The sequence below is a fragment of the Schinkia azotoformans genome (assembly GCF_035811335.1).
Taxonomy (GTDB): domain Bacteria; phylum Bacillota; class Bacilli; order Bacillales; family Bacillaceae_J; genus Schinkia; species Schinkia azotoformans.
Genome location: NZ_JARSMD010000021.1, coordinates 1 through 115343, shown reverse-complemented (window position 1 = coordinate 115343; position 115343 = coordinate 1). Strand labels below are relative to the sequence as shown.

At 36.4% G+C, this 115343-nt stretch carries 112 protein-coding genes, 1 pseudogene and 3 riboswitches (1 of these 116 running past the window's edge); of the genes and pseudogenes, 74 read left to right on the top strand and 39 right to left on the bottom strand.

The genetic code is table 11. The features are described 5' to 3' along the window. From P9E47_RS13410 to P9E47_RS13390, 5 genes are all read left to right on the top strand, one after another. Positions 1–983 carry the 3' portion of a sensor histidine kinase gene (locus P9E47_RS13410; RefSeq protein ID WP_326163678.1) on the top strand. It extends 334 nt beyond the left edge of the window, so the window shows 983 of its 1317 coding nt (coding positions 335–1317); its start codon lies off the left edge, out of view; the stop codon is at positions 981–983. Positions 984–1003: 20 nt separating this feature from the next. Then, positions 1004–1579: a hypothetical protein gene (locus P9E47_RS13405; RefSeq protein ID WP_003330259.1), complete on the top strand. Its 576-nt coding sequence runs from the start codon at positions 1004–1006 to the stop codon at positions 1577–1579. A gap of 108 nt (positions 1580–1687) precedes the next feature. After that, positions 1688–1882 (top strand): hypothetical protein, encoded by a 195-nt coding sequence (locus tag P9E47_RS13400; protein WP_003330261.1) that lies wholly within the window; start codon positions 1688–1690, stop codon positions 1880–1882. A 118-nt stretch (positions 1883–2000) separates the two neighbouring features. After that, positions 2001–3227, top strand: coding sequence for an MFS transporter (locus P9E47_RS13395; protein ID WP_003330262.1), 1227 nt, complete (start codon positions 2001–2003; stop codon positions 3225–3227). 150 nt (positions 3228–3377) lie between these two features. Next, positions 3378–4178 (top strand): Cof-type HAD-IIB family hydrolase, encoded by an 801-nt coding sequence (locus P9E47_RS13390; protein ID WP_003330263.1) that lies wholly within the window; start codon positions 3378–3380, stop codon positions 4176–4178. A gap of 169 nt (positions 4179–4347) precedes the next feature. Here the strand turns inward: P9E47_RS13390 and P9E47_RS13385 are convergent, their stop codons facing one another. Then, on the bottom strand, positions 4348–5121 hold the full coding sequence (locus P9E47_RS13385; RefSeq protein WP_326163677.1) for an alpha/beta hydrolase: 774 nt from the start codon (positions 5119–5121) through the stop codon (positions 4348–4350). Between the two features lie 232 nt (positions 5122–5353). After that, positions 5354–5457: riboswitch (SAM riboswitch) on the bottom strand. Positions 5458–5985: 528 nt separating this feature from the next. Between P9E47_RS13385 and P9E47_RS13380 the strand changes: the two genes are divergently transcribed. After that, positions 5986–7059: a branched-chain amino acid aminotransferase gene (locus P9E47_RS13380; protein WP_003329486.1), complete on the top strand. Its 1074-nt coding sequence runs from the start codon at positions 5986–5988 to the stop codon at positions 7057–7059. 200 nt (positions 7060–7259) lie between these two features. Here P9E47_RS13380 and P9E47_RS13375 read toward each other — a convergent pair whose 3' ends face one another. Beyond that, positions 7260–7619 carry a Lin0512 family protein gene (locus P9E47_RS13375; protein ID WP_326163676.1) on the bottom strand — a complete coding sequence of 120 codons (360 nt, stop codon included), beginning with the start codon at positions 7617–7619 and terminating at the stop codon, positions 7260–7262. 152 nt (positions 7620–7771) lie between these two features. On the opposite strand from P9E47_RS13375, the gene P9E47_RS13370 reads away from it, so the two are divergent. From P9E47_RS13370 to P9E47_RS13335, 8 genes are all read left to right on the top strand, one after another. Continuing rightward, positions 7772–8296 (top strand): hypothetical protein, encoded by a 525-nt coding sequence (locus tag P9E47_RS13370; RefSeq protein WP_326163674.1) that lies wholly within the window; start codon positions 7772–7774, stop codon positions 8294–8296. Between the two features lie 150 nt (positions 8297–8446). Next, positions 8447–9088 (top strand): LytTR family DNA-binding domain-containing protein, encoded by a 642-nt coding sequence (locus P9E47_RS13365; RefSeq protein WP_003329489.1) that lies wholly within the window; start codon positions 8447–8449, stop codon positions 9086–9088. Between the two features lie 201 nt (positions 9089–9289). Next, positions 9290–10810: an acetyl-CoA hydrolase/transferase family protein gene (locus P9E47_RS13360; RefSeq protein WP_326163673.1), complete on the top strand. Its 1521-nt coding sequence runs from the start codon at positions 9290–9292 to the stop codon at positions 10808–10810. A gap of 169 nt (positions 10811–10979) precedes the next feature. Further along, the gene (locus P9E47_RS13355) at positions 10980–12596 is read left to right on the top strand and encodes a bacterial transcriptional activator domain-containing protein (protein WP_326163672.1); all 1617 of its coding nucleotides are present in this window, start codon (positions 10980–10982) and stop codon (positions 12594–12596) included. After that, the gene (locus P9E47_RS13350) at positions 12593–14197 is read left to right on the top strand and encodes a PP2C family protein-serine/threonine phosphatase (RefSeq protein ID WP_003329493.1); all 1605 of its coding nucleotides are present in this window, start codon (positions 12593–12595) and stop codon (positions 14195–14197) included. The genes P9E47_RS13355 and P9E47_RS13350 overlap by 4 nt, the downstream gene beginning before the upstream one ends. A gap of 13 nt (positions 14198–14210) precedes the next feature. Continuing rightward, the gene (locus P9E47_RS13345; RefSeq protein WP_003329494.1) at positions 14211–14630 is read left to right on the top strand and encodes an ATP-binding protein; all 420 of its coding nucleotides are present in this window, start codon (positions 14211–14213) and stop codon (positions 14628–14630) included. A gap of 11 nt (positions 14631–14641) precedes the next feature. Beyond that, the gene (locus P9E47_RS13340) at positions 14642–15010 is read left to right on the top strand and encodes an STAS domain-containing protein (protein ID WP_003329495.1); all 369 of its coding nucleotides are present in this window, start codon (positions 14642–14644) and stop codon (positions 15008–15010) included. A gap of 84 nt (positions 15011–15094) precedes the next feature. After that, positions 15095–17371 (top strand): PepSY1/2 domain-containing protein, encoded by a 2277-nt coding sequence (locus P9E47_RS13335; protein WP_326163671.1) that lies wholly within the window; start codon positions 15095–15097, stop codon positions 17369–17371. A gap of 47 nt (positions 17372–17418) precedes the next feature. Here the strand turns inward: P9E47_RS13335 and P9E47_RS13330 are convergent, their stop codons facing one another. The 3 genes from P9E47_RS13330 to P9E47_RS13320 are packed head-to-tail and all read right to left on the bottom strand — an operon-like array spanning position 17419 to position 21104. Next, entirely contained in the window at positions 17419–18501 is a 1083-nt protein-coding gene (locus P9E47_RS13330) for a Ger(x)C family spore germination protein (protein ID WP_003329497.1), read from the bottom strand. Further along, on the bottom strand, positions 18498–19586 hold the full coding sequence (locus tag P9E47_RS13325; RefSeq protein WP_326163668.1) for a GerAB/ArcD/ProY family transporter: 1089 nt from the start codon (positions 19584–19586) through the stop codon (positions 18498–18500). Before P9E47_RS13325 ends, P9E47_RS13330 begins: the two co-directional genes overlap by 4 nt. A gap of 33 nt (positions 19587–19619) precedes the next feature. Beyond that, entirely contained in the window at positions 19620–21104 is a 1485-nt protein-coding gene (locus P9E47_RS13320; protein WP_326163667.1) for a spore germination protein, read from the bottom strand. 143 nt (positions 21105–21247) lie between these two features. Here P9E47_RS13320 and P9E47_RS13315 point away from each other — a divergent pair, with 143 nt between their 5' ends. Beyond that, positions 21248–21529: a DUF6509 family protein gene (locus tag P9E47_RS13315; RefSeq protein ID WP_003329501.1), complete on the top strand. Its 282-nt coding sequence runs from the start codon at positions 21248–21250 to the stop codon at positions 21527–21529. 50 nt (positions 21530–21579) lie between these two features. Here the strand turns inward: P9E47_RS13315 and menC are convergent, their stop codons facing one another. Together menC and P9E47_RS13305 are read right to left on the bottom strand one after the other, a co-directional pair. Continuing rightward, positions 21580–22686: an o-succinylbenzoate synthase gene (gene menC / locus P9E47_RS13310; RefSeq protein ID WP_326163666.1), complete on the bottom strand. Its 1107-nt coding sequence runs from the start codon at positions 22684–22686 to the stop codon at positions 21580–21582. A 30-nt stretch (positions 22687–22716) separates the two neighbouring features. Continuing rightward, positions 22717–23574, bottom strand: a complete 858-nt coding sequence (locus tag P9E47_RS13305; protein WP_326163663.1) for a GNAT family N-acetyltransferase — start codon at positions 23572–23574, stop codon at positions 22717–22719. Between the two features lie 139 nt (positions 23575–23713). Between P9E47_RS13305 and P9E47_RS13300 the strand changes: the two genes are divergently transcribed. The 6 genes from P9E47_RS13300 to P9E47_RS13275 all read left to right on the top strand — a co-directional run bounded on the left by P9E47_RS13300 (position 23714) and on the right by P9E47_RS13275 (position 28212). Continuing rightward, positions 23714–23935, top strand: coding sequence for a heavy-metal-associated domain-containing protein (locus P9E47_RS13300; protein WP_003329504.1), 222 nt, complete (start codon positions 23714–23716; stop codon positions 23933–23935). A 17-nt stretch (positions 23936–23952) separates the two neighbouring features. Then, positions 23953–25848 carry a heavy metal translocating P-type ATPase gene (locus P9E47_RS13295; protein WP_326163662.1) on the top strand — a complete coding sequence of 632 codons (1896 nt, stop codon included), beginning with the start codon at positions 23953–23955 and terminating at the stop codon, positions 25846–25848. Beyond that, the gene (locus P9E47_RS13290; protein ID WP_326163660.1) at positions 25820–26557 is read left to right on the top strand and encodes a Crp/Fnr family transcriptional regulator; all 738 of its coding nucleotides are present in this window, start codon (positions 25820–25822) and stop codon (positions 26555–26557) included. The genes P9E47_RS13295 and P9E47_RS13290 overlap by 29 nt, the downstream gene beginning before the upstream one ends. A gap of 103 nt (positions 26558–26660) precedes the next feature. Continuing rightward, positions 26661–27005 carry a YojF family protein gene (locus P9E47_RS13285; RefSeq protein ID WP_326163658.1) on the top strand — a complete coding sequence of 115 codons (345 nt, stop codon included), beginning with the start codon at positions 26661–26663 and terminating at the stop codon, positions 27003–27005. 22 nt (positions 27006–27027) lie between these two features. Further along, a complete protein-coding gene (gene bshB2, locus P9E47_RS13280; protein ID WP_326163706.1) occupies positions 27028–27690 on the top strand; it encodes a bacillithiol biosynthesis deacetylase BshB2 in 663 nt (220 codons plus the stop codon). A 204-nt stretch (positions 27691–27894) separates the two neighbouring features. Further along, complete coding sequence (locus tag P9E47_RS13275) at positions 27895–28212, top strand: helix-turn-helix domain-containing protein (RefSeq protein ID WP_003329510.1); 318 nt, start codon at positions 27895–27897, stop codon at positions 28210–28212. Between the two features lie 45 nt (positions 28213–28257). Here the strand turns inward: P9E47_RS13275 and P9E47_RS13270 are convergent, their stop codons facing one another. Together P9E47_RS13270 and P9E47_RS13265 are read right to left on the bottom strand one after the other, a co-directional pair. Further along, a complete protein-coding gene (locus tag P9E47_RS13270) occupies positions 28258–28596 on the bottom strand; it encodes a helix-turn-helix domain-containing protein (protein ID WP_003329511.1) in 339 nt (112 codons plus the stop codon). A gap of 72 nt (positions 28597–28668) precedes the next feature. Next, positions 28669–28830, bottom strand: a complete 162-nt coding sequence (locus P9E47_RS13265; protein ID WP_157382040.1) for an anti-repressor SinI family protein — start codon at positions 28828–28830, stop codon at positions 28669–28671. Between the two features lie 21 nt (positions 28831–28851). After that, positions 28852–28934, bottom strand: a riboswitch (cyclic di-GMP riboswitch). A 285-nt stretch (positions 28935–29219) separates the two neighbouring features. On the opposite strand from P9E47_RS13265, the gene P9E47_RS13260 reads away from it, so the two are divergent. Together P9E47_RS13260 and P9E47_RS13255 are read left to right on the top strand one after the other, a co-directional pair. Continuing rightward, on the top strand, positions 29220–29720 hold the full coding sequence (locus tag P9E47_RS13260; protein WP_326163657.1) for a YbaK/EbsC family protein: 501 nt from the start codon (positions 29220–29222) through the stop codon (positions 29718–29720). Positions 29721–29752: 32 nt separating this feature from the next. Continuing rightward, positions 29753–30028 carry an iron-sulfur cluster biosynthesis family protein gene (locus P9E47_RS13255; protein ID WP_003329514.1) on the top strand — a complete coding sequence of 92 codons (276 nt, stop codon included), beginning with the start codon at positions 29753–29755 and terminating at the stop codon, positions 30026–30028. 64 nt (positions 30029–30092) lie between these two features. Here the strand turns inward: P9E47_RS13255 and P9E47_RS13250 are convergent, their stop codons facing one another. Next, positions 30093–30698: a class D sortase gene (locus tag P9E47_RS13250; protein WP_003329515.1), complete on the bottom strand. Its 606-nt coding sequence runs from the start codon at positions 30696–30698 to the stop codon at positions 30093–30095. A 330-nt stretch (positions 30699–31028) separates the two neighbouring features. Between P9E47_RS13250 and sipW (P9E47_RS13245) the strand changes: the two genes are divergently transcribed. The 9 genes from sipW (P9E47_RS13245) (at position 31029) to P9E47_RS13205 (ending at position 40029) form a co-directional block, all read left to right on the top strand. Further along, positions 31029–31607 carry a signal peptidase I SipW gene (gene sipW, locus P9E47_RS13245; protein WP_003329516.1) on the top strand — a complete coding sequence of 193 codons (579 nt, stop codon included), beginning with the start codon at positions 31029–31031 and terminating at the stop codon, positions 31605–31607. A gap of 91 nt (positions 31608–31698) precedes the next feature. Continuing rightward, positions 31699–32403, top strand: a complete 705-nt coding sequence (locus tag P9E47_RS13240; protein ID WP_326163655.1) for a TasA family protein — start codon at positions 31699–31701, stop codon at positions 32401–32403. Positions 32404–32509: 106 nt separating this feature from the next. Next, positions 32510–33331, top strand: coding sequence for an LPXTG cell wall anchor domain-containing protein (locus P9E47_RS13235; RefSeq protein ID WP_326163653.1), 822 nt, complete (start codon positions 32510–32512; stop codon positions 33329–33331). 115 nt (positions 33332–33446) lie between these two features. Next, positions 33447–35309, top strand: coding sequence for a hypothetical protein (locus P9E47_RS13230; RefSeq protein ID WP_326163651.1), 1863 nt, complete (start codon positions 33447–33449; stop codon positions 35307–35309). Then, entirely contained in the window at positions 35306–35881 is a 576-nt protein-coding gene (locus tag P9E47_RS13225) for a signal peptidase I (protein WP_051015736.1), read from the top strand. Before P9E47_RS13230 ends, P9E47_RS13225 begins: the two co-directional genes overlap by 4 nt. Next, positions 35859–36425 carry a signal peptidase I SipW gene (sipW, locus tag P9E47_RS13220; protein ID WP_003329522.1) on the top strand — a complete coding sequence of 189 codons (567 nt, stop codon included), beginning with the start codon at positions 35859–35861 and terminating at the stop codon, positions 36423–36425. Before P9E47_RS13225 ends, sipW (P9E47_RS13220) begins: the two co-directional genes overlap by 23 nt. 86 nt (positions 36426–36511) lie before the next feature. Beyond that, positions 36512–37456, top strand: a complete 945-nt coding sequence (locus P9E47_RS13215) for a TasA family protein (RefSeq protein WP_326163649.1) — start codon at positions 36512–36514, stop codon at positions 37454–37456. Positions 37457–37732: 276 nt separating this feature from the next. Next, positions 37733–39295, top strand: a complete 1563-nt coding sequence (locus P9E47_RS13210) for an S-layer homology domain-containing protein (RefSeq protein WP_326163648.1) — start codon at positions 37733–37735, stop codon at positions 39293–39295. Positions 39296–39429: 134 nt separating this feature from the next. Further along, positions 39430–40029 (top strand): GNAT family N-acetyltransferase, encoded by a 600-nt coding sequence (locus tag P9E47_RS13205; RefSeq protein ID WP_003329525.1) that lies wholly within the window; start codon positions 39430–39432, stop codon positions 40027–40029. Positions 40030–40065: 36 nt separating this feature from the next. Here the strand turns inward: P9E47_RS13205 and P9E47_RS13200 are convergent, their stop codons facing one another. After that, a complete protein-coding gene (locus P9E47_RS13200; RefSeq protein WP_326163646.1) occupies positions 40066–41319 on the bottom strand; it encodes an ATP-binding protein in 1254 nt (417 codons plus the stop codon). Positions 41320–41545: 226 nt separating this feature from the next. Between P9E47_RS13200 and ybaK the strand changes: the two genes are divergently transcribed. The 5 genes from ybaK to P9E47_RS13175 all read left to right on the top strand — a co-directional run bounded on the left by ybaK (position 41546) and on the right by P9E47_RS13175 (position 46315). After that, positions 41546–42022, top strand: coding sequence for a Cys-tRNA(Pro) deacylase (gene ybaK, locus P9E47_RS13195; RefSeq protein WP_003329527.1), 477 nt, complete (start codon positions 41546–41548; stop codon positions 42020–42022). 116 nt (positions 42023–42138) lie between these two features. Beyond that, a complete protein-coding gene (locus tag P9E47_RS13190) occupies positions 42139–43761 on the top strand; it encodes a spore germination protein (protein WP_326163645.1) in 1623 nt (540 codons plus the stop codon). Beyond that, a complete protein-coding gene (locus P9E47_RS13185) occupies positions 43758–44966 on the top strand; it encodes a Ger(x)C family spore germination protein (protein WP_003329530.1) in 1209 nt (402 codons plus the stop codon). Before P9E47_RS13190 ends, P9E47_RS13185 begins: the two co-directional genes overlap by 4 nt. A 4-nt stretch (positions 44967–44970) precedes the next feature. Beyond that, positions 44971–45183 carry a hypothetical protein gene (locus P9E47_RS13180; RefSeq protein WP_003329531.1) on the top strand — a complete coding sequence of 71 codons (213 nt, stop codon included), beginning with the start codon at positions 44971–44973 and terminating at the stop codon, positions 45181–45183. A gap of 28 nt (positions 45184–45211) precedes the next feature. After that, the gene (locus P9E47_RS13175; protein WP_326163644.1) at positions 45212–46315 is read left to right on the top strand and encodes a GerAB/ArcD/ProY family transporter; all 1104 of its coding nucleotides are present in this window, start codon (positions 45212–45214) and stop codon (positions 46313–46315) included. A 66-nt stretch (positions 46316–46381) separates the two neighbouring features. On the opposite strand, the gene P9E47_RS13170 is transcribed toward P9E47_RS13175, so the two are convergent. Next, complete coding sequence (locus P9E47_RS13170) at positions 46382–46531, bottom strand: hypothetical protein (protein ID WP_003329533.1); 150 nt, start codon at positions 46529–46531, stop codon at positions 46382–46384. Positions 46532–46810: 279 nt separating this feature from the next. Between P9E47_RS13170 and P9E47_RS13165 the strand changes: the two genes are divergently transcribed. The 3 genes from P9E47_RS13165 to P9E47_RS13155 are packed head-to-tail and all read left to right on the top strand — an operon-like array spanning position 46811 to position 52046. Next, positions 46811–49561: a response regulator gene (locus P9E47_RS13165; RefSeq protein WP_326163642.1), complete on the top strand. Its 2751-nt coding sequence runs from the start codon at positions 46811–46813 to the stop codon at positions 49559–49561. 2 nt (positions 49562–49563) lie between these two features. After that, positions 49564–50436, top strand: a complete 873-nt coding sequence (locus P9E47_RS13160) for a CheR family methyltransferase (protein WP_326163640.1) — start codon at positions 49564–49566, stop codon at positions 50434–50436. A 35-nt stretch (positions 50437–50471) separates the two neighbouring features. Continuing rightward, entirely contained in the window at positions 50472–52046 is a 1575-nt protein-coding gene (locus tag P9E47_RS13155) for a response regulator (protein ID WP_326163639.1), read from the top strand. A gap of 46 nt (positions 52047–52092) precedes the next feature. Here P9E47_RS13155 and P9E47_RS13150 read toward each other — a convergent pair whose 3' ends face one another. Together P9E47_RS13150 and P9E47_RS13145 are read right to left on the bottom strand one after the other, a co-directional pair. Continuing rightward, positions 52093–52476, bottom strand: coding sequence for a CBO0543 family protein (locus P9E47_RS13150; RefSeq protein WP_087946141.1), 384 nt, complete (start codon positions 52474–52476; stop codon positions 52093–52095). A 1-nt stretch (position 52477) separates the two neighbouring features. Beyond that, on the bottom strand, positions 52478–53629 hold the full coding sequence (locus P9E47_RS13145) for a DUF2515 domain-containing protein (RefSeq protein WP_326163638.1): 1152 nt from the start codon (positions 53627–53629) through the stop codon (positions 52478–52480). A 91-nt stretch (positions 53630–53720) separates the two neighbouring features. On the opposite strand from P9E47_RS13145, the gene shc reads away from it, so the two are divergent. From shc to P9E47_RS13090, 11 genes are all read left to right on the top strand, one after another. After that, positions 53721–55613 carry a squalene--hopene cyclase gene (gene shc / locus P9E47_RS13140; RefSeq protein ID WP_326163636.1) on the top strand — a complete coding sequence of 631 codons (1893 nt, stop codon included), beginning with the start codon at positions 53721–53723 and terminating at the stop codon, positions 55611–55613. 199 nt (positions 55614–55812) lie between these two features. Then, positions 55813–57693 (top strand): molecular chaperone HtpG, encoded by a 1881-nt coding sequence (htpG, locus tag P9E47_RS13135; RefSeq protein WP_326163635.1) that lies wholly within the window; start codon positions 55813–55815, stop codon positions 57691–57693. Between the two features lie 122 nt (positions 57694–57815). Continuing rightward, positions 57816–57924: riboswitch (TPP riboswitch) on the top strand. A 195-nt stretch (positions 57925–58119) separates the two neighbouring features. Beyond that, entirely contained in the window at positions 58120–58926 is an 807-nt protein-coding gene (thiM, locus tag P9E47_RS13130) for a hydroxyethylthiazole kinase (RefSeq protein ID WP_326163633.1), read from the top strand. Positions 58927–58953: 27 nt separating this feature from the next. Then, on the top strand, positions 58954–59466 hold the full coding sequence (thiW, locus tag P9E47_RS13125) for an energy coupling factor transporter S component ThiW (RefSeq protein WP_326163631.1): 513 nt from the start codon (positions 58954–58956) through the stop codon (positions 59464–59466). A gap of 152 nt (positions 59467–59618) precedes the next feature. Continuing rightward, on the top strand, positions 59619–60401 hold the full coding sequence (locus P9E47_RS13120) for a dioxygenase family protein (protein ID WP_326163630.1): 783 nt from the start codon (positions 59619–59621) through the stop codon (positions 60399–60401). Between the two features lie 62 nt (positions 60402–60463). Continuing rightward, positions 60464–60868 (top strand): DoxX family protein, encoded by a 405-nt coding sequence (locus tag P9E47_RS13115; protein WP_326163629.1) that lies wholly within the window; start codon positions 60464–60466, stop codon positions 60866–60868. 302 nt (positions 60869–61170) lie between these two features. Beyond that, positions 61171–62403 carry a DUF438 domain-containing protein gene (locus P9E47_RS13110; RefSeq protein ID WP_326163627.1) on the top strand — a complete coding sequence of 411 codons (1233 nt, stop codon included), beginning with the start codon at positions 61171–61173 and terminating at the stop codon, positions 62401–62403. 182 nt (positions 62404–62585) lie between these two features. Beyond that, on the top strand, positions 62586–63251 hold the full coding sequence (gene sdaAB, locus P9E47_RS13105) for an L-serine ammonia-lyase, iron-sulfur-dependent subunit beta (RefSeq protein WP_326163626.1): 666 nt from the start codon (positions 62586–62588) through the stop codon (positions 63249–63251). Positions 63252–63278: 27 nt separating this feature from the next. Continuing rightward, on the top strand, positions 63279–64154 hold the full coding sequence (gene sdaAA / locus P9E47_RS13100) for an L-serine ammonia-lyase, iron-sulfur-dependent, subunit alpha (protein ID WP_003329547.1): 876 nt from the start codon (positions 63279–63281) through the stop codon (positions 64152–64154). Between the two features lie 134 nt (positions 64155–64288). Then, the gene (locus tag P9E47_RS13095) at positions 64289–64567 is read left to right on the top strand and encodes a DUF1292 domain-containing protein (protein WP_003329548.1); all 279 of its coding nucleotides are present in this window, start codon (positions 64289–64291) and stop codon (positions 64565–64567) included. Positions 64568–64811: 244 nt separating this feature from the next. Continuing rightward, positions 64812–64997, top strand: a complete 186-nt coding sequence (locus P9E47_RS13090) for a hypothetical protein (RefSeq protein ID WP_035196492.1) — start codon at positions 64812–64814, stop codon at positions 64995–64997. A 161-nt stretch (positions 64998–65158) separates the two neighbouring features. Here P9E47_RS13090 and P9E47_RS13085 read toward each other — a convergent pair whose 3' ends face one another. Continuing rightward, positions 65159–65629, bottom strand: coding sequence for a low molecular weight protein-tyrosine-phosphatase (locus P9E47_RS13085; RefSeq protein ID WP_003329550.1), 471 nt, complete (start codon positions 65627–65629; stop codon positions 65159–65161). Between the two features lie 170 nt (positions 65630–65799). Here P9E47_RS13085 and P9E47_RS13080 point away from each other — a divergent pair, with 170 nt between their 5' ends. From P9E47_RS13080 to P9E47_RS13065, 4 genes are all read left to right on the top strand, one after another. Further along, the gene (locus P9E47_RS13080; RefSeq protein ID WP_267880048.1) at positions 65800–65931 is read left to right on the top strand and encodes a hypothetical protein; all 132 of its coding nucleotides are present in this window, start codon (positions 65800–65802) and stop codon (positions 65929–65931) included. A 163-nt stretch (positions 65932–66094) separates the two neighbouring features. Next, positions 66095–67087, top strand: coding sequence for an NADPH:quinone oxidoreductase family protein (locus P9E47_RS13075; protein ID WP_003329551.1), 993 nt, complete (start codon positions 66095–66097; stop codon positions 67085–67087). 135 nt (positions 67088–67222) lie between these two features. After that, positions 67223–67687: a copper amine oxidase N-terminal domain-containing protein gene (locus tag P9E47_RS13070; RefSeq protein ID WP_326163624.1), complete on the top strand. Its 465-nt coding sequence runs from the start codon at positions 67223–67225 to the stop codon at positions 67685–67687. Positions 67688–67992: 305 nt separating this feature from the next. Next, positions 67993–68475 carry a DUF6155 family protein gene (locus P9E47_RS13065; RefSeq protein WP_326163622.1) on the top strand — a complete coding sequence of 161 codons (483 nt, stop codon included), beginning with the start codon at positions 67993–67995 and terminating at the stop codon, positions 68473–68475. Positions 68476–68892: 417 nt separating this feature from the next. Here P9E47_RS13065 and P9E47_RS13060 read toward each other — a convergent pair whose 3' ends face one another. Further along, entirely contained in the window at positions 68893–69417 is a 525-nt protein-coding gene (locus tag P9E47_RS13060; RefSeq protein WP_326163621.1) for an ATP-binding cassette domain-containing protein, read from the bottom strand. Between P9E47_RS13060 and P9E47_RS13055 the strand changes: the two genes are divergently transcribed. The 13 genes and pseudogenes from P9E47_RS13055 to xerS all read left to right on the top strand — a co-directional run bounded on the left by P9E47_RS13055 (position 69404) and on the right by xerS (position 80406). Continuing rightward, on the top strand, positions 69404–69775 hold the full coding sequence (locus tag P9E47_RS13055; protein ID WP_003329558.1) for a GntR family transcriptional regulator: 372 nt from the start codon (positions 69404–69406) through the stop codon (positions 69773–69775). The two genes, P9E47_RS13060 and P9E47_RS13055, sit on opposite strands and share 14 nt — an antisense overlap. Positions 69776–69781: 6 nt before the next feature. After that, positions 69782–70660: an ABC transporter ATP-binding protein gene (locus P9E47_RS13050; RefSeq protein WP_326163619.1), complete on the top strand. Its 879-nt coding sequence runs from the start codon at positions 69782–69784 to the stop codon at positions 70658–70660. After that, positions 70644–71291 carry an ABC-2 transporter permease gene (locus P9E47_RS13045; RefSeq protein WP_003329560.1) on the top strand — a complete coding sequence of 216 codons (648 nt, stop codon included), beginning with the start codon at positions 70644–70646 and terminating at the stop codon, positions 71289–71291. Before P9E47_RS13050 ends, P9E47_RS13045 begins: the two co-directional genes overlap by 17 nt. Before the next feature lie 197 nt (positions 71292–71488). Continuing rightward, on the top strand, positions 71489–72382 hold the full coding sequence (locus tag P9E47_RS13040) for a phosphatidylinositol-specific phospholipase C/glycerophosphodiester phosphodiesterase family protein (RefSeq protein ID WP_326163618.1): 894 nt from the start codon (positions 71489–71491) through the stop codon (positions 72380–72382). Positions 72383–72389: 7 nt separating this feature from the next. Beyond that, positions 72390–72662: a hypothetical protein gene (locus tag P9E47_RS13035; RefSeq protein ID WP_326163616.1), complete on the top strand. Its 273-nt coding sequence runs from the start codon at positions 72390–72392 to the stop codon at positions 72660–72662. Next, the gene (locus P9E47_RS13030) at positions 72647–73642 is read left to right on the top strand and encodes a hypothetical protein (RefSeq protein WP_326163614.1); all 996 of its coding nucleotides are present in this window, start codon (positions 72647–72649) and stop codon (positions 73640–73642) included. Before P9E47_RS13035 ends, P9E47_RS13030 begins: the two co-directional genes overlap by 16 nt. 126 nt (positions 73643–73768) lie before the next feature. Beyond that, positions 73769–75135: pseudogene (locus P9E47_RS13025) on the top strand (FAD-binding oxidoreductase). A 55-nt stretch (positions 75136–75190) separates the two neighbouring features. Next, positions 75191–75559, top strand: coding sequence for a hypothetical protein (locus P9E47_RS13020; RefSeq protein WP_003329565.1), 369 nt, complete (start codon positions 75191–75193; stop codon positions 75557–75559). Between the two features lie 72 nt (positions 75560–75631). Beyond that, positions 75632–76129 (top strand): hypothetical protein, encoded by a 498-nt coding sequence (locus P9E47_RS13015; RefSeq protein ID WP_326163613.1) that lies wholly within the window; start codon positions 75632–75634, stop codon positions 76127–76129. A 947-nt stretch (positions 76130–77076) separates the two neighbouring features. Then, a complete protein-coding gene (locus P9E47_RS13010; RefSeq protein WP_326163612.1) occupies positions 77077–77862 on the top strand; it encodes a tetratricopeptide repeat protein in 786 nt (261 codons plus the stop codon). Between the two features lie 125 nt (positions 77863–77987). Then, complete coding sequence (locus P9E47_RS13005; protein ID WP_326163611.1) at positions 77988–78500, top strand: hypothetical protein; 513 nt, start codon at positions 77988–77990, stop codon at positions 78498–78500. Positions 78501–78572: 72 nt separating this feature from the next. Further along, a complete protein-coding gene (locus tag P9E47_RS13000) occupies positions 78573–78839 on the top strand; it encodes a hypothetical protein (protein WP_326163610.1) in 267 nt (88 codons plus the stop codon). Between the two features lie 469 nt (positions 78840–79308). Then, on the top strand, positions 79309–80406 hold the full coding sequence (xerS, locus tag P9E47_RS12995) for a tyrosine recombinase XerS (RefSeq protein WP_003329573.1): 1098 nt from the start codon (positions 79309–79311) through the stop codon (positions 80404–80406). A 92-nt stretch (positions 80407–80498) separates the two neighbouring features. Here the strand turns inward: xerS and P9E47_RS12990 are convergent, their stop codons facing one another. The 4 genes from P9E47_RS12990 to P9E47_RS12975 form a co-directional block, all read right to left on the bottom strand. After that, a complete protein-coding gene (locus P9E47_RS12990) occupies positions 80499–80621 on the bottom strand; it encodes a hypothetical protein (RefSeq protein ID WP_003329574.1) in 123 nt (40 codons plus the stop codon). Positions 80622–80695: 74 nt separating this feature from the next. After that, entirely contained in the window at positions 80696–82087 is a 1392-nt protein-coding gene (locus P9E47_RS12985; RefSeq protein WP_003329575.1) for a HAMP domain-containing sensor histidine kinase, read from the bottom strand. Then, positions 82084–82755, bottom strand: a complete 672-nt coding sequence (locus tag P9E47_RS12980) for a response regulator transcription factor (RefSeq protein ID WP_003329576.1) — start codon at positions 82753–82755, stop codon at positions 82084–82086. Before P9E47_RS12980 ends, P9E47_RS12985 begins: the two co-directional genes overlap by 4 nt. A gap of 88 nt (positions 82756–82843) precedes the next feature. Further along, entirely contained in the window at positions 82844–83683 is an 840-nt protein-coding gene (locus P9E47_RS12975) for an aldo/keto reductase (RefSeq protein WP_326163704.1), read from the bottom strand. A gap of 245 nt (positions 83684–83928) precedes the next feature. On the opposite strand from P9E47_RS12975, the gene P9E47_RS12970 reads away from it, so the two are divergent. Beyond that, positions 83929–85896: an AMP-binding protein gene (locus P9E47_RS12970; protein ID WP_003329578.1), complete on the top strand. Its 1968-nt coding sequence runs from the start codon at positions 83929–83931 to the stop codon at positions 85894–85896. Between the two features lie 52 nt (positions 85897–85948). On the opposite strand, the gene P9E47_RS12965 is transcribed toward P9E47_RS12970, so the two are convergent. The 14 genes from P9E47_RS12965 to P9E47_RS12900 form a co-directional block, all read right to left on the bottom strand. Next, entirely contained in the window at positions 85949–87268 is a 1320-nt protein-coding gene (locus tag P9E47_RS12965; RefSeq protein WP_003329579.1) for a uracil/xanthine transporter, read from the bottom strand. Positions 87269–87300: 32 nt separating this feature from the next. Next, positions 87301–87963, bottom strand: coding sequence for a GntR family transcriptional regulator (locus P9E47_RS12960; RefSeq protein WP_003329580.1), 663 nt, complete (start codon positions 87961–87963; stop codon positions 87301–87303). A gap of 209 nt (positions 87964–88172) precedes the next feature. After that, a complete protein-coding gene (locus P9E47_RS12955; protein ID WP_003329581.1) occupies positions 88173–89345 on the bottom strand; it encodes a sulfite reductase subunit alpha in 1173 nt (390 codons plus the stop codon). Positions 89346–89759: 414 nt separating this feature from the next. Further along, positions 89760–91289 carry an acyl-CoA carboxylase subunit beta gene (locus P9E47_RS12950; RefSeq protein ID WP_003329582.1) on the bottom strand — a complete coding sequence of 510 codons (1530 nt, stop codon included), beginning with the start codon at positions 91287–91289 and terminating at the stop codon, positions 89760–89762. Positions 91290–91291: 2 nt separating this feature from the next. Continuing rightward, positions 91292–92053: an enoyl-CoA hydratase gene (locus P9E47_RS12945; RefSeq protein ID WP_326163702.1), complete on the bottom strand. Its 762-nt coding sequence runs from the start codon at positions 92051–92053 to the stop codon at positions 91292–91294. A 39-nt stretch (positions 92054–92092) separates the two neighbouring features. Next, positions 92093–93034, bottom strand: coding sequence for a hydroxymethylglutaryl-CoA lyase (locus tag P9E47_RS12940; protein WP_326163609.1), 942 nt, complete (start codon positions 93032–93034; stop codon positions 92093–92095). Continuing rightward, positions 93003–93215 (bottom strand): acetyl-CoA carboxylase biotin carboxyl carrier protein subunit, encoded by a 213-nt coding sequence (locus P9E47_RS12935; RefSeq protein WP_003329586.1) that lies wholly within the window; start codon positions 93213–93215, stop codon positions 93003–93005. Before P9E47_RS12935 ends, P9E47_RS12940 begins: the two co-directional genes overlap by 32 nt. A gap of 11 nt (positions 93216–93226) precedes the next feature. Further along, positions 93227–94561 carry an acetyl-CoA carboxylase biotin carboxylase subunit gene (accC, locus tag P9E47_RS12930; protein WP_326163608.1) on the bottom strand — a complete coding sequence of 445 codons (1335 nt, stop codon included), beginning with the start codon at positions 94559–94561 and terminating at the stop codon, positions 93227–93229. 11 nt (positions 94562–94572) lie between these two features. Next, positions 94573–96540: an acetate--CoA ligase gene (locus P9E47_RS12925; protein ID WP_326163607.1), complete on the bottom strand. Its 1968-nt coding sequence runs from the start codon at positions 96538–96540 to the stop codon at positions 94573–94575. 92 nt (positions 96541–96632) lie between these two features. Beyond that, complete coding sequence (locus P9E47_RS12920) at positions 96633–97775, bottom strand: acyl-CoA dehydrogenase (protein ID WP_035196463.1); 1143 nt, start codon at positions 97773–97775, stop codon at positions 96633–96635. Between the two features lie 140 nt (positions 97776–97915). After that, positions 97916–98533 (bottom strand): TetR/AcrR family transcriptional regulator, encoded by a 618-nt coding sequence (locus P9E47_RS12915; protein ID WP_407697185.1) that lies wholly within the window; start codon positions 98531–98533, stop codon positions 97916–97918. A gap of 160 nt (positions 98534–98693) precedes the next feature. Beyond that, positions 98694–101108 carry a DNA topoisomerase IV subunit A gene (gene parC / locus P9E47_RS12910; protein WP_326163701.1) on the bottom strand — a complete coding sequence of 805 codons (2415 nt, stop codon included), beginning with the start codon at positions 101106–101108 and terminating at the stop codon, positions 98694–98696. 27 nt (positions 101109–101135) lie between these two features. Next, positions 101136–103100, bottom strand: coding sequence for a DNA topoisomerase IV subunit B (gene parE, locus P9E47_RS12905; protein ID WP_326163606.1), 1965 nt, complete (start codon positions 103098–103100; stop codon positions 101136–101138). Between the two features lie 240 nt (positions 103101–103340). Then, on the bottom strand, positions 103341–103760 hold the full coding sequence (locus P9E47_RS12900; RefSeq protein WP_326163605.1) for a CoA-binding protein: 420 nt from the start codon (positions 103758–103760) through the stop codon (positions 103341–103343). 144 nt (positions 103761–103904) lie between these two features. On the opposite strand from P9E47_RS12900, the gene plsY reads away from it, so the two are divergent. Next, complete coding sequence (gene plsY / locus P9E47_RS12895) at positions 103905–104507, top strand: glycerol-3-phosphate 1-O-acyltransferase PlsY (protein ID WP_326163604.1); 603 nt, start codon at positions 103905–103907, stop codon at positions 104505–104507. Positions 104508–104603: 96 nt separating this feature from the next. Continuing rightward, positions 104604–106130, top strand: a complete 1527-nt coding sequence (locus P9E47_RS12890) for a glycoside hydrolase family 26 protein (RefSeq protein ID WP_326163602.1) — start codon at positions 104604–104606, stop codon at positions 106128–106130. A gap of 51 nt (positions 106131–106181) precedes the next feature. Here P9E47_RS12890 and P9E47_RS12885 read toward each other — a convergent pair whose 3' ends face one another. Further along, on the bottom strand, positions 106182–107927 hold the full coding sequence (locus P9E47_RS12885) for an FAD-dependent oxidoreductase (RefSeq protein WP_326163601.1): 1746 nt from the start codon (positions 107925–107927) through the stop codon (positions 106182–106184). Positions 107928–108131: 204 nt separating this feature from the next. Between P9E47_RS12885 and P9E47_RS12880 the strand changes: the two genes are divergently transcribed. Next, complete coding sequence (locus P9E47_RS12880) at positions 108132–109946, top strand: FAD-dependent oxidoreductase (protein ID WP_326163599.1); 1815 nt, start codon at positions 108132–108134, stop codon at positions 109944–109946. Positions 109947–110007: 61 nt separating this feature from the next. Here the strand turns inward: P9E47_RS12880 and hfq are convergent, their stop codons facing one another. Next, positions 110008–110208, bottom strand: coding sequence for an RNA chaperone Hfq (gene hfq / locus P9E47_RS12875; RefSeq protein WP_326163597.1), 201 nt, complete (start codon positions 110206–110208; stop codon positions 110008–110010). 241 nt (positions 110209–110449) lie between these two features. Here hfq and P9E47_RS12870 point away from each other — a divergent pair, with 241 nt between their 5' ends. Then, a complete protein-coding gene (locus P9E47_RS12870; RefSeq protein ID WP_003329600.1) occupies positions 110450–110644 on the top strand; it encodes a hypothetical protein in 195 nt (64 codons plus the stop codon). A 7-nt stretch (positions 110645–110651) separates the two neighbouring features. On the opposite strand, the gene P9E47_RS12865 is transcribed toward P9E47_RS12870, so the two are convergent. Then, a complete protein-coding gene (locus tag P9E47_RS12865) occupies positions 110652–111911 on the bottom strand; it encodes a LysM peptidoglycan-binding domain-containing protein (RefSeq protein WP_003329601.1) in 1260 nt (419 codons plus the stop codon). A gap of 150 nt (positions 111912–112061) precedes the next feature. On the opposite strand from P9E47_RS12865, the gene pepT reads away from it, so the two are divergent. Continuing rightward, positions 112062–113288 (top strand): peptidase T, encoded by a 1227-nt coding sequence (pepT, locus tag P9E47_RS12860; RefSeq protein ID WP_326163596.1) that lies wholly within the window; start codon positions 112062–112064, stop codon positions 113286–113288. A gap of 79 nt (positions 113289–113367) precedes the next feature. Here pepT and P9E47_RS12855 read toward each other — a convergent pair whose 3' ends face one another. Both P9E47_RS12855 and P9E47_RS12850 read right to left on the bottom strand, forming a co-directional pair. Further along, positions 113368–113889 (bottom strand): YfiT family bacillithiol transferase, encoded by a 522-nt coding sequence (locus tag P9E47_RS12855; RefSeq protein WP_326163595.1) that lies wholly within the window; start codon positions 113887–113889, stop codon positions 113368–113370. 99 nt (positions 113890–113988) lie between these two features. Continuing rightward, positions 113989–114960, bottom strand: coding sequence for an MBL fold metallo-hydrolase (locus tag P9E47_RS12850; RefSeq protein WP_003329604.1), 972 nt, complete (start codon positions 114958–114960; stop codon positions 113989–113991). Positions 114961–115343 lie beyond the last annotated feature (383 nt).

Below are 115343 nucleotides of genomic sequence, written 5' to 3'. Positions count from 1 at the left end.
CCGAAATCCTATCTCATATCAAGAGCTGGCAGCCCGAGGAGAATGAAGTAAAGAGGATTAGTATTCATTTGGAAGATGGGTCAAAGGAAGATTTACTTCTATCCGGTCGTCCAATCTTTGAACATGGTAGTTATTTAGGAACGATTTATGCAGGTACAAATATTTCAGAAGAAACAGAGATAATACAAACACTTCTATTCATATTAATCGTCCTATCGATTATTTTTATTGCCGCTTCTGCTTTACTAGGCTATTGGATGGCCGGCAGAGCGATGGTGCCAATTTCAAACGCTTTTAATAGACAAAAAGAATTTACAGCAGACGCTTCTCATGAATTAAGGACGCCGCTTAGTATTTTACAATCATCGTTGGAAGTAATTGAGGCAGAAGATCGTGAAAATCTATCACCATTTTCCGTTACGGTGTTGGATGATCTAAAAGATGAAGTAAAACGAATGACACATCTTGTCAATGATCTATTGCTTTTGGCCCGTACTGATCTTGGTAAAGAACAAATAAACAAAGACTGGTTTTCGATAACAAGCGTCCTTGAAAAATTACAAAGAAAATTTCAATATGAAGCCGAAAAGGCTGGTGTTCATTTGAGTGCTTCACTTGAAAACGAAGTCAAGGTCTTTGGTGATGAGGAAAAAATAACACAATTGCTATTTATCTTAGTGGATAATGCCATTAAATATAATGTGCCGGGGGGAGATGTCCTAATTTCGGCAGTAAAGGATAATAATCAAATTAGGATTGAAGTTAAAGATACAGGTGTAGGTATTCCGTTAGAACATCAAAAAAGAATATTTGATCGTTTTTATAGAGTAGACCAAGCAAGGTCAAGAGAGAAAGGAAGCAGCGGAATCGGATTGTCAATTGCTGATTGGATCGTCCAAGTGCATAATGGCAAATTGGAAGTAAGAAGCGGTGAAGAAGGAAAAGGGACGACATTTACAATCCTTCTCCCATTAATAAAATAGAAAAGGAGCAATGAAGTAAAATGAACGGTAAAACTAAAAGAATAGTTGGTGGCTTTCTAGCATTATTGCTTTTGTTAGTTATATCATTTGTTGCCCAGCCAAGCTTTGCTGATGATGATCACAACAAATATCGCGAAGGTGAATTTTACAATGGCCATTATGACAAGCATAAACATGATGAGAATGAGGCTCTAGAGGAAGGCGGAGAATTATTGGGATGGGGCACGGTCATCGCCATTGGTGGTGCAGGCGCATTAATGCCCTTAAGAAGAGGATCTCGTAGTATAATTAAGAAATTTCCAAATGCTAAAAGCGGGATTATTTCTGCTTTAAAATTCTTAGGTAAATCACATATTTGGATCGGGGCATTAGCCCTTATATTAAGCTCCGTCCATGGGGTGATGATGTATTTCAATGAAAGGGAATTTGGATTTGACGAAATATCGGGGACAATTTCTGTTGGACTTATGGCCATTGCCGCTGTCTTCGGTGTCCTATTAATGAAAAATAAAGGAAGCAAACAATATCGTTCGTTCCATTTTGCCTTTCTAATCGTAGCGGTCATAATTGGGGCAGTCCATGTTTTAATTTCATGATATTGCCAGTGAATGGACAATGGTATATGATATCAATATGATAGTTTAAAGATAGTATATAGATAGCAACTTGATATCATAATCATAGCGGAAAGGCGTGTAATAAAAATGATGGATCAATCAAGGGTTCAACTGAACTTAAGAGTGCCTATCGAAACAGTTCAAAAGCTGGATGAAATCGTTGAATTTTATCAAAAAAACACGAAATTCGGCAGGGTCTATAAGGGAGATGTGCTGACAGATATTATAGAAAAAGCACATGCTGCTATGATCAAACAAAGCCATTTTACTAAGCAATATTAAAGATGTAATGACAGCCATTACATCTTTTTTAGTTTCTAAACAAATAAGTTTACAAATGTTGGGATAGATTTTATAGTATTCCTTATAACGGTTTCAACTGTTGGAAAGGGTGCTACCAGTGATCAATGAAGCAAGCGAGCGAATATTTACAAAAAATTTTGTCTTATTATTTTTAACGAACTTCTTCCTTTTTATAGCCTATTACTCATTCATTACCGCTTTACCTATTTATGTATTAGACGAATTAAAGGGGAGTGAAGCTCAGGCTGGGTTAGTTGTTACAATGCTATTAATTTCCGCCATCATCGTTAGACCATTTTCGGGAAAAATATTAGAGTTGTTCGGAAGAAAAGAAACGCTCATTATTAGTTTAGTTTTTTATCTGTTCGGAACAATCATGCACTTTTGGATCATTAACTTTTATACTTTAATGGCCCTTCGGTTTTTTCATGGAATTTGGTTTAGTATTATTACTACAGCTACTTATGCAATCGCAGCGGATATCATTCCTGAGCATAGGCGTGGGGAAGGTTTAGGTTATTTTACAATGTCAATGAATATTGCCATCGTTGCTGGTCCCTTCATTACAATAGCACTTTTAGGAACCTCAACCTTCCAGACACTATTTAATTTACTTACTGTATTAATGGTTGGAACAGTTTTTATTACAACGTTTATTCAGGTTCCAAAGCTTGAAATTAATCAATTACAGTCAAAACTTAAATTTAGTATGAATGACCTGTTTGAAAAAAAATCAATTCCAATTGCGGTCATAGCCCTTTTACTTACTTTTGCCTATTCTAGTATACTATCTTATTTAACAATCTTTGCGAAATCACTCGGATTATTAGAAGCCGCAAGCTATTTCTTTATAGTGTTTGCAGCTTCCATGCTAATCGCTAGACCATTTGTTGGCCGTTTATTCGATAAAAAAGGTCCAACAATCGTTATTTACCCGTTAATCATTTTGTTTTCTATCGGTCTATTCCTATTAACGGTCACAAAATCGGCCTTATTGCTAATCGTTGCAGCAGCATTCATTGGAATTGGTTACGGAAGTCTAGGTCCGTGTTTCCAAACTTTAGCAGTGCAATTTGCGGGGAAAAATAGAAGCGGGCATGCAACAGCCACCTATTTAACTTTTTTCGATATTGGTATAGCGGTAGGGGCCTACGTATTAGGGCTCATTGTGAGTCATTTTAGCTATTCAGGATTATTTTTATTTGCAGGTATTGTTGCGTTATCGATGCTAGTTCTTTTTAAACCAGTGTACAATAAATCTCAAGCGTTAGTAGAGGAATCCTTTAATGAAACAGCAGTTCCTTTAGAAGTGAAAATGAAATAAAAGAAAAACAGATTTATAGGATATAAGGTTATCTAAAATGTGTATAGTAGTCACTTCTAGATAACCTTTTTGTTTTTTTACCGTATAATAGGTTAAGATAATTAAGTGTAATAATTAATTTATTTAACTTTATTTGTAGGAGAAGAGTTCATGATTAAGATGATAATAAGTGATTTAGATGGAACGCTGCTAAGTTTTGATAATAAGGTTCACGATAACGATATTAATGCGATTCATGCCGCCCTACAGCAGGGCATTGATTTTTGTTTAGCTTCAGGGCGAAAGGATCTAGATATACAAGCAGTGGCTAAAATAATCGGAGGCAATAAATTTCATCGCATCAGCCAAAATGGGGCTTTTGTCTTTTCTAGTGATAATCACGAACTTCATCGTACTTCGTTTGAACCGGCAATTGCTAAAAAATTATATGAACGAATAATCGGAGAAGATGTCGTTACAATTTTATCAACGATTGACAGGGAATATGTTGAAGTTAAAGATGAAGTAATCCGTAAAATTGAAGAAAGGCTTTTCAGTCAAATTGAAGAAGAAAGAGAATTGAAAGCAAAGATAGGAAAATCAATACATACATCAAAAATAATAATTAATGGTGCAGAAAATACAATTAGACAATTACAACAGGAATTAATCGAGACTTTTCCCAATGAATTAGATACCTTTATTTCAGAATCCAAAATACTAGATGTCATGCCTAAAAATATTAGTAAGGGAAATGCAATTAAAATACTAATGGAAAACGTAGGTTTATCCCCCAATGAAATTGCCTGCATTGGGGATTCCTATAATGACATCCCCATGTTCCAATTAACAAAGAATAGCTTTGCAATGTCTACAGCGCATCCTGACGTAAAGAGAGAGGCGAATTTCATTGTAGAGACTGTAGCGGAAGCAATTGAACAAATACTTACTTCCTCTAAGGTTAGATCTTAACGGAAGCCATTTATCCTCACCAAAAGGGTTGCGACTCTGGTTTGATAGTACATAACCTGTATTTATCCTCACCAAAAGGGTCGCAATCCAAATTTGATAGTACATAACCAGACTTTATCCTCATCAAAAGGTGTCGCGTCTTCATTTGATTGTAGATAATCTAGCTCATTTAAGAAACTTTGTATCCACTTAAAGCATTTATTACTGTTTTCCGAATGAATCCTTCGGTATACTCAATAATATTAAATTTATCAAAATCCATGGTGGCTACATGATAAGAATTCGTTAATTCAACAATCTTTTTGGACCATGATGAAACATTGTGATAAACGTAATCCGTGCTTTCAGCCGGCACAACATGATCATCTAAAGATTTGAACAATAAAAGGGGACTTGTTATCCGTGAAAGATTTTCCTTACCAATTTTAATTACAGTTAACAGCTGCTTAATGGCATGCACAGGTACAGCAGGATAAGTAATTTCGATTATGCTGTCATCCTTAATATCAGGTTTCCCTTCCTGAACATAATCAAAATCATGGGCCTCTTTATACAGCTCATATCCTGGGACAGAAAAGGCCGCATTAATTGTAATTACCCCGGCCGGATTTACTTTATTAGCTAAAATAAGTGATAAAACTCCTCCCATTGACTGCCCGGCAATAAAAACATGGGAACAGGTTGATTTTAGTTTGTCATAGGCATGTTCAAGTTCTGTGAGCCAATCTTGGAAGATGGTTTCTTCCAGCTCATCAGAATGCGTCCCATGTCCTTTTAAGCGTGGCGCATAAACTGTAAAGCCTTTTTCTGCAAGATGATTTCCAACAAATTTTACACTTTGTGGCGTTCCAACAAAACCGTGAATTAATAATATTCCAATTTCATTTCCTTTTATGTAAAAAGATTCTGCTCCAGGGATTACTTCATATTTATTAATTGTCATTACAATCTCTCCGTTTCTTAAGAAATTTGTGCATAATGGTCTAGCTTCAGCGCCCAGTGACTAGTGGACTTCGCCCACCTCCCTACGATAAGTCAACATCGACTCGCAAAAGCTCGTCGTGTTTCCTTTATCTCAGTCGATGTGCTCCAGTCCTTACGTCGTTGACCGGGCGCTTCCACTTTTCTAATAAAAAACTCCTTCTGCTCGTTGCAAAAGGAGTATTTTTTACACACTTTTATCAACCAAAGCAGAGCTTTGTTGGTAGGAGCACCTTTCCTGATGGGGAGGTTGCTGTGAAGTCATAGAGCCAATTCTCTCGTTCACTCTTGATAATCATTTATTTAATTTTTCCGATAAGAATACTATGTTTTGAATAATAACATGTTTTCATCCATTTGTAAATATCTAAAAATATAAAAGGGCACTTTAATAAAAGTGCCCTTTCTCGCATTGAGGCGACTGACTGCATGCCACATTCATGCATTCCCTTATAGGGCGTGTCAATCGACTTACACAATTCAGCTCATCGCAAAAACTACTATACCATGTTATTCATATAAATTGCAACTTTTAAAAAATTTTCATAAAAGTCTGTTATCCTTCGCAGTTTAGATTTACAATAGAAAGTGAATTTATTTTTTTAACTTTATTCGAGAGAAGTCCCCTCGTCCATAAGTTATAGTAGGATTAACGTAACCGGCATTCAATACAGGGGTCAAACCCACCTTGAATAAAGTTAAAGCCTCCGGCGGATGCCACAGATTTTCAGAGGTAGTTTTTCGAACAAGCTCGAAAAAATCTGGGCGCAAATACGCCAAGGCGCATTTGATTATAATTTTTTTATCGAACAAGGAGATGACACAGATGCTTGATCAAACCATTAAAGTTGATTTAAGCTCAACTAAAAAACCAAAACCAGATGCTGATAAATTGCAATTTGGTAAATTATTTACGGATCATATGTTTATTATGAATTATAAAGAAGGACAAGGCTGGCATGATCCTCGAATCGTCCCATATCAGCCGCTTAAACTGGATCCTTCATGCGTTGTTTTTCATTATGGACAAACGGTTTTTGAAGGCATGAAGGCATATGTCACAAAAGACGGTGAGGTTCAATTATTCAGACCAAATAAGAACTTTGAAAGATTAAACCGTTCAAATGACAGATTAGTAATTCCCCAAATCGATGAGGAATTTGCTTTAGAAGCATTAAAAAAACTAGTATCAATTGATAAAGACTGGGTTCCAACAGCTGAAGGAACATCTCTTTATATTCGTCCATTCATCATTGCAACGCAACCTTATCTAGGTGTTGCACCATCATCTGAGTATATGTTTATTATTATCATGTCACCAGTAGGTGCTTACTATAAAGAGGGCTTAAATCCTGTCAAAATTCAAGTAGAGGATGAGTATGTTCGAACAGTAAAAGGTGGTACTGGTGAAGCCAAAACAGGCGGAAATTATGCGGCGAGCCTAAAAGCACAAGAAATTTCCGGTGAAAAAGGTTATTCACAGGTTCTATGGCTGGATGGTAAAGAACATAAATATGTTGAAGAAGTAGGTAGCATGAATATGTTCTTTAAAGTTGATGGCAAGGTAATAACACCGGCGTTGAATGGAAGTATTCTACAAGGTATCACGAGAGATTCCATTATTCAACTTTTAAAACACTGGAATGTACCGGTAGAAGAACGTCGGATTTCTATTGAAGAGATCTATGAGGCGGCTGCCAATGGTAAGCTAGAAGAAGCATTTGGAACTGGAACTGCTGCTGTTATTTCTCCAGTTGGCGAGCTATTATGGAAAAATGAAAAAGTCGTTCTAAACGAAGGGAAAACAGGCGAAATTTCCAAAAGACTATATGATACGTTAACAGGTATCCAATATGGAACAGAACCAGATCCATTTGGTTGGACAGTGAAAGTAGAATAGTAAAAAATAAAACTCACCGCTTACTGAAAAACAGGGTGGTGAGTTTTTGTCTAGCTCCAGCGCCTATCGCCTAGCAAACTTCAGGTCTCCTCCCTACGATAAGTCAACTAAGAATTGCTAATGCAATTCAAGTTTCCTTTATCGCTGTCGTTGTACCCTCTAGTTTGTACGGCGGTGTGCAAGGCGCTTCCGCTTTTCTTCTAATATCCAACCTCAACAGCGGCAATTACGATATACATTTGATCGTTTTTGTCGCCTTTTTCCTCTAACACAATCCCGCTTGTTGTAAGCATGCCACCGTCAACAACTTCAACTGTTACCTTGCCAAATGGCAGGGCCGCTTTAACGGTTTCAATATCGAGGTTTTCTTTGTCACAAGGGACAGCTAGTCTCACATTGACGCACATATTGTCCAAGCTGTTATTTGGCAATACAGAACGAATGCCAGGCATTGAATTATAATGAATCGCATTTTTTACAGCACGTACAGCGGCACGGGTAATATCTTGACCATGAACATCAATACCCATACCGGTTTCAATAAACATCATTTTTTCCAAAACTATCATTCCTTCCTAGTATTTATATGTTTATTATAGCATTCAGATACAATTGTGAACAAAAAGAGTCAAATCTAGATATTCCATTGTGGTTTGTTTAAAATATTCATATAATAATTAGAATTGCTGAGAACTAAGGGGAGATCACATTTATGAAAAAAATCGTAGCAATTGTTATTGTATTATTCGTAGTTTTGGTTGGGTGGTTATATTATGTTAATTTAACGAACGTCGATGAATTTAGATTAACAGGCTATACGATCATTCAAAAAGATAAAGTAAAAGAAAATGAACCAATGTACTTAAGCTACGATATGCAATACCATGGAAACGGAAAGCCGGTTATTAAGGAAATTCGGTTTATTAAAACAGATGGATCGTTTTTAACGGCTGATGATGAAGCACTCTCAGTAACTGCCTTTATTGATGAAAAAGGTTCAACCCTAGCCAATACAAATGGAGCAATCACGGAAGAAGAAGCAAAAGAATTGAATTTACTTGAGAATTATATACCTGTAGAAAATTATCAAGTAAACAAAAAAGACCTAAATGTTGTTCTAAAGGTGACCGTGAGGGATGAGAACTACAAAAATAATGTAACAGCAATCGAAATTGACTATGAATTGCTAGGGTCTAAAGAAACAAAACAGATTTTGATTTCTGGCTTTGTTGAGTAATCACCTTTTTAGGAGTGATCGTTTGTTTGGTCACTCTTTTTTCATAATTTCGTAATGAATTTTGTCGAATAAATGGCTATAATAAAAGTTGGATTAGTCTATTAAGTTATAAATTTATTGGAATTTAAAAAAATTATAGAGAGGTATAAAATGGGCGAATTTTCATTATCAATTCTTATCGATGTAGTCGGCGAGTTATTTTCGGATGAAACATCTATTGCAGTCTCAAATGGAGACAAGTACATATATTATCGCCCAAGTAAACGGATCAATCTTAAAATAAAGCCTGGTGATCCGGTTAAGGAAGGTACAATTACATATAAAGCGCTACTGAGTGGGCAAAAGGTCTCGGAGTTTATTAGCAGAGATGTATTTGGTGTACCATACTACGGGATGGCTGTTCCTTTTTCAATTAAAGGGAAACAAGGTTGTATAACTGCTGTCTTCCCAACCTTAACTAGTGCCACTTCCGTTGTCACTGTGAAGGTAAATGAAGGGTGGATTCCGGTTCCATTTGAAAAAGTAATCTACTTGGAAGCAAAAAATCGAAAAACATATGTAATAACAGAGGTATGCTCTGGAACGCATAAGGATTCTCTAAATGAATTTGATTATTATTTGCCGAAGGAAACGTTCATTCGATGCCATCGTTCCTTTATTGTGAACGTAACCCAAATTAAAATGATTCATCCTGACACACATTCTACCTTTCTGTTAGAAATGAAGGATGGAACCGAAATTCCTGTCAGCCAATCCTACTCCAGTTATTTTAGAAAATTGCTGGGAGTTTAAATTCTTCTGTTTCATCCCTGGATTTTCTGTTATACATCAATTTAATGCTATGCTCAAGATTGAACTATTGTGAGAATCTTCTGTTTCATCCTGATAATTTCTGGCTCATCCGAAAATTTTGCAATTCTATCCAAAATTCAGCTTGTTTTGACAAATTTCCTGTAAACTATTTTTAAAAATACATCTACAGGGGGAGTAGAAGTGGAGAATTTCAAGAATCGCATTCGTAATGAGGAACTTCTTAATCGAGTTGTGACTGCAGAGGAAGCTGCGAGCTGGATTGAAGACGGAATGTCATTGGGATTTAGTGGATTTACAAGAGCTGGGGATGTTAAAGTTGTACCACGAGCATTAATAAAGCGTGCTGAAAATGAATCATTCAAAGTTGATGTTTATACAGGAGCTTCTTTGGGGACTGATACTGATAAATTACTTGCTGAATCTGGAATTCTGAACAAGCGTTCACCTTTCCAAGCAGATCCAACAATGCGTAAAGGTATCAATAGAGGAGATTTTTATTTCGTTGATACACATCTTTCGCAAGTTGCTGAATTGATTCGCTCAGGCGTAGTACCGATTGATTATGCAGTTTTGGAAGCGATTTCCATTACTGAAGACGGAATGATTATTCCAACTACACAAGTTGGTAATTCAGCCATATTCGCAGAACATGCTAAAAATATAATTATTGAAATTAACTTAGCCCATCCGGAATCGTTTGAAGGAGTTCACGATATCTATGATCCAGGAAAACAGGGTGAGCGTAATCCAATTCCATTAACAACTCCATCCGATCGAATCGGTACAATTGGTATTCCGGTTGATATTAATAAAATCAAAGGAATCGTAATCAATAATGAAATGGATTCACCGTCCAATATCGTACCGCCAGATGAAGAGACGCAAATTATGGCTAACCATTTAATGGAATTCTTAAGAAATGAAATTAAAGAGGGAAGATTAACAAATAGTCTTGCACCTTTACAATCAGGAATTGGATCTGTTGCAAATGCAGTCCTTCATGGTTTAGTTGAATCTGAATTTGAAGACTTAGAAGTTTATTCTGAAGTATTACAGGATGCAGTATTTGACCTTCTTGACGCTGGTAAAGTGAAGTTCGCTTCTTGCTGCTCAATTACCATTTCAGAAGGAAAAATGGAAGAAGTTTTCGGAAACTTCGAAAAATATAAAGATCGTTTAATGTTAAGACCGCAGGAGATTTCCAACCATCCTGAATTAATCCGTCGTATGGGCTTAATCTCTATTAATACAGCTCTTGAAGTTGATATTTATGGTAATGTGAATTCAACACATGTACGCGGAACACATATGATGAATGGTATTGGCGGTTCTGGGGATTTCGCAAGAAACGCTCGTTTGGCTATATTTGTAACGAAGTCAATTGCGAAAAACGGAGACATTTCTAGTATTGTTCCTTTCGTTTCACATACTGACCATACAGAACATGATGTGGATGTCATCGTTACTGAACAAGGATATGCAGACTTACGCGGCTTAGCACCAAGAGAACGAGTTGAGCTATTAATTGAAAATTGTGCACACCCTACGTACCGTGCTCAATTACGTGATTATTATTACGAAGCACTTACAAGAGGTGGACAAACACCTCATGTTTTAGAAAAGGCGTTTTCTTGGCATACAAACTTCGAGAAAAATGGCACCATGCTTGAGCCTGTTTTAGAACCAATCGTAATTAAATAATATTATCTATAAAATTTTAATAATAGGCGCAGATTCTTGACCATTTGACAAGATTCTGCGCTTTTTCTATAAATTTCCACAAAAATCTCTAGGCAAATTGAAGGAAATAGATAATTATAGGAGAATATATGTAAGATATTTATTTTCAAAATTTATGAGGTACAAATAAATGAAAAAACATCTGAAGCTTTATTTTACTGAAAACTTGGATGAGTTACTTAACTATCTTCATGGTAGAATTGAGCACTTTGGGATAACGGGAAATAGTGTTGAACTTACCCGTACCCTTTGCCAGTTTGGCTGCTATAATTTATTAATTTCCAATCATCATACTGTAGATGTAATCTACAAATTTATAAAAAAAGAATATGAAATGAATAGTCTCGGAGAACGAGAAAGAGCCTCTGCAACGAGATTCTTGGCTTTATACTCAGTTTTTGAAGGTTACACCAAAGAAGCACTTCAGTATTATAAGGAGTCCCAGCAACTGTTTTGGTCTTTGGATTTATTTGAAGAAGAATTTATGATGCTAACCGAGGCCTATTCTTGGCTTTATATTTGGATGAATAATCAAGAGGAAATGCACTATTGCCTCCAACGGATGAAGTACATTCAAGATACAATAAAGCCTCCAATAGAATTTATAAACACGATCGAACCCCCCCCAATCACTAGAAAGCTGGATATTGAATATTATTACCGATACATAATTAAAAAAAATTGGAAAATCAATGAAAAATATGTAAATAGTAAAAACAGGATTCACCTCATTTATATGATCCCAGCTTTATGTATGAAACTAATGAATGCCGATCATGATCAGGAAATGTTACAACAAACTGCGTTTACCCTACTGGCCAATGTCAACCAATTTAAGCATCCATTCTATAAAGCCTATATTTATTTCATTGTAGGAAATGCTCTTAGAGACAATTCATATATACTGAAAGCTAAAGAATTATTTTTACTAAACGATGTCACTGATATGGCGGAATTATGTGATGCGGAAAAAAATATATTTTCTAAAGTAAAAAAACGATCTAGTAAACTTACATTTAAGCTGTTCGGTAATTTTGAAGTTTATATTGGGGAAAAACAAATCACCTTAACGAAATGGGAAAGAAAAAAGGCGGAAGAATTGTTGCTTTATTTGTTAGTCCAACCCAACTTACAGGCATTAAAAGACGTAATCATGGATAAATTTTATGCCGATGAGAATTATAAAAAGGCTTCCAATCGAATATATGTCTTGATTCATACTATAAATAATAAAATAAAAAATGTAATCGAGAATGATAAACCTTTTATCTCAATTATGAATGGGTTTATTAGAATTGATCATAATCAAATAGAGGAAATTGATGTTCTTAATTATTTAAAATTATTATCTGTCGGTCGTTTATTGTGGAGCGATGACCAAATGGCTGCTATCGAGCTTTTTAATAAGGCCCGAAAAATCTATCATAACCAAGTCATACCTGACATGTATTACATTTCTTGGTTGGAGCAATTTCGAGAGGATATAAAGCAGAAACATACGAAAATGCTTAATTTTCTTTTGAAAAATACTACAAATGCGGAAATGATAAACAGCCTTTTTGTGGAATTAATAGATTGTGACCCATTAAATGAAACTTCCGTAAAAAATTATATTGCATATTTACTAGGTCAAAGTCACTATATAAAGGCTAAAGAAATCTTTCAAAGATATGCCCGAACATTAAAGGAGGAATTAGGTTTGGATGTATCGGCTGAACTAAAATCCCTCATGGATGTGGTCAAATGAGTCTTAGAAAAAGGCTTTTATTACTTTATTTTCTCGTCGGTCTGGAAGGTGTAGTCTTCGTCGAATTTCAAAATTATTTTGTTTTAGGAAAATCATGGGAATATATTTTAAAATATAATCTGCCGTTTGTACTATTACAAAATGCTGTTTTTCTAGTAGTCTACTATTTATTTTCTGCAATTAGATTAAGAGATGCCATCTTACTTGATCAAAATCCAGAAAAACTCGTAACACTAACCCGTGATGAAAAAACAAAGCTCTTTCATAAGCTTGTTCACTTTCCGATGGAGATGTTTCGCTTTTCTATTTTGTTTATGGTCGTTTTAGCGATTGCCTTCCATATATACGTCGCTTTTTTACTTGAGGAAGTCACAATAAAGGTCTTGATTAACATGTCGATTAGTTTTGTGAGAGAGCAGTCAATAGGCATGATCATTACACTAACGATTATTGCTTTTTTAGGAAAGGCACTCAGGCCGACCATTATTAAACTTAACCAGCCTTCGATTTCATTCATCCATGTATCGTTGGTTAAGAAGATCGTTCTAGTATTTTTTTCACTACTTTTTATCTTTCTAACGGATTTGATATGGCTCTTTTTATCCGTTCAAGCACCAGTAGAGGTTATTATATATAAAGTAATTGTTGTGATTGCAGTATTGTTGACCTTATCAATATTAAGTATCAGGCTTATTATTATGGATTCGATAAAATATACCCATCAGGTGGCAGATTATATTGCAGCTGCTTCGACAGGCAAACGAGAAACACTTCATACTAAAATTCCGGTTACTTCTAATGACGAAATCGGATATTTAGTTGGAAGCTTTAATAAACTGCAACAAAGAATTAAAGATTTATATAAAGAAATTGATGATGAATTAAAGCTGGCATTAACAATCCAAGAAAAACTTGTGCCGCAAACATCTATTCATTTTGGAGATTATCAGATTAGCGGAATATCCTTACCGGTTAAGGAGACGGGTGGAGACTTTTTTGACGTCATCAAATTTGATGATAATAAGCTTGTACTTCTAATCGGTGATGTTTCTGGAAAGGGGCTTCCAGCTGCCTTATTTATGTCAATGATGATAGGGATCGTTCGAATAAAAATTAATAAAGAATCTCAGTTCATATCGCCTGCCCATATACTGGATGAAATTAATGTAATGTTAAAACCACTGTTAAATGAGGGGATGTATATTAGTGCTGGGTTGGGGGTTATTGATCTTGATACAAGAATGCTAACCTATTCTAGTGCAGGTCATGTATCTCCGATTATTAGAGAATCTGGGATAACGAGAACGATTGATCAATCCTCTTTTCCGTTGGGAATCGATGACAACGAACAGTATTCTGAGGTCATTTTACCTTTGGATCCATTAGAAGCTATTCTTTTATATACAGACGGAATGATTGAACAGCGTAATTCTGAAAATTCTATGTATGGATTTGAACGTCTTATTAGTAGTTTTAAAGAAAATTGGGATAAAGACGGCAAGTTATTCCTCGACAATATAAATGATTTTTCAACTGGTAAAGATCGGGAGGATGATATGACAGTCGTTCATTTAAAACGGTATAATTGGAACACTAGGTAGAGGAGAGTATAGGATGAATTTCCCACAATCGCTGAACATACAAATTCTGAGTGTGTTTGGGGAAGAGAAAAAAGTACTTCAAAAAATGGATGAGCTATTTTCCTCCTTTTTCTTTTTAGAAAAGGATATTCAAGAGTTTAAAGCTGCTGTGGCAGAGGCATGTATAAACGCTATTGAACATGGGAATTTGGAAAATAAAGATTTGCCGATCCTGATTACGATTACACTTACCGAACAAATGGCAACATGTACGGTTTGTGATAGAGGGAGTGGATTTCCTTCCATAAAACAAACGGATTTTAATTTCGATCGTGGCTGGGGCTTGAAGATTATTGAATCTTTTGTTGATCATTGGACGATGGATAAGCCTTTAGTTGATGATTTTTCATTTTGTATTACATTTGAGAAAAGCTTTAACAATTTTAAAGGCTAGGAGTTGTTATAATGGAAGAAGAATTGATCATTACCAGCGAAGTAATGAACGATACATTACTGATTACCTTAATAGGTGATCTTACAAAAACATCTGGTGAAAAATTACTGAATTTTCATCAATGGGAACAGGGCCTGCCTAATAACCTCTCTATATTCATTATCAATTTTGATAAAGTGAACTATATTAATAGTGCCGGTATAGCATACTTGATTCGTCTATGTCGATTGTTAGCTGGAAATCATATTACAATGAGGGCATTTGGGCTCGAATATCATTATGAAAAAATGTTTAGTATCGTTGGTCTATCTAGGTATTTGTCCTATTACCCAAGTCAATGGGCTGCCGTTGAAGGAATAGAAAATATAACTAAAAATTAAAATTTTCAAATTTATTGAAACCTTTCCTTTCTTATTTTCGTCTATATTAATTGTAGGAAAATATTGGAGGAGGGGTTTTAAAAATTGTCTATTAAAAAAGTTGGAGCTATTTATGTATTATCGGCCCTTGCTTTATCAGCATTGATGCCAATTAACAATGTCCATGCTGAAGTAAAAAGCGTAATGTTAACAGAGCAGGGAGGTATCGGACAGTCTTCTGAGGCTTCCATTCTAGATGTTGATAAGGAAAAATTAATCGCAAAAGTTAAAGAATTGTTCCCTAATCAATTGGATATGGTAAGTAACAAAGATTTCAACGTCAGTTTTAATCCATCAAGACCAGGAATGGGGATGGAAACGTACGATTTGCATTTTTATAAGGAAATGGGCGCAGGGAAGCAAATGAATGGCCATTTTTCATTCACCGGTAAAGATCTGGCATTAATTTCTTTCTATTACGATCCTGCGGATAAGAAGGATGCCTTATTCCCTGCAAAGGTAACGAGGGAAGAAGCACAAAAAACAGCAACAAAGTTTTTAGAAAAATTAAAACTTAATGGTCAATATCAATTGTCAGACGAAAACATGGACTATTATTCGAATATGAATCGGCCATTAACTGAACCTGTTATGTATCATTTTACATATGATAAGCTTGAAAACGGGATTCCTGTTCAATATAGGAATGCCAGCATCACTGTGCTTGGAAACGGGGAAGTGACACAGTTTTATATTGGTTTCATGACTGAAAATAAGGCCAATTTCGAAAGTAAAAATAATGTAATTGCAAAGAATGATGCATTACAAATTCTAAATGACAATCTTCAACTTGACCTGCGTTATCTAGTTGATTATGACTATTTAAATGACAAAGCATCGGTTAAACTTACTTTTGTACCGGACCCAGCGATCATGGGGATTCATGCAAAAACAAAAGAGTTTAAAATCGGCGAAAAGTTCTACAAAGATTTACCGAAAAAGAAAGAAATCAAAATGCTGGCGAGCCAATCAACAGGAAAATCAGGCAATACACTTTCCAAGGAAGAGGCAAAAGCATTAGCAGAAAAAATACTTAAGCCTAAAAAGGATAATGTTAAACTGGCGATTGAAGGAATTCAAGAGACCGAACGTAATGGAGTAAAAATATACAGTATCCACTTTATGTATTATGAAGGGTCAGGTGGATCTGGTTCATCACTGGAGATTAATAAAGAAACAGGTGAGATTCTAAATTACTATAACCAAAATCGTGACTTTTATTATTACATGGACCCACAAGAAATGAAAGATGTTAAGCCAAAGATCACGGAAGAACAGGCATTAAAAAAAGCAATGGAGTATTTGAAACAGTATGCACCATCTAACCTAAACCAATATGCTTATCCATTAGATGGAACTGATAGTGGCTACCGGAAAGATGGGAATGAATATTACTTCAACTTTCCGCACATCAAAGACGGGATTATCGTAAATGGCAATGGAATCGGTGTTAGTGTTTCAGCAGACGATGGAGAGCTTTATTCTTTGAATGTTAATTATAATAAAGTGACTGGCTGGCCAGATGTAAACAAAGCGATTGACCGCGAAAAAGCATTGGAGGCCATCAAAGGAAATCTCGATGTGAAACTGATGTATACAGCGAATTCTCCAATGGGAGATGAAGAATATCGTTTAGTCTATACGGCTAATCAAAAAGATGTTACTACTTATTTCAATGCAGTCAGCGGAGCTTGGGAAAAATACTCCTATGCAGGTGAAAACACAGCAAAAGAGAAGCCAAAGATCACCCATTCTTGGGCTAGCGATGAATTAAACTTTTTGCTCGACGCGAACATTATCAAGGTAGAAGACCCTGCTACGTTTAATCCGGATCGTGCTGTATCAAAAGGGGAAGCATTAGAGATTTTATATAAATCACTGGCTAATTTTTATGATTATGATCCACGCTTTAGAGATGTAGGTCAAGATAAGCAGCAAACATATGAAAATATTAAGCCTGACCATCCCTTATACAATATTATCGAACGGGCGGCCGAACAAAAGATTATTGATCCAACGATGAAGACATTTAATACAGAAGAAAAGCTGACAAAAGAAGAATTAGCCTACTGGTATGTCCGCGCACTTGGTTTACAGGTTGTGGCTGACCATAAAGAAATATTTACGATGAGCTTTAAAGATACAAAGGAAATGAATGAAAAATATCAGGGCCATATTGCCTTAGTCAATGGCCTAGGTATTTTTACAAAAGATGCGAACCAACAATTTCAACCAAAAAATGAAGTTACTTTAGCAGAATTAGCAGTTTCAAATGTTCGTCTAGCGAAAATTGCGGCAGAGATGAATGTGAATTTTAGGTAAATGCTATAATTTGAAAAGGTGTCTTGGAGTTATTTTCCGAGACACCTTTACTTGATGACGCCACGCTCTAAAATACTGACTGTAGCTTTTACTTTAACATCCACATTTGGATAAATATCCTCCCAGTTTTCACCTTTATAGTTTCTTGTTTGGTGCCGCACATGATGGCCTATACCAATAGGGTCGATCCCCAATTCTTGAAAAGTGGTTAACATTTTTTTGTTCTTTTTCTTGATATCCTTTTCTATTTGCCGCTCAATATCATTTATTAAATCATTAGGAATGTATGGACCACTATATTCTCTAATGATTCCCTTGACTTTTATATTGATAGTTACATTGGGAGAGAATCCACCGTTATTATGTTTAACGACAAATTTTCTTGAAGAGGCAATATTTGTTAGAAAAGCTCGCTCTCCATTATCAAGTTTTATAAAAAATACGCCTTTTTTAAAATTTTCGTACATACTCCTTAAATAAAAAAATTCTTGTTGTGGAACAAAGTCAACCATTTTCTCTTTTTTAAAAAGCGCAACCCCTTTTATCTTTACTCTGTTCTTTTTTTCTTCCAATAACGGCAAAATAGGGTCTATTCCTTTGGAGTAATAAGCAAATTCAAAGGTATGCAAATTGGTTAAGGGAAGATTGCTGAATTCTGTATTCTCATCAACTAAATTTGATAGATAAGTCCCTATGGGTTCATCTGTTTTCAGGCTGTGAAGGATTTTTTCCGTAGAACCATCGAAAACAGCCAGTTGGATTCTAGCACCAACATTGGGGTCCCTTTGAAGATTATCGATATACCTAAAGATACCTGTCTTTTCAGCAAGTTCTCGATTAAATAGAGCAATTTGCAGCTTCCCATTTATTAACGGTTTTGATGATTCCGATTCCAACTTATCACGATTTTGATATATTAATGATGATGTATTAGAAAAAGCCAGATTTTCTATTGTTTTATCTGGTTTATAAAAAGGTGCAACAGCTGTACCTGTAAATCGGTTTTCAGCAACATAATCATAACCAACGGCCATCACTAAAAAGATATCATCAATAATTTGTTTTGGTTGGGCAATTTGTGGAGCAAAGCTGCACCCCAACAAGACTACAAAAAGGATGAATTTTTTCATTTACTTTTCCTCACTTTTACAGAAATCGAGTGAATAATAAAAAGGAGAGGAATATAAACAAAATTATAGTATTTTCCGATGGTACCAACATTGTCACTAAGTTGACTGATACTTTCTCTTTTCTCAAAATAATTACATCCAATAAATACAATGATCAAGATAATGACTAGAAAATATTTCTGTTTAAAACCAACCACTCTTTTACCGATTCTGCTGGCAGCCCATAGAAAAATGGTGATATTAGGCAGGACGACTAAGAGCCATGTGGAGATGCCGATGAATTCGAATCTTTCAACAAAAGGCAATTCAGCAGTTTTCCATAAGCCTAATGTTGGCCACGTTACAATCTTAATCTGACCAGGACTATAATAAATAATTGTAACGATTTCGATTAATACATAAAAAAGAGTTGTCGTTAGTGTTCCTAGTTGCGCCCATTTTTGTGTATTCATCCCACCCTTTACATATGGATGAAAAACTAATAAAACCGAAAAACCTAAATAACTTAATGTCATTTTCAGTGAGGCTGAGAATAATGATTGTAAACCCACATCAAAAAACGGCCCCAGATTTTCCCACCTTGCAAATTTTAGTGGAAAGAGAAAGGTTAACGCTAAGTAGGCGGGTAAAATGATGCTAAAGAAACTGATCCCTACGACTGTGCGAAATCCCCCCATGACAACATAATAGGTGAGCATAATAAATGGTAAAGCAAAGCTCCATGTTGCAAGGTCAGGAAAAATCCATACTTGCACCACCTCGATATAACTTCTTAATACGGTAATAGCCGTGATAATAAAATATAACATTACGCCAATACTTAAAATATTCCCAAGCCATTTTCCGAATGCCTGTTGGTGAATATCAATTAAATCCCCTTTTCCATTTCGGATAAGCTTATACATAATCCATATAATACCATGAACCATTAAGGCTGCTAGAAGAATCGCAACCCAGCCATCATGACCAGCTTCAAGTATAAACGGCTGAAATCCCAGGACACCAACACCGACTTGAACAGATGTTATAATATAAAAAACTAAAAAGGGAGAAACCTGAAACCTTTTATCTATAGGCTTTAACATTCACATCCATCCTTTTCCAATACAAATCAGGGGCTATTCATCGATATCCTTATTTTTAAATGCTTTATCTTGACTAAACCGCTGTATTTTATCGGTTTGAACAACAATCGGTCTTTTCGATTGTCGAGCAAATGCCATGCGAATGAACGAATCTTTTAGATCAGCTGCTCTAGGAGGATATATTGGCTCCAAATAAGGTCTTCCTAATGATGTTAGGCGTAGTAAATGTGTTAGAAAGAACGAAAAACACAACACGATTCCTACAAGGCCCCAAACATGTGCAAACAATAAAAAAGGGAACCTTAGTAGGCGAATGGTGTTGCCCATTTGGTATACTGGTGTTGTAAAAGAAGCCAGTGCCGCAAGGGCGATAATGATTAATAATACATTACTCGTTAAACCAGCCTCTACAGAAGCTGTTCCAATCACAATACCGCCAACAATACCGATAGTTTGCCCTACCTTTGTTGGAAGTCTTGCCCCTGCTTCCCTTAACAGTTCTATAACTAGTTCGAGAACTAAAGCTTCCAGAAACGGTGGGAAAGGAACTAATGTTCTTGATGACACTAGGGTACTCATTAAATCCTTGGGCAGTAATTCAAAATGATGGGTAAGGATCGCTACATAAATCGGTGTCATTAATAATGAAAATGCTACTGAAAAGACGCGGATCAAACGAAAGGCAGACGCAATGTGAGGATTAAGAAAATAATCCTCAAAAGCTGCGAAGTATTCAATTAGTGTTGTTGGACCGATTAATGCATGTGGCGATCCATCGACAACGATCACAACTTTTCCTTCAGCTAAAACAGCCGCAGCACGGTCCGGTCTTTCCGTGTCGAGTAAGACGGGGAAAGGCGAATGATGATTATCTGCTATCATTTGTGTAAGATAGGAGCTATCAATAATTTGATCAAATTCAAGATCCCCAATTCGTTGGATAACGGTATTCACATTTTCTTTATTTGCAATTTCATCAATATGAAGCACTGCTACTTGTGTTTTTGAAATTTTACCGACTTGAAGATTTGTAACTTGTAAATTTGGACTTGGAACTCTTTTTCTAATCAGATTTATATTAGTATCCATCGATTCAACGAAAGCTTCCTTCGGACCAATGACACTAAATTCAACTTCCGGAGCGGATATTTGGCGAGCTTCATTTTTTTGAGCTTGAACTAGTATAAATTGTTTTGGCTTGTCCTTATTTAAATAAATCATAATCGATCCAGTTAATACATGGGATGAGATTTCTTGTATATCATTTGAAATGATTTTATTTTCACATGGTATAGCAAGGCTCAAATCTTCCAAATTTCTCAAAGTTGATTCCGTTATATAAGGTAAGATATCCCGATGTAACACTTCTACATCAATTAAGGATTTATAATAGGAAATAAAATAAGAAACTGTGCCGATTTTATTTTCAAATGTAAGAAAATCATTTGATTGTTTAAATTGTTGCAAAATGGTTGGTGTTGAAGCATTTCCATTACGGGCATTCTTTTTAAAAAACATCATGCTTCTCCTTCATAGAAGTTGTTAATTCTTTGTTATCTTTTGCCGTAATTGGGAATAGTATGCGGTTTTAGGCATAATAGAGAAATTTATTGTATAATGTAGGAAAATGTAATGCAGGTCCTGAAAGGAAGGAATAATATATGGAAATCACTAGTCATACAGTTGAAAAAATTGAAGATCCAACAGGGATTTTAATAGGGGATCGATATGAATTTATTTTACAAATTGAAGTGCCCGAAGATGACGATCTCTACTCTGAAAAGGGTGTTTATTTAAAGGCAATTATAGCTGCAGTGGATGATGCGGTAAGGGTCGCGCAATATCAATTCTTTGAAAACGTTACAAATGAGTACATAGATTTAGAGTTAGAGGACGACGAGAAAGAGTTTATTGCTGACTACTGTAAGCAGCAATTAGAATAAGATGCATAATTAAAAGTGGCTTCACTAATAATAAGAAGCCACTTTCTTTTTTATTTATATACTTTTTCAAAAACAGTCAATTCATTGACTGCATTTATATCGATATCATAGCCAATTCCCGGGCGATCTGGTACAGTAATCATTCCATTATGTACGGTTACTTCAGGGCTTATGATATCCTTCTCCCAATAGCGCGAGGATGCGGCCGTGTCCCCTGGTAAACTGAAATTTGAAAGTGTTGTGAGAGCGACATTGTGGGCACGGCCGACACCGGCTTCGAGCATGCCGCCGCACCATACTCCAATTCCTTTTTCCAAACAAAGATCATGGATGCGCTTTGCTTCCGTTAAGCCGCCGACACGGCCAATTTTAATATTAATAATTTTACAGCTTCCTAATTCAATCGCTTTTCTTGCATCCTCACAGGAAAGAATACTTTCATCAAGACAAATGGGCGTCTTAATTTGCTTTTGTAAGACAGCATGATCAATAATATCATCGGAAGCGAGCGGTTGTTCGATCATCATTAATTTAAATTCATCAAGTGCTTTTAATCTCTCAATATCATCCAAACGATAGGCAGAATTGGCATCAGCCATTAACGGTAAGGTTGGAAAATGGTTGCGAATTTCTTTTAGGATCTCGATATCTTTACCTGGTTTAATTTTAATTTTGATCCTCTTGTAGCCTTCATTTATGGCTTTCTCGATCAAGCTTATTAAATCTGTAGTATTTTTTTGAATACCAATGCTTATGCCAACTTCTATTTCTTTTTTCTGACCACCAAGTGCTGTCGCAAGCGGTTGTCCTGAACGCTTTGCATATAAATCCCAGACCGCACCCTCAATGGCCGCTTTTGCCATATTATTTTTACGAATTCCTAGAAGCGTTTCGTTAACAATATCAGGATGCTCAACGTGTTTATGTAAAATAGAAGGGATGAGAAAGTCCTCTAACACATGCCAATTTGTTTTTAATGTTTCTTCATTATACCACGGGGCGGTAAAGGCAACGGATTCACCCCAGCCGCTCATCCCATATTCATCTTTTGCTTCTACTAAAATAAATTCCTTATTCCGGATTGTTCCAAAGCTTGTTGTAAAGTCAAATTTCATATTCATTTTTAGATGGCGTAACACAACTTCTTTTATTTGCACAATTTTTCACCTTCACTTCAAAAATGGTTATCAAAAAACACGGGGTTCCTGAATTAGATCTTCTTTAACGAGTACATAATCATTGACGACATTTTCTTTCTTCTTTTTTTTCATGGCAACTGCAACATAGCCATTGTCAAAAAGCGTTTGAAGTATTTCTCTACTCTTTAAACGCCAATCAAGTGCAAGCTCAAAATCTTCTTTTTTTAATTGTTGAAAATTAATAGGAACCGGTACTAGGATTTGTTCGATTGTCCGATTTTTTAAAATCCTTTCCAAAGTAGAAGTAACGTCCATTAATTTAGGCAGACCTTTTTCTGTTATTTCAATTTGAAATGGAGATTTTTCATTCCTTACATCGATTTGCTGTTTTTCCTCAATAAATGGGCTATTGAACCACCATTCCACTTTGAATCTGTCAGATGGAAGACCGGAGTTTAAGGCATCCATCATGTCGCCATAACAATTTTCAACATATGTACGGCAAATCGCGTGCAGCTTCGATAAATTAAAATAACCATTTCTACTTTCAAGCGGGTCATACGTCCATGTCATCATCGAGTAGCCCAGTTCAAGCGATTTTTGACGTTGCACTTCCTTTAAATGGGCTCCAATTCCTTTTTCCTGGTGTTCTGGGTGAATCCCAAGAATATGCGAGCATAAATAGGACTTTCCGTTTTTAAAACCGGCAAAGCCGTAGCTAAATCCAACTAAGGTTTCATTTATGTATGCCCCTAATATTAATCCTCCATTTTGAATAGAGGTGAAGGTTTGGTGGAGGGGAATAGGGGGTTCGTTCCATATTAGATTTTCAAGTCGTTGTACGTCCATAAGTTCGGAGTATGTAGTTAACTCTTGGATGATAATTTGCGGTGGCTCTGCTGGCACATTATTTTCCTCCCCATTTTTAAATTCTTATTTCATTATACAAAAAGGAAAAATTTGATGCACGTCAAAGCCCTGTTCGTGTTTAATCCCTAAAATGAAGATAGAATCAATAAAACATATTAAAAGGGGAAATGAAAATATGAAAACTGTAAAATTTCAAATGGAAGAACTAACATGTCCAAGCTGTATCAAAAAAATTGAAGGAGTGTTATCTAAACAAGAGGGAGTTTCAGAAGTAAAAGTCCTTTTTAATTCGAGCAAAGTGAAAGTAATCTTTGACGAAAATCTTGTTTCCGCGGAAAATCTTGCTTCAACGATCAAAAAACTAGGCTATCAAGTACTAAATAGGAAAATTTCGTAAGCAAGGAGGGAAAACGAATGAAAAGAAAGAACAGAGCCACAATCGTATTACTATCAGGTATTTTATTAACGGTGTCTTTTATATTTAATTTCGCAAACTTAACCCTTTTGAAAAACGCAGCATTAATAACCGCCACAATCATTGCCGGCTATCCCATTGTAGTGAAAGCATGGCAGGCACTTCGAATGAAGGCGTTTAGTATTGAATTACTCGTAACGATTGCCGTCATTGGAGCCCTGTTTATCGGTGAATACGTTGAGTCAGGGGCTGTCACATTTCTATTCTTATTCGGTGCCTACCTAGAAGCCCGCAGTCTAGAAAAAACACGATCCTCATTAAAATCATTAATGGATATGGCACCACTGGAGGCAACAGTGATTAGAGGTGGAAAAACAGTCGTAATTCCGGCTGATGAAGTAGAAGTGGGAGATCGAGTCCTCATTCAATCTGGAGAAAAAATTGCAATCGATGGAACAGTTATTATTGGACAAGCATTTGTGAACGAAGCAGCGATCACAGGAGAATCTGTTCCCACCCGCAAACAAATAGACGACACTGTTTTTAGTGGAACGATTATTGATAACGGGTATATTGAGGTGATTGCCGAAAAAGTAGGCGAAGATACAACCTTTTCAAAAATTATTGAGCTTGTTGAGGAAGCGCAGGAATCAAAAGCCAAAACACAAAAGTTTCTTGAAAAATTCGCCTCCTTTTACACACCTGCCATCTTACTTTTATCGGTTATTGTATACATCTTTACTAAGGATATCGAGCTAACATTAACCTTCCTTGTCATTGCCTGTCCGGGCGCCTTAGTTATTTCCGCCCCAGTATCCATTGTGGCTGGAATTGGAAATGGAGCTGTTAAGGGCATCCTTATTAAAGGCGGAGACGTAATGGAAAAGCTGGCAAAAACAGATGTTTTTGTATTTGATAAAACAGGAACATTAACAAAAGGACAACCCGAAGTCACTGCTATTAAAACATATGGGATGAATGAAATCACCTTTTTGACAATGGTTGCCGAAGCTGAAATTATTTCAGAACATCATTTAGGGCAAACAGTTGTGAAGGAAGCTCATAAAAGAGGTCTGCCATTAGTCTATAAACCAACACATTTTGAAGTGGTAAAAGGAAATGGGATTGGAGCAACCGTAAATCACAATCATCTATTAATCGGGAACCGTAAATGGATGACAGCTAATCAAGTGAATATAGATAAGGAAATACAAGTCTATGCTACTGACCAAGAAAAGAAAGGCTATACTGCTATTATTGTTGCTGTGAATAAAACAATAGCTGGTGTAATTTCCATTGCAGATCAAATCCGTCCGGAAGCGGAAGAAAGTATACAAAGTTTAAAACAAAGTGGGATTAAACAAATCTATATGCTAACTGGCGACAACAAACATGCGGCAGAAAAAGTAGCAAACCAACTTGGTATTGATGGAGTATTTGCAGAACTTCTCCCTGAAGATAAAGTAAATAAGATAAAAGAGTTGAAAAATAATGGATTTAATGTTGCAATGGTAGGAGACGGTATAAATGATGCCCCAGCTATTGCAACAGCTGACATTGGCTTTGCAATGGGTGGTACAGGTACCGATGTCGCAATGGAAACTGCAGATGTAGTTATCATGGCGGATAAACTAGAAAAATTATCAGAAGCCCATAGATTAGCAAAAGCAACAATCAGAAATATGAAGCAAAATATGTTCTTCGCGGTGGGTACGGTCATTTTTCTATTAGTTGGTGTACTGCTAAAACAGGTCTTCCTAGCATCTGGTATGCTGATCCATGAATTAAGTGTATTAATTGTCATTATGAATGCATTAAGACTTGTCTATTTTAGGAAAACTAATAAAAAGAACAGGAGCTCTCTTAATGGAACATTGCTGCCATCATCACGATGAAAATAATCAAGATATGAAAAGTCTTTGTATATCGATTGTCCCGATTTTTAATCATTTGCAATTTAATGAGATGCTTGAAATTGTCAAAACGAGCAAAACGAAAACCTATAAAAAAGGGGAAATGGTATTCAGGGCGGGTGAACCTTCAGATCATTTGTATATTGTGCACAAAGGACAGGTGAAAATTTACCGCCTGTCCGAATCTGGGAAAGAACAATTAATTCGGATCATGGAGCCCGGCGACTTCATGGGGGAGCTAGCTCTTTTTACTGATGAATCATTAACAAGCTATGCTGAAGCAATGAAGGATACTGAAATTTGTGCTATACATAAAACTGAAATGAAGGAGATGTTGTTATCTAATCCTTCCATTTCGTTAAAAATTATTGAAGAATTCAGCAGAAGATTGAACGATACGGAAAAAAATATCGAAAGCATTAGCTCTCACGATTCAGAAAAACGTTTAGCTTCTTACTTATTAGGGTTATCAGCAGGTAATGATGAAGTTGGAACCGATCATGAACCGATTCAAATTACCTTGCCAATGAGTAAAAAGGACTTAGCCTCCTATATGGGAATGACTCGCGAAACGTTAAGCAGGCGGTTGTCATCCTTTCAAGACCAAGGTCTGATTTCTATGACCGGTCAGCGCAAGATTACCATTTTGGATGTGGATGCACTAAGTGAAATTGAGAATGGGGAGAACTAAAGGTTAGATACCTTTATCAATAAGCCTTTTTTGTTGAGTCTTCCTAGAACTTTTTAGTAAGATAAAATATAATTGATATCACTAATTTGAAGGAGGGTCAACATTGAAACCGATTAACCCAACGGAAGTACAAAACAAACTCGATGAATTCAATGAACAAGATCTTTATTTACATTTAGAAACAACAAATGGTGCCTATGCTTCCCATAAAGACCAATCTGTTATGACAGTAGGGGCTTATATTCGGAATGGATTAATTCGTTACCAGCATGCCAAAATCACAGGAAACGGACCCTATCGTGTGGGTATGAAATTGGAAATCGGATGGGTATATGCAGAAGGCTTGACCCACTGGGAAGTCGATGAAAAAAATCGGCTATTATTAGCGGGGCATGATGCAAATGGGAAACTTGCTGTAGCGTGTCAGTTAAGTAAGGAACCATTTTAGAGAGGAGTGTATGACCGTGGAAATGGAAAGACATGTTTTAGTTATTCTTCCACACCCAGATGATGAGGCCTTTGGGGCTTCAGGAACAATCAGCCTACATAGTGAAAAAGGGACACCTGTTACTTATGCTTGCTGTACCCTTGGTGAAATGGGACGTAATATGGGGAATCCGCCCGTTGCGAATCGCGAAACACTCCCATTAATTAGAAAAAATGAACTTATAAATGCAACTAAAGCTATTGGTATTACAGATTTAAGGATGCTAGGTTTACGTGATAAAACATTGGAATTTGAGGACATTGATGAGCTGGCCGATCGTTTTCGAGCCATTATTGAAGAAGTAAACCCATCACTCGTCATTTCATTTTACCCGGGCTATAGTGTCCACCCGGACCATGATGCTACAGGGGCAGCTGTTGTTCATGCAATGAAGCAAATGCCAAAAGAAGCTCGCCCTAAATTACAATGTATGGCATTTTCGAATGACTGTTTTGAAAAATTAGGAGAACCGGATTTAGTTGTTGATATCACTTCTGTTCAAGATAAAAAAATTGCCTGCATTCTAGCCCATGAAACGCAAACAAGTGCCGTTATGGAAAATTTGTCTGAAAAACTATTGAATAAGGATCCTGATGCATTAGCATGGATCAGTACTGAACGCTTTTGGACGTATAGATTTGCTTAAGAGGACTCGATTATGAGTTCTTTTTTTTGGGGTTCATCCTACTCTCTCTTTAAGTAAAATAGCTTTGCATATGAATGAAAGGTAGAGTATACTTTAATTGTATGTTCTATATAAAGAACGAATGTGTTTTTTAGAGGTTGCGTTCTTAATAAAATGTTGGAGGGAGGGATTTTCACTTAATTAATATTATGAAGGGGACATAATATGAATGGAAAGAAAATTCGGGACCTACGAATGAAGAAAGGGATGTCATTAACAGAGCTGGCAAAATTATCGGGAATTTCAAAGTCTTATTTGAGTTTTATTGAACGAGGAAAACAGACAAACCCAAGCATTGAAGTGATTGAAAAAATTTCAAAAGCATTAAGTGTTGACCTTCAATCATTACTAACTTCCAATAAACTACAAAAACAAATCGACCCCCAAAATCTAGACAAAGAAGTGATACAGCTGGCGATTGAAATGAGTAATTCAAATATCGATAAAGAAAAATTAAGACAGTTAATAAATCTGCTAAAATAAAAAGCTGGGATGAATTAGTAAAACCATTCCATCCCAGCTTCTTTTTTATTCATTTTCATTATTTTTCCGTTGTTCGATCTGCCATTTTGTGAATTCTAAAAATTCACGAAATTGTTCTTTACTTACCCCAGATTCTGCTGCTTCCTGAGCTAGCTTTATCCATTCCGGATCTAATGAATCTTCATTGGCCCCAGCATTTATAAGTGATTGAACACTTATATCTAAAACTGCTGCTATTTTTTCTAAAAATTGAACAGAGGGATTAGATTGAATATCCCGCTCAATCGAGCTTAAATAGGATTTTGCAATACCTGCCTTTGCAGCCAAATCTGATAGTGAGAGCCCCTTCTCTTTTCTAATTGTTTGGATACGTTTCCCTATCATTGATATCTCCCTAAGCGTATGATTTATAATAACATCTTATCATGAATGTTCATTATTAGAAAGGCTCATATCCTACATTTCAACATTGTCGCTATTATTTCTTAAAAATACCCTTATGTCCTCAATCGATAGTCCCATTGATTTTGCAACTAAAAGTAATTGTAACCACTCTAAATCAATTGTGGGTAGTTTAATGTCTTGAGTCTGAGAAGACTGTGTACTTTGAGTATCCATATTTCCCCCTGGTTTATTACTTTTGGTAGCCCAGCTATCAAAGTTATGCCTTAGATCTGTGGCTTTGCGTCCCTGTTTTGCAAGCAGGTTTGCCTTTTTCAAAGTATGGATTTTGACTTTCGAACAAAATCTTCTGTATTGCTAATAAGAATAATTTTTTATTGGATGCATCCCCCTTGTTGGATAAATTTATTAGTACTTTCGTTTTAGTGAATTAGGGAATTTGTAATAGTTCATCTAATTTTATTATAGGGTTTCCGATTTATTGCTACCTTTTCAGGGTGAAATATCGACAAAAATACATCAAACGTGGAAAGCCATATTTTTCTAATTCTTATAAAGATATGATATCATTTTAAGTAATACGTATGAAAGAAAGGATGTATAATTTGTCTCTTGAAAATGTAAAAGCTCATTTTAAAAAGTGGAATCGTGAAAAGGATGTCATGGAATTTGATACTTCAAGTGCAACGGTTGAACAAGCCGCTGAAACTATTGGGGTTATTCCAGCACGAATTGCAAAAACATTATCATTTAGAGGAGAAGACGAAAAAGCGATATTAATTGTTGCTGCCGGCGATGCCAAAATTGACAACAAGAAATTCCGCCAAACATTTGGTTTCAAAGCCCGAATGCTCACGCCGGATGAAGTTCTGGAACAAACAGGACATGCCATTGGTGGAGTGTGCCCGTTTGGCTTGGCCAATGATTTAGATGTCTATCTCGACGTCTCCATGAAACGCTTCGAGACCGTTTTCCCCGCCTGCGGAAGCACAAACTCCGCGATCGAATTAACAATTGAGGAAATAGTTCAATATTCATATGCAAAAGAGTGGGTCGATGTTTGTAAAAACTGGGAAGAAGATGGGTTAGAAGAAGCGGCTGTATAGTTTTGCTTCGATAGCAATAGGGGGAGGAACTGATGTTATCTATAACTGATGCAGCCAAAACAGAATTACAAAAAAGATTAAATAAATCAGAAACAAAGAAATTCATTCGTCTGCAACTACGCTTTAGTTGTTGGGTAAAGCTGAAATTAACTTTGGATGAATCCATTCACCCAAATGACGAAGAAATCATCATCGACGGACTCCATTTTATCATTGATAAAACCCAACTCCATTACTTTAACAATAACCAAATTGATTATGTGCCAGATCAAACTGGTTTTATGGAATTTGTTGCAGAAGCAGTCTAATTGTAAAATGTTTATAAAAAGTGCCCTATAGGGAAGTCATTGAAAGACTCTCTATAGGGCATTTTTACTTCATCTTAACCGGCTTTGCCGTCAAAATATAACGGTCAGGTGCAGTCCCAACAAATGTGAACGGGTAGCAGGTCGTCACTACAAGCTCTTCATTAGGAGCGGTCGATTTAATAATTGTTCGATCATCTGCATCGACTATTTTTGTACTCTCAATTTTGTATTCAAAGCTCCCGTAGGGGAGTTTAACAATAAAAACATCACCAACCTCTAACTCTCCCATTCTCCGAAAAACAGTATCCCGATGACCAGATAAAACAATTTGATCTCCTTCGGTTGGATAGGCTGTTCCTTTGTAATGACCAACCCCTTTTTCAAGGTCATTGTCAGATGTTCCTTCCACAATCGGGAGTTCAGCATTAAGCTTTGGAATTTCTAGAATTCCAACCGTTTCACCATGGAATGGATTAAATTCTTCATCTTTTTTTGTATGATGGTCTTCATTTAGGTGATTATTTATTTGTTGGTTATGATCCTCTAGAATCTTATAAGCCTCCTTTAGAGTATTTTTTTGTTCCTCCTTTGAATTGAAATATTGAAAAACACCAATTCCAATCAGGACAATACCAGCAATGATGATGATGATAGCTATTTTTTTGACCATTATCTTAATCCCCCCTCCAAGTTTATTCGTTCTACTATTGTTCAATATATAGAACGAATGGTTCTTTATAAAGTTATGAAAAAGTAAGGTAACAGGAGAAAAAAGGAGGAAAAGCTTATTTTTTGTTCGTTATTAAGAAAATAAGGCTAATTTTCAGATTTTTCAAAGTAATCCTTTTATCATATACTCAACTTGTGAGTTCGATATAAAGAACAAAAACAACAAACCGGAACATGGGAATTTAAACTTAATAACATGTTCGTAGAAAAGAACAAATGTGTAGGAGGCGGTTAATCATGGAGTACAAATCCACGAGAAAGGGGTGGAAATGTGAAAAAAGTATGGAAGGTCATTAGCGGGTTAACAACAACCATGTTATTTCTATTATTAATAGTTATGGTCATAGCTGTTATTTCATCAAAAGCCTCTGGTGGAGGACCGAACCTTTTCGGCTATCAATTAAAACCTGTTTTTTCTGGCTCAATGGAACCGACTTTTATGACAGGTTCAATTATTGCTGTAAAACCAGTTGAAGATCTAACTAGGTTAAAGAAAGATGATGTTATAACCTTTATGGAATCTCAAGATAAACTAGTTACCCACAGAATAATCGAGGTCATAGGTAATGGAGAAAATACAATGTTTAGAACTAAGGGTGATAACGTTGAATCCCCGGACTCGAATCCAGTTTTAGCTGGAAATGTAGTTGGTGAATATACTGGATTCACCATTCCAAATGCTGGTTACTTCATGGATTTCGCCAGATCAGCAAAGGGGGCAGTTATTTTATTAATATTACCAGGTGTATTACTTTTACTCTACTCGGCAGTATCAATCTTTAAAGGATTAAAAGAACTTGAAAAAGCAACTAGAAAAACAGAAAATGATAATCCGGTAATAAACGGTTGATCTTCCTATAAAAAAATAGGAATTCAATATAAAAAAACAAAACATACATACCTCGAAAATGACGAGGTAATAAATGAGGAGGAAAAGAAAAATGAGTATTAAAAAGAAATTAGGTTTAGGAGTAGCATCGGCAGCATTAGGATTATCATTAATTGGTGGAGGAACTTGGGCAGCATTTAACGACATTGAGACAGTTGGCAGTAGTTTTGCAGCAGGAACATTAAACCTTGATGTTAATAATGGTGATGGTGCAACGGCATTATTTGACCTCTCAAACCTGAAGCCTGGGGATACTATGGAAAGAGAGTTTTTATTAAGTAATGCAGGTTCATTAGCTATTAAAGATGTATTAATGACAACAGCTATAACTTCATTTACACAAGGTGAAAATGAATATGTTAATACACATGGTGCTACTGATAACTCTCAAGAAGATTTCCTTGATCAATTTAACGTAAATATTATCGATGTAGATAGACAAATTACCGTAGTTCAAAATAAAACCTTAAAAGATTTATTGACTGAAACACCAAACTTGGCACCAACTAATACTAATGATCCAAGATATTCTGGTATTCCACTTAATCCAGCCGATACTGAAAATATAAGAATTCAAATCACATTTAAGGATGATCCTACTGTTGGTATTAATGGTGAACAAGATCAAAACAAATACCAAGGTGATTCTGCACAAATTAGCTTTACACTTGAAGCAACACAATGGGCTGGTTTAACAACTGATCAAACAAAAGATAATGGATATTTAGATATTAACAAGGAAGCAAACTCTAATTAATGATCTAGTTTTATAAGTAAAAAGGCGGGTATGACTCGCCTTTTTAATTATAGTTATTTCACTCTCATATAGTCATTCATTATAAAAAATGAATTAAGGAGTTTCCATGAAAAAACGAATGATTATTCCCGCAATCATATTTGCATTCTTGGTATTTTTGATGATGCCGTCAACTCTTCAAGCCGAAAGTACTTCACAAATTGATATAGGTACGAAAACTAATGGATATTTATTCGATCTTTCAAATTTGAAACCTGGAGATCGGGCTTATCGAATTCTTACAATCCAAAATAGAGGACAAAGAGATTTCTCCTATAACACAACGGCTAAATTTCAAGGTGGAGATGAAAAATTATACAATGAATTTTTACTTAAAGTATCTGATGCAAATGGAACTTTACATGAAGGATATTTAAAAGATTTTAGAGGATTAACTCCAAGATTTTTGAAATCAATTAATGAAGAAGATTTGATGTTTGAATTGGAGTTTCCGTATGAACTAGGCAATGAATTCCAAGGACTAGGATTTGAAGTTGAATTTAGGTTTATTGTGGAAGGCTATGACCCACCACCGGGTGGAGGTGGTGGAGGCTCTGGAGGAGGTTCTGACAACCTAAGTAACCCTGATAAACCAAATACTCCAACTCAACCTGGAGATCCAGAAAACCCGGATGACTCGATTATACCAGAAGATCCGGGTGACCCACAGGAGCAAACTAATCCATTAGAGCTCCAAGACCCGGATAAAATATACCCGCAACATCCAATTGATCCGGAAAAACTGAATTCCCCCCCAGTTGATGGGCAAATATTGCCGTCTACTGCCACAAATACTTTTAACTTTGTACTTGGGGGTTTTGCCCTACTAGCTATAGGGGGAATCTTATTATTCTTTCGAAGAGAAAGAACAATGGTTATAAAAAAATAATCTGACTTTGATGGTTTGCGTTATCAAAGTCAGATTATAAACATTTTTGTTCTTTATAAAAAACAAAAGCATCAAAATGATTATAAAAGGAATTTTAAACAGGTGGTTAATGCTTATGAGAAGAAAGCGATCGGCTAGAAAAAAGAAAATGAGAAAAAAAGCATTATATCAAACAGCAAGTTTAATTTCAATTGCTGCTTTTGGGATTGCCCAAGTCACACCATCTTCCCATGCCGTTTTTTCTCATTCAGTCACGATTGAAGATAGAGGAATTACAACATCATTTGTTTTTCCGGAAACGATTGAGGGGCTTGTAAATGAGATTAAAGTCGAAGTGGAGAAGGTGGCAACTGCAAGGGAACTGGCTGATAGTGTGTACGGAAAATTGGAACAGGCAGAAAGTTCAGAGCAAGCAAATAGTGAAAATAATTTAGGAGAGATATTTGAAACTGCAAAAGCTTCAGAAAAAACCGCCATAGATAAAATGAATCAACTTAATATTTATTTAGTACAAGGGAAGATGGAAGTTATCGATGATGAATCGGCTATCAATATATTAAACGTTATTGAAGAGGGAACACAAGCTGCAACGGAGCTATTGGATTCAATAGTAATAATGGTAAAAGAAATAGAAGAAATGAAGAACCAAGTGAATGTCATGATTACAGCTATGGCCCAAGCAGAGGCAGCCGCCCTTGAAAAAGAAATGATTGCAGAAATAGCCCAAAAAGCATTGGAGGGTCTAATGAATGCGAATACAGATGCCGCGGGCCTATTAACAAAATTAGGACCTGACTTTGATTTAAATGCATTTCAAGCTTTTATAAAAGAACTGGTTAAAAGTCAAGCTGATTTACAAAAGGCTTTAGAAGATGCGGAAAATTATGTGAATGAACTAAAAACCTATATCGATGGAACAAAGAAAGTGGCATCACCTGAAGTTCTTGAGGAAGCAAAAGCAAACTATGAAAAAGTCCAACAAGCAATTGATAGTCTAAAAGAAACGATGGAAAATACAAAAACAACAAATACGGAAGTACAAGCAAAAATTGAACAAGAAAAACAAAGACAGGAAGAGGCAGCACAAAAAATTGAACAAGAAAGAATAAAACAAGAAGAGGAAGCTAAAAAAGCTCAACAAGAGCTTGAAAGCCAAAGTGCACCAGCAGCAGGTGGCGGATCTTCCAATCCGGAAACTCCACCAGCGGAACAAGTTCCTAACCCAGAAGTGCCGACTACTGGAGAGGGCGGAGGCGGTGCACCAAATCCAGATCAACCACCAGTGGGAGGTGAAGAACAAAATCCGAGTACTCCACCAGAAGATGGAGAACAACCAAATCCAGATCAGCCACCTGTAGAAGAGGTACAACCAAATCCGGATCAACCACCTGTGGCGGGTGAAGAGCCGCCGGTAACTCCTCCATCAAATGAAGAAGGGCAAGATCAAAATGACCAATCAGATGGTGGAATTGAGAATCAACCGGCTCGTCCTAATGATGAAGATTCTCAATCTGGAAATGAAGATGACATTAACCCGGATCCTTCTGCCAATGATAACGAACACCCTGAGGCAGAGCAGCCACCTAATTCTAATCAGAATAATCCGACGGACAAGGATGGTCAGGATGTTAGTAGTAACGATACTGAAGAAACAAAAGAAACTGAAACAATAAGCTCTGAAGAAACTACAACAGCTGAAGCTACACCTAACGGAGATGAAACACAATCAACAAGTGGCAGTGAATCCATAGAAAGAGACACTGTAGCGTCACTGAATGCTATAAAAATGGAACAAGACTTTTATTCATTTGAAAGCCTGATTTTAAATAGAAGAGATGAAGAGAATGATTTGTTTGATGGAACAGCGGAAATTTTTAGTCATGATGTTCAAAAAGACATAATTACGATGGATAACAATCATAAAGTAAAAATTAATATTAGAACGTATTTGCCATCAAAATGGAACAAAAGATTATGAAAAAGTACTTTTTTAATAGTTTAAGAATCATCTTTTTCGCATTTCTTCTATTATGCTGCTATATTACCATTTCAAGCAAATTGGGTGGAGAAACATTTCAAATTGGTGGCTTACAGATTATAAATGTTTTAACGGGATCGATGTACCCTGAAATCAAACCTGGATCGTTAATTATTGTAAAAAAGGTTAACGATCCGGAAAACCTGCAGGTCAAAGATGTGATTACCTTTCAATCACCAAGAAATGAAAAACAATTAATCACACATCGAATAGTTAAAGTGAAAAAATTGGATTCTAAAATTTACTTTATAACAAAAGGGGATGCAAACCTTACTGCTGATGTAGAAGAAGTGGGGGCTGCTAGCGTTTTTGGTAAATATCAAAACATATCCATTCCTTATGCGGGGTATGTCTTACAACTGACAAAAACAAAAATGGGTTTTATCGTGTTTTTCTTAGTCCCAGTTTTTGTATTGACCATCTCTACATTAAGTAATCGCTGGTCACCTTTGATCTTTAGACGAACTATTGGTTATGGTGGTGGAAGTAATGAAAATCAAAGCATGGATTAACAGAATCTTTACTACTATATTAGCTGCAATTCTATTGCTCCTTGCTTTTACCGTTATTGTTTCAAAGGTATCTGGACGTAATCACGATGTATTTGGATATGAACTGAAAATAGTATTATCAGGTTCAATGGAACCTACTTTTATGACTGGGTCCATTATTGCCATCAAACGCGGGGGAAATATGACAAGATTTCAACCAGGTGATGTTATAACTTTTAAAAAGAAAGAGAAGATACTCGTTACTCATCGAATTGTTGAGGTTAGAAAAAATGGAGGAAATGTGCTGTATGGTACAAAAGGCGACCATAATATAACCGCTGACCGTGATTTTGTGCCATCCGAGCATGTTATCGGCCAATATACAGGCTTTACAATACCATATGCCGGTTATTTGTTTTCCTATGCATCCACAAAACTTGGTAGTGCATTACTGTTGATCATCCCTGGGTTTCTTTTAATAGGGAACTGCATGTTTTCATTATGGAGGGAATTTACTGAGTTAGAGAAAAGTAGTAAACAATCGGTAAAGATAGAGGAAATATAGAAGCAATTATATTCCTGAAAAAGTGCACAGCAACAGGGCGCTGTGTACTTACCGTTGAAAATCTTGGAGTTAAAACAGGTGATAAAATGTTTACTTATAAAAATATAAAGAACTACTCGTTTTTAATGATTGGCTTATTATTAATTATAGCCTCAATCATCCCTAAAGGGGCATGGTCTTATTTTAATGATGTTGAAGAAATCCCCAACACTCTAGCTGTCGGTACCTGTAGTTTTGAAGCAATAACAACTCCATTTGATTTGAAAAACATGTTTCCAAATCGCGATGGCCAAACAAAGACAATGAACATTACACTGAAAAACAATGGGTCTTTCTTTATCGATAACTTGAGTTTAGAAGCAATCCTAGATAAAAAAAATTATAACGGTAATGGTGTGGCATCAGCAGAAAATTTTGCTGAACAATTTGATTTAAACTTTTATGCAAATGGCGAGTTACTTAATGAACAAACCTTGACACTTGCTCAAATAGTTGCTCCTAATAAGCCCTTAAATATTGCGGCATGGTTTCCAGAACAGGGATTAAACGGGGGGCAACAATTGAATCTTACGGTTGAATTTTCGTTTGTTTTAAAACATAACAAGTACAAAAATAAATTTGAAGGTAAATCACTCCCTGTTGAATTTAGGGTTGTTGGCATTTGTGGTAGTGGTGATGATGGTGGCGACCCAAGTAACCCAGGCGAACCTGGAAAATGGGATAAGAGTTCATTAAGCTTTAATGGACCATCTGGCATTTCTAATACGCAAATTTTTGCAACTGTAAAGAATGGATCCGGCTCAAGAGATATGCAAGGCCCAGTTAGGTATGAAGTATACTGGATTGCCAGTGGAAATCCAAAGGGTGGTACTGTTGTTGCCAGTGGCGAAATTCCAGCATTGGACTCTGGGGAATCCTACAAACTAACCTATACTCCAACAAAAGCAGGGGTCTATAAATTTAAAGCCTACCAAAGACCTGGCCATCCTGGAAAGGGTGAGTTGTGGAGCTGGTCAATCGAAGTGAAATAAAAATTTTATATTAAAAAAATGGTAAAAGTAGTAGGATCCAACAATGATCTACTACTTTTATTTTTTTAAGGTGGCATTGGAAAAACTGATTACAACCAAGTCATGGTGGGACATCGTAGAAATCTAAAAGTACATTTCTTCTTTATTTCAATTTTTACAATTTGATTAAATCCAACAAATTTAATAGTATCTTTCCTAAAACCCCCATAAACAGTAAGTGGATACGAAATTTGTATTATAGAGGATAATCTTACAAATTGTGGGGAGGAAAATGAAATGAACAAATGGGTAAAGAAATCATTACCTTTAGCTGTTGCAGCAAGTATGGCTTTTACGGTAATTCCTGGTGTAGTAGACGCAAAGTCTGATAATGGCAAAGGTAATAATGGAAAAAGCAATAACAAAAAGGTGGAACAAACGTGGAAACAGCCAACCAAGAAGAAATATTATCTTAAAGATGTTGAAACACATTGGGCTAACCAAGACATCTATAAAATGTATTCATTAGGTCTAATGTCTGGCTACGACAATTTTACATATCAACCGAATAAGCCGGTTACACAACTGGAGGTTATTGCATCACTTGTTAGAGTATTGGAACTGGACGGCAAAGACCGGACACCAAAACTTTCTAATAAAAACTTAAAAGATGTTCCAAGTTGGGCGAAGACAAGTGTGGCCATTGCGATTGAAGAAAATTTACTCGACGGGAATAAGAATTTTCAGCCAAATAAACCGGCAACTCGCTTATTTATTACGAATTTGTTAGTTCAATTAGTTGGAAATAACATTGATGAGAAATGGGAAGATGCAACGCCATTATTTAAAGATATTGATAACTTAAGCAAAGAAGAAAAAGCAATTCTAGCATTCGCAGCATTAACAAAGCTTGTAAGTGGATATAGCGATAACACGTTCCAACCAAATAAACCTGTTACACGTGCTGAAATGGCTGTATTTATCAATCGTTTATTAAGTTATAAAGAAGATCTTGGCGACTATTATAATGAATCTGGAAATGGAACCGTTGTGTCCATAGATTCTAGGAATTCCGAGATTACTATTAAACAAAGAGTAAAAACAAACGGCGAATGGAAATATGTAAATAAAGAGTATACTGTTGATGAGGATGCAAAAATTTATGTGGATGGAAAAGCAGCGATACTTTCAAAATTAGCAGCCAATATGAGTATTGAATTTACAATTGATGAGGACGACAACATCATCTACATTAAAGCTAAGTCTATAGTTAAAGAGGTCAAAGACTATACTTATAACGGAGTAATTACAAAAGTAGATAACAATATCGTTTGGGTAAATGTGGACCGTGTCACTGTACCGTTCTTAATTAACGGTAATGTTAAAATCACCACGAAATCAGGCACAAAAGCTGTTATTGGCGACTTAAAAGTAGATCAAAAGATCGCATTTAACTTAAATTCGACAGGGGCGGTATCAGAGATTTTAATTGATGCTCAAGCTACAAATACAAACGATGAAATTAAGAGCTTATTGAACAAATTAGGGGACCTAAACAAAATTGATCTTGAAATCAATGGTGACAATAATACACAAGTAGATATTTTCTTTGAACGTAAATCTAATTACGGTTACGAAGCACAAGTGAAGATAGTAAGCGAAAATAAACGTTTCGAGCTTTCCGGTAAAACGGCCTTAACTTTCTTGGCAAACTTTATTGAAAATGAAAATATTGATTTCAGTGATGATGATCAGTCAGAGGTTGATGAATTTGTTAATGACTTAATTGATGAATACAATCTTACTGATGCTGATATCGATGGGGTAATCGTGATCGATAACAAAACCTTTAATCTATAAAAATAACGAGAGAGGGCATGTCTGCTTAGACCATGCTCTCTTTTTATACCCATTTTACATTCCCAACCCTTAAATTGTAATATAAAGGTACCATTCTTGAATATAGTCCATCTTAAGACGGGAGTAGAAGTACAGTGCTGACATATAGAACATTTGATTATTGGGATGAAGAAATTTGGAATAGAGCTAGGCCAATCTATGAAGAAGCCTTTGGCAAACATGGTGCAAAAAGTACGGCCGTTATCCGCAATATGTTTCGAAAACAAATGATTTTTCTTCATATTGTTATGGATGAAACAGAAAACAACCCGAAAGTAGTTGGTATGGCTATTACGGGTAAACTAAAAGCCTTTAATTCCTTGCTTATAGATTATTTAGCAATTAAAAAGTCATACCGAAATCAAGGCATTGGAGCATTGTTTGTTCATTATATAAAAGAATTGGCTCTTACGAAATTTGACTGCGATAGTATGGTATTAGAAATAGAAGCTACTGAAGATCCGATTCATCAAAAGCGAATTCAGTTCTGGGAAAAGTGTGGGTTTCATCTGACAGATTATATTCACGACTACAAGGTTGTGCCCGAGCCCTATCAGGCGATGTATCAAAAGCTAACACCCCAATCGAACATAACGACAGATGGGAAGGAACTGTTTAAACATTTAGGTAATTTCCACCGTAAATGCTTTCAAGGGGTTAAAAGTAATTCAATTAAAAAAGCCAATCATTCCTAAATAGGAAAGACTGGCTTTTCAAATCATCCATTTTCATCAGGAAGCGAGCGGAAAAGTAATCATAAATTTTGTTCCTTTTCCTTTTTCACTTTCAACTTTAATTTCACCTTTCATCGTTTTAATAATGTTGAAGACAATCATCATTCCGAGGCCAGTTCCTTCTTCCTTTGTTGTAAAATAAGGAGTTCCTAATTTACTAACCTCATTTGGAGTCATCCCAACACCATTATCGATAATATCAATCGAAATTCGATTGCTGTTTTTATTTGCTTTAATCCAAAGTTCACCGCCATTTTCCATAGCTTCAATAGAGTTCTTGATTAAGTTAATAAAGCATTGGCGGATTTTTTGACGGTCACCTAAAATCATACATTGATCATCGATGTTATCAACTTCGATTTTTACTTTATGTGATTTTGCAAAAGGCTTCATTAAATTTACAGAATAAGAGAGTTCTTTCGAGATATTTATGCTTGTCATACTATCAAACTCAGGTTTTGTAAGCGCCAAAAACTCATAGATGATATTTTGAGCACGCTGGAGCTCTTCTAATATATAACCCACGTATTCTTTTCGTCTTTCCTTTGAATCTTCATCCTCCAATGCTTCAACGAAACCTTGGGTAATTGTAATCGGATTTTTAACCTCATGAGATATACTTGCGGAAATTTGCGTTAATATACTCATTTTTTCTGCTTTAATAAGTTCTTTCCGCATTTGCGCATTGTATTTCATCGTTTCTACTAAGTATACAACAAGTCCCATTGACAACCCCTGGACGACAAAATATTTTATAGATATTGGCTGAATTTCAAACGGTGTTTGTAAAACTAAATAAGATAAAAGTATTACAAGCACGGCCGCGATTTCTGCTATTATAATAGTAATCAATACTTTTTGATATAGCTTCAATTTAGAATAACGGTTGGAAAGCAATGGTACACACAAGCAAATTGAAGAAATAACAAAAAAGTTAACATAAATACCGTCGCCGCCGAGAAAAAAACGATAGGCAAATACAGTTATAAATAGCCAACTGCTAAAATAATAGCCCCCATATAATGCTCCGATAATAAGAAGTACATGTCGTAAATCAAAATGGAAGCCAGGGAAGAACTCTATTGGAAAACTCATGCAGATTATAAGCGAAATAGAGAGCATGATCGCAAATCCTGGAGTTTTCAAATTCGAATTAACTCTGTCCTTATCGAGCCAAAACATTTGGAAAATAAAAAGCGGCAACAACATAAACAAAACGTTCACAAGCAGCCTTTCCAACTCATAGCTCATTTGATTTCTCCCCCCTATCAAATGTTCACAAAACTTTCAGAAAAAGTACATAAAATATACACATTTCTAGATTCTATTATACAGATATCGGAAAAAGGATTCCGTGATATTCATCACTAGGAATTTCCTTTTTCAATGGGTGTTCCTAGTTGTAATTCAAACATGGTAAAATAATAGATGATTAACTAATGATATTACATAGACCATAATAAGATGGGGGATTAGCGTGAAAAAAGTCAAAACAAACGCCATGCGTATTTTAGATAAAGAAAAAATAGACTATACGATGATGTCATACAGTGCAGATGATGGAAAAATTGATGGTGTTTCAGTTGCAGAAAAAATTGGTAGAGAACCGGGAGTAGTCTATAAGACATTAATTTCCCAAGGTGCGAGTAAAGCCTATTATGTGTTTGTAATTCCGGTCGAAGAGGAACTAGATCTAAAGAAGGCCGCAAAGGTAGTAGGAGAAAAGAAAATTGAAATGATTCCGGTTAAGGAGATAACAAAAGTATCAGGTTATATTCGCGGCGGTTGTTCACCTATTGGAATGAAAAAACTATTTCCAACCTATATTCATGAAGCAGCAAGCTTACATGAAACAATCATCGTGAGCGGTGGACAAATTGGTCTGCAAATAGAAATCAAGGTCAATGATTTAGCAAAGGCTGTAAATGCAAATTTAGCTGACTTAATCAAATAAACAATTCCATCCCAAATATGTTTAAAAGCGAGCCACCCGGCTCGCTTTTTCTTTTAATTTTTACATAATTTGAGAAAAATTGCTAAGAATAAATCGTGAATGGGGGGTGCATTGTCATGCCAGGAAGACTAATAAAACGAACATGGAACAATATTTTTCGGACAACAAACGATAAAGATGATGGAACAACAGCGAAAGATTCCAATCAAGGAAATCAACAGCTTTTCTCTTGTATTGAAGACAATGTTCAAACCATTAAAAACCAGTTGGGAAATAGTACTGATATTGTTTTCCGCAGATTGAAAATTGGTCCAAAAGAGAAATATGAAATTTGTATTATCTATACGGACAATTTGATAGATACAATGGCACTCCAAGAACTTATTGTGGCTTTATTAAATAATATTTCGGAAGAAGATCTTAATACAGTAAATCTGGCATCCAATAATCTAACCGATGTTCTAATTGAGAAGGTAGTCACAGTTGGTGAAGCGGTCGAGGTGGAGGATTTTAATACTTTAATAACTAATGTTCTATCGGCACAGGCTGCAATTTTAATTGAAAATCAGTCACAGGCTATTACTGTCAGTATCCCCGGCTTTGAGAAAAGAAGTATTGAAGAGCCTCAATCAGCAACACTGATTAAGGGGCCTCGTGATGGATTTATAGAATCCATAGGCACTAATGCGTCTTTATTAAGGAGAAGAATAAGAAGTGCTAACCTCTGGATGGAATCGAAAGAAATTGGAAGGATTACTAAGACGAAAGTAGTGGTTGCTTACATAAAAGGAATAGCCAATGAGGACGTCGTTAAAGAAGTTCATGAACGTTTGGATCGCATTAATATTGATGCCATATTAGAGAGTGGCTATATTGAAGAACTAATCCAAGACGAGACATTCACTCCTTTTCCGACTATTTTCAATACGGAACGGCCAGATGCCGTTGCCGGTAAACTTCTTGAAGGAAGAGTTGCCATTTTAGTTGACGGGTCACCCTTTGTCATGGTCGTGCCCAGTCTTGTTATAGAATTTTTCCAAGCGAGTGAGGATTATTATATGCGCGCAGATATCTCAACACTCCTAAGATTGTTGCGTTTCTTTTGTTTTTTCCTTGCTTTAATTGCACCTTCACTTTATATTGCCGTCCTAACGTACCACCAAGAGATGCTTCCTACTACTTTATTAATTGGTTTGGCAGCACAGAGGGAAGGTGTTCCTTTTCCTGCTTTTATGGAAGCGTTGATGATGGAGGTGGCCTTTGAAATATTACGGGAAGCCGGGGTAAGAATGCCGCGGGCAGTCGGACAAGCGATGAGTATAGTTGGAGCCTTGGTATTAGGTCAGGCTGCTGTTCAAGCAGGACTTGTATCTCCAGCTATGGTGATCGTTGTTTCTTTAACAGCGATTGCGAACTTTTGTTTTCCATCTATTAATTTAGCTACAACAGTTCGAATTTTAAGGTTTGGAATGATGTCCTTGGCTGCTGTCTTTGGCCTAGTCGGTATTATGTTTGGTCTTATCCTCCTATGCATCCATCTAAGTACGCTTAGATCTTTTGGAGTCCCGTACACAACACCAGCAGCACCATTTATTTTGCAAGATCAAAAAGATGTATTTTTCCGGGTTCCATGGTGGGGAATGTTTTCTAGACCACGGCTTATAAGTCAAACCAATATAATCCGGGAACAAAATAATCCTACATCGAAACCGGAACCTCAAAAGAGTGAAAGCACATGAAAAAAGTTTTAATAGGGCTTGTTGTTTCTATATTATTGCTTCCTTCCTTAACAGGATGTTGGAGCAAAACTGAATTAACTGATTTGGCAATTGCAGTAGCATTGGGTATCGATAAAAATGAAAAGGGTGATTTTGTTGTTTCAGTGCAAATTATTAATCCCAGTGAAACCGTTACTTCTCAAAACGCTGGAGGTGGCTATGACACGCCGGTTACAACGTATACATCGACTGGGAAAATCCTATTTGAAGCGCTCCGAAGGCTTTCAAAAGAAGTACCAAGAAAAATTTATCTTGCCCATCTTCGAATGGTTGTAATTGGCGAAGAGGTGGCAAAGAGTGGGCTATACGATGCTCTTGACTTTTTATCAAGGACACATGAATTGAGAACAGATTTTTATCTAGTCGTTGCTAAAGAACAAACGGCTGAAGACACTCTTAAAATCCTTACCAGTATTGAGAAAATACCTGCCAATAAATTATTTTTCAGCCTTGAAAAATCAGCTGAGGTTTGGGCAGCAACCGGAAAAGTGACACTAAATGACTTAATGGATGACATTGTAAGTGAAGGGATTCAACCAACATTAACAGGTGTCACTGTAAAAGGTAATCCGAAGATAGGTTTTAGTAAATCCAATGTAGAAACGATTTCGCCTAATGCTTTATATTCATATAAGGGAATAGCAGCTTTTCGTAAAAACAAATTAGTAGGCTGGCTAAATGAGGATGAAAGTAAAGGGATTAATTATATTAAGGACCAGGTTACAAGTACTGTTGTTGTTTTTGATGTGAATAATGACCATGCAGGTGTTGAATTAATTCGCACGAAAACAGAGATCATTCCTCATATCAAAAATGAAGACATTAGCATTGAAGTTAAAGTAACAGGTGAGGCAAATGTAGGGGAAGTCAATACAAAATTAGATCTTATGGACCCACATGTTATTGGTGAACTTGAATCCTTAGTGAATAGTGATATAAGAAATTCGATCGAAAACACGGTTGAAAAGGCACAGAAAGATTTCGAAAGTGATATTTTGGGATTTGGTGAACGGATCCATAAAACATATCCAAAGGATTGGGAAAAAATCAAAAAACAATGGACAGAGATTTTTACTAATGTCCCAGTAAATGTTAACGTTAAGATCAAAATTCGCCGGATTGGTACAATCACAAACCCATTTCACGACGAATTAACAAAGGAGTAATCCTATGCTGAAAAGTATTGGTGTCATTTTTATTTATATAGCCATTGCTTTTTTTCAAATACATCAGTTAAAAAAAGAAAAAATGATACGAGAAATATGGATCTTTTCTATTTTAATGGTTTTAACTACAGGCGTTACGGTTGCGAAACTTAACAACCTGGCACTTCCAAGTCCATTGGATTTAATTGTCATTGTTTTAAAGCCATTCATAAAGTAAGAAAATGGATAGAGAGGAGGGTGGTCCCTTGTTGGAAAAAGGAAGAATTAGCCCTTTAGAGTTAAGTGTTTTAGCTATTCTTTATACGATTGGTACAACCATTCTTGCTATTCCATCTGTATTGACAGCCAAGGCGGGGCAAGATGCATGGCTCACAGCCCTTATCGGTGTGATCTTTAGTGGACTACTTGCCTGTTTTTATGTCATTTGTGCAAAAGCAATGAAAAGGGAAACCTACATCAATTATTTAGAAAGGGTATATGGAAAAATTATTGGTAAAATAATTGGAGTTTTATACGTTTATTTTGCATTTGTAGGAGCAGCGACCCTTCTCTTCCAATTCAGTGATTTTGTTACGACTCATATGCTTATTAATACGCCGGCAGAAGTTCTTAATATTATGTTAGCTATTTTAGTTATATTAGTTGTCCGGGCAGGCCTTGAGGTATTGGCAAGAACAGGGGAGCTTCTTTTCCCATGGTTTATGTTCCTTTTCATTGCCTTAGTTATTTTTTTAATTCCTCAAATTGAACCAGACCGTATTAGTCCGTTATATGAGGCAAGCGTTCGGGCACATCTTTCAGCCTCGTTGGATTTTGTTTCATTTGCCGGGTTTCCTTTAGTCATGTTTCTAATGTTTTATCCTGGCAACATGAACCGTCCTGACAAAACAAAGTGGAATTTTATAACAGGAACGACTCTAGGTGCAGCTGTTGTTGGAGTCTTAGTACTTTTATGTATTTTAGTTTTGGGAGCTCCAGCAACCGCTCGTCAAGTATTTCCAAGTTATGTCCTTGCTAAAACTGTCAGTCTTTTTGATATTATTCAGAGAATAGAGGCGGTTATGGCCGGAATGTGGGTTCTTTCAATATTCTTTAAAACATCCGTTTACTTTTACGGTTGTGTAATCGGTTTAGCGGAAATACTAGCCGTTAAGAACTATCGTTTTCTTGTCATTCCGATTGGGCTTCTTACGATTGTCTTTTCAACTTTTGTTTATCCAAATGTGTCTTATATGGCTTACTGGGATGATAAATATTGGGTGCCTTATTCTATGATCATGGGTTTTTTCATCCCACTTCTAACATTAATAGTTGATAAAATTAAAAGCCGCTTAAGTAATCAAATATAAAGCCAAATATCATCCGTATAGATTGGGCGATATTTGGCTTGATACTTATATGAAAATAAATTCCTTTTATCCTTCTGCTCTTTGTGTAGTCACCAAATTGTATTGGTCATCCCATTTTAAGCGCCATTTATTTCTTCGTTCCATTCTGTTTCCCTTATATAAGTGCTTATACTTTTTCCAATGAATTTTCCATTGAGTTCTTCTAGTTGATCTCATTTCAACATCTCCTTTATAATATGGATTCTCTTTTAAACTATATTCTCGAAGCTCCTTGTCGATTCCTTTGGCTAGTTTTGTCGTATCAATAGAGGATTTGTATTTTTACAGAATTTTGTAAAAAATAGCTAAAATTAAAAATAATTTATACTAAAGACTATAAATATGTGGAATTGGATAACAAAATGTAGTAGTATATTGACGGAATTGTTAAAAGAGTAACAATATGCAGAAAATACGACAAAAAACGACCTTTTCACAGAATGGAATGAATTAAAAATGAATTTTAAAAGAAAATTATATCTTGGGTTTGGCTCGGTTCTAATCATTTTGATCATTACGGCTGCTTTCGGGCTATATAATATTCAAGAACAAAATAAAAATATGAAAACAATCGTGAATGAACATTATGAACGGGTACGGCAGGTTAACATCTTTCAATTTGAGATCAATAATACCGCCCGGATGATAAGAGATGTCATCCTTAAAAAGGAAAATACGATTACAAGAGAAGAGGAAGCATCCATTGCTGTTTCCAGAAAAAATACAGCGGATGCTATTGAAAAGCTTAAAGAGTTTGAATCAAACGATAATGTTAAGTTGCTTGTAACAGACTTGGATTTATTAAACAAATCCTATGAAGAAGGTTATCACAACATTGTAAAACTTCTAAAGGAAGGCAATAAAGAGGGAGCAATTAAAGTGCTTATAGAGGATAATCGCGAGGTTCGGGCCGGTCTTACTTCGACTAGTGCAAAATTGTTAGATTTTGAAGAAAACGCGATGAATAATGCCGTAGCCATGTCTAGAAAAATGTATCAAACTACATTGACAAGTTTTCTGTATTTAATATCCATCAGCATTATTATTGTCGTTCTTATTTCATTTTGGGTCGTAAGAAGTATCATTTCCCGTATCAATCATGTCAATTCTGTTATTTCAAATGTGGCTGAATTAGAGACAAACAAACTGCCTAGAATTGACCATATTACCAATGATGAAATTGGAGAAATTGCGCTTGCCTACAATGGAATGGCCACATCATTAGAAAATCATATGGATCAAGAAAATGATCTAAAAGAAAAAATGAAAATAGAAAATTGGGTTAAATCTAATTTCATCGATCTGACAACCATGTATCAGGGGATACAAGATGTACAAACCTTTGCCCGTTTATTCATCTCAAAAATTACCCCAATTACTGGGGCAACTTATGGTGTGTTTTATGTAAAGGCTGAAAATGAGGACAAGTATTTAAAAATTGCAGCCTACGCTGATAGTTCCTTAGAAACTTCATCAAAGACGTTCTACGCGGGGGAAGGTTTGATAGGTCAGGCTGTCCTTGAAAATAAACCAATATTAATAGATTCATTGCCTGAAGATTACGTGAAAATAAGATCGGGTATCGGACAAAGTTCTCCTAAGTATCTATTGATCACACCAATTGCCTATGAAGGCAAAGTGATCGCAGTTTTTGAATTAGGCTCCTTCACGCCTTTTGATGAAAATCATTACCGATTCCTAGATATTACTCAGAAAACAGTTGGTGTAAGTTTGCATAGCATCATTGGTCATATGAAGATTGAAAAGCTATTAGCTGAATCTCAAACCTTAACAGAAGAATTACAAAGTCAATCCGAAGAACTTCAGCAGCAACAGGAAGAACTACGGATGATCAATGAACAGCTTGAAGAACAGTATAAGAGCTCTGAGGAAAAAACAAAAGAACTTGAAAAAATCCAGATTGATCTTGAAGAAAAAAATCGCCATGTTGAACTTAGTTCAAAGTATAAGTCTGAATTTTTAGCCAATATGTCACACGAACTTCGAACACCACTTAATAGCATGCTGATTCTGTCCCAGCTACTAGCTGATAATAATGATGGCAATTTAACAGAGAAACAGGTTGAATATGCTAGTACGATCCATTCATCAGGAAAAGATTTATTAGATTTAATCAATGATATTCTTGATCTATCTAAAATTGAATCGGGGAAAATGGCAATTTTGCCAGAAGAAGTACTATTTAGTGATATTCAATATTTTGTTGAACACCAGTTTACACCAATTGCAACTCAGAGAAAACTAGGTTTTGAAATAGTAATAGATGAAAATCTACCATATGTATTTATTACAGATAACCAGCGATTAAAACAAATTCTGAAAAATTTATTATCGAATGCTTTTAAATTCACTCAACAAGGGAAAGTAGTTATTGAATTTAAGCTTTGTAAAAATCAAGATTACTTTAAAGAAGCACATAAACCTATGGTTGCCATTTCCGTCACTGATACAGGAATAGGCATCTCCCGAGAAAAACAGAATTTTATATTTGAAGCCTTTAATCAAGCCGATGGAACTACTAGTAGAAAATTTGGAGGTACGGGACTCGGACTCTCCATTAGCAAGGAATTGGCACAGCTTTTGGGCGGATTTATCGATGTTGAAAGTATATTAGGTAAGGGAAGTACCTTTACATTGTATTTGCCTGAGTATGATATACAACTAAATAATGAGTATACGAGAGAAGAAGTCGCAGCAACCGTAATAGAAGAAGCGCAAATAATTGAAGAAAAACTGGAAAATAATACTCAAGTTTCACTTATAGAAGGTAAAACGAAGCATTCTGGTGAACTTAAGAATATTAAAGAAATGTTAGCGGGCAAGAAGGTTTTACTTGTCGATGATGATATGAGGAATATCTTCTCGCTCACAACTGCGCTGGAAACGAATAAGATGATTGTTGAATTTGCAGAAAATGGTCAAGAAGCTATTGAAATTCTGAAAAAACAATCAGATATTGATCTTGTTCTAATGGATATCATGATGCCTGTTATGAATGGATATGAGGCCATTCAAGAAATTCGTAAAATGGAAGGCTTCCTAGAACTGCCCATTATTGCTCTGACCGCGAAAGCGATGAAGAATGACAGAGAAAAATGCCTTGATGCTGGCGCATCTGATTATATTAGTAAGCCAGTTAATTTAGATCAATTGCTTTCATTAATTCGTGTGTGGTTATATCGATAGAGGTGGTTAAAATAGAGGAGCAATTATTTGAAAATTTTTACGCGGATGACGATGAAAGCAATGAATTAGAAAAAACCGAGATCGTATTGCTGCTAGAAGGAATTTATCGTTATTACGGATTTGATTTTAGGGATTATGCTTATTCATCAATCAAGCGTAGAATATTACACCGAATGAGTGTTGAAAAGGTAGCAACCATTTCAGCCTTGCAGGAAAAAGTGTTACGGGATGAACAGCTGTTAGGAAAATTGTTAAGTGATTTTTCAATTAATGTAACTGAAATGTTTAGGGATCCAACTCTTTTTAAGTTTTTACGAACGAATATTTTACCAACTTTTAAAAACTATCCGTTAATCCGAATTTGGCATGCTGGCTGTTCTTCAGGGGAAGAAGTATACTCCATGGCCATCATGCTTCATGAGCTCGGTTTAAATCATAAGGCTAAGATTTATGCTACAGATATGAATGAAAATATTTTAGAAAAAGCCCAAAAAGGGCAATTCCCAATCAATCGAATGCAAGTATATACTAGAAATTATCATCAAGCTGGGGGCACAAAAGAATTTTCGGAGTACTACAGGGTAAATAATGATATCGTGACTTTTTATCCATTTTTAAAGGAAAATATTATTTTTGCACACCATAATTTAGCGACTGATCATTCTTTTAATGAATTTCACATGATTCTATGTAGAAATGTGTTGATTTACTTTAACCAAAAATTACAAAATCGCGTACAGAAGTTATTCTATGACAGTCTGAGTATAGGAGGATACCTTGCTTTAGGAAACAAAGAGGTCATCACCTATACAAACTTATGGGACAAGTATGCGGAGGTCAATTCTACTGAAAAAATTTATAAAAAAACCAAGTAATCTATGGATTACCTGGTTAATTGGGAGTTATTTTGATGGACAATAATAGGAAAATAAATATTTTATTAGTTGATGACCGCCCAGAAAATCTATTAACGTTGGAGGCTGTACTAGATTCTCCCTCCTATAATCTGATTATGGCAAATAGTGGGGAGGAAGCATTGAAACAAGTTTTAAAACAAGATTTTGCGGTCATTTTACTAGATGTTCAAATGCCTGGATTAAACGGATTTGATACAGCAAGGCTCATACACGGGCGGGAACAATCCAAACATATTCCAATCATTTTTATCACGGCGATTAGTCAGGCTGTCGAGAATGTCAATCAAGGGTATGCAGTGGGAGCCGTTGACTATATATTTAAACCGTTTAATCCGGAAATTCTTAAAAGTAAAGTTGCAGCTTTTGCAAAGCTTTATGAATACCAACAACAAATTAATGATCAAAGGCAGTTATTGAAAAAACGTTCGATTGAGCTTGCAGCTGCCAATGCGAAGTTACAGGACATGGAAAAAGAGCTTTTGCAACACAACAATAATCTTGAAAACCTTGTTAGAGAAAAAACAGAGGAATTGGTATTAGCTAATAAGGATCTTTATCAATCACAGGAACGCTTCCAAAAAATATTTGCTTCAAGTCCGAGCTTAATCGCTATCCGTTCCCTTATTGATGGGCGTTATATTGATGTAAACGAAAGCTGGATCTATTATACTGGTTTTCCTTATGATGAAGTAATTGGAAAACAAACAGGAATGCTGCATCTAATGTACGATAACTGTGATACTACCCAAGATTTAGACTTGCAAAAGGCGATTCGAAATGAGCGGATCCACTACACTACATGTGATGGCAAGGAACGCATTGGCCTCTTATCTACGGAAGCAGCCGAAATCCATGGTGAACATTGTATTATTAGTGTTATAACGGATATAACAGAAAGAGAGCGGTTGGAAAAAGAATTAACTCGTTTAGATCGTTTGAATTTAATAGGGGAAATGGCAGCAGGAATTGCTCATGAAGTCAGGAACCCTATGACAACAGTAAGCGGTTTTTTACAATTGGCTAAATCGAAGCAGGATATGCATCTCGAGTATATTGATTTAATGCTGACAGAGTTAAACCGTGCTAATGAAATTATTAAAGAGTTTTTAACATTAGCGAAGAATAAAACTTCTGATCGAAAGCCACAAAATCTAAACGATATCATTGAAGCCTTATACCCTTTAATTCAAGCTGAAGCTGTACTTTCAAATAAGAGTGTCCATCTTGAACTAAGTGAATGCCTTCCATTATATTTAGATGAAAAGGAAATTCGCCAATTAATTTTAAATATAGCTCTTAATGGTCTAGAAGCGATGTCATTGGGCGGGAAACTAACGATAAAAACATATAGTGCGGACGATTGTGTCACACTTGAAATTCAGGACGAAGGCTGCGGGATTGATCGGGATGTATTAGAAAAAATTGGTACACCTTTCTTCACTACAAAAGATACAGGAACTGGATTAGGGTTAGCAGTATGCTATAGTGTAGCTTCACGCCATAATGCCGATATATGTATTCAAACAAGCGATACAGGAACAACATTTTCAATACGATTTAGCGCTTAATAGAAGGGAAAAGCAATACTACCATGAAGTTGTAGTATTGCTTTTTTCATATACGGAATCTAGACCAATGAAAAAACAAATAAATAACTGTTAAATAAGCAGTATAGCCAATAAAAGAATACTGGTGTTTCCAGGAATAGTGGTGGGCAAATAAACCCAATCCTTCAGCGGCTCTTTCAGCCACAGCCATGAAAAGGCTGAGTAATAGGATTAAACTGATTTTTTTGAGTAGCTTTAGTTTACTGCATATGAGAAGAAAGACCATAGTAAATAAAGGGAGAGCAATTAAAGTAAAGGTGAGATTAATTGAAAAAATATGAGATAAGGGTCTTGTTGGAAATTCATAAAGACCTTTGCCGACAAAGTATAGGTCTAAATACGTTCCAAGTAATGATCCCAGAATAATCGCTGGTATTGTTCGTTGATACATATTAATCCAAGATGGAAATGGCTTCTTTTGTACTCGCTGCAAGTTCGAGCCTTTCGAGTGTTTTACAATATTCATCTTCAATCTCTCCATCTACCGTTTCTTTTGAATCCATTAAGTAATGGATGACATCCCAGTCCGTAAACCAATCCCCGATTTCAGCACTTTCTTGGCTCACATTTTTCCAAGCGAATTCAAGGGTGGGACTATAAATTCTTGGGGAGTTTTTAACGATTTGACATGATTTTAGTCTAGGTTTAAATAGACCTCCCGGTACCCCTTCATCCACTGTATTAAAAATATGAGGCCAATAATCTTTTCTCGAACCGGTGTGAGGAGTTGCCTTTGCCCATTGTTCAACCATTTTCAAGCGTTTTTCGTCTCTAAATAAAATCGCATATAACCGTTTTCCTAATAAAATTCGCTCATCTAGGTTTTCAAAATTATGCAAGGTTTGACCAATTAGTTCTATTTTAAGTTTATTAATGAAGGGGAATAAAATATGATTCAAAGAAAGAAAATCTTGCAGTTTGAATTCTAATGTATTGAAAACATCCTTCTTAAAAACCTTGTTGCCTAGTACTCTTTTTTCTAAATAACTTTGTTCATTAATGACTAAGGCAATTGCCAGAATATAGGTGTCCCTGTTAATCCAAAAATGATTCCAAATTGTTTCCATGAAAGTTGAAACATTAAAGGATCGTAATAGGTAAAAAAGATTTAGCCCTCTTTTCAAGCTTTCCTCATAAACTAAAAATTGTGGATACGCGTCTTGAAAGATTAACCAATTGCCTCGCTCTAAAAAAGTAAAATAGGAAACAGCTTCATTTTTTGTCAATATTCTGGGTAGTATCCCACCTTTTAAATCGGTCATATTCCAGCCGCCATTTCTTGAAACCATATGCCCTAGAAAAGCCCAATGAATTTCCGGATGCCGGAGATAATACTCTAAATATGCTTGTGTTCTTGTGACATTATTTTTATTAAATCGCTCGGTTTTTTCTGCTATTTGTTGGACAATCAACTGTTCTTCAGGCAATAGTAAAGATTTTTGTATTTTAGAGGATTCTTTGGATTTTTTCTTCAACTCTTTTTTAATTTTTGCAAGGGATTCGGGAAGTGCGATGTTGTTCTTGTTGATAAGCCGCCTCCACATGTTTGATGACACCCACCTTACATGAATTCTCCTCATATACTACGAATATGTATGGAATAAGATGAATTTGATTTAAGGGGGATTGAGAAGTGTGAATGAAAAAATTACTACGCGACTGAATGAGCTAATTGAAAAGGTAAGAAATGACCAATCTCCGGAAGGTTATTGGAACTATACATTTGAAACCGGGATTTCCACCGATTGTTATATGATTATTTTATTAAGGTCTTTAGAAATAGATGATGAAAATTTAATAAAGGGGTTATCGGAAAGAATATTAAGGAAACAACAAGAAAACGGGGCATGGAAATTGTTTCATGATGAGCCGAATGGCAATCTGTCTGATACAATTGGGGCCTACTACGCTCTCCTTTATTCAGGGTATTACAATAAAAATGATCCCCGTTTACGACTAGCTAGGCAATTTATCAAGACCAATGGTGGAATTGATAAATCTCATATGTTGACAAAAATTATGCTGGCTCTTACCGGCCAATATAAGTGGCCAGTTTTTTTCCCCATTCCAATCGAGATGATCTTACTTCCAGTTTCATTTCCTATAAATTTTTATAGTTTTTCAGTATATGGCAGGGTCAACCTCGCGCCAATCATGATTCTTGCTAATAAAAAATTTAGCATTAAAACGTCAAAAACCCCTGATTTAAAAGATTTATTTATTCATAGGGAAGAATTTGAACATGGACATTCATTTAGATTCAGAGAGTCAGAGGAGTGGCGATCGCTTTCTTCCCTTATCAATCAAGGGATAAAAAGTTTAATAGGGTTGCCAAGTCATGTTCACCAATTAGCAACTGAGTATACGAAGCAATATATGCTAAGCAGAATTGAACCGGATGGCACTTTACTAAGTTATTTTAGTTCGACTTTTTTAATGATCTTTGCCCTTCTTTCGCTCGGGATTTCGAAATCAGATCCTATTATTGTCAATGCTGTAAAAGCCTTAAAATCAATGATATCCCGCGATATCAATGGTCTACCCCATATGCAATTTACTACAGCGAATGTATGGAACACTTCCCTCCTAACCTATGCTTTACAGGAATCAGGGATTTCATCGGATGATATCGTGGTCAAAAAAGCGAACAATTACTTATTAAAAAAACAGCATTATAAATATGGCGATTGGGTCATCCATAATCCATCAGCCCTTCCTGGAGGTTGGGGTTTTTCCGAAAGTAATACGATTCATCCCGATGTTGACGATGCAACCGCTTCTTTACGATCCATTGCAAGAAATGTACGGAAAGATTGGAGATGTAGGCAGGCATGGGATAGGGGCATCCAATGGGTATTATCTATGCAGAATGATGATGGTGGATGGCCGGCCTTTGAAAAGAATACGAATAGTAAAATCGTCCATCTGTTCCCGGTTGAAAAAGCAGAGTATTTTCTTACTGATCCATCCTGTGCAGATTTAACGGGAAGAACTCTTGAATTTCTTGGAATGTATACCAACCTTTCTAAAACGCATCCATCGATTAAAAGAGGGGTGGATTGGCTTTTGAAAAATCAAGAGAGAAATGGGTCTTGGTATGGTCGTTGGGGAATTTGTTATATTTATGGAACATGGGGAGCAGTTACAGGGTTACGGGCAGTAGGGATTTTACCTACCGATCCAATGATCTCAAAAGCTGTAAAATGGCTTAAGGAGATCCAAAATAGTGATGGCGGCTGGGGTGAATCATGCCAAAGCGATTTAAACAAAAAATATATTCCGTTGAACGCTAGTACATTGACACATACCGCCTGGGCCGTTGATGCCCTCATTGCCGCAAGTGATAAGCCGACAAGATCGATTCAACGGGGTATTGATTATTTATTAGAAAATATTCACAAAGAGGATTGGACGACTAACTATCCGAAAGGTGCGGGAATGGCTGGTGACTTTTATATCCATTACCATAGCTATCGTTATATCTTTCCAATCCTAACATTAGCACATTACCGTAAAAAGTTTTCTTGAGCGATTTAAAGGCTGACAGGGTGGTAAACTTTTACCACTCTTTCGACCTTTTTGTGATATTGTAAAGTTATATAAAAGTAGACCAGTAATTTTATTGACAGAAAACGGGTAATATGATATTTAAATTAATGGTTAGTATTTAGCACTCGGTTTGGTAGAGTGCTAATATTATTAATAAACTTTTGAAAGGAGAAATAGCATGACAAAAATGCAGTTTAAAGCCGAATCAAAAAGACTATTAGAAATGATGATTAACTCCATCTATACGCATCACGAGGTATTTTTACGAGAATTAATTTCAAACGCCAGTGATGCTATAGACAAAATCTATTATAAAGCGTTAACAGATGATAGCTTAACCTTTAATAAGGACAGCTACTACATAAAAGTGGTACCCGATAAAGAAACAAGAACATTAAAAATCATAGATACTGGTATCGGAATGACAAAAGAAGAGCTGGAGAATAATTTGGGTACCATTGCAAAGAGCGGGTCCTTAGCTTTTAAAACTGAAAACGAAGCGAAAGATGGCTATGATATTATCGGTCAGTTTGGCGTTGGTTTTTATGCAGCATTTATGGTCGCTGATGTAGTCACTGTCATCACTAAAGCATTAGGCAGTGAGGAAGCCTATAAGTGGGAATCTGAAGGTGCCGATGGCTATACGATTGAGCCTGTAGAAAAGGATTCAGTAGGTACCGAGATTATTTTAAAAATTAAAGAAAACACGGAAGATGAAAAGTATGATGAGTATTTGGATGAGTATAGACTAAAATCCATCATCAAAAAATACTCTGATTTTATTCGTTATCCTATTAAAATGGATATCACATCGAGCCGCCCAAAAGAAGGAAGCGACAACGAATTCGAGGACTACACAGAAGAACAAGTGATCAATAGTATGGTTCCAATTTGGAGAAAAAACAAAAATGAGTTGACCGGGGAAGATTATGAGAATTTTTATGCTGAGAAGCGTTATGGATTCGACAAACCAATCAAGCATATCCATACAAGTGTCGATGGTGCTGTAAGATATAATGCAATATTATTTATACCGGAAAAAGCTCCATTTGATTATTATTCAAAAGAATTTGAGAAGGGGCTCGAGTTGTATTCAAATGGCGTCTTAATCATGGAAAAGTGCGCTGACTTGCTTCCAGATTATTTTGGCTTTGTCAAAGGTTTGGTAGACTCAGAAGACTTATCACTTAATATTTCACGAGAAATGCTTCAGCATGACCGCCAATTAAAGATCATTGCGAAAAATATTAATAAAAAAATTAAGAGCGAACTGCAAAGTTTATTGAAAAATGATCGTGAGAAATATGAGAACTTCTTCGATTCCTTTGGCAGACAATTAAAATATGGAGTTTATAGCGATTTTGGAACACATAAAGATGTATTACAAGATTTATTGCTATTCTACTCTTCAAAAGAGAAGAAGCTTGTTACATTAGATGAATATGTATCAAGAATGCCTGAGGACCAAAAATATATTTACTACGCTTCCGGTGATTCTGTTGAAAGAATTGATAAAATGCCACAAACAGAACTGGTGGCGGAAAAAGGCTATGAAATTCTCTATTTCACCGATGAAATCGATGAGTTTGCGATTAAGATGCTGATGACGTATAAAGAAAAAGAATTTAAATCTGTTTCAAGCGGAGATTTAGGGATTGAAGCTGAGGAAAATCAGGAAGATAAAGCTGCAGAACAGATAGAAAACAAAGAGCTTTTTAGCTATATGAAGGAAATTTTAGCTGGTAAAGTTAAGGATGTTCGAATCTCAAAGCGTCTAAAATCACATCCGGTTTGCCTATCCACAGATGGTGAAGTAACGATCGAAATGGAAAAAATATTAAGCATGATGCCAGGTAACGAGAATGTAAAGGCTGACAAGGTATTAGAAATCAACGTAAACCACGACGTCTTTAAGTCGTTACAAGATGCCTTCGCCAGTGATAAAGAGAAAGTAGCATTATACACAAATCTATTGTATAATCAAGCACTTTTAATCGAAGGTCTGCCAATTAACGACCCAGTTGAATTTACGAATGATATTTGTAAGATTATGGTGTGATTTTTATTTTACAAAAACAGCCCGGATTCTTGTGTGTGGAATTCAGGGCTATTTTCTTTAATTAATGATTGAAGTTACTTTACAATTTGCTATTGAAGTTATATGATTAATATGAAATATTGGAAAACTACTAGGGGTGCCCGGATGCTGGGCTGAGAGAAAAATTTTCGTTTTCAACCCTTTGGACCTGATCCGGATTATACCGGCGTAGGAAAGTAGATGGTTTACATACTTTTCTTATTGTTATTGAAGCCAGGTTCTGTTTTGAGGATCTGGCTTTTTATATTGATCGGTTATCATAGGCTAGTTTGATTCCCGAAAGCTGAACTTGAAAGTCAAACTGGGAATCAAAGTTCCTATTTGATCTTTAATTCGAAAAAACTATAACTTTAAGCGATAACAGATAATAAATAACGGAGAATAAAAATGAACAAAGAGATATCAAGCAAATTAATAAACAAAATCAGAGAAAATAAGCCTCTTATACATAACATCACAAATATAGTGGTAGCTAATTTTACAGCAAATGGTTTATTAGCGCTCGGTGCCAAACCAGTCATGGCATCTGCTCCGGAAGAAGTTGCGGAAATGACTAAAGCGGCCAATGCTCTTGTATTAAATATGGGAACGTTAAACAGAGAGCATCTAAAAGCAATGATCAATTCCGGTAAAGCGGCCAATGAAAAGGGAATCCCGGTTGTGGTGGATCCTGTTGGAGTTGGTGCTACTCAATTCAGAACGGAGTCGGCACAACAACTACTCCGTGAGGTTAAAGTTAACTTCATAAGAGGGAATGCAGCAGAGATTGCTAATCTAATAGGGCAAGCATGGGAGATCAGAGGTGTTGAAACAGGTAAAAGCGGTGGGAATATTATTGATTTAGCTAGGTTTGCAGCACAAAAACTTCAGGCAACTGTAATTGTTACTGGAAAAGAAGATACCATTACAGATGGGGCAACTACATTCTTAGTTCGTAATGGTCATCCATTATTAACAAAGGTGACTGGAACTGGCTGTTTGTTATCTGCAGTTATAGGTGCATTTGCGTCTGTGGGAGGTGTCTCGCTCCAAGCAGCAGTAGCTGCACTTACTACATATGGAATTGCGGCAGAAATTGCCGCCGCCAAAACAGCCGAGGTTGGGCCAGGTAGCTTTCAAATAGAATTTATTAATCAACTAGCACTTATAAGCCCGACGCAAATTGAACAAAACAGCCAATTTGAAAGATTATAAGGTAACAAAAACAAAGGAGGAGTGTCTATGGCAAAAACAATGAAAATGACAATGACAGCGATGCTTGTTGCTGTAGGAACTTTGACAAGTCACTTATTCTTCATTCCACTTGGCTTTGCCAAGGTTTTTCCAATGCAGCATTTTATAAATGTATTGTCAGCCGTGTTATTAGGCCCGGGATACGCGGTAATGCAAGCATTCTCAGTTTCCCTAATAAGAAATATGATGGGGACAGGGTCCTTATTTGCTTTTCCAGGAAGCATGATTGGCGCCTTTTTAGCTGCTTATTTGTATCAAAAATCAAAGAAGTTAATGTTCGCTTTTATGGGTGAAATTGTTGGAACTGGAATTTTAGGAGCAATTGTTTGCTATCCTATTGCCACACTTGTTTTGGGGAAAGAGGTTGCCTTATTTGGTTTTATTCCGGCCTTTTTAGCAAGTTCAATTGCTGGTGGAATATTAGGACTTATTATTCTTAGTATTGTCCTTAAAAACTCCGCATTCAAAACGTTTCAACAGAATAATTTTTTTCAGAAATAAGGATGAAAAAACACAGAGCTTGGTTCTTATAACCGGAACTCTGTGTTTTTTATTTGCATCCCATAAACTAATTCTCTACTATAAAATATAATAAAAGGCAAAATAATATAAAGTACAATAATTCATTTTAATAAATTCTAGGGGGAATTCACATGATGCCATCATTGTTTATCGCACACGGATCACCAACACTTGCAATTGAAGATAATTTATATACACAATATTTAACTGCATTAGGGAAAACTTTACCAAAGCCAAAAGCCATCGTATTGTTTTCGGCTCATTGGGTGTCGCCAGTCCAAACGGTTAGTAATGTTGACGAATTTAAAATGATTTATGATTTTTACGGTTTTCCTGATGAAATGTATAATATCGTTTATCCTGCAAAAGGATACAAGGATTTAACAATTGATATCGTCGATTTATTTAAGGAGCATGGGATTTCCTTTAGGGTTGATGAAACCAGAGGACTAGACCATGGGGCATGGGTTGTCCTAAGATTGCTATATCCAAATGCCGATGTTCCTGTCATTTCAATGTCGGTTAATCCGAACCTTTCACCAGAAGAACAATATAAAATTGGAACGTCTTTATTTAAATTAAGGGAAAAAGATGTTTTAATTATTGGAAGTGGTGGAACCGTCCATAACCTAAGAGCACTAAATTGGAGCAAACAAAGTGGAGATGCTGACGGGTGGGCCGTTGAATTTGATGATTGGATTGGTGACCATATTAACAAGTGGGATCTGGATTCACTATTTAAATATGATGCAATAGCTCCTAATGCCGAGTTAGCTGTACCGCCTTATGGAAACGAACACTTTGTTCCTATCTTTTATGCGATGGGGGCGGCCGATAATGAGAAAAAGGCAAAATTAATTCACTCCAGCTATCAATATGGAAATCTTAGCCATAGTGTATGGCAATTTGGGTAAGAAACAAGCATACAATGAATTAAGGACAAATAGTTCTTGATTAATTGGGGGTGCTTTAAGAAGTGAATAAAAGTGAGATTAGTATTTTACTTTTACGAGTTTTCCTAGGAACCAGCTTCTACATTCATGGATTAGCTAAGTTTAAAAAAGGTCTAGCGAATACAGCTGACCATTTTGCAAGTTTGGGTCTGCCGGAATTTTTAGCTTATGCTGTAGCCTACATTGAACTTTTCGGAGGAATTGCTTTAGTATTTGGCCTAGGCAGTAGAATCGTTTCTATCCTATTTGGAATTATAATGATTGGGGCAATTTTCAAGGTGAAACTATCCGCCGGTTTCTTAGGAGGGTATGAGTTAGATATAGCTTACCTAATCATCGCTCTTTTAATTGCTATTAATGGCAGTAAGCTATTTGCCCTTGATCATCTTTTATTTAAATTAGGAAACTTTAAAACAAAAACTACTTAAAAGAATTGTATTGTAAATCCAATGCACCGCACTACCAAAAGGTAATGCGGTTTTTCATATATTCACTTATAGGAATTTCCTATATACCTATATAAAATACTAATTAGTCGGATCGCCCAAAGGTTGGAACGCAACAATTTTAATATGGCTATGACTTAAAAAAAGAAAAGATTACGGTCTTTTCTTTTTTATTTAAGTGATTTCTATCACAAACAGAAACGTTCATAAATGTTACATTACTATTATGAGAAATGTTCTCACTGTAATAATAGGTAAAAGGCCTAAACAAAGGAGACATAATAATGAGTGAAATGATAAATAACCGTGAACAACATACGACTGAATATAGTAGTGAACGTTTAGAGAAATTAAAGCAAATTTTTAAAGACCTTCAAAGTGGAAAAAATATCGATGAAGTTAAAGCACGTTTTGATAAAGAAATCGGCAAGGTCTCAATTGAAGAGATGTCAAAACTTCAACATGACTTCAACGAAAATGGAGAAATGACATTAGAAGAGGTTAAGCGTATTTACACATTGCATACAGAAATATTAAAAGGATCAGTTGAAGAAATAGAGCTCCCGACTAACCCGGAAGATGAGCCTGGGCACCCTGTTCATACATTTAAACTAGAAAATAGGGAGATTGCGAAGCTATTAGAGACAAGGCTCCATGTTCATCTTATCGAATTTGCAAAAGAAGATTCTGAGGAAAATGTATATAAGCTGTTAGAAGATTGCAATTTATTACTTGATATTGATAAGCATTACAGCCGGAAAGAAAATTTAATTTTTCCCTATTTAGAGACATATGGGATTATGGGACCAAGTACAAATATGTGGAGAATCGATGACTTTATTCGTGACGCAATTAAAGATGCCAGACAAAAATTAATGAATTATAATGGCGATAAGCAAGCTGTCATTGATATTGTCAATTATTGCATTAGAGAAGTTAGCGATATGATATATAGGGAAGAAAACATTCTTTTCCCAATGGCTTTAATGAATTTTACAGAAGATGAATGGGTGAAAATTGCCCATGAAAGTGATGAGGTCGGATTTTGCTTAACAGAGCCTGCAGCAGAGTGGAAGCCGGAAAGAAAAGCAATCAGCGAAAAAGCCATGTCTGAAGGATTCATAAAACTAGAAACCGGCATTTTATCTTTGAAACAGTTGGAATTGATGTTAAATCATCTACCAGTGGATATTACTTTTATCGATCAGGATGATGTCGTTCGATATTTTTCACAAGGTACGGAAAGGATTTTCGTGCGGACAAAAGCGGTAATCGGTCGTACTGTACAAAACTGCCACCCGCCAAGAAGCGTCCATGTTGTGGAAGAATTATTAGCTGATTTCAAAGCTGGTAAGAAAGATGTTGAAGATTTTTATATTAAATTCCGAGACAAATACGTATATATCCGTTATTTCGCTGTTCGCGATGAAAACGGGGAGTATATCGGTACACTTGAATTCACACAAAATATTGACCCAATTCGAGCAATCAACGGAGAAAAGCGGATATTGTCATAAGCAAAATAAAATATTTGTATAATTTCAGAATCAAGGCTGACTCCAATTAAAAGGGGCAGTCTTTTCTCTTTTTGCATATGTATAACATAGCAAAATTTTTAACAAAATTATATTAATATCATGTTATAATACCTTACAGAGAATTGAATCTTAAGAAAAGCCACTGGGTAAGGATGATTATTGTGAAATATAGATCAGCGTTTGATATTATCGGTCCAATCATGGTTGGACCTTCAAGTTCTCATACAGCGGGGGCAGCGCGTATTGGTCGGGTAGCAAGGACATTATTCGGGAGAAAACCAAAGAAAGCTACGATTTGTTTTTATGGCTCTTTTGCCAAGACGTACAAAGGCCATGGGACCGATGTAGCGATTGTTGGTGGTTTGCTTGATTTTGATACAAATGATGAACGGATTCCCCATTCGTTAACAATTGCAAAAATAGAGGGAATCGATATTCAATTCGTTATTGAGAATACAATAGTTACCGATCACCCAAATACTGTGAAAATATGTTTAGAGGATAATGATAAAGAACTTCAACTTGTTGGGATTTCAATTGGCGGCGGTGCCATTGAAATAATTGAGCTTAACTCATTTAAACTCAAATTAACAGGAGAATGCCCAGCGATTCTAGTAGTTCATCAAGACCAATTTGGTGTGATAACTGCTGTTACGCGTGTGCTCGCGGATTATCGGCTAAATGTTGGTCATATGGAGGTTACCCGTCATGCTGTAGGTAAAATGGCGATGATGGTAATTGAAGTTGATCAAAAAATTGATGAACAAGTAATTAATGAAATAGAAAAACTAACAAACGTTACACAAGTTATCAAAATGGTAGAATAATAAATTTCATTCGTTGGGGGAATGAACATGTTCAGAAGTGTAAAGGAGCTTGTCGAACTTGCTGAAAGTAATCAAGTAAAAATAGCAGAAGTAATGATACGGCAAGAAGTGGAAGTGACAGGTCTTACGAGGGAAGAGATCATCAAAAAAATGGACCAAAACCTCACTGTAATGGAACAAGCAGTTGAACGCGGCTTAAGGGGAGTGACATCATTTTCTGGGTTAACTGGAGGTGATGCAGTGCTTCTTCAAAATTATATTAAAAGCGGGAAAGCATTATCGGGTACGGTTTTATTAGATGCTGTTAGTAAAGCGGTTGCTACAAATGAAGTAAATGCTGCAATGGGGATGATTTGTGCCACCCCTACTGCAGGCTCGGCGGGTGTTGTTCCGGGAACATTATTTGCAGTAAAAGAAAAGCTGCAGCCGAACAGATATGAAATGATTGAATTCTTATTTACAGCTGCAGCATTTGGATTTGTCGTTGCCAACAATGCTTCGATTTCTGGTGCTGCTGGTGGCTGCCAGGCTGAAGTGGGTTCAGCAAGCGGTATGGCTGCTGCCGCTATTGTTGAGCTTGCAGGTGGAACTCCCGCACAAGCAGCGGAGGCAATGGCGATTACTTTAAAGAACATGCTTGGTTTAGTTTGTGATCCTGTAGCAGGCTTAGTAGAAGTTCCTTGTGTGAAACGAAACGCATTAGGGGCCTCGAATGCTATGACCGCAGCAGACATGGCACTAGCTGGAATAAAAAGTAAGATACCTTGTGATGAGATCATTAATGCAATGTATTTAATTGGGCAGTCAATGCCAAGCGCTCTAAGAGAAACGGCAGAAGGCGGATTAGCTGCAACTCCAACGGGAAGACGACTTGAAAGAGAGATCTTTCATCGCCAGAATTGAAGCCGCAATAAGATAAATACTCGCTTTTGTCATCAATTTATGGTACGATTTTCATGTTAGAGTGACTAATTATGGTATAGTTGGTAATACCTATTATATAGTGATCATAAAACAAATAGCGAGGAGAATGTACGATGGAAAAAATTGAAGTAGGCGAAATCTTTACAATTAGCGATGAAAATGATCAAGAAGAGGAAGTTGAAGTACTAGCAACAGTGGATATAGATGGTATTGAGTATATCGCTGTTTGTTTTGTTGAGGACGTACAGGAAGACAGTGAAGAAGATATCGATATTTTCTTTTTAAAGGTAGATGAAGATGGCGACTTGTCAGCCTTAGAAAGTGATGAGGAATTTGACAAGGTTTCCACCGCTTTTGAAGAGGTTTTTGAGGAAGAAGATCTTGAGGATTAATTAATATATCAATAAAGCGATGAGAGGGTTTCTGCAAAGGACCCTCTTTTTGTATGTTGTATATCTTATGGATACATATGCAAACACTGTAGCTCTAACTGGTAAAGAAAGACGTGAAATTTTAACAAAGGCTTTACAGTATTGAATCCAATTTTCACCAATTGTTAATAATTTCATGGGCTCAAAGTGGTATAATAAGCATATAAATAATAAAGAATACTAATTAATGGAAGAAGGTGGGCTAATGCTTACTACAAAAGAAAAGCTTTTAGCATTAATTGATGAAATTCCAGAAAGTGAGTTGGATAGAGTTCTAGATTTTGCTGAAAATCTAGTAAACCATCCTCATGATTATTGGAAAAATGGAAGTGAAAGCAGCCTAGACTTTTGGGACAATGCCATTGATAACGAAATATGGAATAGAATGTAAATTAATGAAAAATTCTCCATCTTTCTTTTCTACTACGAATTCTTACTAACTAGGTAGCAAATTTAAATTATTGCATAACATCTCCAAGAATTCGACAATCCAGTTAAAGTAGGGGGCTAATCACTATCTGATTAGCCTTTCTCTTTTATCACCTTACAACATTAAATTTTCTCACGCTTCCGTATAAAATTAAGTAATTGCCCAGAACCCTCTTTTACAAGTTCGTATGTAAGGTCGAAATTTCCTGTGAAATAAGGATCTGGAACATCAACAATAGACTCATCACCAACAAAGTCCATTAGCCTAGCAATATATGCAGTCGGATTTTTCCCTGCTATTACGCCAATATCATTAAGATTTTTTTCATCCATTGCGATCACATAATGAAAATGATTTAAATCTGAGCGGTTCAATTGACGGGCACGAATGAAACTGTAATCAATTTTATATTCTTCCAGCTTCATTTGGGTCCCTTTATGTGGTGGCTCCCCTACATGCCAATCACCTGTTCCAGCAGAATCAACTTCAATTTTTCCATCCAAACCTTCTTTTATTAATAAATCTCGCATGACCGCCTCAGCCATTGGAGATCGGCAAATATTACCAAGACAAACAAATAATACGCGAACCAAGGCAAAACATCCTTTCAATTTATCTTTAAAACATAAAACTTTAATGACTGTATTTAGATTCACTTAATTTTACACAAAAACAACGAGTAATTAAACTAAAACATTCATGTGCATAAAGCTATTTTCGTATGGAAAAAATCTAAAAGAGTATACAAGAAAGGAGCATTTAAATGACTAATCAAAACTTTCCGGTTGCAAATCTTAATGAAGATCAACTTCAAAAGGTTAAGAAATTAGAACAGGAGCTAAGTCAAGAGGCAAGCGATAACATCGTGTTGATTGCCTATGATGAGAAAAATTAATTAATTCAAAATGGTACGGATTATTAGACGGCCATATAACTTGGCTGTCTTTATTTATCGCTCTTTGTATTGTACTTTTAATATTTTGCTATGGTACAATATTTATGGTGAATACTCTGAATATTCCCATTACATATTGTTATCTATAGGGGGAGGGTTTTTCTTGGAAAAAGGATTTCGAGCATTTATTGTAAATAAAGAAGGGGAAGAGTTTAGTGCGGGCATTAAAGAAGTCCATTTAAATGATTTACCGGAAGGTGAGGTAACAATCCGGGTTGCTTATTCTAGTGTTAACTACAAAGATGGGTTGGCAAGTATTCCAAATGGAAAAATTGTAAGATCCTATCCATTCATACCAGGTATTGACCTTGCTGGAACAGTTGTAAATTCTAAGGATTCCAGATATCATGAGGGCGACGAGGTTATTGTTACAAGCTATGAGCTTGGAGTATCCCACTTTGGCGGCTTTAGTGAATATGCCAGGGTTCCTGCTGATTGGATCGTTCCACTTCCAGAAGGATTAACTTTAAAGGAAGCTATGATATATGGTACCGCTGGTTTTACAGCTGCGTTGTCTATTGATCGCTTAGAAAAAAATGGACTTCGTCCTGACTTAGGAGATGTCCTTGTAACAGGGGCAACTGGAGGAGTTGGCAGCATGGCTGTTGCGATGCTAGCTAATAAAGGCTATAATGTTGTAGCTAGTACCGGAAAAGAGTCAGAGCACAGCTTTTTACGTGACCTTGGAGCGAAAGAAGTTCTATCTCGAGAAGAGATTGTAGGCGACAAAATACCGGCGCTTGGAAAACAACGATGGGCAGCTGCCGTTGATCCGGTTGGTGGCAAAACGTTGGCGGCGATCGCTTCTCAATTAAACTATCAAGGTGCTGTTGCGGTCAGTGGTTTAACAGGCGGTGGTGAAGTACCAACAACCGTATACCCATACATTCTTCGAGGTGTAAGCATTCTTGGTGTTGATTCGGTATATTGTCCAATGGAGACCCGAAAAGAACTATGGAATCGCATGGCAACCGATTTAAAACCTGACTATTTATTAAATACGATTGGGCATGAAATTACTTTGGATGAATTACCTAAAGCATTATCGTCTATTTTAGAGGGAAAATCCAAGGGTAGAGTTGTTGTAAAATTATAAATCTATTAAATTAATTAACAAAGAGTAGACAACATTTCGTTGATCTGCTCTCTTTTTATATAAAAATGATTAAAAGGTCTAAGTCTCTCATTTTCTGCATACAATTCCCTGATAGAGTTAATAGGGGGATTGTACATGAAATCATTTATTGCATTAGTTGTTATCGTCTTTTTAACAACATTAACAGGAAGTTTTGTGTCCGCGAAAGAAACAATAACGTTGAATAATGGTTTATTAATAGAAGGAAGGGCAGTGGTACCGCTTCGCAGTATTTTTCAAACGATCGGGGCGGATGTGAAATGGGATAGTGTTGAACAAAAAGTGATTGCATCTAAGGATACAACTGTGGTAAATCTTCGTATAAACGAAGAGGAAGTATTAGTAAATGGAAAGCTTTATGATTTAGATGCTCCCATCCGGATGATTGAAGGACAAACTATGGTCCCTGTTAGATTGCTAGAAATTGCATTTGGAGCTGATATTAAATGGGATAGCAAAATAAATATGGTTACCATCAAACTGGCTGAAAAGGAAATTAATGTAGTGGTAAAGGAGTATACTGAAGAAATCTCAATAAAAATTAGTGCTGCCGGTGATTGATGGACAAATTTATTTTCTTGCTTCACCGAAAAGAGCACACCAAGCTGCCTTAGTTGAATTGTTTGGTATTTTTTACAATACCTTTAAAGGGAAAAAATGCAAACCGATGGTGGCACCTTTTTGATGATTTGGCGGTGGAGTTGAATGATATTTTTGAAAGATGAAAAATCGAATATAAATGCTAAATTTGGACCAGTCATAATGATTTGGTCTGTTTTATTATCCCTCAGTATTGATAATTTTGTGTATTATTATACTAGATTTATATGCTACATCAAAATTCGAAAAGGAGAATAGGCAATATTATGACAAAAATAAAAATTACTGATTTAAAGAAAAAGCTGAAAGAATTTGATCAAAAAGAACTTATCCAATTGGTAACGGAATTATACAAACTTAACAAAGATGTGCAAGACTTTCTTTCTAGTAAGTTTATCGGGGAAAAAGCGGTAGAAGCCTTATTTGAAAGTGCGAAGAAAAAAGTTAATGATGAATTTCTACCCGATAAAGGCTTTGGTAAAATGAGATTAGGTGAAGCTAGGGATGCAATCACTAATTTCAAAAAAATCACAGGCGATCAATTAAGAACACTAGATTTAATGTTATTTTATGTTGAGGTTGGAACGGAATTTACAAATACATACGGTGACATTGATGGAAGATTTTACGACAGTATGATTTCGATGTACAACAAAGTGATCAGCGAATGTGCCAAAGATGAAAAGCTATTTAAGATTTTTCATGATCGCCTTTCTTCGGTGATTGAAGATTCAAGTGGTATCGGTTGAGGATATCACGATGCATTATGGGATCTTTATTTATCTTTAGAATGGGTAGCAGATGAAGAATGAGAGATAGTGGAATAAGGGGAGAATTCAACCCTAAAACTGATTCTGATTACCTTTTTGAGAAAGGACTTTTATCATTTTTAAAGAAATACTTCGGAATTGGTGGGTGTAAAACATGAAAAAAGCAGTCAAACTGGAAGATATAATTGAATGGTGTAAGGATAACGGGATTGACTATATTTAGTTTTAACTTCATTCAGCAGAAGTCTCCCACTTTCATAAGTGGCGAGATGAATGCGAATGGGCGCAAATACGCCAAGGCACATTTGATAATAATATTTTAAGTCCACGAGTCATTGAGTGACTCCAATGGCTCGTTTTGTAATAATGCATTCAATCTATAAATTTCCACTACTACTAGCGTTTGTTAAATACATCATCGATTCCACCTTTCGTTTTACTGGTAGCATACATACAAACAGCCTCGGCGGAAACAGTTGTAATTTGGACACCCCTTTGTTTAGCCTGCTCCGATAATTCATCCGAAAAATCGTTTTTCACCATGATATAACTTCCATTTACTCCAACCTGTTTTTTAAAAAAGACCTTTTTGCGATATTTTAAGATTGTTAAAGGCATTTCTCCGAAAACGCGCACCTCACCAGAAGTTTGTTTATAAAAGTCTGCTATTATCTTTAAAAGGGTTATTTTACCAACACCATTTCGTCCTATTAAACCTGTAATTGTATTCTTCTTTGTTAGTTGATCACATTCAAACCCATTAAACATGTTGGAGCAGAGGTCCACTATAAGAAGCGGGATGAAGTAACATAATTGGGTCCAAGAGTCTGATTGACTCATCTGTTGATACTGTATATAATGTTCATATACAGTAGTGACGATATAAACAATAAGAGGGATGCCAGTTGTGAATATAATCATATCAAATTCTTCAGACGAACCAATCTACATGCAAATTGTAGAACAAATTAAAGAGCAAATTGTAAGAGGGGAGCTAGCCGAGTCACAGCCACTCCCATCTATTAGAAATTTAGCTAAGGAGCTAAAAATCAGTGTTATTACAACAAAAAGAGCATATGACGAACTTGAAAGAGACGGCTATATCGTGACCGTCGCCGGAAAAGGTTCATATGTAGCGGAAATGAACAAAGAAATGTTAAGGGAAACAAAGATTAAAATGGTAGAAGACAAAATGAACGAGGCCGTTATGACCGCAAAGCTCGTTGGTCTTACGATAGAGGAACTTGAAGAAATGCTTAAGCTGATTTACGAAGGGTGATAAAAAATGAGTAGCATTTTAGAAATTGCAAATGTATCAAAAAAATATAAAGGGTTTGAATTGAAGGATATCAATATAACGCTTGAAAGAGGCTATATTATGGGTTTTATTGGTCCAAATGGAGCAGGTAAAAGCTCGACCATTAAGCTAATAATGAATCTTATTAAAAAAGACAGTGGAGAGATTAATGTATTTGGGTTAGACAATATAAAAAATGAAATTGAGATCAAAGAAAAAATTGGGTTTGTGTATGACGAAAATTATTATTATGAAGAACTAACTATTCAAGAAATGAAAAACTTAATAAGGCCATTTTATAGTCTCTGGGACGAAGCGGCGTTCACCAAATATGTAAAAGATTTTAATCTACCTCTAAAAAAGAAAATTAAGCAATTATCAAAAGGGATGAAAATGAAATTTTCATTGGCTATTGCCCTTTCTCATCACGCTGAGCTGCTTATCATGGATGAACCAACTTCTGGTCTTGACCCGCTTGTAAGGAGTGAACTATTAGAAATTCTCCAGTCGTTAATACAAGATGAAAACAAATCTGTCTTTTTTTCAACCCATATTACATCGGATTTAGACAAAATTGCTGATTACATCACGTTAATTAATAATGGGGAAATCGTTTTAAGCAAAACAAAGGACGAACTCATTGACAAATATTGCATTGTAAAGGGACGGAAGGACACACTAGCTGCCAACATCGAAGAACCTTTAATAGGACTTAAAGTAAATGAATATGGTTTTGAAGCATTGTCAAAAAACAAAAAAGAGATCCGAAAGATATTGGGAGATTCTGTCCTATATGAGAAGCCAACCATCGAGGATATTCTGGTATTTTCAACGAGAAGGAGTGATCACATTGTATCATCTTATTAAAAAAGATATTTTAATCCAAAAGAGAAATCTGTTAATGGCATGTATACTAATCGCATTTTTTATTTTTACTCTTTCCAATATTGGTATGGCCGGTTTATCAATAAGTATTTTAGCCGTGAGTTATACATTGGCTCTTGGTGTCAGTCAAATTGAAGATAAAAATAAAAGTGATTTGATGCTTGTTAGTTTGCCAATCAAAAAAAGTAAAATTGTACTGTCTAAATATATCTCTGTTTATGTATTTGTTCTTTATGCAATTCTAGTTAACTATATTTTTTCTTTTATAATCAAAATTTTTGAATTACCAATAAAATTCGAATGGTTTACAGTAGATGGAATTTTAGGAGCGATTATTTCAGTTACAATCTTCACGTCAATCTCTTTACCATTAATATTTAAATGGGGATATACTAAAGCGAAATTGCCAAATTATATAATTTTCTTTTTATTTGTAATCGGTGCTACGTCGGTTATTAGTAATTTGGATTACTATTCAACAACGAGGATTTTCGAGTTCTTTGGCCAACTCTCAAATTCAGAAATGATAGTATTAATTTTGATCCCATTAGTGTTGATTGTTACGATTTCATATCTACTTTCTCTTGTTTTTTACCGTAAACGGGAGTTTTGAAAATAAATATTTACGAACGGCCGCATCCATGCCAGTAGTTGATTCTACCTTAAATAAAGGTAGTGAGGCATTGGGGCGGCCTTTTTCTATTTTTCATCTTCATTCAATCACATGTAAATGCTAATAATGGTTAAATTAATTAATACTACGCTGCTACAGAAAAATGGGGACAAAAAACTAGATATGGAGGGAGGAAAGTGAAAAAATATATCTGGATTTTGTTTATTATTTGTCTATTTCTAATTGTTTGGGAGCAAGCTAAAGGTGCAAACGGAACTACTGTGAAAGATACGATCGAAAAGAAAGCGTTTATAGAACACCGTCTTATCGCTCATGCAATGGGTGGGATTGATGGAAAAACCTATACAAATAGTAAAGAAGCAATGGAGCTCAATTACAACAGAGGGGTAAGAGCGTTTGAATCTGATCTGATCTTTACAAAAGATGATGTATTGGTTGCGCGACATTACTGGGAGGAAAGGACGGCAAAACAATTAGAACAAAGGATCCCAACCGGAAAGGTAAATGAAGCTTTATCATTGGAAGAGTTTAAAGGATACTCTATTAACAAGAGATATACTCCACAAACGTTCGAAGAAATCGCAATGTTTATGAAAGGACATCCTGACATGTACCTAATAACCGATACAAAAGATACAGATCTTGAAAAAGTAAAAAAAACCTTTAAAGAAATTGTTCATGTTGCAAATGAAGTAGAACCTAAAATATTGAATCAAATTATTCCCCAAATATACACGAAAGAGATGCTTACAGCTATAGAAGAAATTTATCCTTTCGAAACCATCATCTACACCCTTTATTTGCAACAAGAAATAATCGAAGAAGATTTAATGAAGTTTGTATCAGAGAGAAATGTGGATATTGTTGTTGTAGATACCTGGAGGTTTAATGTGTATTTTGCAAATGGATTTGCCGAAAAATTAAAGGAAAAAGGAATTTATACATTTGTTCATCCTGTGGAAACCAAAGAAGAAGTAGATTCATTCTTAAGTAAGTCGGCACATGGTGTTTTTTCATCTACACTCCTGCCTAAGGATTTGAACGACTTGGATACGGGGAAAGGGAAGTGAATGATTAATGAAAGGAATTAGTTTGTTACTAACCATTTTTACTGTCTGGATCCTATCTTTTTCAATTGTTTCAGCAGAATCAGATGATGTCTTAAAGGCTGCGTTTATTAAAGACAATGATCTGTGGATTAAAGTTGATAATCATGAACAAAGGATTACCAACGATGAGTTCATCAGATTTCCAAAATGGTCTTTTGATGGGAATTGGGTTGCTTATATAAAAGGTGATAAAGAAAACGAATATTCAATACATCAAGGAGATCTTTGGCATATCATGTAAAAACACAAAGGAAATATAAAGTTTTTTCTAATGTTAGTACGAATTTTAACTGGTCACCAAATCAAAATACCCTTGGGTTTCAATCAGATGATGTTCTAACAATGGTTAATGTTCATGTATTACACAAACCACAACAGATTACTTCTGGAATAATCAATTTCTCGTGGCTGCCAGATGGAAGCGGCTTTTTAACTTCTTCAAAAGCGGGCAAAGATGTTTTTTCGGACATTATACTGTCAAAGATTTTTCTTAAAAACAACAATACTTACGAGTCCCACCATTTTTATACCGTACCTGTAGGTAAGGATGATTATTTCTATGGTACAAGTCAATTTAAGTGGTCACATGATCATCGGTGGATTGCATTTCAATTAGTTCCGACAGCATCAATGTCGGCCGATAGTAATACGATTAGTGTTATTTCTAATGATAGCCGGATTTTTCATAAAATTGATGAAATGCTAAATTACGAAGAATGGTTTCAATGGGCACCAAGCAATAATTCTTTAGCATTTATAAGAGGAAATAATCGACTTTCAACAATAAATAAGAAATTAACAATTAAGGACATGCCTAAAAATAAAATATCCATGTACACACCATCTAGCTTTGTTGATCGACATTTTTCATGGATCTCCAATAATAAACTTCTCGTATCACGCTCAGTTGAAAGTGATTTGATTAATGTTGCTGAAAGACCGCTTCCCAGCATCTATTTAATTGACCTTCAAACTGGAAAAGAAAAAAAAATAACTTCACCATCTGAAAATGAGGGGGATTTTTATCCTATAATTATTAATAATGGAAAAAGCTTTATTTGGATAAGAACGGATAGAGAAAAAGTTGCTGTATATATTGGAGACATAGGTAATGGAAAGCAAAAAAGATGGATTGAAAACATTGATTTGGGAGCATGGTATTATGGACACTGGAGTTGGGATGAAGTTTTTGATATTTATCTACCCAATAGAAAAGACTAAACTTACAAAACGAGTGTATAAACGTCACAGTCTAACACTCGTTTTTTTTATAACCTTTTAAAAATTCAAAATACAGTTATAATTATCTTTAAAGAATGAATTTTTAATCTAGTAGAGGTGATTTTAGTGGAATTTTTCAAAGAATTACAGCAAATCTTTCCTAAAGATCGTGTTACAACGAATGAAACTATATTAGAGCATCACAGTGTAGATGAATCTCATCATACAGCATCAAGACCAGATGTTGTCGTTTTTCCAATCAATAGAGAAGAAGTCAGCGAGATTATGAAAATAGCAAATAAATATGTAGCCCCAGTTATTCCCTTTGGTCTTGGTTCAAGCCTCGAAGGGCACGTAATTCCATATCATAGCGGCATCTCCGTTGACTTTTCATTAATGAATCAAGTCATAGAGGTGCATGAGAAGGATCTTCTTGTAAAAGTTCAGCCCGGTGTAACAAGAACACAACTAAATAAAGAATTAAAGAAATACGGTTTATTTTTCCCTGTTGATCCTGGAGCAGATGCAACGATTGGTGGTATGGCTGCTACGAATGCAAGTGGAACGACCTCTGTACGTTATGGAACTATGAAAGATCAGGTCCGGGATTTGGAGGTTGTAACTGCAGATGGAACAATCCTACATACTGGTAATCTAGCAGCAAAGTCTTCGTCTGGGTATAACTTAAACTCGTTATTCGTGGGTTCAGAAGGCACGTTAGGCCTTTTTACCGAAATTACGTTAAAGGTATATGGAATTCCTGAATGTACAATGGCTGCGAGAGCCGTATTTCCAAGCACAGAGGATGCGGTAAATGCTGTAGTGTCAGTCCTTCAGGCTGGGATTCCGATTGCTCGTTCTGAACTTGTTGATGCAAGGTCAATCGAACAAGTAAATCAATATAATGGAACATCGTACAAGATTGCTCCGACGATTTTTCTTGAGTTTCATGGAAATGAAGCCGGGCTCAACCAAGATGTCGGGTTTACGAAGGAGCTTTTTAGTGATCACGACTGTCAGGAATTTATATTTGAGACTGATTCGAAGGCGGTTCACCAACTTTGGGAAGCACGGCATAATCTAGCCTATGCATTCATCCATGGTACACCAGGAAAAAAATGATGACAACAGATGTAGTTGTTCCAATTTCTGAGTTAGCTGGTGCGATTTATGATGCCAGACTAAAATTAAATGAATTAGGAATTGATGGGGCATTATTAGGGCATGTTGGAGATGGAAATTATCATGCAATCCTGATGATTGATAAAAATAATCCAAGTGAAGTCGAAATTGCGGATCATTTTAATAAACATATTGTAGAATATGCGCTTGCGTGTGGTGGAACTTGTACTGGTGAGCATGGTGTTGGAATTGGGAAAAAGAAATATCAAAAACTTGAACACGGTGAAGCCTTTGATTTAATGTTGTTAATAAAAAAAACAATGGATCCAAAATGTTTATTAAACCCGGACAAGATTTTTGATAAGTATTAAAATACGACTTTTAACAGCAGCGCACAGAAATGGTGTCGCTGCTGTTTATATATAAATGAAAATTATGAAAAGGGGGAGATTAATATTAAAGGTATCACGATCAGTTGAAAGTGACTTGAAAGATTTTTCAGAAAGGCCACTTCCTGGCATCCATCAAATTAATCTTCAAACTGGGAAGGGAAGCAAATTAACCTTTCCATATGTAAAAGAAAGGGATTTCTATCCTAAAAGTATTAATAATAATGGTAAAAGCTTAATTTGGATAAGAACGGATAGAGAGAAGGCAGGGGTTTGGATTGAAAATATAGAGAATATGAGGAAAAAAAGATGGATTGAAGAAATTGATTTAGGAACATGGTATTACGGACACTGGAGTCGGGAGGATGTTTTTAGTTTATATCAACCTTATTTAAAATTTAAATAACCGTGTTCTCTAATTTTTGCTATAATTAAGCTAATCAATCTTAAATCATTTTAGTAGAAAGGTGGGAATTTTATGGATGAACTGAGACTACTAGAACTTATGCGTACAGCCCTGAAAGAAGAATTGCAACCTATCGAAAAAAGATTGGATGCGATTGAACAAAGATTAGATGCAAATGATCAAAGGTTTGACGCAATTGATAAGCGACTGGATGGAATTGATGAGAGATTAGATGGCATTGATGAAAGATTTGATGGTATTGATAAGCGATTTGATACAATTGATGAAAGATTTGATGGCATTGATGAAAGATTTGATGGAATCGAAAAGCGCTTGGATGCGGTTGAGTTACGTCAAGATGGTATTAGACAGGATATATCGGCAATTCGCTACAATCAAGAAGCAACTAATGCAACGTTAAAAGCCTTAACTGAAGATGTAAACTACATCAAAGGTGATCTAACTCAACTCAAAGAAGGCCAAGCTCGGCATGAAAAAATACTGGAAACACTTGCTTTACGTTCGATTGAAACAGAATCAGAAATTCGCGAGCTAAAAAGAATTAAATAGTGTCAATACATTTTCCAGTCGCACCTTGCGGCTTTTTATTTTTCCTATAGTTTTAGCTATTTTTACGAAATATATGGACTGTAGCCTGAATTTTGCAGTTAATATGAATAGAAAACAGCCATGAACCCTTATGAATACTGGGTTTGTGGCCGTTTTTTTTTTTTGCAAAAAATCATAGCAAAAGGTCCTCTATTTCCGTAATAAGGTGTAAGAGTTATCGTGATTTTCGATAGAGATCGGTAATCCATAATTTTGTAAGAACAGGCCAGTCACTGTTTAAAATCGTCAAGATACCACCGGAATAATGTTTCCGCAGTTGGTCCATAACAAACTGCTGCTACTCATCATGTGGAATAAAAGTTGGTTTCAAAATCAACACCTCAATCATGGTTAGTAGAGATTTTTTCAATCCCTTCACCGGCGATTATTGTGGTGTTTTTAAAAAGTCAAGTATTTTCGGCAATTTAAGCAAATAAATTTCAACGTAGAATTTCCAATTCTACATTTGTAAAATGAAAAATCCCCCTACAAAAAGTAGGAGGAATCAAATATAAATGGTTCAAGAAAATCCTTGAACCATATGACTCGGCGAATGCCGAGAGTCTATGATATTGTATAGGAGGCACCTTATGGAAAAGAGGAATCAGCCAATTGAGAAGCACTGACTCATGGGTTGTTAGAGCAACTTAAATTAAAATCCTACGGCAAGGATACATTGAATAATTGCTGACGAATATTAAAAAACCTCTGTATATGCAGCAGAATGAAATATCTGCATATTCTTCCGAAATCAGGAATGCCTTTATCAAGGATTACAATGGTAAAATCAAAGAGAGAGTGAAAGGGGACTGAATGTTTTTATTACAACAGGTATATTTATTATTATTGGCTCTCTAGAATAATTGGTTGTTTTTATTCTGTTCTAATTTTACAAGAAGGGATGAAAGATGAACATTTTTAGTTTTTTCAAGAAGTGGAGTAGAGAAGGTAAGCTAGGCCATCATGTGAATCATTCTGAGATATCAAAAAACCTTAGTACAAATACAGAGAGCCCATATGAGAAAATATGTAAAGAATATTCTGATGCAATTAAACTTGACCCACAAAATGCAAATTTATATGTAGAGCGGAGTAAAACATATACGTTGCTGAAAAAATATGATTTAGCAATTCAAGATCTTGAATTCGCTTTTCAGTTAGAGCCGCAAAGGCATTTCTTTTTTTATTTCCTACGGCATCAAATATTTTTGGAATTAGGTAATTTAGAGAAATCATTAGAGGATATAAAGAAGGCTGTTAACTTAGCACCTCCAAAATATATGTATCATAAATATTTAGCTAAGGTTTATGAGGAATTAGGGCAGAGAGAAAACTCCATATTGGTTCTAAAGCAAGAAATTGAAGAAAATCCAAAAACCAGACAAGCTTATTGGGACAATGCGGAATTTTATGAAAGAATTTGGCGGCTTAAAGAGGCACTTGAATACATCACTTTAGCCATTGAAGTAGAACCGGCAAAGCTCTATCTCTATCATCGGAGAGCAAGAATTTATACAAAAATGGGGCAGTTTGAAAATGCACTAATGGATTGCAATGTCTGCATTAAAATTGAGCCTAAAGAGTGGACTCATTACCAGGTACGCTCAGAAGTATATAAAGCAAAGGGAGATACTCAATCAGCAGAGGCAGACCATTACACGAGTTTGGAGTTGAATCCTTGTATAAATCGGTAACTTTTAAGGGATTTAGCGATTAAATCTTCTTCAACTGACAGGAAACCGACTTTTTTATGTCGAAACTTGCTTAGCGTACAAAATTTAAAGGTATTGAGACACTTAATGATTTAAGAATATGTTTAATGGGATATGATGAAAATTGTGAATTTCCTTTAAGCAGTAATTGGCCTTTTACTAAATATTTTTTTCTTGATTCATTTATTAGGGGATATAGATTACATCATTCTGCAGAAGAATTATTTGAGGTTTTTCTCGACTTACGAAGGAAATTTGGACTACCTCATAAAGTCGAAATTCCGATGCAGTATATAACGTTAACCATAGAATATGCTTTAAGAAAATTTGGAAATGATGGACTTAATTTACCATCTATCGAAAAAACTCACTGGGAAGAGGCAATTAACAATTCTGGATATATTCAAGCGGATGGGGATATTAGTTTCTATTTTCAAAAAGATCGTTATAATTACATGAAAAATATTCTAAACGAAATAAATGAGAAATATATCTGTCCATACAAAAGATCAACTAAGTATCCTCGTTATAGATCACCAATGCAAATAGCTATAGACAGAATGGAAAACAGATTTAAATTAAATTATTGTTATTTTTTTATATATAAATCTTTTAATTAGTTAATATATTGGAATGTAATAAAATAGCCAGTTATTGTTAGATGATTTTGCTAAAAAATGGAGGAACTAATAATGGAAATTGATTGGGATGAGGTTAATAAAATTATTGAGGAGAGGTCAAGTAAAAATTCTTATATAATAAAACCCAACGAAATGTCCTCTGAGGATTTAAGGAAAATTAGTTTTTTGATTAAGGAAGTTAACCGTTTTCCTGATAATCAGAAAACAGTAGGTGAGTCAGGAGCTCTTTTTATGAAACATCTTTGTGAGAAATATAGTAAGTTATCTCCTAAAAGTATTGACCGTTTAGTTCATACATTCTGCTTCATGAATAGATAATGCATAATTAGAAGTAGAATGAACTGATAAACAACAACTTCCTTGTGGTAAAATAAGTAAGAAGGGGAAGTGCAGATTTTATGGATAGTTATATATAGACATCCGTGGCGGATTAATAGTTTTAAAAATAAAGTGTTAGAGACAGCACAATAATACAGCGGCAGTCTAATACTTTATTTTCACAAATGTTTTACTAATAGAAGCTCTTTGAAAGCAATAGAAAGAAAAGAGATGTACAAAGATTCTTGTCTTTTTTGTACAAAGTTTTTTGTCTCGAATGAGCAGAAATAGCTTTGTACATATTTTCTTGTCCTTTTTGTACATAATTTTTTGTCTTTGGACAATTGGGGAGGGCTAAAATGTGTACTCTTTATTTATTTTTATATTATTACGTAAAATATAAATTTGACGTAATAAACTATATACAAAAACCCACTCCTTCCATTATAATGTATTTGAGGTGATTTTTGTGGCAAATCCTAATCAGCAGCGTTTTTATAAAAATTTAGAAATTATTTTAGCTGAACTCCCTTGGTATGTCGAAGAATTTATCGATAATAAACGACGAACTTTGTCTCCAGCATCCTTATTAAATTATTGTCATGATTTTAAAATCTTTTTTAACTGGATCCTTACTGAAGGTTTTCATCCTGGACCACTTAAGGATATTCCCTTATCTATTCTTGAAAAATTAACAAGACAGCAAATTGAAACCTTCCTTAGCTTTTTAAAGCATCAACTAAATAATAAAGATTTGACGGTTAATCGTAAGTTATCCGCCCTCAAGTCATTATATAATTACCTGCAAAATATTGCTGAGACTGATGAACTTGAACCTTACATACACCGGAATGTTATGGCCAAAATTGAATTTAATCAAGTTTCCGAAGATCCTGAAACAACTGCTAATCGTATGGAAGGAAAAATTCTTATGGGCGATGAATATGAGCAATTTCGTGCCTTTGTTGCTGAGGGTTATGCTGAAATTTTTAAAGAAGATAAGAAAAAATTAAATTTTTATCAGTTTAATCGTGAACGTGATACAGCGATAGTATCATTGTTTCTAGGATCAGGGCTGCGTCTTTCTGAATTAGTGGGGCTTGATTTAGGAGATATCGATTTTAATAAATTTAACGCACGGGTTATACGAAAAGGTAATAAAGAACAATATGTTTATTTTAGTGAACAGGCAATGCTAGATTTACAGGATTATATTCGGATTAGAATCGAACGATATAAGATTGATAAAACGAATAAAGCCCTCTTCCTTTCTGCTCCCATGGGTCCCAAAGGAACATCAAGGCGACTTACACCACGGGCGGTAGAAAAACTTGTTGAAAAATATGCAATCGCATACGGGAAACCTTCTCTATCCGTTCATAAGCTGCGTCATTCTTTTGCAACCAGATATCATGCTGAGATCAACGATGTGCCTAAGTTAAGGCGTCAGCTCGGCCATTCATCAATCCAAACAACGATGATTTATACGCACATTCAAAATGATGATCTGAAAAAAGCGATCAATCAACTAAATATGATGGATAAGTTGAAGGAAACAGATAACTAGTTGGCAAGGTTGTGTGTTTATTTTACTGTAAAAAACATAGGGGTGCGCCAGTGTTGATTGCTGGTGTACCCCTCTTACTAATTAATAATTCATTATTTATTTTGAAAAAAACTATCAACAAAAGCTTGGAAAATTTCAATCGATTGAAAGCTAAATAATGACAATGCAGTTAACGAGAAAAAACCAATGACGATAAAACGAAAGAATAACATCATGGAAAGGACCTCCTTTTTTATATTCTTATTAAACATTATTGAAATGATAAGAACCTTAAAAAAAGATTAGATTTTCATGAGAAAATTACAATTGGAAAACATAGTGACACCATTGTGCCTTGGCCCAGCTCACTTTTGACAGTGATAGTACCATCAAGGTTTTCAACAATCTCCTTTGCAATTGAAAGTCCTAGCCCATTTCCACCATTGGCACGACTTCTAGCCTTATCTACGCGATAAAAACGGTCAAATATATGCGGTAAATCTTCATTTGGTATTCCTTCCCCGTAGTCAATAACATGTATCAACAATTGTTGATTTTGGATTTCTGTTACTATCTTGATCTCTTCTACTGCTTTTGAATATTTAATAGCATTATCTGTAATTATGACTATCAATTGTTCAAACTGTCGTCGCACTCCGAATAACCTGATATCTGATCCTTCGGTAAAGTTTTTAGTGAATGTAAAATTAGGATAAATAATGTTAATGCTTTTAATGACATTTTCAATAATGAGAATGGGATCGAATATCTCCTTTGAAGCTCTAGTTGATTCGATCCGTGTTAAATCTAATAAATCAGTAACTAAATCTTTAAGTCGCTTTACCTCATACAATGAAGCAGCAATTGATTCTTCAAGAATTTCGTGATCCTTTTTACCCCACCGCTTAAGCATTGATAAATGACCTTCAAGTATAGAAATCGGTGTTCGAAGTTCGTGGGAAGCATCCTCTACAAATCTTTTTTGCTTATTAAAAGAAATCTCAAGGTCGTCCATCATCCCATTGAAAATATGTGATAACTCCGCTATTTCATCCTTTGAATGAAGTTCAGGTACACGCTCTTTTAATCCCTTGGCTTTAATTTTTTGTATGGTCAAACTCAAAGCTTTGACTGGCTTTAGAATTTGATTGGCAATTAATATTCCACCAGCACTACTTAATAAAATAGCCCCTAAAACAGCAATAATCATCATAATCGACATGTACTTAAATAATCGTGTGTAATTCTCCAATCTTCTAATCAATTCTACAGTACCTTTAAAACTACTGTCTGCGATGTCAGCCTTATAGATAAGGTAATGGTCTGACTTATCCTTAACAGAAGTGATTTGATTAGGATTAGAGATATGAGGTAAATCATCGGTCGAAAGATCATTTGAGAGGCTTACTATAATTTTTCCGTCTTTATCCTCAATTTGAATAAACTCGTTTTTTTCAATAATATTCTCCAAAAAATGCTTGCTATTGATGATTCCCTTTTCAGTTATTGCTTTATTCTCTGATAAATAGGCCTGAACTTCCCGCATCTTTTCAGAAATGATTGTTTTTTCGTAATGCATGATCCAATTTTTTACAAAAAAGTATTGAAAAACAGCGAAAAATGAAAATAGAAAAAAGAGTATGACCGTAGTCCAAATTGTAATTCTCCATTTGATAGGAAACCTAGAAAGAAGCGTTTTCATGACCGAATCATGTAACCAGCACCACGTACAGTTTGGATTATACTTTCTTCATTTTTATTATCAATTTTATTTCGTAAGTAGCGAATATAAACATCAACTACATTTGTCTCAGCAAACGATTCATAACCCCATACTTTCTCGAGTAGGACATCTCTAGTCAACACACGATTGATATTTTGAAATAATATAAGTAATAGATCATACTCTCTTTTTGTTAATTCAATTGTTTGATCACCGCGCTTAACAGCCCGTGCATCTGTATCAATCTCGATACCTTTAAATTTCAATATGATAGGCGTCCGAACTTCACGGACTGCTCGTCTACCTACGGCACGTATTCTGGCAAGCAATTCTTCAATCGCAAACGGCTTTGCTATATAATCATCTGCTCCACTATCCAGTCCTGATACACGATCTAAAACATTATCACGGGCGGTTAACATAATAATCGGGGTCATTTTAACTGCCCTTATTCGCCTACATACTTCTATACCATTTAAAGAAGGTAGCATTAAATCCAATAAAATGACATCAAAATCATGATTTAGTGCTAGCTCTAGTCCTGTTCTTCCATCATAGGCTGTTTGACACGAATATCCTTCATGCTTTAGCTCCAACTCGATAAAGCGGGACATATTCTTTTCGTCCTCAATGATTAAAATATTCATGGTACCCCTCATTTTCTATTGATAGGTGGAAATGTTTCTATAAACAAATTTATTATTTCAATAGAAATCTTAGAAGATAAACTAATAATTAAAATCCAACATTCATTACATCTGGGTTTGAACCAACCCGCTCATCTTTATTTAAACCATCCATTCTCTCCATATCCTCCGGTGATAATTCAAAATTGAATATGTTAGCATTTTCAATGATCCGTTGCTCTTTAATTGACTTTGGAATCGTTACAACTTTATTTTGTAAATCCCAACGTAGGATGACTTGGGCAGGCGACTTTTGATATTTTTCTGCGATTTCGTTAATGGTCGGCTCACTTAATAATTGCCCTTGCTTTAATGGTGACCATGCTTCCAATTGAATCCCTTCTCCTTGACAAAAAGCATGCAACTCTTTTTGCGCTAAATGGGGATGATACTCGACTTGATTGACCATTGGCTTGATCTCAGCTTCACTTATTAAATCCTGCAAATGGTGTATATGGAAGTTGCTGACTCCGATTGCTCGAACTCGTCCGTCTTTATACAATTTTTCAAGTGCTCTCCAAGTTTCTTTATACGTTTTATTTTGTCCAGGCCAGTGGATTAAATATAAATCTAAATAATTGAGACCAAGCTTGTTTAAGCTTGTTTCAAATGCTTGAAGGGCCGCATCATACCCATGGTCTGAATTCCAAACCTTAGACGTTATAAATAAATCTTCTCTTGGGACACCGGACTCCTTTATTGCCTGCCCTACGCCTTCTTCATTTTGGTAAATAGCTGCCGTATCAATGCTTTTATAACCATGTTTAATGGCAGACTTCACTGCGTCAATAACCTCTGAACCCTCTTTAACTTTAAAAACACCCAACCCAAACCAAGGCATCTTTACACCATTATGTAAAGTTGTTGTATCTTGTAAGCTTTTTAGCATATTATCCATATATCTCATCCTTTCTAATCCGTAATTTTCCTTTATTATGATACACGAGATTTTTCTTTTTTACACCTAAATTGCTTTATTAGTCAATGACCTGTATCTTTATATAGCATAAAAAACCAAAAACTTTATATTTTCTTTCATTTTCCCTTCCTATCCCTAACTCTGTATTGTAATATAGAAGTATGTTTATGAATATTCTGATAATAAATGCTACTTATAATTTAGGAGGTCTTTGAATGTCCAACAATGCTGTGTGGTTCCCTGACAACGCTTATATTGAATCAACTAGACTTTTTCAATGGATGAAACAATTAGGCTTTGATGATTATGATGCATTTTACGAAAAATCAATTCAAGATATTGAATGGTTTTGGGACGAGGCGGTAAAAACATTGGGAATTGAATGGTATCAACCATACTCCAACACTTTAAATCTATCAGACGGAATCAAGTGGCCGAAATGGTTTGGTGGCGGCAAGTCTAATGTTGTTTACAATGCAGTTGAAAAATGGGCCGAATCAGAAAAAACAAGAGATCAAATTGCTCTCATTTGGGAAAGTGATGATGGTGAGGTCATCCGCTATAGTTTTGGACAACTAAACGAAGAAATCGTAAAAGCTGCAAAAGGTTTACTTGTGGAGGGAATCCAAAAGGGAGATGTTATTTCGATTTATATGCCAATGATTCCCGAAACAGTCATTGCAATGATGGCTATTGCCAAAATTGGCGCAATCTTTTCCCCTGCTTTTTCCGGTTATGGAGCGGATGCAGTTGCAACTAGGATTAATGCTGCTAATGCAAAAATGTTAATTACAGCTGACGGGTTCCTTCGTCGAGGAAAACAGGTTTCAATGAAAAATGAAGCAGACCGGGCAGTCGGTCTGTCGCCTTCGATTGAAAAGGTTATTGTTGTGAAGCGATTGAATAATGAGATACCATGGCAAGCTGGTCGTGACCTCTCATGGGAGGAACTTATCAAGAAAGGGCAAAACAAAAATGGAGTGAAAACTTTGGAGTTAGAAAGTGACGAACCACTTATGTTGCTTTACACTTCTGGTACAACCGGAAAACCAAAAGGTGCTGTTCACACACATACAGGGTTCCCATTAAAAGCTGCCTTTGACGCGGGACTAGCAATGGATGTGAAACAAGGAGATACCCTTTTCTGGTACACAGATATGGGGTGGATGATGGGCCCATTCCTTGTATATGGCGGATTAATAAATGGAGCTAGCATTCTATTATTTGAAGGAACCCCCGATTTTCCAAATCCTGATCGAATTTGGGAAGTAACAAGTAAGCATGGAGCAACACATTTGGGTATTTCCCCTACCCTTATCCGTTCATTAATGAAACACGGCGAAGAATGGGCTCATAAACATGATCTTTCAAAACTCCATGCTATAGGTTCAACTGGTGAACCATGGAACCCGGAACCATGGCTGTGGTTATTTGAAAAGGTTGGAATGAAACGAATTCCAATTATCAATTATTCCGGAGGTACGGAAATTTCTGGAGGTATTCTTGGGAATGTTCTCGTAAAACCAATTGGTCCAATTACGTTCAACTCTCCTATTCCTGGAATGGAAGTACATGTTTACGATGAAAATGGCAATCCTGTTATAGGTGAAGTTGGCGAACTTGTTATTTCAAAGCCATGGGTTGGGATGACAAATGGTTTTTGGAATGAGCCTGAGCGGTACGAGAAATCCTATTGGGATCGTTGGCCAAATACGTGGGTCCATGGTGACTGGGTCATAAAAGATGATGATGGATTTTATACGATTACGGGGCGTTCAGATGATATTCTGAACGTTGCAGGAAAACGGTTGGGTCCTGCAGAGCTAGAATCAATTTTAGTTGAACATCCTGATGTAGTTGAAGCCGGTACAATCGGTGTTCCTGATGATGTTAAAGGTGAAGTTGCCATTTGTTTTGCCGTACTAAAAGGAGAAGATTTAGATACTGTTAAAATTAAGAACGAAGCCATGGAATTAGTCGCCGAAAAGATCGGAAAAGCTTTAAAACCAAAAGAAATTTTCTTTGTTCATGATTTACCAAAAACACGAAATGCCAAGGTCATGCGTCGTGCCATCAAAGCCGGATTTTTAAACAAAGATGCCGGCGATCTTTCATCACTTGAAAATCCGCATACTGTTGAGGCAATCCGAGAATTGGGAAAGGAATATTACAAACAAAAATAGATATAAACAAAAAATGCCGAAGATAATTTCTTCAGCATTTTTTGTTTAAGTATCAACTAGCTTCTTTTACTGACTTTTTGAAACTTCCAATATTGCTAACATTATAAATTCCTTCCATTAGTAACGCCAGCATGATCCCCATCAATAAGCCATTGGAGAACAATGGTCGAACTAACTCCGGAACGGTAACAAAGGCTTCTGAAGGGAGATTCATAATTGTCATCCCTAGTAAAGCTGGCAAAGCTATTTTGTATATGGTCTTTGGAGAAAACTCCAATTTTTCAATATTTCTAAGAGCTGACCTGAATAGCTGTAAATAGGCTACAAAAAGGATTGTGTTCCCTACACTGTTCGGAATCGTAGAGAAAAATGCACTTAATGATGGAATGGCTCCTAATATAATAAAAAGCACGGATCCAATGAAAAATGGGGCTCTTTCTTTGATTCCGGTTGATTGCAAAAAGCCTAATGAAGAGGCATATGGTGCATAGGGAACCAAGCCTAAGGCCCCGGATAATGATGTAAACGTTCCAGAAAGCAATAATGAAGATTTATACTGTTTTGCTTTTGTTTCTTTTTCATAAATATCCTCGGCACCCTTTAATGTTGCAATTGTATTGGTGGTGTTAAGTAATCCCGTAATCACGACGGTCAACACAATTCCCCACTGGATTGTAGGTCCCCCCCATGGAAACCAGTTCAAGAATGGCAGTGTTTTAATTAAATTTGCTTCTTCCCCATTTGGCAAAAGAAAAACGGCCCCGATCCAACCAATGATCATTCCGATTAATAAAGACAGATTGCTAACAATACCTTTCCCTTTGACATTTAGGATAATGGTTATAGCCGCAATAACAAATGAAAAGCAGGCCACTTTAACATTGATGTAATCACCGCTATTTAACCCAAGCATTCCTTTTAAAAAAATAAATATGAGCTGATTGGCAAGCAATAACAAAAAAACAAACATCACCGCAGGGGTAAACCACTTTTTAAGAAGATCCCCTATCCCAAGTAACCCCAGTGCTACAACAAGTATCCCTGAAATGATTGCACCAACAGCAATGCTTCCGCCAATTGTCTGTAAATCTAAATGTAACGCGCTAGCAGAAGCAGCTAAACTTAGAATTACGCCCCACCATAATCCGGATTGCCCTTCCATTAAGGATAAACGATGTCCAATCATCCCTTGCAGAATACAAGCAATCCCTGTAAAAATAAAGGACCTTTGTAGGGCAGAAATGATTTCAATTTGCTCTAACTGAAATGCACTGCCAATTGAGATGGGTATAACAACGGTATTGGCAAACATAAAGAATAACCATTGAAAACCGGCTAATAATGTGATTGAAGTATTTAATTGATTGTTCACCCTAATTCTCCCTTCCCCTGATCGATGTCTTCCTATCGTTTGAATTCACTCAAAATCACGTCACATGTTTTTTGTATATGTTCCATTGTTAGTTGGATTAAACCGTCAATTTCCTTTTTTGCTAGTATTTCTACTATTTTATAATGTTCTTGTTGCGATACTTCTAAATGATGAGTTGAAGAAGCATATATATTCATATACGGCTCCACCCGTCCCCATGTTTTTTCTAAAAGCTCAAGTAACGGTGCAGAATACGAATAGGAGTATAGCTTAAAATGGAATTGTTTATTTAGTTCATTCCATTCTAACGGATCTGCTTTCTGATCCATTTCTTTGACTTTGTTTTCAAGTGCTGTTAACTCTATTTTTCCAATATTAGAAAAAGCCCATTCGATTGCCATCTTCTCCAGTGTTTTTCTAATCATGAAAATTTCAATTAATTCCTTTGAGGATAACCGTTTGACAACTGTACTTCTTCTTTCAGCAGTAATGAAACCTTCGGACTGCAGCCTTTTTAAAGCCTCTCTTGCAGGCATCGTACTTACCCCGTACATGTCAGCAATTTTTCTTATGGATACTTTTTCTCCAGGGGAAAACTCACCCTTAATAATTTTGTCGCGTAAATGTTTATACACTTCCTCGGAAAGAGTCGGAACAACTATGATTTGTTTATGATCCTTGACGATGTTACTCACCTCTTTTTACACTAGTCAATCTGCGATTGTGATATGTGATCACACCTTATGTTCTTTTATAATATAAGCTAAATTATAGAAATTCAATACCTTCGTTTGAATTTTCAGAATAAAAATATAAAGTATTTCAATAATATACATTTTTTCACATAAAAAAGAGCGGCTGTTATCTGCTAATTCAGCAGATAAAGCCACTCTTTCTGTAAATTTTAATATACGTCACGTAAATAACGTTTTTGCTTAGCCATATCATCTAAATATACTTCAGCTGCTTCACGACTCATGCCGCCTTCTTGTTCGATAACAGTAATAAGCGCTTCATGAACGTCTTTAGCCATACGTGCTTTATCACCACAAACATAGAAGGATGCTCCGTTATCTAACCAAGCAAATAATTCTTTAGCGTTTTCAAGCATTCTATTTTGTACATAAACCTTTTTCTCTGTATCACGAGAGAATGCAGTCGTTACTTTTGTTAATACGCCATCTTGTTGATATTTCTCTAACTCATCTTTGTAAAGAAAATCTGTTGCTTCATGCTGGTCTCCGAAGAATAACCATGTTCTACCAGTTGTTCCATTAACAGCACGTTCCTCAATAAATGAACGGAACGGTGCGATGCCTGTCCCTGGTCCACACATAATAACGTCCGTTTCTAGGGATTCAGGCAAATGGAAATGTTTATTTGGTTGAACAAATACTGGGATTGTATCACCTTCTTGAGTACGTTCAGCAATCTGTACAGAACAAACACCTTTGCGGTCTCGTCCATGTGCATTATAACGTACAGCACCAATGGTTAGATGAACTTCACCAGGATGTGCATTAAAGCTGCTTGCAATTGAATATAGACGTGGTGTTAACTTTCTTAAAAGTGATACGATATCTTGAGCAGTAGCAGTCCAAGGACCGAAATCACGCAACATATCTAGTAAATCACGACCATAAACATATTCTTTCAGTTGGTCTGCATTTTCATCAGAAATAAGCTTTTGTAATTCTTCATTTTCTGTGAAGGCAGCAGCCCCTTGTAAAAGCTTTCTTGACAATAAAGTAATTTCAAACTGTGTTGTTAAAGCTTCTTTCAGTGGAAGTGTTTCCCCTTGTTTATTAACAATTACAGGTTCTTCCTCGTCCCATCTCATTTCTTCAAGTAGTGCATTAACAAGCTCAGGATCATTTGCAGGAATAATACCGAGGGCATCACCAGCGACATAGGATAATCCTGATCCTTCCAATGAAAATTCGATATGTCTAGTTTCCTTACTTGAACCTGTCCCATTTAAATTTACATTCTTTAGAACTTTCGCATGAAATGGATTTGTTCTTGAATATAATGGTACTTTCTTGTCGTCTGCATTTTTTACTACTGTAGTTTGCATAATCCTTCCCCCCACATAGTTGTATAAAGCAAGGATAGCACGAAATGAGAAAATAAAATGTATATTTTTTCACATATTTTTTCAAAAAATCATAAAAAAAATACATCGAATTATATAGGTAAATTTTCTCTTAAATGCTATCGTCAATGCTACTTGAAAAAAATAAACAGGATTCCACTGAGTAATTGATATGTTTTATTTGAACTTTCTTGCCAACCAGAAATTCCCTTACGTATATATTTCTAATTTGAACATATTATTTGTGTATTAAAGCCGGTTAAATGGAAATCCATTTTTATCTTTTTCAAAGTTAGTATAGAGCAAATAAGGCAGATGTTCAAGGGGTTCTTGGACAAGAAATAAGAAAGGACATTACCGTTTTTTCAGCAATGTCCCCATTATTGTCATGCCATTTTAAACCGGGTAGACTCCATGCTTTCGATCTGTGAACATTTGGTATTTAGAGGAATATGCATCCAATCTGTTTACTAACTCTTGACGCAGATTATTCGGTTCAACAATACCATCAATAATCAGTTCCGATGCTAAACGATAGATATCAATATCCTGCCTGTATTCTTCCCGTTTTTGCTGAATGAAAGCAGGACGATCTTCCTCAGGTAAAGAGGCAATTTTATTGGCGTAAACTGCGTTAACGGCGGCCTCTGGTCCCATTACAGCGATTTGAGCTGAAGGGAGTGCCAAGCAGCAATCTGGCTCGAAAGCTGGGCCTGCCATGGCATATAGTCCTGCCCCATAAGCTTTTCTTACAATTACAGATATTTTGGGAACAGTGGCTTCACTCATAGCTGAAATCATTTTAGCTCCGTGGCGAATAATTCCAGCACGCTCTACCTTTGTTCCAATCATAAATCCGGGAATATCGGCCAGGAACAAGAGCGGTATGTGGTAGGCGTCACACAAAGTAATAAATTTAGCTGCTTTATCAGCAGAATCATGGAATAACACACCACCTTTTACACGTGGTTGGTTAGCAATAATACCAATCGATTGGCCGTCCATTCTAGCGAACCCAGTGATCAGTTCAGCTGCAAACAGCTTCTTAATCTCACAAAATGAATTTTCATCAATGAGCCTGTCGATTAAATCGTACATATTAAATGGTGCATTTTGATTTTCTGGTATAATGTCAGCAATCGATCTTTCGAATTGCTTAGGTGAAATTGGTTCAGCTACATCTGGTTTTTCCTTATAATTTTGTGGAAAATAAGATAAATAACGGCGCGCAAAAGCTAAGGCTTCTTCCTCCGATTTAACAAGGACGTCACCACACCCCGAGACCGAGCAATGCATTTTCGCTCCCCCCATCTCTTCAAGGGTCACCTTTTCTCCAATCACCATTTCAGCCATGCGAGGAGAACCTAAATACATGGAGGCATTGCCATCGACCATTACGACAATATCGCAAAAAGCGGGAATATAAGCACCACCCGCTGCAGATGGGCCAAATAATAAACAAATTTGTGGAACCTTCCCAGAAAGCTTTACTTGATTATAAAAAATCCGTCCAGCCCCTCTTCTGCCAGGGAACATTTCAATTTGGTCGGTAATCCTGGCACCAGCAGAATCAACTAAATAAAGCATAGGAACCTGTAGCTTCTCAGCCGTTTCTTGAATACGGATAATCTTTTCAACCGTGCGTGCGCCCCAGGAACCCGCTTTCACAGTCGAATCGTTAGCCATAACACAGACAGTTCTGCCATTAATTTTGCCAATTCCGGTAACCACTCCATCAGCTGGAAGCCCATCATCTAAGCAATTGGCAAAAAAGGCATCTTCTACTTTCATGCCTTCATCAAACAAAAGTTCAAGTCGGTCTCGTACAAAAAGTTTTCCTTTTTCAGCATTTTTTTCGTGGTACGTTTGGGCCCCGCCTTTTTTTATTTTTTCCATGCGTTCTTGTAGTGTTTGTTTTATATCCATGACTATTCCCCTTTGTACTCTGGTTTTCTCTTTTCTTTAAATGCGGTTAAGCCTTCTACACGGTCTTTTGTTGGAATTGTAATTGCATAGGCCATTTGTTCGATTTGGAGGCCTGTTTGCAAATCCACTTCCATACCTTTGTTGATTGCAAGCTTTGCCTGACCTACTGCAATTGGGCCATTTTCAGCTATTCTGTTTGCGATTGCTTTGGCTTTATTTAATAGTTCCTCCGCCGGAACGACATATTCAACAATACCAATATCCAAGGCTTCGTAGGAGTTTATTCTTTGGGCCGTGTAAATGAGTTCCTTCGCTTTTCCTAGCCCTATAAGACGTGGGAGACGCTGTGTGCCACCAGCACCAGGGATTATCGCAAGCGAAGTTTCCGTTAATCCAACCGTTGCTGTATCAGCGGTAACACGGATATCACAGGCTAGGGCAAGTTCTAATCCGCCGCCCAATGCTGCACCGTTTATGGCTGCAATAACTGGCATTGGCAGCTGCTCCACGTCATTAATGACTTGGCGAATTAATGAGACCGTTTGTTTGACTTCAATTGTAGTCATCGTGGACCGTTCCTTTAAATCTGCGCCTGCACAGAACACTTTTTCACCTGAACCCGTTATGATCACGGTCCGAATCATTGGATCATATTTAATTTCTGAAAGAATATCTTGGAGTTCAAAAAGCAGTTGTTTTGAAAAAGCATTAGCAGCTTCTGGTCGGTTTAAGGTAATGATGACGATATTATTTTGCCGTTCCATTAGGATCGTTTCCGTCAATATTGTTCGCTCCTTTCTACGCTAAGTACAATTTTTTCCTCGTTCAGTTTGCATCGTGTGGCTTGGGAGCAATTTTCCTATTTTGCCTTCTATAAATAGGGCTGCATCAAGGAGTTGATCCCGATTAATCCCTGTTTTAATCCCCATATTCTCAAGCATGTAATGAAGATCATCTGTTGCAAGATTACCGGATGCGCCAGGGGCATAGGGACATCCACCGAGTCCGCCAAGCGCACTATCAAAATTAGAAATTCCTAGATTAAGAGCTACGAGAACATTGGCCAGTGCAGTCCCTCTTGTATTGTGAAAATGCATCGCTAACCTTTCTTTGGGAAATCGTGACAGTACTTCTAGAAGGACCTCTTCCACCTGTTTAGGATTGGCTACACCTATTGTGTCCCCAAGAGAAAGTTCTTGGATGCCAAGTGTAAACAATTCATCAGCCACGGTTAGGACGGCATCTGCTGAGACAGCACCCTCATATGGACATCCAAAAACAGTAGACACATAGCCTCGTACCGTTTTCCCAGCCGCTAGTGCTTCTTGTATGACCGGTTTTAAGATTGGAAATGTGTCGTTTATTGATTTATTAATATTTTTTAGATTATGTGACTCTGAAGCGGACATAAAGACGGCAACCTCATCAACATTTGCTTCAAGCGCACCCTCGAGCCCTCTTTCATTAGGAACGAGGGCCGCATAAGTGACATTTTTATAACGGTTGATTGACTTTGCCACTTGTAGTGCATCAGCAAGTTGTGGAATCCATTTCGGATTAACAAAAGATGTTATTTCGATATAGGATAAGCCCGTTTCAGATAGCATATTAATCCATTGAATTTTATCCTCTGTTTGAATAAATTGGTTCTCATTTTGTAAGCCGTCCCTTGGGCCCACTTCTTTAATAGTTACGGAACTTGGAAGATTTATATTATTCAACAACAATGAGCTCATCTTCTTCATTTACAAAATCGCCTTCATTGATTTTTACTACCTTTACAACACCGCTTACCTCCGCTGCTATTGGAATTTCCATTTTCATCGATTCTAAGATGACCACATCTTGTCCTTCTGTAACCGTGTCACCTTCGCTCACTAATATTTTCCAAACGCTTCCTGCCATATTTGTTTGAATGATTGCCATGTAAATTCCCCCTATAAATATTTTTCTACGAATTGCGTGGTTGTGTCCCCAGCTTGAAATGCTTGATGTGTAATGACTTGTTGCAACATCGGAATATTGGTTTTAATTCCTTCAATATTGTAATCTTCTAAAGCTTCGATTAATCGTTCGATTGTCTCCTCTCTCGACGGGGCTGATACAATTAATTTCGCGATCATCGGGTCATAAAATGGTGTTACAGTTGATGAGCCATGAACCGCCAACTCATGACGTACACCCTCCCCCTCCGGCAACTCCAATTTTGTAATTGTTCCTGGAGACGGGAAGAATGATTTTGGATCTTCTGCGTAGATACGAACTTCAATCGCATGTCCTTCTCGCTTTATCTCTGATTGGTCGAAGCGGAGCCTTTCACCGGCAGCAACTCGAAGCTGCTCTTCAACTAAATCTGTTCCTGTAATTTCTTCGGTCACCGGATGCTCGACCTGCAGCCTAGTATTCATTTCTAAAAAGTAAAAATTCTTTTCTTCATCGACTAAAAATTCAATTGTTCCAGCATTATGATAACCAATCGCTTTCGCTGCTTTTACCGCAGTTTCACCCATTTTAGTACGGGTTTCTTCGTCTAAGAACGGAGATGGAGCTTCCTCAACGACCTTTTGATGACGGCGTTGAATCGAACATTCACGTTCCCATAAATAGACGCAATTTCCATCCTGATCGGCTAATAACTGAATTTCGATATGACGTGGATTGCCGATATATTTTTCAATATACATATCACCATTTCCGAAAAACATTTGCGCTCTTTTTTGGTTTCCTTCATAGGCTTTCGTTAATTCCTCACTATTATAAACAACCTGCATGCCGATTCCGCCACCGCCGGCACTGGCTTTTAGCATGACGGGATAACCTATATTTTCAGCAACCTGGATTGCTTCGGAAACATCTGCCAAAGCCTCTTCCGTACCGGGAACGACAGGGACCCCCGCTTCAATCATCGTAATTCTTGAAGCAACTTTACTGCCCATTTTTTCAATGACTTCCGCTGTTGGACCGATAAACGTAATGCCGGCCTCTACACATTTCCTTGCAAATGCTCCATTTTCACTTAATAATCCATACCCAGGATGAATCGCTTCAGCACCTGTTTCTTTAGCGATTTCGATTATTTTTTCTATTTGAAGATAGCTTTCATGTACTCTTGGCTTTCCAATGCAATAGCTTTCGTCTGCCATTTTTACGTGCGGTGCATCGGCATCTGCTTCAGAATATATGGCAACTGTTTGAATCCCTAGTTTTTGGCATGTACGAATTACACGTACTGCAATCTCCCCACGATTGGCAATCAAAATTTTTGTAAACATAGTTGTTCCCCCTATTTTGCAACAGTGCCTGAAGCAGTAATGTTTTTAATTTGGGCAACAGTAGCCGGATCTTCAAGTCCCGTGATATCACCAGAAACCGTTCCTGCGACAATGATTTCTTTCAATAAGCGGCGCATAATTTTTCCACTTACTGTTTTTGGCAACGTTTCTGTAAAAACAATCGTTTTTGGAAGAGCAATTTTCCCGATTTGTTGAATGATGCGATCGTTGATTTTTTCTTTTAACTCCTCTGTCCCTAAAGAAATATCAGTTAAGCGGGCAAATACTAATGGAATTTCTCCTTTTATTTCATCTGGAATCCCAATAACGGCTGCCTCCGCAACGCCTTCACATTCCATTACAGCGCTTTCAATTTCCATCGTACTTAAGCGGTGTCCAGCAACATTAAAAGCATCATCAGACCGACCGACAACCCAAACATAGCCTTCCTCATCTATTAAAGCTAGGTCACTTGCAAAATAGCAGTTTTCTACTTGGCTAAAATAGGAAGCATAATAGCGTTCCGGTTCTTTCCAAAGTGTGCGGCAAAGCATCGGAAATGGCTTTCTTATCACCAAATTTCCTAGTGTACCAGGTTTAACGGGATTGCCCGCTTCATCAACAACAGCCACATCCGCACCTAAAAACTGCATTCCGGCGGAACCAGGCTTCATAGGTGTTAACCATGCTGCACCAGCAATCGGACAGCCTGCTGTTTCTGTTTGCCCCCATGTATTGTTTACGCAAATATTCTTTTTACCTAAAACTTCATAGGTCCATTGCCATGTTTCAGGATCAAATGGTTCTCCAACGAGTGAGATTACATCAAGACATGATAAATCGTATTGATCGGCAACTTTTTCCCCTAGGCTCTTTAGCATCCGTAATGCGGTAGGGGCGGTAAATAATTTATTGACCCGATATTTTTCAATAATTTGATAGAATCTATCTTTTGTAGGGTGATCAATGGAACCTTCATACACAATCGTTGTAACACCATTCGCGAGGGCGCCTGTGATTCCCCAAATGTGCATTGTTAACCAGCCGATATCAGCTGTACACCAAAATACGTCATCATCATGGTGGTCCATATGGTATTTTGCATAAATGTAATTTTGTACGACAAATGCCATTCCAGAATGAACAACACCTTTAGGTTTTCCAGTCGTACCACTTGTATAAAAAACAATGCCGTATTCATTGGCTTCTAATCTTTCAGGTTCGCAAACTATGCTTGCCTTTTTCGTCAGTTCATCCCACCAATAATCGCGCCCTTCTTGCATATCAATTTCTGTTCCTAATCGATCGACTACTATCACGGCTTCAATGGATGGAATATCAGGGACAACTGCATCAACTTTTTCTTTCAGGCGAATGACATTACCACGTCTTGTTGTAGCGTCGGTAGTGACGATAATTTTTGGTTCAAAGCTTACAAGACGGTCTTTTAATGACTTTTCGGAGTAGCCCGAAAAAATAGTGTTATAGATTGCCCCAATACGGAAGCATGCTAAAACTGCAATAAAGGCTTCAGCAAGATTGGGCAGGAAAATCGCAACACAATCCCCTTTTTTAACACCAAATGACCTAAGAACATTGGCAAAACGATTGACTTCTGCTAAAAGCATATTATACGTATAAAACTTCGTATCCCCGTTTTCACCCTCCCAAATGAGAGCGGTCCGGTTACCAGCACCATTTTCAACATGACGATCCAGCAGGTTAATTGATGGATTGCTTATTCCACCGTCAAAAAATCGAAAATCAGGTAGCTGCCCACTCATAGTCTCCTTCCACGGCTCATACCAAACTAATTCTTTTGCTATGCTGTCCCAAAAGGAGACAGGATCTTCTTGGGATTGTTGTAGAAGTTCTTGAAATGCTTTACTGCTGCCAATTGAGGTTTTTGCTTGTTTTTCTTCTCCTGGGTATACGAGTTTACTTTCAGAAACTACTTTTAAAATTCCGCTTACATCCATTTGAATCCCCCTTAGTAAAGTTAAAGTATAACTATTGGTTATCTATGTTTTACAAAGGTGCCTTGTTTGAATAGTGAGTAATTTCCGTTTTTTTAACAACCTAATTGTCGGGCAATTACGAGACGTTGTATTTCAGATGTACCTTCACCGATTTCCATCAGCTTAACATCACGCAAATAACGCTCTACTTCGTATTCACGCATGTAGCCGTAGCCGCCATGAATTTGAATTGCCTGGTTGCAGGCTCTAAAGCCGGCTTCTGATGCGAATAATTTGGCATAGGCTGATTCTTTCGTAAATGGCTTGCCATTATCTTTTAACCAAGCAGCCTTTTGAACCATATTTCGCGCAAGTTCAATTTCCATTGCCATATCAGCCAGTTTGAATTGAATCGCTTGGAATTTGGAGATGGATTGACCAAATTGTGTTCTCTCCTTCGCATAGCTTAATGCTTTATCAAGTGCTGCCTGGGCAATTCCTACAGATAACGCTGCAATCGAAATACGTCCACCGTCCAATGTATATAGAAATTGTTTAAATCCCGCTTTTGCATCACCTAATAAGTTTTCCTTTGGCACACGTACATCTTGAAGGATTAACTCGGATGTATTGGAGCCGCGGAGACCCATTTTTTCATAATTGTTATTGATCGTAAATCCTGGCGCATCAGTTGGAACGATAATAGCAGAAATAATATTTTTACCGCGCTCATCTTTCCCTGTAATTGCTGTTACGATAACTGTCTTTGCATACCCAGCATTGGTAATAAAGCATTTTTCACCGTTGATAACATATTCATCACCATCGAGAACCGCTTTTGTTCTAGTTCCCCCGGCATCTGAGCCTGCATTTGGTTCCGTTAAGCCGAATGCACCTAAAGTTTGACCGCTTGCAAGTGGAACTAGATAATTTTTCTTTTGTTCTTCTGTTCCGAAATAATAAATGGGGCTAGCGCCAAGAGACACAGCAGCCGCATAACTTAAGCCTGTACTACCGCAAGCTCTTCCAATCTCTTCCACTGCAATCGCATAAGAAATCGTGTCCCCTCCGGAACCACCATATTTTTCTGGAAAAGGAATCCCCAGAAGCCCTAATTCCCCCATTTTTCTAAATGTATCTAAAGGAAACTCCCCAGTGCGGTCTACCTCTTCAGCTTTTGGGGCAACTTCTTTTTCAGCAAAAGCTCGCACCATATCTCGAATCATTTCTTGCTCTTTTGATAATTCAAAATTCATTCGATTTGCCTCCTCTTCTAAAATATGAATGGTTGTACCTATATATGTGATTTCATGATGTATTGACTATTATCAGTTTTCTCTTTAGAGACCGACCAGACGGTCTGTCCTACGCATAATAAACGTAGGTACTTAGAATCCTACAATAAAAAGGACAAATATTCTGGAGTTTCCTTTGCTTCCTCCGTAAGTAAAGAGTTCAGAATTAAATCTGTAAAAATTTCAGCTATTTCTTCAATTGTTTTTTCCCCATCTGCTTGGTACCATTTGTAAGTCCAGTTCACCATACCTAATATGGCCATGCCGGTTATCTTCACCGAAAGATTTTGACGAAATTCACCAGCTTCAATGCCCTCTTCGATAACTTGAAAAATGATGTCCCGATAATCATCCCTTTTCTTTTTAATAATCTCTTCATATTCTGGTTTTAAATAAATGCTTTCTTGATAAAAAACTGAAATGTGAGGCTTGTAAAGATCAAAAACTCTTACAAATGATTGAATGATAGCTTGCAATCTTTCTGTCGGTGTTGTGTAAATTTGAATTGCTTCATTTGCTTTTTCTAGAACATAGCTAATGAAGTAGTCGTGGATCATATAAAGTAGTTCGTCTTTTGACTTAAAATGATGATAAAATCCACCTTTTGAAGTTTCGCTTTTTTCTACTATTTGGTTTACTGTAACACCATGATACCCATGTGTTTCAAACAATTGTAAAGCAGTGGAGATGATTTTATCCTTTAATTGTGACATAGTAATTACCACCTTGTATGTAAGTTTAACAAAACAATTCAGAAAATTCAATAAAGAAATATAAAATTTTTATACTTTTTTTACATAAAACAACTTGTTTATAGATAAAAAATAATAGCATTAACAAAATTGTCAATGCTATTATTTACTCTGCTTTATTTGGGCTTTATTCAGACTGTTTTTCAATAGCAGACTTCCAAACCTGTTTTACTTCACCTTTTTCAGCGATATCAATCACAAAGGAGCCGTTGCTGTAACGGTCATTTTCACGTAAATCATTTGGATTTAAACTTTCAATGAAGTCTTTTTCAGTTTTAAAATAGACAGTTTCATTTTCGCTTGCTGACAGGATTCCGGTTACTTTATGTGGATTTGCCTTCAATTCACGAAGCATCACTACACCACGCTTGGCCCTTGATGTTTTTTCAAATTCCTTTAGGTTCATCCTTTTAGCTGCCCCGCGATGTGTGATTAAAACAAAGTCTGGTTTCTCAGTAGGGTCAAATATAAAACCACTAACAACATAGTCCTCATCCTTTAAATTAATACCTTTCACACCTGCTGCTCGCTGTCCAATAATACTAACCTCTTCTTCCGCAAACCATAAACCATAACCATTATGTGTACCAATAAATACATCCTTGCTGCCATCTGTTAGATAGACATCCACTACTTCATCCTCATCTTTTAAGTTGATTGCGACCAATGGCTTAGAATAGCGCTGGGCTTGGTAGAGTGATAATTGCGAACGTTTCACCATTCCATTCTTTGTAAAGAACAATAAGAATTCATTTTCAGTGAATTCCCGAATCGGGATTGCTTTAACTAAATCTTCGTCTTTATCAATTGGAATAATATTAGCGATGTGCTGACCGAGATCCTTCCAACGTATATCTGGCATTTCATGTACAGGCAAATACAAATAATTCCCTTTATTTGTAAACAACAGTAGTTTATCAGTTGTATTGATTTCGAATTGACCAAGTAGAAAATCGTTTTCCTTCATTCCAAATTCTTTACCATTGGATGCGGTATATGATCTTATTGATGTCCGTTTGATGTAACCGTCTTTTGTAACTGTAACGATAACATCCTCTGAAGGGATCAGCACTTCCAGATTAATGACAATCTCTTCAATTTCCGCTTCAATTTTCGTACGGCGGTTATCAGCAAATGCCTTTTTAACTTGTAATAATTCTTTTTTAATTACAGAAAAGAGCTTTTTCTCACTGGCTAAAATACTTGTTAGATCATCAATTTTTTTCGATAATTCCTCATCCTCTTTTTGCAGGGCGGTAATATCAGTATTTGTTAAACGATAAAGCTGTAACGTTACAATCGCTTCTGCTTGAGCTTCTGTGAATTGGAATTTAGCGATTAAATTATTTTTTGCATCGCGTTTATCCTTAGATGCTCTAATTGTCGAAATGACTTCGTCTAGAATAGAGATTGCTTTGATTAAGCCTTCGACGATATGTTGACGCTCTTTAGCCTTATTTAACTCGAACTCGGAACGGCGTGTTACCACTTCTTTTTGGTGATCAATATAAGCATCAAGCATTTGTCCGAGGCTCATTTGCTTCGGTGTGCGATTGTGAATCGCAACCATGTTAAAACTATAGGAAATTTGTAAATCGGAATTTTTAAATAAATAATTTAAAATCCCTTCTGCATCAGCATCTTTTTTTAATTCTATCACAATGCGGAGGCCTGTGCGGTCCGTTTCATCTCTGACTTCCGTAATTCCTTCGATTTTCCGGTCAATGCGGAACTCATCAATTTTTTTAACTAAGTTCGCTTTATTAACCTCGTATGGAATTTCATCAATGATAATTTGTTGTCTGCCACCCCGTAAATCCTCAATCGTGGTACGTCCGCGAACAACAATTCGACCTTTCCCAGTCTCGTAAGCTTTTTGAATTCCTTCAATTCCTTGAATAATACCGCCTGTAGGGAAATCCGGTCCTTTTATCAGCTGCATTAAATCAGCAACCGTACAAGTAGGATTATCGATACGCATAATGACGCCATCGATGACTTCACTAAGATTATGAGGTGGAATATCTGTTGCATAACCGGCTGAAATTCCTGTTGAACCATTCACCAATAAATTTGGGTACATAGACGGTAAGACAGTCGGTTCTAAAATTGAATCATCAAAGTTGGGTGTGAAATCAACTGTATTTTTATCGATATCCCGCAATAGTTCTGAGGCGATCGCAGATAGACGAGCTTCTGTATAACGCATCGCCGCCGGTGGATCGCCATCAACACTGCCGTTATTGCCATGCATTTCAATCAGGACATTACGGACTTTCCAATCCTGACTCATCCGCACCATTGCTTCATAAACAGATGAATCACCATGTGGATGGTAGTTACCAATTACATTACCAACTGTTTTCGCAGACTTACGGAATGGCTTATCACTTGTATTTCCTTCTTGGTACATCGCATACAAAATCCGTCTTTGTACAGGCTTTAAGCCGTCCCTTGCATCTGGCAGGGCACGGTCTTGAATGATATATTTACTATAACGACCGAAACGGTCGCCGATTACATCCTCTAAGGGTAATTCCATTACTTTTTCAAATATAGACGACAAACCTTATTCCCCCCGGTCGATTGTCAAATTCTTATTTTCTAATATATTTACATCATCTTCAAGTCCAAATGCAACATTGGATTCAATCCAACGACGACGCGGCTCGACTTTGTCTCCCATCAAGGTTGTCACACGACGCTCAGCCCGAGCAATATCCTCAATGGTTACCCGAATCAACGTTCTTGTTTCAGGGTTCATCGTTGTATCCCAAAGTTGATCGGCATTCATTTCACCCAACCCTTTATAACGCTGTATGATGTAGCCCTTACCAACCTTCTTAATAGCTGCCTTTAGTTCATTTTCATCCCATGCATATTCAATGACTTCTTTTTTCCCTGTCCCTTTACTTACTTTGTAAAGAGGTGGAAGCGCAATAAATATCTTGCCTTCCTCAATTAAGGGCTTCATGTAGCGATAGAAAAAGGTGAGAAGCAATACTTGAATATGCGCTCCATCGGTATCGGCATCTGTCATAATGATAACCTTATCATAATTAATGTCTCCAATGGTAAAATCAGCCCCAACTCCGCCGCCAATCGCATAAATCATCGTGTTGATTTCTTCATTTTTAAAAATATCTCCTAGCTTCGCTTTTTCCGTATTTATAACCTTACCCCGTAATGGTAGGATGGCTTGGAAACGGCGGTCACGCCCTTGCTTTGCCGAACCTCCCGCAGAGTCTCCCTCCACAAGATAAAGTTCATTTTTCTCCGGATTGCGGGATTGGGCAGGTGTTAATTTCCCACTAAGCATGGCATCTTTCCGTTTTTTCTTTTTGCCATCCCTTGCTTCCTCACGTGCTTTTCTTGCGGCTTCACGAGCTTCCGCTGCTTTAATCGCCTTTTTAATGAGAAGTGAACTGATATCCGGATTTTCCTCTAAAAAATAAGCAAGCTTCTCAGACACAATTGAATCAACAACAGAACGGGCTTCACTTGTACCGAGCTTTCCTTTTGTTTGTCCTTCAAATTGCAGTTTCTCCTCCGGAATTCGAACAGAAATAATCGCCGTTAAACCTTCACGAATATCACTGCCATCAAGATTTTTATCCTTTTCCTTAAGGATGTTCACCTTGCGGGCAAAATCGTTAAAGGCCCGCGTCATAGCCGATTTAGCACCCACTTCATGAGTACCCCCGTCCTTCGTCCGAACGTTATTAACAAAGGATAAAATATTTTCGGAGTAGCCATCATTGAATTGGAAAGCATATTCTACTTCCATTCCTTGCTGCTCGCCTTCAATCGAAACGACCTCATGTAAAACATCCTTTTCTTCATTCAAAAAATCAACGAATGCTTTGATTCCAGAATCATAGCAGAATACATCTTGGACATCATGGCGTTCATCAACAATCGTTATTTTCATGCCTTTTAAAAGAAAGGCTGACTCGCGTAAACGCTCGCTTAACGTATCGTAATTAAAGACAGTAGTACTAAAAATAGATGTGTCTGGCTTAAAATGGATCGTTGTGCCACTCTCTTTCGTTGTCCCAATTTTTTCTAGGGTGGTGACAGCATGTCCCCCATTTTCAAAGCGTTGACGGTATATATTGCCCTCACGCTTGATCGTTACAACCAACCATTCTGATAATGCATTTACAACAGAGGCACCAACACCGTGCAAACCGCCGCTTGTTTTATAGCCGCCTTGTCCAAATTTACCACCGGCATGGAGAACAGTTAAGATAACCTCTGGAGTTGGCTTCCCCATTTTATGCATCCCTGTCGGCATACCGCGACCTTTATCCTCAACACTGATACTATCATCTTTATGTATCGTTACCTTGATATAATTTCCAAAACCCGATAATGCTTCATCGACAGCATTATCAACAATTTCATATACAAGATGATGGAGACCGCGTATATCTGTACTTCCAATATACATACCCGGACGCTTTCGAACAGCCTCTAGACCTTCCAGTACCTGTATCGCATCATCATTGTAGTCAAATGATTTATTAGTCAATAGTAAATACCCCTTTCAAACAACCGTAAACAAAGTTCCCTTGCGTCACATCACTTTGAAGTTACATCTTATCATAACACAAAGGAACATATCTTCTCATAGAAAGATGAAAATCGTTCATTAAATTGACATTTTTCGTTCTCAAATCTTATGAATTTTATTTTAGCGATTGAAAATAGTTATGCAACTAATCTTCTAGAGAAAAAAGAAAATCCCTGCAATTTGCAGAGATTTATTTTTTTACCTTGCTCTTGTAATCGCATGTTCAACCTTAATACAACGGTCCATAATAACAGTCATGCCATGCTCTTTCAAATATTCATAGGCCTCTTCATTTGCAATTCCTGATTGCGCCCAGAAAACATCAGCCCCAATTTCAACGGCATCCTTAGCAATAGCAGGTAAATGCTCCGGTCTACGAAAAACATTAACGATATCTACATGTCCCTCGATTTCCTTTAGGGAATCGTATGCCTTCACACCAAGTGCATCTTCGATTGTAGGATTAACAGGAATTATTTCATATCCCACCTGTTGCATTGCTTTTGATATCATGTACGAAGATTTTTCCTGATTATTAGATAAACCAACAACTGCAATTCTCTTTTTTGTTTTTAAAATTTCTCCGATTTCTTCACGGCTTGGATTTTCGATCGTCATTCCGTTCACTCCAATCAAATGATCATCCACTACTATTTACAGAATACCAAATCATTTCAACATGATGCAAAAAAACTGCTTAATTACATTTTAAGAATCTCGTGGTAAAATAAAGGAATCTTACTTGAAGGAGATTTTCTAGGAATGACAGTTTTTCTAGTGATTTTAGCTTATTTACTTGGTTCAATTCCATTTGCCTTGATCGTTGGCAAAATAGGCTATGGTATCGACATTCGAGAACATGGCAGCGGTAATTTAGGAGGTACGAATACGTTTCGAGTACTAGGCAAAAAAGCCGGCCTCATCGTAACAAGCGCTGATATTTTAAAGGGTACACTTGCAGCAAGTCTTCCGCTAATTTTTGGTCAAGAAGATTTGATACACCCACTATTAATAGGAATCGCAGCTGTTATCGGTCATACTTATCCAATCTTTGCAAAATTTAAGGGTGGAAAAGCGGTTGCCACATCTGCAGGTGTATTGCTTGCCTATAGTCCGTTATTATTTATTATTCTTATACTCAGCTTCTTTGTTAGTTTGTTTATTTCAAAATATGTATCCCTTTCTTCTATGATTGCAGGTATTATTGGCATTATTTATAGTCTTTTTACAGGTGATATACCGCTGATTATTGTCATTAGTTTGTTAGCATCGTTTGTCATTTACCGTCACCGCTCCAACATTAGCCGAATCATAAATAGAACCGAACCAAAAATTACATGGATGTCTAAAAAGAAATCGTCTTAAGGAATTTCCCTTGGGCGATTTTTTTTGCGGCGCATATCAGATTTAAGCATGATATAATGATTTCATATTTAAAATTTTAATAAAAGGAGCGATGACATGCATAAAACAAAGTTATGGTTTTACTCGATTTTGTCCATTCTTCTGTTAGTACTAATGAATGGACAACCTATTGATGCAAGTGCTGCCAATAGTACCTATTCAAAATATGTCAATTCAGCTAGGGGCTATCAACTTAACTATCCTTCCAATATGGAGGTTGATGATAGTATTGGGCAGATAAGAACCTTATTCCATGACGATCAAACACAAATCGAAATCTACTATGATAATTTTTACAACACTGTCCATGATGCAAACACATACATAAATTACAGTAATAATTTCATAGCGAATAAAAAAGATCATCTAGTTGAATACAATAAAACTACTAAGGTAGCTGAAAAAAAAGTTCATATTCTGAAATGGCATCGTAATAAATTAGCCAAAGTTGAAAATGATAAAAACTACTATTTCTCTGCTGAAATTATAAAAAATAAGAATGAGGTTTTTACAATATTCATCAAATCGGCACAGCCTATTTCTAATGAGATGGACATTGTGAAAAGCTTTAAAATACAGAAGCCAATAGGAAATGTTGCAGCCATGCCTTCTCCTCTTTTCAAACAATCTACACCTGAATCAAAGCAGCTAAGCGAAGAAACAAAAGCAGTTTTACAACAATATTTTTCAAAGGACAGTTCATTGACATGGGGTATTTTTGAACCATCCGCTCCAGGTACTATGACGAAACTAAACCAGATTGAAGAAAGAGTGAATCATGAATTTTCTTTCCTTATCCGTTATTCTGATCTGGATGAACAAGTCCCAGTTCAGGAATTTATGAATGCCTACAATGAAGGAAAGTTATTGGAACTAACGTTACAAACGAGTCACTCTAAAATAGATGATTCCAGCATTTTCTATGATATCTTAAATGGTAAATATGATGAATACCTTCATCAATATGCCAAAAACATTAAAGAATTCGGACATCCTGTTCTTTTCCGCTTAAATAATGAAATGAACGGCGACTGGTGTGTTTATTCAAGCTATTATTTTTCTAAAGATACGGACCTTTATAAAGAAGTTTGGAAATACATTTACCACATTTTTGATAAAGAAGAGATCGATAATGTTCTTTGGGTCTGGAATCCAAATCACGATTCAATGCCAGGCTTTGCTTGGAATCATTCTGTGTTATATTATCCAGGTGACGAATATGTCGATATTGTTGGGCTAACAGCCTATAATACCGGTACTTATTATCCGGGTGAAAAATGGACTAATTTCTTTACACTCTATCAGTCCCTTTATAATGAATATTCAGCTTTATCAGCAAAACCGCTTATGATTACAGAGTTTGGTTCCAATTCTGTTGGTGGCGATAAATCCCAGTGGATTCAAAATATGTTCAGCAATATCGATAAATTCCCTAGAATTAAGGTCGCCATTTGGTGGAGTGGTACAGACTGGGATAGTAAAGGCAACCCTGCCCGCATTTACCGTTTGGATGAAAACGAGGCGGTTTTGGATATATTTCGACTAAACTTTGAGAAATACAATAATCGTAGTGTGGGATTTTAACTTTATAAGTCATAAAAGGAGGCCCCTATTATTAGGTAGCCTCCTTTTTGCCTAGTTCCAGTTGAAAAGTGTCATTAAGATTGTGTACATTTCTGCCTTTGTCATTTGTTTTTGACCGCTGACTTTGATTTCAGCCATAGGGTGCGGTAGTTTAGCTAGAATTCTATTAACCTCATCCAATGTTAATGGAACATAAGCGTTCACTTCATTATAGGCAGATAGGTATTCAATATTTTCTTTATATTTTGGATCCTCTAGTGACATAACTAAAAATATCTGTCGTAAAATGTTGCTGAAGGATTGGTTCATTGCAACTTTATCTTCTTCGACATAATTATCATAGTTTCCATAAAGTGACCTTGTATTTAATAGTTCACGAATAGCCGGGTAATATGCTGCATTTTGATATGGATATTTTGCCGTAAACGGATCTACCAATTGGCCTTTCTTTTTAAGTACGGTTTGTAATTCTTTAATAACAGCTTGGTTTGCAGCCATTTGATCAAATGTTAGACCTTTTTGGGCAGCAATATTTGCAGCAGCGCCAGCCGCTTCCCCTGTTCCCATGCCGGTAGGTACAATGCGTACGGAACCTGAAGCTAAGGAACTATAGCCACCTGAACGCCCAACGACAAGTAGATTATTAACGTTCTGTGGTACTAGACTTCTAAATGGAATTCCATACTTATCTGGGTTTACAATAACCGCCCCTGGATCTTCTAGTGAAACGGCTTGTATATCAGATGGATAGGCACCATAGGCAATGGTATCCCAATGATATTTATTTTCCCATAAATCACTGACAGGCAGCTGATATAGTGATTTAATATGTCTTGTTTCCCTTACATAAAGCTCCTCCGGAAAACTAGCAATCTTCGCATTTTCGAAACCTGGAAAATTCACCTTTAACCATTCTAAAATATGGCCAATTTCTTTCTTCCCACGTTCAATGCCCTCTTTCCTTGATGATGGATCTAGTCCATCCACCCCAAATATTTGCAAGGCATTGATATAATAGCCACCCTCCGTTTTTGCTAAATTAAAGCCGCGAAGACGCATATTGGGATCAACGGGCTTATAGATTTGTCTTAGCTTAGAAAACCCCCATGCTCCCTCATTTGTAACCTGGGCAGAACCAAATTTCCCGCTTTTTGCAGTTTGTTTAATTTTATCCCAATCTAATCCATTTAAATGAATCATTAATGTTACAGCCATTTGTTTATCTTCGAAGCCAACATCTGCAGCACCTAAAAAGCTAGGTACACCGCTTAAAACTGCAAAATCGGCATCCTGTGTTGCATCAATGTATGTACTTGCCGTTAATTGTTTTTTATAACCATTCGTTTTAATTGAAATACTTTTAATGATCTTATCTTCAACGGTTACATTTTCAACCTTTGTATTCAAGATTAGACTTAAATTTGGTTGGTTCTGGACCATATTAAGAAAAACGGCACTTGCTTTTTCAGGTTCAAAGGACAAGCCACTGCCAACCCTTTTATGCCATTCCTGGAAAATTCCCTTCGTTGCCATTTTTCCGCTTTTATCTTTCGGAAAATCAAGAAAATTCATCATACCGAATGTAAATAAACCACCTAAACCATTCCGTTCTTCGATTAATAGGGTTTTAGCGCCACTTCTTGCTGATGATAGGGCAGCAGCAACACCTTCCGGTTCCCCTCCAATTACAATAACATCATAGTCCGGTTGCCCGTTGGCAGCATCAGCCGTCATTAGGCCAAAACTTGAAAAACTAGAAATAAGTAATGCAAAAATTAATAAAAATTTAACCTTCATTTCTCTCTCCTTTTTTTTAGAAAAATATTATAAAAATGGTTATCTATCAAAATACTACCATATTACTTTGATTAAATTAACTAGAATTTGTAACTAGATTTTGAAACTTTATCGGGTTTTCAATCGTCTGTTAATAGTTGGTATCCTTTCATCCCTTTCGGATTAATGGTATGATTAAAAAAATGTTTAATGAGGTAAGTGCTAATGAAAAAAATGTACATAATATTTTCAATTCTTTTTTTACTATTTTTAACCGGCTGTATCCCGGCTATGAAAAACCCTGATGTAGAGGCAAAGGACAAAATAGACCTTAGCCTATTAAATGAAGAAAAGATAATTAACAATTTTGACGTTATCGTTATTGGTGGCGAACCAGAAGGAGTTGCCGCTGCCCTATCTGCTGCAAGAAATGGAGTTAGTACTCTGCTAATCGAAGAACGTGACGGGCTTGGTGGACTCTTTACGTATGGTAAAATGAATGTTCTTGATTTCCCCCATGGAATAGATAATAAAGTGTTAAGTAGTGGTATTTTCGATGAATGGCATCGGATGGTAGGGAAAAAGAAATCATTTGAAATTCATGATGCTAAAAATGCATTTTTAAATATGGTTTATAACCAGGAAAATTTATCGATGTTGCTTAACACTGAAGTAAAAAATATTGAAGTAAATGATCAAGGCGAGATTACAGGCCTTACTGTTCTAAAAAACAATAAAACATATACACTCCAAGCGAAGAATTACATTGATGCCACCCAAGATGCAGACGTCGCCTTTCTCAGTGGTGTTCCACATTTCATCGGAGCAGCTGATGTCGGACAAAACGGGCGGTTAATGGCAACAACATTAATGATTCATTTTGTAGATGTTGACTGGAGTAAAATTAAGGAAGTAGCTAAAAAAGAAACGTTTGGCTCTGCGGAAGTAACTAAGGAAGCGGCCTGGGGGTTTTCAAAACTCCGTGAGGTATATGAACCACAGGATCCAAATATGAGGCTTCGTGGATTTAATTTAATTAAAAATGATGAGGGCTATTATATTAACGCTTTACAAATTTTTGGTGTAGATGGATTATCCAAAGAATCCATCCAAGAGGGAATTGAAAGAGGGAAAGAAGAGACTAAACATATCCTTGAATGGTTAAAGGTGAACTTCCCAGGATTTGAGAATGCAAAAATTGCTTCTTACCCAAGTGAACTATATATTCGCGAGACTCGACATATCAATTCACTTTATCAACTGCCAGTCAGTGATCTATGGGAAAACAAATACCATTGGGATACGATTGCATACGGCGGTTACCCATCGGACATTCAATCGACATCCGTCGGTGATGCTGGTGCTATCGTAGTAAATCCTACACAATACGGCATCCCTTTTAGAAGCTTGGTCCCACAAAAAATAACAAACCTGCTTGTCGTTGGTCGTTCAGGTGGTTATTCTTCACTTGCCCAAGGCTCTGTTCGAATCGTTCCAACAGGTATGGCGACGGGAGAAGGTGCAGGGGCTGCAAGTGCTATTGCGATAAAACATAACTTGGATTTTCACTTGATGTCTAAGAATAAAAAAATTATCACAGAACTCCAAGAAACACTAACGGCGCAAGGTGCAGAAGTCAAAAAGTTCCATGCTCCATTTCCATATGAAGATAAATGGTATTACCCGGCCATTCGTGAACTGTTAAATCACCGAGCCCTATTTGGTGGATATACAAATGACCTGTCAGAAAATGAAATAGCGAATAACAAATCATTTTCGAACCTGCTATTACACACCTATCTTGTGATGCGTAATAGCAATCCAAAATATGAAGAGAACATCCAATATTTAAATCATTATTTTAAGTCAAATGAAATGATTAACCTAACTACTGGGGAAATTGAAACCATTATAAATGGACTACCAATTAAAGATTTTAATAATTCCTACAAGGAAGAAATATTGAAATGGAAGGATAAAGATTCCCTTACCCGTGAGGAAATGTATATTATCGTCGGAAAGTTATTTGGTTGGATATAAGAAGTAACAAAAAAAGAGTCGCTTTTATGTGAAAAGCGGCTCTCTTTTTTGTTGGTTATCATTATTTTACAATTGTACTAATGGCTCCTTTACCCAGCATTTGCTGTTGCCCCTTAGAATCAATCAGAATGGTAAAATTATCATGGCCAATGATCTTACATTTTAATGGGACACCGTTTGTAGTATAAATCGTGACAACACGCCCACTTTCAATAATTTCATTCAAAAATCTAGTTTGTAAATCAAATTTACCAGTTGTCATCTACATAAACCCCTTATGCTTAAATTTGTGTTTCTTACTACTGCATATATTCGTTTATTACAGGTATTTACAAATCAGTGCTTTTAAATACTCCTCTTACTACTTTTCTATTCTATGGAAAAATTCAAAATCCTTTTTTTATCTATAATTTATTTATAATTTCTTAAATTGATTTGCAATTAAAACATACGTTCTGTATAATCGTAACAAAAGGAACTAATGTTCCTATTGGAGGTTTTTTATGAATTACAAACTTTTGTATACGAGCAGGTATGGTAGTCAAAGAAAGATTGTTATTTTTGATTTTAAGCGAGGAATGATGATTGAGTTAACGATTGATGAACTTGAAAAAGAAGAGCTTGATTTAAAATTAAGGCAATATATTATTAAAATGAAAGACCAAATTGATAGCGGCTATTGGGATTATCCGATATAGCTTTTGACTATTTAATTACCGTAATTTCCTGCTTGAGAAATGCCCAATTTTGGGGGAAATCAAATTGTAATTGCCAAAAAGTAACACCCAAAAGTTTATAAAGATCGACTAATTGATACCTTTGAGTATACCCTCTTATATCCACAAACCAAACGACATGTTGATCAATACTCTGATAGCCAAAATATGGAGAAGCAGCCAAAATGTCATAATTTATTTCCGCACCAACAGATATTGCAAAGTTCTGAGCGGCGTTGGCTGATAATGCAGTTGTAATATTCTCGGGAACCTTCCAATCGTAGCCATATAACGGTAAAGCAATTTGCATCTTTCTTGGGTCTATAAGCCCGACTGAATACTGTACAACTTGCTCCATCCACCATAAAGGAGCTATTGGATTTGGAGGACCGGTTGGATACCCATAATCCATTGTCATCACAGCCACTATATCGGCAACATTGCCAATCTCTAAATAGTCATAAGCACCTATAATGCGATTAGTTGGAACATCTTCAGTTTTGGCATGTACATTAACATGAAGTATTTTGCTTTCAAGTGCCTGTTTTAAATCCTTCAAAAATGTCACAAAATCATATCTTTGTGGTGGCGGGATAAATTCAAAATCAATACTAACCCCAGCATACCCTGCTTGATTCGTTAAATTAACAATACTGTCAATCAAACGTCTACGCAGTGTCGCATTAGCTAAAACAGCTCCCGCAAGTTCTGCACTAAATCCCTCTGAGGTTATATTACGTATCATCAATAAAGGCTTAATCCCCAATTGTTTAGCACGTTGAATATACGGAGCATCATCCAATACCCTGTATGCCCATCCTTCCTGAAGAAAAGAATAGGCTACAATGGCGATATAAGTAAGACTGTTGGCTGTTTTATTTATTACCTCCAAGGCTTTTAAAGATTGGGGGACTAGAAATCCGAGGGTTTGGATTTTTGCTTTGTTTGGAGAGGGAATTGTGATTATTTGTCCAATGGATAGACGATTCGGGTCAATTTGCGGGTTTGCACTTATTATATTATAAGCTGTTGTATTGTACCTTATTGCTATTGACCATAAGGTATCTCCAGCTTTTATTTTATATAATCGAATGTGCAGTTGTTCATCAGGAATATAGAGAGCTAATCCTGGCACAATGTTGGTGGATGATTCCAATCCATTGATTTCCATAATAGATTGAATGGATGTATTATATAGTTTTGCTATCGCCCATAAAGAGTCTCCTTTTTGCACAGTATGGATAGCCACTATATTTCACCTTCCCATTTTATGTCATTATTATTATATTTATGGTAGGAGGCTTAATATTATGTTCTTTATAATAAATCATAGCAAGTGATAGTTTCCAACAAAAAGTGGTAAAATAAACCTGCAATCAATAAAGGAGATGAGATTCATTTGAAAAAGGAAATCATTGATCGGTTCACTACCTATGTGAGAATCGATACTCAATCTAATGATGCTAATGATGCATGCCCCTCTACACCCGGACAGCTTACGCTAGCGAATATGCTTGTCGATGAGCTAAAAAGCATTGGAATGGAGGAAGTTACAATTGATGGAAATGGCTATGTGATGGCTACACTTCCTCCCAATACAGATAAAGATGTACCAACTATTGGCTTTTTGGCTCATGTTGATACGGCTACAGATTTTACCGGTAAAAATATTAACCCACAAATTTTAGAAAATTACACAGGAGATATTATTCAGTTAAATGAGAGCGTTGTACTTTCTCCAAAAGATTTTCCATCGTTAAATGCATACAAAGGACACACCCTAATAACGACTGACGGAACCACTTTACTTGGTGCAGATGATAAAGCTGGGATTGCTGAAATTATGACAGCGATGAACTTTCTTTTACACCATCCTGAAATAAAGCATGGCAGAGTCAGAGTTGCTTTTACACCGGATGAAGAAATCGGACGTGGCCCACATAAATTTGACGTTGCAGCCTTTGATGCCAAATATGCCTACACAGTCGATGGTGGGCCACTTGGTGAACTTGAATATGAAAGTTTTAATGCTGCAGCGGCGAAAATTACAATTAAAGGGAAGAACATCCACCCCGGTACGGCTAAAGGGAAAATGGTTAATTCAATGAAAATCGCAATGGAATTGAACCGCAGACTTCCAGCCGAGGAAGCACCTGAGTTTACCGAAGGGTATGAAGGGTTTTATCATCTTCTTTCATTTGAGGGTAATGTTGAACAAACGAAACTGTACTATATCATCCGCGATTTTGATAGAAACAAGTTTCAAAATAGAAAAGTGAAACTAGAAAAAATTGTTCAAGATCTGAAAGCAGTGCACGGTGAGGATAATATTATTTTAGAAATGAAAGACCAATATTATAATATGAAGGAAAAGATTGAACCTGTTAAAGAAATCGTTGATATTGCTTATGAGGCGATGGAAAAACTCGGTATCAAGCCGATCGTTAAACCAATTCGCGGCGGTACGGATGGCTCTCAACTATCCTTTATGGGATTACCAACACCAAATATCTTTACCGGCGGCGAAAATTACCATGGAAAATACGAATATATTTCTGTCGATAATATGGAAAAAGCTACAAACGTAATTATTGAAATCATTAAGCTTTTTGAGCAAAAATCCTAATTGCAAAATAAGAAAAAGCGTGAAGTCACTTCATTCTTCCTGAGACTCACGCTTTTTATTTTTTATATTAATTCTCTTCTTAGGCCCAGCCTTTTCGCTCGCATAAAGAAGTGATTTGGGCAAGATGGTGTTTTCCATGCCATGAATATAAGCCGATCGTAAACCCCAACGTAATTTCTCCTGATATCGGATTTGTATAAATTTTTTCAAAATCATTAGAACTTAGGTTACGTAAAAGGTTACTGAATCGAATATGCAAAGCTTCGAGCAAAGATAAAGAAACTTCAACAGGTAAGTAATTATCCGGTAATTCAGCCCATCTACTCTCTTCGAAGGTGTTAATTACTGGGTTTTCCTCAGTAAGAGCAAGTTTAATGCGAACATAATAATTCATACCAGTGTCAGCAAGGTGGTGTACGACTTGACGGATCGTCCAGCCCCCTTCCCGATACGTAGTATCAAGTTGCTCCTCATTTAAATCTTTAACAGCTTCACGCAGTGAAAATGGTAATTGCTCAAGATCGCTTATCCAAGTATTAAGAACATTACTTGTGATCTTCCCATCAAATTCAAATTTTCCAATTGGATATCTTACATCCATGTAACCTTCCCCCTTTTAAAAAACGAATTTTCCCTATTATCACAGTTTTACTATACCAAAAAGGAGATAAAGACTGAATTGATGTGCCCAATATTCCGATTACTCATAAGAATAGTAACGCCAAACACCATCGACCTTCTCTGTTCTTACTTTACGATTTACTTCTAAGAAGTCTAAATGTCCAATAATCTCCGACATTACTAACGGGAATTGAAGTTCATATATTTTTTTATAGTATTGCTGAGCAATTTCACTGGCTGTTGAAGCCCCGTCTTTAATAAGCGTAAGAAGCTTAGACGCTTTTATTTCAACATTGTCCAATCTTGTTTCAATTAGATTTTTATGATTATCGATCATCTCACCATGGCCTGAAAAAACATAATCAAGCGAAAGCTGTGAACATTTTTTCAGTGAGTCCATTTGTTGAATTAATGAAAGGATTCGTTCTCCCCTTTCATCGGGCTCTATTAATGCGTTACTTGAAATATGATCAATTAGTACATCGCCGCCAAACAATACCTTGGCTTTTTCATTATAAAAGGCAACTTGATCCGGAGAATGTCCGGGAACTTCAATCACATGAAAACCATGAATCTGTTTATCTAGAGGCATAATTTCTGCTTTTATGGCAGTATGTTTATGCTTTTCAATAGCATTTAGTAAGTAATCAATCTGCTTGCTGCCGGCTTCCCCGCAGCCCATTTCTTCATATAGTTTCGTATAAAAATCAACTCTTTGCTGCATAAATTCAGGGTCACGTTTTAACCGTGGGATTGCTTTTTTGTGGGCATAAACCGGGATTGCAACTTCATCCGTAATTCGATTAACTAACCCAATATGATCAAAATGATGATGTGTAAGTAAAATTCCTGTCAGATCTCTGACCTCAAACCCAAACGTATGAAGTGTGTTTGTGAATAAATTCCAATATTCATCTTTATTCATTCCAGCATCTATTAAACTTAATGAATGTCCATCCTCAACTAAATAAGAATTAAAGCTTTTTAATTTATGATCAACGTCAAGAATAATTGGATAGATCGTCAAATTCCCTGCTTTAATAGGCTCCATAAAATCACATCCTTTAACAGGGCACAGGAACGCACCACCACGGTTAGACCACGGGGATAGTCCTCTGACCCCTTTTTACATTGCTACACCTACTGTATTATTACACATATGGAAAAAATCACTTTAAGTGTTTCTTTATTTTACCAAAAGTTTTCAATACATGTAAAAAACAATGCTTAAAAAAAGCAAAAAAGTCTGTTACCTTTTACCCTTTTTTACATATTATTGGATTCAATGAACACAATAAAGTAGGGAAACCTCTTTCAAGGCTTCCCCCTTATCAAACCGTACGTGCCCTATTAAGGCATACGGCTTACCCATATGTTATAATGTTTATCAAGAGGATGCATTCCAAGCATTTTGCATCTTTTGGAGTCGGTGAG

Coding starts and splice junctions, on each gene's coding strand:
- P9E47_RS13065 (WP_326163622.1), top strand. CDS start 67,993: ATGACAAAAATAAAAATTACTGATTTAAAGAAAAAGCTGAAAGAATTT.
- P9E47_RS13200 (WP_326163646.1), bottom strand. CDS start 41,319: ATGAGCTATGAGTTGGAAAGGCTGCTTGTGAACGTTTTGTTTATGTTG.
- sdaAA (WP_003329547.1), top strand. CDS start 63,279: ATGTTCAGAAGTGTAAAGGAGCTTGTCGAACTTGCTGAAAGTAATCAA.
- P9E47_RS13340 (WP_003329495.1), top strand. CDS start 14,642: ATGGAAGAAGAATTGATCATTACCAGCGAAGTAATGAACGATACATTA.
- htpG (WP_326163635.1), top strand. CDS start 55,813: ATGACAAAAATGCAGTTTAAAGCCGAATCAAAAAGACTATTAGAAATG.
- P9E47_RS13080 (WP_267880048.1), top strand. CDS start 65,800: ATGACTAATCAAAACTTTCCGGTTGCAAATCTTAATGAAGATCAACTT.
- P9E47_RS13015 (WP_326163613.1), top strand. CDS start 75,632: ATGGATGAACTGAGACTACTAGAACTTATGCGTACAGCCCTGAAAGAA.
- P9E47_RS13210 (WP_326163648.1), top strand. CDS start 37,733: ATGAACAAATGGGTAAAGAAATCATTACCTTTAGCTGTTGCAGCAAGT.
- P9E47_RS13145 (WP_326163638.1), bottom strand. CDS start 53,629: ATGTGGAGGCGGCTTATCAACAAGAACAACATCGCACTTCCCGAATCC.
- P9E47_RS12935 (WP_003329586.1), bottom strand. CDS start 93,215: ATGGCAATCATTCAAACAAATATGGCAGGAAGCGTTTGGAAAATATTA.
- P9E47_RS13240 (WP_326163655.1), top strand. CDS start 31,699: ATGAGTATTAAAAAGAAATTAGGTTTAGGAGTAGCATCGGCAGCATTA.
- P9E47_RS13235 (WP_326163653.1), top strand. CDS start 32,510: ATGAAAAAACGAATGATTATTCCCGCAATCATATTTGCATTCTTGGTA.
- P9E47_RS13265 (WP_157382040.1), bottom strand. CDS start 28,830: ATGGATACTCAAAGTACACAGTCTTCTCAGACTCAAGACATTAAACTA.
- P9E47_RS12890 (WP_326163602.1), top strand. CDS start 104,604: ATGCATAAAACAAAGTTATGGTTTTACTCGATTTTGTCCATTCTTCTG.
- P9E47_RS12885 (WP_326163601.1), bottom strand. CDS start 107,927: ATGAAGGTTAAATTTTTATTAATTTTTGCATTACTTATTTCTAGTTTT.
- P9E47_RS13020 (WP_003329565.1), top strand. CDS start 75,191: ATGAAAATTATGAAAAGGGGGAGATTAATATTAAAGGTATCACGATCA.
- P9E47_RS13350 (WP_003329493.1), top strand. CDS start 12,593: ATGAGTCTTAGAAAAAGGCTTTTATTACTTTATTTTCTCGTCGGTCTG.
- P9E47_RS13190 (WP_326163645.1), top strand. CDS start 42,139: ATGCCAGGAAGACTAATAAAACGAACATGGAACAATATTTTTCGGACA.
- P9E47_RS13165 (WP_326163642.1), top strand. CDS start 46,811: ATGAATTTTAAAAGAAAATTATATCTTGGGTTTGGCTCGGTTCTAATC.
- P9E47_RS12920 (WP_035196463.1), bottom strand. CDS start 97,775: ATGAATTTTGAATTATCAAAAGAGCAAGAAATGATTCGAGATATGGTG.
- P9E47_RS12850 (WP_003329604.1), bottom strand. CDS start 114,960: ATGGAGCCTATTAAAGCAGGGAATTTGACGATCTATCCAATTATTCTT.
- P9E47_RS13010 (WP_326163612.1), top strand. CDS start 77,077: ATGAACATTTTTAGTTTTTTCAAGAAGTGGAGTAGAGAAGGTAAGCTA.
- P9E47_RS13110 (WP_326163627.1), top strand. CDS start 61,171: ATGAGTGAAATGATAAATAACCGTGAACAACATACGACTGAATATAGT.
- P9E47_RS13215 (WP_326163649.1), top strand. CDS start 36,512: ATGTTTACTTATAAAAATATAAAGAACTACTCGTTTTTAATGATTGGC.
- P9E47_RS13365 (WP_003329489.1), top strand. CDS start 8,447: ATGGGCGAATTTTCATTATCAATTCTTATCGATGTAGTCGGCGAGTTA.
- P9E47_RS13155 (WP_326163639.1), top strand. CDS start 50,472: ATGGACAATAATAGGAAAATAAATATTTTATTAGTTGATGACCGCCCA.
- P9E47_RS13000 (WP_326163610.1), top strand. CDS start 78,573: ATGGAAATTGATTGGGATGAGGTTAATAAAATTATTGAGGAGAGGTCA.
- P9E47_RS13170 (WP_003329533.1), bottom strand. CDS start 46,531: ATGAGATCAACTAGAAGAACTCAATGGAAAATTCATTGGAAAAAGTAT.
- P9E47_RS13325 (WP_326163668.1), bottom strand. CDS start 19,586: ATGTTAAAGCCTATAGATAAAAGGTTTCAGGTTTCTCCCTTTTTAGTT.
- P9E47_RS13185 (WP_003329530.1), top strand. CDS start 43,758: ATGAAAAAAGTTTTAATAGGGCTTGTTGTTTCTATATTATTGCTTCCT.
- P9E47_RS13090 (WP_035196492.1), top strand. CDS start 64,812: ATGCTTACTACAAAAGAAAAGCTTTTAGCATTAATTGATGAAATTCCA.
- thiM (WP_326163633.1), top strand. CDS start 58,120: ATGAACAAAGAGATATCAAGCAAATTAATAAACAAAATCAGAGAAAAT.
- P9E47_RS12955 (WP_003329581.1), bottom strand. CDS start 89,345: ATGCAAACTACAGTAGTAAAAAATGCAGACGACAAGAAAGTACCATTA.
- P9E47_RS12870 (WP_003329600.1), top strand. CDS start 110,450: ATGAATTACAAACTTTTGTATACGAGCAGGTATGGTAGTCAAAGAAAG.
- plsY (WP_326163604.1), top strand. CDS start 103,905: ATGACAGTTTTTCTAGTGATTTTAGCTTATTTACTTGGTTCAATTCCA.
- P9E47_RS13225 (WP_051015736.1), top strand. CDS start 35,306: ATGAAAAAGTACTTTTTTAATAGTTTAAGAATCATCTTTTTCGCATTT.
- P9E47_RS12985 (WP_003329575.1), bottom strand. CDS start 82,087: ATGAAAACGCTTCTTTCTAGGTTTCCTATCAAATGGAGAATTACAATT.
- P9E47_RS13390 (WP_003330263.1), top strand. CDS start 3,378: ATGATTAAGATGATAATAAGTGATTTAGATGGAACGCTGCTAAGTTTT.
- P9E47_RS13405 (WP_003330259.1), top strand. CDS start 1,004: ATGAACGGTAAAACTAAAAGAATAGTTGGTGGCTTTCTAGCATTATTG.
- P9E47_RS13370 (WP_326163674.1), top strand. CDS start 7,772: ATGAAAAAAATCGTAGCAATTGTTATTGTATTATTCGTAGTTTTGGTT.
- P9E47_RS13005 (WP_326163611.1), top strand. CDS start 77,988: ATGGGATATGATGAAAATTGTGAATTTCCTTTAAGCAGTAATTGGCCT.
- sipW (WP_003329522.1), top strand. CDS start 35,859: ATGAAAATCAAAGCATGGATTAACAGAATCTTTACTACTATATTAGCT.
- P9E47_RS12980 (WP_003329576.1), bottom strand. CDS start 82,755: ATGAATATTTTAATCATTGAGGACGAAAAGAATATGTCCCGCTTTATC.
- accC (WP_326163608.1), bottom strand. CDS start 94,561: ATGTTTACAAAAATTTTGATTGCCAATCGTGGGGAGATTGCAGTACGT.
- P9E47_RS12940 (WP_326163609.1), bottom strand. CDS start 93,034: ATGAAGAAGATGAGCTCATTGTTGTTGAATAATATAAATCTTCCAAGT.
- P9E47_RS13060 (WP_326163621.1), bottom strand. CDS start 69,417: ATGATTATATTCACAACTGGCATCCCTCTTATTGTTTATATCGTCACT.
- P9E47_RS12950 (WP_003329582.1), bottom strand. CDS start 91,289: ATGGATATAAAACAAACACTACAAGAACGCATGGAAAAAATAAAAAAA.
- P9E47_RS12925 (WP_326163607.1), bottom strand. CDS start 96,540: ATGGATGTAAGCGGAATTTTAAAAGTAGTTTCTGAAAGTAAACTCGTA.
- P9E47_RS13230 (WP_326163651.1), top strand. CDS start 33,447: ATGAGAAGAAAGCGATCGGCTAGAAAAAAGAAAATGAGAAAAAAAGCA.
- P9E47_RS13270 (WP_003329511.1), bottom strand. CDS start 28,596: ATGATAGGGAAACGTATCCAAACAATTAGAAAAGAGAAGGGGCTCTCA.
- P9E47_RS13070 (WP_326163624.1), top strand. CDS start 67,223: ATGAAATCATTTATTGCATTAGTTGTTATCGTCTTTTTAACAACATTA.
- P9E47_RS13355 (WP_326163672.1), top strand. CDS start 10,980: ATGAAAAAACATCTGAAGCTTTATTTTACTGAAAACTTGGATGAGTTA.
- P9E47_RS13385 (WP_326163677.1), bottom strand. CDS start 5,121: ATGACAATTAATAAATATGAAGTAATCCCTGGAGCAGAATCTTTTTAC.
- bshB2 (WP_326163706.1), top strand. CDS start 27,028: ATGGAAAGACATGTTTTAGTTATTCTTCCACACCCAGATGATGAGGCC.
- P9E47_RS13320 (WP_326163667.1), bottom strand. CDS start 21,104: ATGTTTTTTAAAAAGAATGCCCGTAATGGAAATGCTTCAACACCAACC.
- P9E47_RS13400 (WP_003330261.1), top strand. CDS start 1,688: ATGATGGATCAATCAAGGGTTCAACTGAACTTAAGAGTGCCTATCGAA.
- P9E47_RS12970 (WP_003329578.1), top strand. CDS start 83,929: ATGTCCAACAATGCTGTGTGGTTCCCTGACAACGCTTATATTGAATCA.
- P9E47_RS13300 (WP_003329504.1), top strand. CDS start 23,714: ATGAAAACTGTAAAATTTCAAATGGAAGAACTAACATGTCCAAGCTGT.
- P9E47_RS12975 (WP_326163704.1), bottom strand. CDS start 83,683: ATGCTAAAAAGCTTACAAGATACAACAACTTTACATAATGGTGTAAAG.
- P9E47_RS13250 (WP_003329515.1), bottom strand. CDS start 30,698: ATGGTCAAAAAAATAGCTATCATCATCATCATTGCTGGTATTGTCCTG.
- P9E47_RS13380 (WP_003329486.1), top strand. CDS start 5,986: ATGCTTGATCAAACCATTAAAGTTGATTTAAGCTCAACTAAAAAACCA.
- P9E47_RS12945 (WP_326163702.1), bottom strand. CDS start 92,053: ATGGAACGGCAAAATAATATCGTCATCATTACCTTAAACCGACCAGAA.
- P9E47_RS13035 (WP_326163616.1), top strand. CDS start 72,390: ATGAAAGGAATTAGTTTGTTACTAACCATTTTTACTGTCTGGATCCTA.
- P9E47_RS13255 (WP_003329514.1), top strand. CDS start 29,753: ATGTTATCTATAACTGATGCAGCCAAAACAGAATTACAAAAAAGATTA.
- P9E47_RS12880 (WP_326163599.1), top strand. CDS start 108,132: ATGAAAAAAATGTACATAATATTTTCAATTCTTTTTTTACTATTTTTA.
- P9E47_RS13315 (WP_003329501.1), top strand. CDS start 21,248: ATGGAAATCACTAGTCATACAGTTGAAAAAATTGAAGATCCAACAGGG.
- P9E47_RS13295 (WP_326163662.1), top strand. CDS start 23,953: ATGAAAAGAAAGAACAGAGCCACAATCGTATTACTATCAGGTATTTTA.
- P9E47_RS12900 (WP_326163605.1), bottom strand. CDS start 103,760: ATGACGATCGAAAATCCAAGCCGTGAAGAAATCGGAGAAATTTTAAAA.
- P9E47_RS13050 (WP_326163619.1), top strand. CDS start 69,782: ATGAGTAGCATTTTAGAAATTGCAAATGTATCAAAAAAATATAAAGGG.
- P9E47_RS13180 (WP_003329531.1), top strand. CDS start 44,971: ATGCTGAAAAGTATTGGTGTCATTTTTATTTATATAGCCATTGCTTTT.
- P9E47_RS13095 (WP_003329548.1), top strand. CDS start 64,289: ATGGAAAAAATTGAAGTAGGCGAAATCTTTACAATTAGCGATGAAAAT.
- P9E47_RS13330 (WP_003329497.1), bottom strand. CDS start 18,501: ATGAAAAAATTCATCCTTTTTGTAGTCTTGTTGGGGTGCAGCTTTGCT.
- P9E47_RS12990 (WP_003329574.1), bottom strand. CDS start 80,621: ATGATGTTATTCTTTCGTTTTATCGTCATTGGTTTTTTCTCGTTAACT.
- hfq (WP_326163597.1), bottom strand. CDS start 110,208: ATGACAACTGGTAAATTTGATTTACAAACTAGATTTTTGAATGAAATT.
- P9E47_RS13120 (WP_326163630.1), top strand. CDS start 59,619: ATGATGCCATCATTGTTTATCGCACACGGATCACCAACACTTGCAATT.
- P9E47_RS13290 (WP_326163660.1), top strand. CDS start 25,820: ATGGAACATTGCTGCCATCATCACGATGAAAATAATCAAGATATGAAA.
- thiW (WP_326163631.1), top strand. CDS start 58,954: ATGGCAAAAACAATGAAAATGACAATGACAGCGATGCTTGTTGCTGTA.
- P9E47_RS12855 (WP_326163595.1), bottom strand. CDS start 113,889: ATGGATGTAAGATATCCAATTGGAAAATTTGAATTTGATGGGAAGATC.
- P9E47_RS13345 (WP_003329494.1), top strand. CDS start 14,211: ATGAATTTCCCACAATCGCTGAACATACAAATTCTGAGTGTGTTTGGG.
- parC (WP_326163701.1), bottom strand. CDS start 101,108: ATGGAATTACCCTTAGAGGATGTAATCGGCGACCGTTTCGGTCGTTAT.
- P9E47_RS13150 (WP_087946141.1), bottom strand. CDS start 52,476: ATGTATCAACGAACAATACCAGCGATTATTCTGGGATCATTACTTGGA.
- P9E47_RS13275 (WP_003329510.1), top strand. CDS start 27,895: ATGAATGGAAAGAAAATTCGGGACCTACGAATGAAGAAAGGGATGTCA.